This window comes from Celeribacter ethanolicus (assembly GCF_002407265.1).
In the GTDB taxonomy this organism is placed as follows: Bacteria; Pseudomonadota; Alphaproteobacteria; order Rhodobacterales; family Rhodobacteraceae; genus Celeribacter; species Celeribacter ethanolicus.
Map to the genome: position 1 here is coordinate 392075 of NZ_CP022196.1, position 111754 is coordinate 503828.

The following is a 111754-nucleotide window of genomic DNA, read 5'->3' on the forward strand; positions in this document are numbered from 1 at the left end:
GGGATAGGGTCGAAGATCATCGTCGATGGCTCGACCGCGAGCATTCTCCCGCTTCTGACGCTCGATCGGGCTCGGGGGGATAAGCCATGAAAATGAAATCTGGCATTCTTGCAGGTCTCGCCGTTGCGGTTGTCGTGACCGCGCCGAGAGCCTTCTATACGGTTGGCGAGGTCGAACAGGCGATCATTACGCAATTCGGCAAACCCGTTGGAGAACCGATCACGACAGCCGGCCTCAAGCTGAAACTCCCCTTTATTCAGGAGGTCAATCGGATCGATCGCCGGGTTCTCGAGTGGGACGGCAATCCTTCGGACATGCCAACCAAGGATAAGCTCTATATTTCCGTGGACTTGTTCGCCCGTTGGAAAATTACAGATCCGTTGCAGTATTTCCTGCGCCTGCGCGACGAGCGGAGCGCGCAATCGCGGCTCGACGACATTCTCGGCAGCGAGACCCGCAATGCCGTCGCCAAGCACGAGCTGATCGAGATCATTCGAACAACGAAAGGCAGGGTGCCGCTGCGGGACACGCTCCTGACGGATGAAGAACGCGCGCAGGACATCGGTGCGCTGGTTCCCATACAGAAGGGCCGGGCAATGGTGGAGCAGGAGATCTTCACAGCCGCCGCAGAGAAGGTCCGTGTCTTTGGGATCGAACTGCTCGACATCCGCTTCAAGAGGATCAACTACAACGAAAGCGTGCGTCCGAAGATCTATGATCGCATGATTTCGGAGCGACGTCAGATCGCCGAGCGTTTCCTGTCCGAAGGCAATGGCGAAGCCGCGCGTATCCGCGGCAACCGCGTGCGGGACCTGAACAAGATCCAATCCGAAGCCTACCGGGATGTGGAAGAAATCCGGGGCCTGGCAGATGCCTCGGCGGCGGACATCTATGCAAGAGCCTACAACATCACTCCCGAGGCCGCTGAATTCTACGCGTTCACGCGAACCATGCAGGCCTACAAGGATATGATCTCGGGCGGAACGACACTTGTTCTCACGACCGACAGCGATCTCTTCGGATACCTGAGGGCAATGGAAGGAGAAACGTCAGGCACAGGGGCTGACCCTGCCCGTGCAGGGGCCGAAGCGTTGGTCGAACGATGATACCAGGGAGACAATAGCGATGACGGACGATCCGGTTGACCTCGATACAAGGCGAAGCGCCGAAGGCCGGATCGCGGCCGACATCCGGCGACACTCCCTGAAGGATTTCGAAGCCGATCAAAGAGCGCTCCGCTTGCGGCAGGAGGAACTCGAAGTACAGCTCCTCGCCCAACCCGCCGCCAACTGGCATGAGGCAGCGCTCAAAGCGCAGTATCTGATACGGCGCTACTCGGAAACTGCCGAAGCCAGTGACGCCCGGCGACAGGAACTCATCGAGCGCACGCTTGGTGATCTGGCACGGCTGATTGAAGAGGATGGCGCAGATCGATGACCGAACTCGTGGATCAGGACAATGGGCCTGTGCGGGCCATCGACGATGTCCCGAAAGAGCGTCTTTGTCTCCGTTGCCGCACGCCCTTTCCGAGTGAAGGCTTCGGGGAGCGGATTTGTCGGCGGTGCAAAGCGTCGCACTCATGGCAAACGGCGGTGCAACCTGTCCGCTCGTCAGGGCGCCGGTGACAGCTGTATTGCAGCGCCCTGGCCCAAATCCAAAATCCTGGGCACTCCAAAAGGCTGCAGTCTCTGAGCGTCGTCATGGGTTGCGTATCATGTCCTCGTCTCGAGCCGTGTCAGTTGAAGCAGTATCAGTGTGCCGATTGTCGCAGCGAAGGCCGATCCTGACAGGATTCCTAGTTTGGCAGCGTTAAGCATCGTCGCATCGAAGGCCAGATCCGCGATGAAGACCGACATCGTGAACCCAATCCCCGCCAGAAACGAGCCGGCCACGATGAAGGGCCAGGACAGGCCCGGCGCAAGCACCGCAATGCCGGAACGAACTGCAAGCCAGCTGAAACCGAGTACGCCGATTGGCTTTCCCAATAACAATCCCGCAATGACCGCCAGAGTGACTGTTTGTTGGAAATCCGCACCCTGAAACATGATTCCGGCATTAGCCAGCGCGAAGATCGGCATGATTGCAAATCCGACCCAAGGGTGCAGTATCATCTCGAGACGCTCGACTGGAGAGACGGATTCCGTGACCGCTGTCCCTGCCTGGAGAAGGTCATGGCGTTCTGTGGTGTCGCCACTCCAATGCTCGCCGGCAGGATGGGCCAGCAACCGCCCCAGGATCCCGCGTAGACGTGCATCGCTGACCCAGACCCGGGTGGGTGTCATGAGGCCCAGAATGACGCCAGCGATGGTCGCATGGACGCCGGATGCATCAACACTTAGCCAGATTCCAACTCCCAGCAATGAATAGACCGGAACACTTCTGACTCCGAACCGCGAGGCGCTTGCAACGACACCAATTCCCAGCAGACCCAACCCGAGTGCCGACCAGTTCAGGGCTTCTCCGTACCCGAGCGCGACCACGACAATCGCGCCGACATCATCGAATATCGCCAGCGAGAGCAAGAAGAGACGCAGGGTAGGTGGAACCCGGTTTCCGAATAGCGCGAGGCACCCGATTACGAATGCCGTATCGGTTGCCATAACGGTTCCCCAACCATGCAGTCCGGATTCTCCGGACATCAACGCCAAATACATTGCGACTGGAACCACCATGCCGCCCACGGCCCCCGCCAGAGGCAAGGCGACTTGTCGAGGATTTCTCAATTCTCCCAGAACGATTTCCCTCTTGAGCTCGAGCGAGAGCACAAAGAAAAAGAGCGTCATCAATCCGTCATTGACCCAGTGGCGCAGGGAGCGGCTGAAATCCCATGAGCCGAATGTCAGGCCGATACGAGTTTCCCAGAAATCCAGAAAAACGCGGTGCCAAGGCGAATTCGCCAGTCCCAACGCCAGCAACACCGCCAGGAAAAGAAGGGCACCCGCTGCCGCCTCGATTTTCAGAAAGCGTGCGAAGGGTCGCGCGAGCGTGTCGGCGGCCTCATGGGGCAGAGATGCTAGTTTGTCGATCATTGGACCGATTTCCCTTTTTTCCACTCTGAGGGACAGTGCCTCCGCACACTCAACCAGGGTCCGTTTCCTTGTCCCTCAGCCAAATCGCACAGTCTCACGCAGAAAGCGCCCGAGCCTCCGCGAACGACAAAAGTCTATGGCTTTGCTCGTCCCAGAGGTGGAGGCGCGCGCAGCGGAAGCTCTCCCAAAGTGTTATGCGCTTGGTCTGCGCCAGGACATCGTGATCCCGGATAACCTCGTCCAGACGGTAGAAGGGAATGCGGCTGGCCAGATGATGCACATGGTGAACGCCGATGTTTGCGCTGATCCAGCGCAGGATACCGGGCAACGCATAGTGTGAACTTCCGTGCAGGGCCGCGTCCTGAATGTTCCAGTCCCCGTCGTGCTGCCAGCTTGTATCTTCGAACTGATGCTGCACGTAAAAGAACCACATGCCGGTGACCGCTGCCAGAAACATCGTCGGGAGGAACACGAACAGCAGAACATCCCAGCCGCCCAGCCAGATGATCGTCATCAGTGAAAGGCCAATGGCGAGGTTTGTGCCCATCGCGCTCAGCCAGTACCGCCAGCCGGATCGCATCAGGTGCACGGGCAGGCGGTTTTGCAGGAAGAATGTATAGAACGGCACCACGCCGAACAGGAACAACGGATTGCGGATCAGCCGATAGCCTACCCGGCCAACTCGTCTCATGTCCTGATATTCGCTGACCGTCAGGATCGGCATGTCTCCGACGCCCCGATGGTCCAGATTTCCGGTCGTGGCGTGGTGGAGCGCGTGCGTCTTGCGCCAGACATCGTAGGGAGTCAGAGTGAGAACGCCGATCACCCGCCCGATCCAGTCGCAGAGGCGCCGGCTGCGGAACAGCGACCCGTGGCCGCAATCATGCTGGAACATGAACAGACGGACGAGAAAGGCCGCATTCGCTAGCGCCAGAATGATTGCCAACGCGGTGCTGATCGACAGCGCCCACCAGGCGACAGCCCAGAGCGCCACGAATGGCGCGAGTGTAATGGTGAGTTCGAAAACGCTACGCGACGGGATAGGTTGTCGATACGCCGCCAGCGTTCGTGTCCAGTCCGATGGGGTGAACTGCGACTGCTTCGATGCGCGGTCGGTCTCGGCGGAAGAATGGCCAGCACTTTTCACCGCGTCCGCGTGTGATCCGGCATCCTGTAGGTCGGGTCCGGAGTTGCCATGTTCGCCTCTTTTGTTCGCCGTAGCGTCCTGTCGGCCACGCCGTTGAGGCTGCTTGTTGTCTGAGCGGGACGAAAACGTCATGGGTGATGCAGATCCTCTACGATTGAATGTATCATGCTGGTGGTCGGTACACTGAATTGCCCTGAGTGATGATCTGATTGATCAGGGCCGCCGCGGCCCGGTGGATTTCCGCGTCAGGCTCAGTGTCGATGGTGTTCTCATGGATGGCCGCGGCGTCGCGGAGAACTCCGACGATCTCGTTCTCCGGCAGCAATCCGCGATCGTTCATGGCCAGTAGAAGTGACTCGCAGATCGACAGGGCGGCCAGTCCTGCAGCGTCGTTCGACGTAGGCATCCGGTGTGTTCCTTTCATCGCGTCACAATCTGACGGGGAAGCGTGCCTGATGTGTTCCCCTTTCTTGCATGAAATGCTCTATGCTGGACTGATCAAGAGCAGTCCCTGAGCTCATCTCGAAATGTCCCCCGCAACCGAAAGGAAAGGATCATGACACCGGCCGCGGCAAGCCCGCTCACCCGAAAACTCTCGGCATTTGTCGCTTTGTCAGAGGCCGAACTTGCGGTGCTAGCGCGTCTGCACGGGCGTCGGCGGTCTTTTGTCGCCGGGCGAGACATGGCCCATCAGGGACAATCAGATCAGGCCGCCTACATCCTGTCCGCGGGCTGGGTCTGCTCCTACAAGATCCAGCCGGACGGAACGCGGCAGATCGTTGATTTTCAGGTGCCGGGCGATTTTCTGGGATTGCGAAGCGTGCTTTTGCGTACCTCGGACCACAGTTTCGAGCCAATCGTGGACGTAGAGGCTGCAGAAGTCTTGACGGGCGATCTGCTCGAGGCGTTCGCGCGGACACCGCGGCTCGCAACCGCCATCCTTTGGGCGGCGTCCAGGGATGAGGCGATGGTGGTTGAACATCTCGTCGGGATTGGGCGGCGGGACGCGGGAGCACGGATGGCGCATTTCCTGCTGGAGTTGGGATCGCGGCTGGCTCTTGTAGGCATGGGGAGCAAGGAGGGGTACGACTGCCCGCTCACACAATATCACCTTGCCGACGCGCTTGGATTGAGCGCAGTCCATGTGAACCGTGTGTTGCGGCAATTGCGTGAACGCGGTCTGGTGACTTTCCGCGACGGTCACGTGGCATTTCACGACTACAGCGGGCTGGCGGAGCTTGCCGGGTTCGATCCGGCGTATCTGGATCAGACCGGGCCGCTTTTGAAATGACAGAGTCGCCCTCAGTCTTCAGCAAGCGTCTCAGGAGGTCGCGACAGACGCCGGAATGCCACTCAAGCGCGTGTTTGGCGGCGTCGAGTTCCAGGTTCATCTCGGCTTCCTGCCCTGCTGTCTAGGAATCCAGGAGCAGGCCATTCAGCGGCTGTCTTAGAAGGGAAAGAACACCGGAATTGTCAGAACTGCGGCGGCCCCCACGATGATGTTCATTGGAAGACCGATCTTGATGAAGTCCGTGAACTTGTAGTTGCCCGCACCATAGACCAGTGTGTTGGTCTGATAGCCGATCGGGGTCGCGAAGCTTGCGCTCGCTCCAAACATGACTGCGACAACGAAGGGGCGTGGATCAACCCCGATCTGGTCCGCCAGTCCGATCGCCAGAGGGGTCACGACGACCGCGACCGCACTGTTGGTGACCGCCTCCGTCAAGGTCGAAGCGAGCAGATAGACCGCGGCCAGGGCGATGATCGGGGGCATGTCCGCAAGCGGGGGGGCAATGGCACCGACGATCAAGGCAATCGCGCCCGAGTGCTGCAGCCCCGCACCAACCACCAGCATCGAGAAGATCAGAACGAGCACGCCCGCGTCGATGGAATTCCAGGCCTCATCGTTGTCGATGCAGCGCAGGACGAGGATGAAGGCCACGGCGACGAGGGAAACAAGGCTGATGTCCGCCACACCAATGGCGGCCAGGGCCACCACCGCAAACAGCGCCGCAAGCGCGAGCGGGGCCTTGCCGCGTCGAAAGGGGCGCCCTCCGGCCATCGTGACGCCAGCCAGGTCCCCGGCCTCGATCAGGCGGTCGTAGCTTTCGTCGGTTCCCTCCAGTAGCAGTTTGTCCGCAGGTCTGAGGAGCGTGGTCGAGAGGTCGGGGCCGAGGCTTTCCCCATGACGATGTGCCCCCAGGACACGCATGCCATACCTGAACCCGATGGTCAGCTGCGCGATCCGTACACCGCGGCTGCGATGCGAGAGCGTGACGATCGCCTCCGCGACTGTTGTTTCGGCACTATCCCCGGCTGTCGGCCCCTGACGCAGTCCGACATCCCATCCTTTCTTGTTTCTCAACGTCAGCAGTTCGGAGGTGCGGATAACCGCGATCAGCCGGTCACCAGCGGTAAGGATGTGATCGAGCACGTCGTCACGCCTAACCTCTGCACCGGAACGTATTCCGACCACCGTCACACCCGGGCGGGTCAGATCATCGATATCCCCCAAGGCGTGACCCAGCCCCCAGAAATCATCCTTTGGGCGCAACTCGGTCAGGAAATCCGCCTCACCTGCCGCACCCAGATCCGTCTGATCCTTGCGGTTGGGAAGCAGGAGCGGTCCGAGTAGCAGCAGGGTCAATCCGCCGGTGGCTGCGGCCACCAGACCGACCGGTGTGATTTCCAGAATTGAGAAGGGCGCCAGCCCGATCTCTCTGGCAACGCCATCGACCAGCAGATTGGTCGAGGTTCCGATCAGCGTGCAGGTCCCGCCGAGCACCGCCATGTAAGAGAGCGGGATCAACAGACGCGTCGCTGCGAGGCCGAGGCTTTGGGCCAGTCGTATGGCGACCGGGATCAGTACCAGCACGACGGGTGTGTTGTTCATGAGCGCCGAGGCCACGAGGGTCGAAGCCAGAAACACGCCGGTAGCCGCAATGGGACGCTGGCCGGCGGCGGCGACGACACGATTTGCCAGTGCATCGAGCAACCCGGTGCGCACGAGGGCGCCGCTGAGGATAAACATCGCGGCGATCGTGATCGGTGCGGGATTTGAAAAAACCGATAGAACAGTGTCTTGAGGCACCAGTCCAAAAACGACAAACAACGCCGCGACCGCTGCGGCCGTCACCTCGGGGGCGAACCGCTCGTAAAGGAAGCCCGCGAAGAGAACCAGAAGAAGCGCGAGCGCAAGATAAGGCTCAAAGGGGTACAGGTGTGTCATTCCGGGGTCTCCAGTGCATCGACGGCGGAGCGGTCCTGACGTCGCGATATATGTGGTCTTTCGTTCTCGCTCTGCCTCGAAGACAGGCGCAGGGCCCTCCTCGATCGGCCGCCGCGGACCGGGGTTGCGGTGATCAGTATTCGATGACCACGTGGCGCACCTCAACGGTCATGCTTCGCTGGGTGTTTCCCGACCCCGTGAAGCTCCCAGTGACCGGGACGACCTGATGAATGCCACGGGCGACCGCCACGGGAATGAGGTTCTTTGATCCGACGCTCCGGTTTGTAGGGTCAAACGCGACCCAGCCGGCACCGGGCATGAAGACTTCGGCCCAGGCATGGGTAGAACCCGCCCCTTCAGATCCGACAAGGCGCGTTTCGGGATCGAAGAGATAGCCGGAAACGATGCGGGCACCGAAACTGAGCGTGCGCGCGGCTTCGGCAAACAACACCGCAAAGTCACGGCATGAGCCCCAACCGCGGGAAAGTGTTTCCAGCGGCGACTGTGTCCCTTCCATCTCTCGCCCCTGATATGCGATCTGCGTCGACACCCCGTTGGCGATATCCTTGAGCAGAGACAGCGTATCCGTGGGGCGTTGAAGGACGAAGCCCTCGACCCAGCTGGAAAACTTTCCGTCAGGGTCGGGATATTGTGGCGCCGTCAGGGAGCCGAGGTCGGCCCAATCGTCGCCTGAATAAAGGAAGGGAAAGCTGATTGCCTCCGCCGCTATGGCGAATACCGGCCAGACCGCGGCGGTCAGATCGACGGTTGCACGGCTTTCGATGATCAGATGGTCGCTCGGCTGATTGAACTGCGCCGTGGCGACCGCATTGCCCGCAACGTCATGGGCCCAGGTGATATCGGCATGGGGCGTGAGGGTGATCTCATGCGACAGCAGCCGCAGGTCCCGGGCTTCGCGCGGGCGCAGCATCATCCGATGAGGTCCAAGCAGAACGGGTTCGCCGTAGCGGTATTCGGTCTTGTGATAGGTCGTCAGCGTGGTCACGTTAGGTGCCTTTCGGCTGCAATGCGGTCACCCGGCGTCGGGTCGATTGAGTGGCGTCGGTTGGACAGGCGGTCAATCCGGCGGGATCGGGAGCACAGAACTGTCGATTTCGGCTGCCGTCTCGGTCGACACAAGGCGGCCGAGAGTCAGGTTCAGGTCGTGAGACCCGCCGTCGAGGGGCAGGAACACCACCGGCCCGGCCGTGATGGGGTGGCCATCCAGCGTGGCTCTCGGATGATCCGCTCTCTCGATCCGGATCCTGCACGACGTGCCCGCCACCCTCAGCGTCATGGAAAATCCCGGCCAGTCGGGTGGCATGGTGGGGGCGATCCGCAGACGGTCTCCGTCCCGGGTCACGCCGAGGATGCCTTCGATGGCCGCGCGGTGCATCCACGCGGCCGAGCCCGTGTACCAGCTCCAGCCGCCGCGTCCGATATGCGGTGCAACGGAATAGACATCGGCGGCCACGGCGTAGGGTTCCGTCCTGTAGCGCTGTACGTCCTCGGGCGTCCGGGCGTGATTGATCGGATTGAGCATCGCGAAGAGCTCCGCAGCGCGCGCTCCATCCCCCAGTCGCGCCCAGGCCAGAATGGCCCACATCGCGGCATGGCTGTATTGCCCGCCATTCTCGCGCAGCCCCGGCGGATAGCCGGCGATGTAGCCCGGATCCTGCGAGCCCGAGTCGGGACCGATCCCGAAGGGCGGCGTGAACAGCCGCGCCAGATCGTTTTCGCGATCGACCAGAAGGCTGTCGACGGACTCCATCGCGCGCCGCGCGCGGTCGGGATCTGCCTGTCCGGACAACACCGCCCAGCTTTGCGGGATCGAGTCGATGCAACAGGCCGGGGAGCCGGCCGCTCCCAGCCATGTTCCGTCATCGAAGGTCGCGCGGCGGTACCAGTCCCCATCCCAGGCATGGGTCTCCATGGAGAGGCGCAGCGTTTCGGCCTGCTCGCGCCAGCGCCGTGCCCGTGCCGGATCGCGCTTTTCCGCAAGCGGCACGAAGGCGCCGAGCGTCTGCAGCAGCAGCCAGCCCAGCCAGACGCTTTCGCCGCGGCCGGCGGCGCCGACGCGGTTCATCCCGTCGTTCCAGTCGCCGCTGCCGATCAGCGGCAGACCGTGCTCCCCGGTCAGGCTGAGTGCGCGGTCCAGTCCCAGGGCGCAGTGATCGAACAGCGACGCGCCGTGGCCCGCATCGTCGGGCAGGAAGAACGCGTCGTGCTCGGTCTCTCCGAGGCGATGCCCTTCGAGGAAGGGCACCTGTTCGTCCAGTATCGCCCTGTCGCCCGTACTCGTCACATAGGCGGCGACAGCATGGCCGAGCCAAACGCAATCGTCGGAAATGCGTGTCCGCACCCCCTGGCCGGAATGCGGCAGCCACCAGTGCTGCACGTCGCCTTCCGGAAACTGGCGGGCGGCGACCCGCAGCAGATGCGCGCGGGTGCGGTCAGGGCGCGTCAGCATGAAGGCCATGTTGTCCTGCAGCTGGTCGCGGAACCCGTAGGCGCCGCTTGCCTGGTAGAAGGCCGCACGTGCCTCGATCCGGCAGGCGAGCGCCTGATAGGGCAACCAGCCGTTGACCATGATATCCATCGCCCGGTCGGGCGTCTCGATCCGGAGATCGCCCAGCGTGTCGTCCCAATAGGTCTGTACCGCGGCCAGTTCGGCCTGCATGTCGGCGGACCGCAGCCTTTTCAGAAGCGGGACGACCGCCGCCGCGTCTGCGCATTGGCCGAGAAGATGGACGAGCTCAATGCTCTCGCCAGGGGCCAGGGTCAGGGTCTTCATCATCGCGAGGCATGGATCGAGCCCCGCTCCGACCCGCCCCGACATGACGGCGCCCCGGCGTAGTGCGGCGGGATCGGCATGGCCGCCGCACGAGCCCAGAAATTCGGTGCGATCTCCCGTCCAGGCCTCGGCCGGACCGGAAGGCGCGCTGAGCGCCGCGAACATCACCCGGCCGGGAAAGGCGGTGTTCCACGGATTCTGGACCAGAAGCGCGCCAGTTTCCGGCTCGTACGAGGTCACGAGGAACGGGGCCGAGGCGGCGCGCGATTGACCCATGACGGGTTCGCAATAGGCGACGAGGCTCAACCTCCGGGGCTGCGTCGCGGTGTTGCGCAGGAACAGCCGCGAGACCCTGACCGGATCGGCGCGCGGCACGAACTGTACCAATTCGCAGTCTATGCCATTCGCCTGATGCTCGAACCGGCTGTAGCCGAAGCCGTGGCGCACGATGTGCGGACCGGCCCCTGCAGAAGGCGACAGAGGGTGCGCAGTCGGTGAAAACAACAGGCCGCTGTCGTCGTCTCGGATATAGATTGCCTCGCCCGGAGGGTCTGCCACAGCATCATTGGACCAGGGCGTTAGCTGGTTGTCGCGGCTGTTCTCGGCCCAGGTAAAACCGCTGCCGCTGGCCGACACCTGGAATCCGAAGTCCGGATTGACGATCACGTTGATCCATGGGGCAGGCGTACTGTCCGGTGGGCCAAGGCGGATGACATATTCTCGTCCCTCCCGGTCGAACCCGCCTGTGCCATTGTAGAACTCGAGGTCCGGGCGGTCGGATAGCGGCCTGGCCTCGTCCCGCTGCGGGGCGGCTCTGTCACGTCTGTTCGCGCGCAGTCGGAGCGCATTGGCGGGTTGCGGGGCGGGGCCAATCTGTCGCGTGGCTGCGGTCATGGTGTCAGCCGTAACAGGATCGGCAAGAAGGGCGTCGAGCTGTTCGCCAATCATGCCGCGCCGGGCCAGCATCACAACCCGCGCCGCAGCCAGGAGAAGCGCCCGCGTATCTGGTGCGATCAGGTCGGAGCGCAGCGCAAACACGGCGCCCCGGGCCGGTCGCGTGTCGTCGCCGGGACGGGAATGGCTGCTGCGCAAGGTGATGTCGATGGCGGTCTGCAGATCCTTGACATAGGAGGCAGGGTGCTCGTTGAGGATCACCAGATCGACCGCAAGCTGCCTTCCCAGCCAGTATTCATGGGCCTGCAGCAGGGCGCGAACCTGTCCGATATCGGCGGGATCGTCGATGCGCAGCACCACGATCGGCAAATCGCCGGAAATCGCGAGCGGCCAAAGGCCGGATTGACGTCCGGCGCCCCGTATCAAGGTGGCAGACGGCAGGCGGAAACGGCGATCATGATAGAGGACAGGGGCGGCGAGGCGTTGGAAGTCGGCGGCTTCGGTCGGCGAGATGCCTAGATGGCGCAGTTGCACCTGAGCCTGGGTCCAGGCCAGGGTCCGTGCGCGGTCATAGGCGCTGCGGTCGTGATGCCGGTCGATCAGATCCATCAGCGCTTCGCGGCTGTCGGCAGCTACCATCCAGACCAGGATCCGTGCGGTGCGCCCAGGCGCGATCAGGAGCCGGTTGCGGAATGCGAAAACCGGATCCAACACCGTGCCCGTGGTTCCGGCGAGAGGCGCCGGATCGGTTATGACGTGCGGCTGGGTCTGGTCATGATCGCGGCCGAAAGCGCTGTCGCGATCACTGTCATATTGCAGCGGCGCGACGGTCGTCCCCTCGACCACGGAGAACTGCGCCACCCAGATTTCCGGTTCCTCCGGGCTGCGCCGCCTGCGCCATGCAATCAACGCGCCGTATTCGGGCAGGAACTCGGTCTGAACGAACATCCGCGAGAAGGCAGGGTGCGCCAGTTCTGAGGCCGGATCCGCCAGCGTCAATTCGACGTAGGAGGTTACATCCAGTTCCCGGGGTTTGCGCCCGCCATTGGTCACCGACAGGCGTCGCACCTCCGCATCGGCCTCGCCCGAGACGAGAACATCCAGCACCGTTTCGAGCTGGCCTGTCCGGGCGGTGAAGGTCGCGTGATCCTCGAAAAACTGCACGTCCTCCGCGTCGGCGGTATCCGGCGCGCCAGGTCCGAACCTCTGGTCAGAGCCGTCCGAGAGATTCCGGATGTGGAGGATGGCGCCATGCGGATCCCGGGTCGCGTCCTCGCGCCAGCGGGTGAGCGCGATATCGCCCCAGCGGCTGTAACTCCCGCCCGTGGCGGTCAGCATAACCGCGTAGCGTCCATTCGACATGAGATGGGTGACCGGGGGGCCGCCCGGGCGGCCGGTAATCCGGCGGCCCCGGTCCGCTTCGGACGGCGTCGGACCGCCGGGCCTGGCGTCCTCAAGCGGCGGCAAGGCGCGGTCGATATCGCGCGGCAGCCGTTCCTGGAGCAGCAGTTCGCTGGCATGGATCATCGGTTCATGGTGGAACCTCTGGCGCATCAGGCCGCCGGTCAGGGCGTTGGCGATGGCCACGATGGTCATCCCCTGATGATGCGCCATGTAGCTTTGCACCACGGCAACGCGACGACCCGGCAGCACACGGTCGGGGGTAAAGTCGAGGGCTTCATAGAAGCCACAGAGCCCAAGGCCACCCATGGCCTCCAGGTCGTCGTAGTTCCGCCGTGCAGCACCGGGATCCAGCATCGCGGCCAGCCCGGTTGCATAGGGCGCGATCACCAGATCCCCGGCAAGTCCGCGCTTGAGCCCAAGCCCCGGCACACCGAAGGTGGAATACTGATAGTTGAGATCCACATCCCGCGCGTTGAAACCGGATTCCGAAATGCCCCAAGGGACGCCTTGCGCCCGTCCGTAGGCGATCTGTCTCTCGACGACCAATCGACAGGTGTGACCCAGCTGACCGCCTTCGGGTTCTCGCATCACCAGTCCAGGCATCAGGTATTCGAACATCGAGCCGGCCCAGGAGACGAGAATGGCGCCGCCACGGGTTGCGGTGACCGTCCGCCCCAGACGGAACCAGTGGCGCAGCGGCAGATCCTGTTTGGCGACGGCGAAGAGACTGGCCAGACGCGCCTCGGAGGCCAGGAGGTCATAGCAGGACGGGTCGAGATTGTTCTCGTGGGCCGAGTAGCCAATGGACAGCAGCTTGCGCTCGGGGTCGAGCAGGAAGCCGAAATCCATGTCCACTGCGAGCCGGCGGGCCTGCACTCCCAGCCGATGCAATTCTGCGGCCAAAGCGGCAAGGTCGGCCTCGCTCGATGCGGCATCTGTCGCGGCTTCGGCCAAGCCGTCGCGAAGCAAGGACAGCCATCGGGGCGCATGCGGGGACATAGCCGCCGGCGTCGGAGTGGCGTGTTCGGCCTTGGCCGCCAGGCGTTGCAGGAAGGGCCAGTTCACTTCAGCCTGTTTCAGGCCATCGCGCAGCGATCCGATCGCCTCGGAGCAGGAGTCACTGAGCGGGGACTTTAACCGCTCTGCGTCACGCTCCACCAGGTCAAGAATATCGGTCAGCCCCTGAGATCTCTGACGTGGCGTCTCGCCGGAATGCGCGGCCCAGTCCTCGCAGGCGTTGGCCAGTGCGATCAGGTGGCCGGCCAGATTGCCGCTGTCCACCGACGAGACATAGGGCGGGTCGAGAACCCTGCCGTCTCGCGTGTCGTACCAGTTGTAGAAATGCCCCTTTACCCGCGGCAGCGCTTGCATCGTGCCAAGGGTCGCGGCGATCCGGCTGGCCGCCTGACGCAGGCCGATCCAGCCGAGATCGCAGGCTGTGACAGTGGACAGAAGGTAAAGCCCCATATTTGTGGGCGACGTGCGGTGCGCAAGCATCGCGTGTGGCTGCTCCTGAAAGTTGTCGGGGGGCAGATGGCTGTCTTCTGGCGTGACGAAGGTCTCGAAATAGTGCCATGTCCTGCGTGCGATCAGGCGCAATCCCTGGGCGTCCTGCGGGGTAAGGGCGGCGTCGGGTTGTGCGCGGGAAGGCTGACTGACCCGAAAGGCGATGAGCGGCGCGGCAAGCCAGAGGGCTGCAATGGGAAGGATCAGGGGGAGCGCGCCGGGGGCGGCCAAGCCGGCCAGGCCTGTGGCCGACAGTCCCAGCAGGATCCCCGGCGCCATGGCACGGGAAAATCCCCGCAGATCGGGGCGCGGAGCGGCCGAGACCGAGGCCGCCGTGGTCCATTCCAGGAGATGCCGCCGTGAAACCGTCAATCGCCAGATTGTGCGGGCGATGGCATCGAGCGCGCGCCAGGCGGCGTCGGCGAGAAAGCTGACCGCCAGCCCGGTTTGCAGTACGGCAAGTGACAGGTCTTCCTGCATCAGACGCAGGTGGTTGCCCATGTGAAGGCGGCGCTGATGCGGAACGGCGGAAAGGGCTGCGTGCAGGAAAGCGGGCAGGCTCATGGCGACCAGCGCCAGAGCCGTCGCCAGCAAGGCCGCCGGGCCAGTCAGAAGCCACCCCAGTGTCAACAGGACAAGCGTGGCCGGGGCCAACAACGAGCGGCGCAGCGTGTCCAGCACCTTGACCCGTCCCAGCGCGCCCAGCCCGCCTTCCCGGCCAAGCCAGGGCAGCAGTTGCCAGTCGCCTCGACACCAGCGATGGATGCGCCGCGCGGCGAGGTCCTGTCGGTCGGGGAAGGACTCGATCAGTTCCACGTCCGAGACGAGCCCGGCCCGGGCGAAGATGCCTTCAAGCAGGTCATGGCTGAGAAGGGCGTTTTCGGGCACGCGCCCGGCCATCGCCGCCTGGAAGACATCGACGTCGTAGATACCCTTGCCGGTAAAGGAGCCCTCGCCGAAGAGATCCTGATAGACGTCCGACGCAGCAGCAGCATATGGATCCATCCCGCCCGGACCCGAGGTCGCGCGCTGAAATGCCGTGCCGTGCCGTTCCGGTGTCAGGGCGGGGGTGATCCTCGGCTGTAGAATGGCGTGACCGGCACTGACCCGGCTGAGGGCCGTATCGAAGATCGGCTGGTTCAGCGGATGCGCCATCTTGCCGATCAGCCGCAAGGCCGCGTCACGCGGCATCCGGGTGTCGGAATCGAGCGTCAGGACGTAGCGCACACCGGGAGGCACGGCTGGCACATGACCCTCTGCCGTGCGGTAGTCGGTGTCATCGGCACCGCGCAACAGACGGTTGAGCTCGTGCAGCTTGCCGCGTTTGCGCTCCCATCCCATCCAAATCTGTTCGGCGGCGTTGTAACGGCGGTCACGATGCAGGTGCAGAAAGCGGGCACCGGCGGGACCCGCGCCGTAGACCTGGTTCAGTCGGGCAACCTCGACGTCGATCAACGCGACAAGTGGCGCATCCTCCGGCATGTGCTGTCCGGGGGCGTCCAGCCCGTCGGTCAGGATTGCAAAAGTTACGTCTCCTTGGGCGCCGGACAGATAATGGACTTCCAGCCCTTCGAGTTGTTCGGTCAGCTCTGCGCCATTTGTCAGCATTGTCGGCACAACCACGAGCGTGCGCAGCGAAGACGGCACGCCACTCTCAAGCGCCAGTCCCGGCAATGCCGTGGCAGGTACGGTCCAAGCCACCATGCGATCAACGATAAGTTGAGCGACGGCACTGACCGGGATGACCGCTGCGAGAAACCAGAGCGCAAGCACAGTCCACGACACGGATGGGCCGGAAAGGACCACCAGACTCCATGCGCTCAGCGCAAGCAGCCCAAGAGTGACACAAAGAATGCTGCCAAGGTATCCTGCGAGACCGGGTCGGAACTGCGGGCGATGCCATCCTCTGTATCGATAGCCGATCTGGCGTTCGAACGCCTCCCGGCCCTCGGCGAGGAGATGCCAGCCCGGATCGCTTCTCCGCAGGATTTCCGGCTCGGAAATCCGGTCGCCATCCGCTTCCGGCGCAGCCACCGCCGTCGCCAGCACCTGCTCGGCCAGATCCAATTCGCTGTAGTCACTGTGGCGGGCGAGATCCTCGAGGGCATCGCGGTACAGGTTGCGGCTGGCGAAATCCATCGCCGAAAATCCCGGATGCTCCCGCAACTTCGCATCGACCAGGCTGACACTTTCAAAGAGCTCTGGCCAGTCCGTCTCTGCGATCGTGCGCAGGCTGGTGATGACGTTTCGAACCGTGACGTTCGAGGCGCCCTGACGCTCCTGTGCATGCCGGACTGCCAGATCGACATTCGACCCCTGCTTGATCAGCCGATCCTCCAGCCAGCCGATGGCCGGAGTCGTGACAGGGTCGCAATCACGTAGCCTCTTCGCCACCTGCGCGGCAAAGATCTCGGAAAGGGGCTCGGACGCGCCAATATCTGCAGGCATCCCGATCCCGGTCTGGCCGTCCCCCAGGAGCCGATCCGCAAGGGCATCCGCCGAGAGGCGCATCCTGTGACCGAAGGTGATCTGGTCGGCCAGCCGCCGCAGGTTTTCCAGAAGGACGAGGCGGAGCGTTATCGGAACCGCCCAGAGCTCTCCTATGGTCAGGGGCTGTACCTGCTGATAGGCGCGCAGAAAGCGGGACAGTGCGGGAGCATCGAGATGGCTGTCCGTATGGGCGACATAGGCCCAGATCAGTTCGAACACTCGCGGATAACCGTGAAACGGCCCTTGGGCAAGTTTCGGCAGAAGCTTGTAGTAGCTGGGCGGCAAATCCGTACGGCAGTCGCGCACCTGCGCCTCGACCCTGTGAAAATTGTCCACCAGCCATTGGGCCGCGGGGACAATAGGTTTTCCCGCTGCCGACTCTGAGAGACAGGCCTTGCGGGTGGCCCGCAGAGCCGTCGCATTATCGTTCAGTCGCTGGCGCAGTGATGCGATACGCGGTGTAGAGGCGCAGATACGTTGTACCTCGGCCAGGCTGGCGGCATGTTGCTCCAGCCTTTCGATACCGAAAAGCTCCGCGCGCACCGGCGCGACGCTCTTCCAGGGTGAGGTGCGTGTGCCGCGGAGGTTGAGTTGAGGTAGCGCCCAGGCATTCATGCTAGAACCCTGTCGGCAAGCGGGCAATTTTGCCGACTTGCCGCATGGATGCACGTTCTGTTCCCAGGCCCAGGCGATCGCGCAAGACGAGCCGGGTCAGGCCTTTTTCCCCTTCGGCTTTGTGTCGATCGTCAGGCCCTTGCTGAAGGAGGGCGCCGGAGCCGGTTCAGCCTTCTTCTGCTTCGGTTTCTTGTCCTCACGGCCGCGACGGCTTTTGCCCTTCGCCATGGTGTTCTCCTAAGTGATTGTGCTTATATGAAAGTTATCTCGCCTCGGTGAGGCGGAGACAGCATGCGCTGCAGGTTGGGATTCCGAAGGCTGCGCTGTTGTGCATTAGTGCGATTTTGGAGTATCGCAGAGATCCGCCGCTTCCGCGCTGATCCAAATCAGCGTTCGGCGGAAAGATTAATTGTGCTTGATAGGTAAACCGGCTTGCTCAAGCCAGTCGGAAAGGGCCCGTCCTTCTAGGCATCGGCAAGTTGTCTCGGTCACAGCGCAAATCGGACAGCATCTCGCAGTTCTGGGTGGAGGATCCAGTTTCCCGGGTCCTCTTCGTTGCGCGGTTCTCCGCGGAACCCCAGAAACAAGGCGCCTTCCGGATCGCTTGACGACCCGTCCGCGGTCGTCTCGACGGAAAGGTAGTTGGCGATCAGCAGACCCGCGCCCGCGAAAGATCGATGGGCCGATGTTTGAGACTTGTACCCGGCGGCGTTCGCCATCCGGTGCTCTGTTAATCCGTCGCCGTCTGCCAGAGACAACGCGATCAGCATCGCGCGCTGGGGGTGGGAGAGGGTAACCTGGCCGATCGCTTCGATGTATTCGTCGATGCTCGGAATTGCGGATCCGGTTCGCGGATCAATCCTGCGTTCTTCGGTTCTTCGGGTTTCCCTGGCGTCGATGGCCTTGTGCAAGGCCGTGATTGCTGCCTTTTCCGTTGCCCCTCTCGCCTCGGCGATCAGGCCGCGTGCGTTCGTCGGCGGTTTCGGAAACGCGCGGGCGACATATTCCCCGGCAAGGCGGCCCGACTTGATCTGATATCTGCCGTGCTCACCGACGAGGATCGCCGCGGGCATGTCCTGCGCGCGATCCTTGGTTTTCTTCTTTGCCTTGTCCTTGAAAAGGTCGTGGCCCGTATTCGATCGACCTGAAGTATTGAAACGAGTCATGGGGATCATCTCCTGGGTTATGGGGGAGGCACGGCGTTGCGTGTTGAGACGGCGGCGTCAGCTTCCGTGCCTCGGAGAACGAGACGAGCCGTCGTCCGGTTTCGTCCCAGAGCGTGAGCCGTGCGGAGCCGAGACTGTCGCGCAGGGTGAGGCGCCCGATATCGGCGAGTTCGGCATGGTCCCGAAGGACTTCGGGCAGGCGGTAGAAGGGAACGCGGCTCGCCAGGTGATGCACATGGTGGACGCCGATATTGGCCGTGATCCATCTCAGGATCGGCGGCAGGACATAGTGGGAAGAGCCGTGGATGGCCGCAGCCTGAACCGACCACTCGGTGTCGGGGTCCCAGGATGTCTCCTCGAACTGATGCTGGACGTAGAAGAGCCACATGCCGGTTGAGGCGGCGAGCAGCATCATCGGCAGATAGACAAAAAGCAGCACCGGCACGCCCCCGAGAACGTAGAGTATGGCAAGCGTGGTCAGGATCGCGGCATCTGTCCCAAGCGCGCTCGCCCAGTAGCGCCAGCCGGAGCGCATGAGGCCGGTCGGGAGGCGGTTCTGAAGGAAGAAACTGTAGAACGGGACGATCCCGAAGAGGAACGCAGGGTGCCGCACCAGCCTGTACAGGGCGCGATGGACCAGCGGCTTCGCGCGATACTCGGCAACCGTCAGCGTTGGAATGTCTCCGGCACCGCGACGGTCCAGATTGCCGGTCGTGGCATGGTGGATGGCATGGGTCCTGCGCCAGACGGCGTAGGGTGTCAGCGTCAGCACGCCGATGATGCGGCCGCCCCAGTCATTCCAGCGCCGATGGCGGAAGAATGCGCCGTGGCCACAATCGTGCTGGATCATGAAGAGCCGCACGACGAAGGCCGCGTTCACCACAGAAAGCAGGACGGAGAGCCAAGGGCTGACCGAGAGCGCCGCCCATGAGAGCGCGAAGAGCGCTGAAAAGGGAATGGCCGTCACGGCCAGTTCGAAGCGGCTACGTGCCGGAATCGGGGTTCGATAGGGAGCGAGACGGCGTGTCCAGCGAGCCGCTGCGACGCGTGATGTGGCTGTCGGAGCCGGCGGCGGCTTGGAAACAGGAGCTTTGCGGATTTGCAGAGCATCTGGTGCCGGACACCCTTCAGGGTGCCCGGCGACATTCGGCTCAGACGAGCGCGAGATTGGTCGCGCTTTCGCGGCCGTCACGGCCGGTTTCGACGTCGAAGCTCACCTTCTGGGCGTCCGCGAGGCCGGTGAGGCCCGCGCGTTCGACGGCAGAGATGTGGACAAAGACGTCCTTGCCGCCCGTTTCGGTTTCGATGAAGCCGAAGCCTTTGGAAGGATTAAAAAATTTCACGGTGCCATTGGCCATGTCCGTGGTCTCCTGTTTAAGCGCTGCCCACAGGATGCGGCAGCCCGGCAAAGTCAGATTGGATCGATCAACTGAGAGCCGGATGAACGGAGGCAGCGGTTCGAATAGAACAACGTAAGTGATTTCCACATAGACTTTCGGTTCACGACATACAAGGCCGGCAAAGCTCCGGCGTGGTTTTAGTTGGTGAAGGGGCGCCGTTCCCGTTCGTCATTGACAACGAGCCTGCGAACCCCCACATCAGAAGTGCGCCGTTGCTTTGCCGCGTGAGCAGGCGGGTTCGTTCTCGCCCCCCGGCCATGGCGCGCTGTTTTCCCACATCACGAGAGGGGGGACGCCGCCCGGTGCGGCTCTCGGCGCAATGCGGTGCCGGAGTGTTCGCTTGGGCGCATCCCGACCGAACGAGCGCGAGGGCGCTTGTCGGCGATACCGGACCCAGGGTCCGGACAAGGATTGACATGACTTTCAATGAACTCGGGCTGAATGCCCGCATGGTCTCACGGCTGGCCAGCCTGGGGCTGAATACACCGACACCGATCCAGCAAAAGGCGATCCCGCATGCATTGCAGGGGCGCGACGTGCTGGGCATCGCCCAGACCGGGACCGGCAAGACCGCCGCTTTCGGCATCCCCCTGGTGGTTGCGCTGTCCAAGAGCCCGGAGCGGCCAGCGCCGCGATCGGTCCGCGGGCTGGTTCTGGCCCCGACGCGCGAACTCGCGGGTCAGATCGTCCAGAGCCTTGGCGGCCTGACCTCGGATCTCCGCATAACGCTCGTCGTTGGTGGCAAGTCGATCAACGCGCAGGCCGCGAGGCTTTCGCGCGGGACCGACATCCTCGTGGCCACCCCGGGCCGCTTGATCGACCTTCTGGACCGCCGCGCGGTGGACCTGGGCCAGACACGGTTTCTCGTGTTGGACGAGGCCGACCAGATGCTCGATATCGGTTTCATTCATGCCCTGCGCCGTATCGCGCCGATGCTCGGCAAGGAGCGCCAGACCATGATGTTTTCGGCCACCATGCCGAAAACGATGGCCGATCTGTCCCGCGAATACCTGAGCGAGCCCGTGCGCGTCGAGGCCTCGCCGCCGGGCAAGGTCGCCGACAAGGTGACCCATTCGGTGCATTTCGTCACCAAGGAAGGAAAGCAGGACCTGCTGATCGGTCTTCTGCATGGGCATCGGGAGGACCGCGCACTGGTCTTTTCGCGCACCAAGCATGGCGCGGAACGGTTGATGAAGCAGCTCGATCGTGCCGGTTTCGTGACCGCCTCGATCCACGGCAACAAAAGCCAGGGCCAACGCGACAGGGCGCTCGGTGCGTTTCGGGACGGATCGGTGCATGTGCTGGTGGCGACGGATGTCGCGGCCCGCGGGATCGACATTCCGGGCGTGGGACATGTCTACAATTTCGACCTTCCGAACGTGCCCGAGAACTACGTGCACCGGATTGGCCGGACGGCCCGTGCCGGTCGTGACGGTCGCGCGATTGCGTTCTGTGCCGCCGATGAGGTGACGGAGCTCAAGGCCATCGAAAAGGTGCTTGGCATGCGCGTCGCGGTTGCTGGCGGCCGCCCCTGGGAGGCCACGGACGAGACGCCGAAGCCGCAGAAGAGGCGGCGGTCGCGCCGGCGCGCTGGCGGGCGTCCGGAGCGGATGGTTGCATGATGAAGGGAGGCCGGCGGCCTCCCCGCAAGCCAGGCGAAGGAGAAGGCGCTGTACCGGCAGTTGACTGCGACCTGGAAGACCTTTCACAGCGAGGCGGCGCTTTCTCCGCAGGAGGATATGAAATGAAAACTCCCGAATGGCTCAAGCCGGGCATCTACGGTGTCCTGATCGGCGTTGTTTTCGTCGGCGTCGCCGGTTTTACCTGGGGTGGCTGGGTGACCGGCGGAACCGCACATGACAGGGCGGTGGCGATGTCTCATGACGATGTGGTCGCGGCGATGGTGCCGATTTGCCTCGACATGGCCCGAACCGATCCGGAACGCGCGGAAAAGTTCGCGACGATCCGGGCGGCTTCGAGCTATCAGCGCCGGGATGCGTTGATGAAGGCCGGCTGGGCGACTGTGCCGGGCACCGAGGCGCCGAACCGCGACATCGCGCAGGCCTGCCTGGCATCTCTCGACGTTGATGGGGCGCCGGAGCGCGCGGAATCCGTGGTGGACGGAGAATGAGCCGCGCACCATCAATCGGTTCTCCAGCGTCTTCGCGGGCGAGCCGGTTGGCAGAGGTCGCTTCTTTCGCGGGCGTGATTGCCTTGCTGGCCTATCCGGTCCTCGCGCAGGACGGGATGGGGCCGGTGCCGGAAAATGCAGAAGCGCGGAGTTATGGCGGCGGATGGGATTGTGTCCTGGGGTTCCGGGCGAACGGTGCAGAATGCATCGCAATCGACATTCCTGAAAACGCTTACGCGACGGGACGGTCCTACGGGTCGGGCTGGTCGTGCCGGCGCGGATACGAAGAGGTTGGCGGCACGTCCTGCAAGGCGATCCCGGTTCCGCTCAATGCTTTCCTGCAATCGTCCGGACATGACTGGCAGTGCGAGCGCGGTTATCGGCAGGATCGGGACGCATGCGTTCCGATCACCCTTCCGGACAATGCTTATCTGACCGACGATCCCTCGGACTCCGGGTGGGCCTGCGAGCGCGGTTTCACCGCGACCTCTGCCGCCTGCGTTCCAATTGCGGTGCCCGAGAACGGCTATCTCACCAATGCGGACTATGGGGCGGAATGGGCCTGTGAGAGGGGCTTCTTCGAGATCAATGACCGCTGCGACCCGGTAGTGCTTCCGGCGAATGCCTTCCTCGACCCTGATTCCTATGGAGCGGGATGGCGCTGCGAGCGGGGATATGAGCCCGAGAACAACGCCTGTGTAGCGATCGACCTGCCGGAAAACGCCCATCTCGATCGGTCCGGTAATCGCTGGCGCTGCGACCGGGGCTTTCAACTGTCGAATCGTGAGTGTGCCCTTGGCCGATAAAGCACCCGGATCAGCCCATGACGACGCCTCCGGCATACGGATGCACATTGGGTGCCGCCTGCGCTATCGGCTGACGCAGCCGACGCCCCTTATTGCGATGCTGAACGTGCACTACTCGCGCTTCGGTGATCTCGAGCGCGCCGACTATCTGGTGACCTCGCCAAGCGTGCCGCTCGAAAGCTATCGGGACGGGTTCGGAAACTGGTGCACGCGGATGGTGGCTCCGGCCGGAGAGTTCACGTTATCCTCTGACGGGATTTTCCGGGATTCCGGCTTGCCCGATCCGGTCGCGCCCCATGCGGCGCAGCATCCGGTTCAGAACCTGCCCCTGGAAACCCTAGTTTACCTCTTGGGCAGCCGCTATTGCGACACGGACCTTCTGTCGAGCGAGGCTTGGCATCTGTTCGAGCATACGCCGCCGGGCTGGGCGCGTGTCCAGGCGATATGCGACTTCGTGCATTCTGCGGTCTCGTTCGACTACATGCAGGCGAGTGCGACGCGCACCGCGTCGGAAACGCTGGCCGGGCGGCACGGCGTCTGCCGCGATTTCGCCCATCTCGCCATCGCCTTCTGCCGTTGCATGAATATTCCGGCGCGCTACTGCACCGGCTATTTGAGCGATATCGGCGAACCCGAGCCTCATCCGCCCGGTGATTTCGCGGCCTGGATGGAGGTCTTTCTCGACGGTCGCTGGTGGGTCTTCGATCCGCGAAACAACACCCGGCGCAAGGGGAGAATCCTGATCGCCCGCGGTCGGGATGCAGCGGACGTGCCGCTGACGCAAACTTTCGGGCCAAACACATTGACCCAATTCGAAGTCTGGACCTGGGATGCGCGCAACGACCCGGGGAAGGCGCCGCTTGGTGCTCGGAATTGAGCGCTGGCATCCCAACCTCGGACCGGTCTGTTCGCGTCATGCCGACTCCTGAGACCGACCGCCGTTGACGAAGGTTGAGGCCGTGCCGCTCGCCAGATCCGGTGACGCGGCCTTATGGCCGACAAGACAAGGCCCCACGATCATCTTTTCGTGCGGGTGCCCGCAATCGCAAACTATTCTGGAGCATCGAGATGACCTCTTCAATCAAGACGACCGCCATTTTTCTTCGACCGTTCGAACTTCCGAGTTTCAATGAAGCCCTTCCGCCGGGCGAATACGAAATCGAGACCCAGCTTCTGGAGCCTGTGAACTGGATCGAACCGGGCACATGGACATCGTCCGTTCTCGTGCGGCTCCATCCGCATGCCACGCATCCCGGGCTCAACCGAACGCTCACCGTACAGCTCGCCGAGTTGGAGAATGCGGTCGCCAAGGACAAGCTCACCGGCAAGGCACTGACCGATTTCTTCCTCGAAGAGATGCTTGCCGATCCGATGATCCGTCTCGTCATGCTGGCCGACGGCGTGGCCGAGGCCGATCTGCGTGCCCTCTACTCGAGCCGGCCCGTGTCGATCCAACCCGTGAGTGTGCCTGAACGTTCAGAAGACAGGACAGCCTTGGCTCTGCCGCATGGTGGTGACCCTTTCGAGCGATCCGGACCGCGCATCGGAAGCGCACGACCAGGGATCGGCGAATGACACCAAAATCGAGTAGGCGATGGAAGATCGAGATGCCTCAGTAGCTTCTCCGGAAAGAACATGCGCTTGTGCCGCGCTACTGCAGAGCCGAGGCCGCGGTCGGAAATAGCCACATCCGCGATGCCTGCATCGTCGAGGCGTACCAGGTCATGCCAATGGCGTGCGAAGCGCTCCCCGCGGAGCCGTCCCTGGACGCAGAAAACATGGATCGCCGTGGCCTTCTCCCAAAAGGTTCGTTCGGCATGCATCACGCGCGGTGTCGCGGTTGGAAAGGTCACGCCGTCGATCAGCCCGTTCGCGTCGCAGGAGACGTCACGCAGGCTCGCCGGTTCGCCGGTCGATCTCGCGCCGAATTCCAGCATTACGCTTGGGGGCGACATAGCCGGGGCCAGAAGAGGCGGCCTCGTAACCGATGAAAAGCGTGTCGCCATCTGCCCGTGTCGAGGCGGGGAGCCCCTGCGCTTCAATGGCGTCCTGGATCAAGGGCTGTGTCGTTTCGTCGACCCATTTCGGCAAGCGATCCCGGACAGCTTTCGACCAGCGCTTTTCCTCGCTGCGTGTGGTTGGCAGGGCTTCGGAGCGTTCGCCCACCAGATCAGGCGCGATTGCCCGAATGTCATAGGTCAGATCAACGTCTTCGGAGAAGCGTTTGATCGCCCCATAGGCTTTGGAAAGGGATGTTCCGCCCTTGAAGACGAGGTGCTCACCAAGCTCGGACCTGAAGAGGGTCTGAAGGGCCAGACAACCCAGACGTCCTTTTCGAGCAGGTGCGCGGGCCGCCCGGAGCGATCTGCAGCTACGGCCAGGGCCTCCTTGCGGTCTGCAGGCGGCAAAGACAGGAAGGGTTCAGACATGCGCCGCCTTTCCGACACTGCGTGCAAGCCAGGTCGGGAACTGCGGTGCCGCGATTACCAATTCGTCAAACGCCGCTGCGGGCAGTTTCTGCTTCAGCGATCTCAGAGCTGTCTCTGCCTGTTCCGGCCCGAGCCAGGCCAGGGCGCGAACAGCACTGCCTGCCGGCCTTTTCCCAAGGGCGAGTTGCCATCGGGGGGCGTGGCGCAGTTCCACGAGTTGTTTGCCCAAGGAGAGCGTGCGGCTGCGACCCGAGGTCAGGTACACGGATCGAACAGGCACTTGCGTAGTCAGGCCGAGTGCATTCGCTTCGGCGGCGCCGGTTGGAACGATGACTTCGCCACGTTGCGCCGCGAGGGCCTCGACAGCCTGTTCCACGGACGGCGCGCGCGTTCCAAACCGGCTTTTGATTGGTCGCAGGTAAACCCCGCGCCCGGCACGGATCAACTGACCGCGCTCGGCGAGGCGCGACAAGGCCTGATCCACACCGGCACGGCTGCCGAGGTGCAGCAGCCCCTTTGCGGCAAGTGGCGCTCCTTCCGGAAGTCCCTCTGCATGGGTCAATATCTGTTCGGCAAGGCGCTGCATGATCGTTCTCCTGTCAGAAATATACGCAGTTTTCTGACAGAATTCAATCCGTGCTGTCGGGCGAGGTGAGGAGGGTGGTCGCTTCGTGCCATGGGCAGCAGGCTGGCCTTCGGCGATTTTCAGATGGGAACACGCTTACCGAAGGCCCTGCAGTTGCAGGCATTCCTTGACGGCTGCAGCCCGCCTCTTGTCCAGGTACTCGGCCAGATCATCGATATGGACGCCTTTGGCGCATTTCTGCGACGCTTCCATGCGGACGAGAGGAAGGGCGATGGAACCGGCCGAGACTTTGCGGATGAACTTGTCGGTACTCAGACCGAAAAAATCCCTGGCGACATCCTCAGCGGGAATGATCGGTCGCCCGGAATACATCGCTATCAAGAGAAACGCCGTGTTCATGATCCCGGAATGAAACACGATCGCATAGATGGGAGAAGGGCGCGCAGCCGGTTGTCGGGGAGACGGATAGCATAGAGCGCAAATCGGACGGGGGCGTTGGATCGGGGGGCACCTGAAGTGTGTGAAGGGATACTATGACCAACCGGGAGGGGAAAGCCTTCCCCTTGGTCGGCACTGGCGTTGCCGACGCACCCCCATCAGTGGGGAGGCCCCGCAACGCCCCCTGAGAGTGAGAGTGCGGGCGGGTTTTCCGTGACGGGTTGAGGACTGGAGGAGAGGCCTCCGGCGCCCGTCGCGGAGATCATTCCGATGGCCAGAGAGCATCGCGCAGCCCGCAAAAGCGGCCCGCGAACGAACCTTTATGACGACATTACCGACAAGATCATCGCCGAGCTGGAGGAGGGCCGGCTGCCCTGGGCCCAGCCCTGGGGAACGGCGGCGGCGCAGGCGCCGCTCGCCATGCCGCGCAACGCCAGCACGGGTTGGCAATATTCCGGGATCAATGTCCTGATCCTATGGGGTGCCGTCATCCAGCAGGGCTATCCAACCCAGCAGTGGCTGACCTTCCGCCAGGCGCTGTCGCTCGGCGGTAATGTCCGCAAGGGCGAGCGCGGCACGACCGTCGTCTATGCCGACCGGTTCACGCCTGAAGACGAGAAGCGCCGCGCGCGGGAGACCGGAGAAGATGCGAACAGCATCCCATTCCTGAAGCGCTTTACCGTGTTCAATGCGGCGCAATGCGAGGGGCTGCCCGACGACATCGCCGTCGAGCCACCGCCACCGCCGCCCGGGCTGATCGAGCCGCGGGTCGAGGAACTGATCAAAGCGACCGGCATCGATTTCCGGATCGGCGGCAACCGCGCCTTCTATGTCCCTGCGCTCGATTACGTGCAGGTGCCACCTCCGCAGGCCTATTTCGAGCCGATCAACTGGCACAGGACCGCCCTGCACGAGATGGGGCACGCGACAGGACATGCCTCACGGTTGGGGCGGGATTTCTCGGGCGGTTTCGGCACGAAGACATACGCCTTCGAGGAACTGATCGCCGAGATTTCGAGCGCGTTTTGTTGCGCCTCGCTCGGGATCGTCCCGACTGTGCGCCACGCCGATTACATCGGCTCCTGGCTCGAGGTGCTGCGCGAGGATTCCCGCGTGATCGTTCGTGCAGCCTCGCAGGCCAGCAAGGCGGCCGACTGGCTGCTGGCCCATCTGCCCGACGACAGCACCGATGTTGATCGGCAAACCCCGACGGAAGGGAGGGCCGCGGCATGATCCTCCTGACCGACACACAGCGTGACCGTTTGCTGGCGAATGGCCGCGATCGCGATCAGGATCACATCCCGGTCGTGAAGTTCTTCAATCCCTTTGGCGCCGGTGTCTGGCTTGCGACCGAGCTCGACGAGGACGGCGACATCATGTTTGGCCTGGCCGACATTGGCTACCCCGAACTTGGCTCCTGGAGCCTCAACGAACTGTGTTCCATTCGGCTGCCCTTCGGCATGGGCATCGAGCGGGATCTGCTGTTCACGGGGGACTTCCCGATCTCGGTCTGGGCCGAGGCCGCCCGCGATGCCGGCAGCATTCGCGATGCCGAGCGGCTGCTTTATCGCTCGGGCCGTCTGCCAGGCGGGACACGCCCCGATGCGGAGCCCCGGCGTTCCTGAGATCCACGCTCTTCAGCTTCGGCGCCGCTCTCTTCGCAGGAAAAGGGCGGCGCTTCTTCCTGTGACGCGGAGAAAGTTCGGCGCCTGGTCGACCGCCCGTCGGAGAACAGCACCATGACACGAAACACGAGAACATCCGCCATCGAACCGCAGCCGCTCCGGTTCTCCGCCCAGGAGCAGGCCGTGGTCTACGAGGCCCGGCAGATCCTGCTGCGCCACCTCAATCAGAACCCTGTCCTGTCGTCCTGGCAGGCGGTGCTCGACTATTGCGCCCTCACCATAAGGGGCGATGTGGAGTGCTTCCATGTCCTCTATCTCGACCGGAGGAACCGGCTGATCTCCGACGAGTGCCTCGCCATCGGCACGGTCGATCATGTCCCGGTCTATCCCCGGGAGGTGCTGCGGCGCTGCCTGGCGCTCAATGCCTCGGCGCTGATCATCGTTCACAATCATCCGGCCGGTGATCCGGAGCCGTCGGCCGCCGACCTCGCGATGACGAAGGAAATCCGGAACGCCTGTGCGTCCCTGGGGGTGATACTGCACGACCACATCATCACCGGGGCTGGCCGGGAGACCAGCCTGCGTGCCCGCGGCGACCTCTGATGGGTCTGCGCGTTCATCCGCAGCTCGGCCATGAGAGGGAAAGGAGGGTGGGGGTTTCGTGACGGGCTGGTTGCCGGAGAGAGAGGCTCCCCGGCGTCCGTCATGGAGACCCTGACATGGCCACTGCCACTCAAAAAATCACCCTGTCGTCCTCGCGCGACATCCCCTTCAACAAGCTGGTGCTCAGCCAGTCCAATGTCCGGCGCGTGAAGGCCGGCATCTCGGTCGAGGAACTGGCCGAGTCCATCGCCCGCCGCGGGCTGATCCAGTCCCTGCATGTCCGACCCGAGCTCGATGCCAAGGGGCAGGAAACCGGCCTCTTCGAAGTGCCGGCTGGCGGCCGCCGCTATCGGGCGCTGGAATTGCTGGTCAAGCAGAAGCGCCTCAACAAAACCACGCCGGTGCCCTGTATCGTCTCGGAGGCCGGAGACGACATTCTGATCGACGAGGTGTCGCTTGCCGAGAATATCGAGCGCGCGCCGCTGCATCCGCTCGATCAGTTTCGCGCCTTCCAGGTCCTTCGTGAGAAGGGCATGAGCGAGGAGGAAATCGCCGCGGCCTTCTTCGTCGACGCCAAGGTGGTGAAACAGCGCCTGCGCCTGGTCTCGGTCTCGCCGGCGCTGCTCGAGACCTATGCCGAGGACGGCATGACGCTGGAACAGCTCATGGCCTTCACCGTTTCTGACGACCACGCCCGCCAAGAACAGGTCTGGGAGGCGATCAAGGATGGCTGGCAGAAGGAGCCCTACACCATCCGGCGCATGCTGACCGAAACCACGGTGCGGGCCTCCGACAAACGGGCTCTCTTCGTCGGCATCGAGGCCTATGAGGCGGCGGGAGGCTATGTGCTGCGCGATCTCTTCCAGCAGGACGATGGCGGCTGGCTTCAGGACCCGGTGCTGCTCGACCGGCTGGTCGGCGAGAGGCTGAAGGCCGAGGCGGAGACCATCGCCGCCGAGGGCTGGAAGTGGATCGAGGCCGCGGCGGATTTCCCCTACGGCCATACAAGTGGCCTGCGTCGCCTGACCGGCACCACCATCGACCTGACCGACGAGGAACGCGCCGAGCGTGAAAAGCTGCGGGACGAGTTCGACGGGCTGGAGGCGGAATATGCCCAGGCCGACGAGTTCCCCGACGAGGTGGATGTCCGTCTCGGCGAGATCGAGGAGGCACTGGAGGCCTTCGAAAACCGGCCGATGCGCTATGACGCGGATCAGATGGCCCGCGCCGGTGTCTTCGTCAGCCTCCGCCACGACGGCCAACTCGCCGTCGAGCGCGGCTATGTCCGTGCCGACGATGAGGTGGTGGAAGGTCAGGAAGGGCAGGGGGCCGATGGGTGTTCTCCCGAGGGCGGCGAGTCCGGTGGTGTGCAGCGCGCGGTCATCATGGTGGGCGGTACGGCGACCGAACCCGAGGAGGACGATGAGGTCGAGACCATCCGGCCTCTGCCCGATCGCCTCGTCAGCGAGTTGACCGCGCATCGCACGCTGGCGCTCCGCGATGCCGTGGCGGCGAACCCGCATGTGGCGATGACGGCGCTTCTGCATCGGCTGGTCACCGATTGCTTCCTGCCGCATTCCACCAGGGGGTGCCTCGAGGCCCATGTCCGGGAGGTTCATTTTCCGGCACAGGCCGACGATCTGGGCGAAAGCGCCTCGGCGCGCGCCATCGCCGACCGCCACGAACGCTGGGGCGATCATATCCCGACCGACGATGCGGCGCTCTGGGACTGGCTGGTCGATCAGGACGACGACACCCGCATGGAGTTGCTCGCCCATTGCATCAGCTTCGGCGTCAACGCCTTGCACGAGAAGCCCAACCCCTATGGCGGCATGGGCGTCAGCCAGCACGGGCTCGACGTGCGCCTGTCCCAAGCCGACCGGCTGGCGCGGGCAACAGGCCTCGACATGGTGGCCGTGGGCTGGCGGCCGACCGTCGGCAACTATCTCGGTCGCGTGACCAAGCCGCGGATCATCGAGGCGGTGCGTGAGGGCGCCGGCGAGCGGGCCGCCCAGCTCATCGACCATTTGAAGAAGAGCGATATGGCCACGGAGGCCGAGCGCCTGCTGGCCGAAACCGGCTGGTTGCCGGAGCCGCTGCGCATGGTAGATCGCGATGCCGATATCGCGGTGGATGCCGGGGGCGACACGGAGGCGGATGATCTGCCTGAATTCCTTGCCGGCAATGGCGAGGATGAAGACGCCACGGAGGGCGAGGAGCAGCCAATGGTCGCCGCCGAATGATCTTCAGGTGGGGCGGCGTTGGCTGCCCCGCCACATCTCTTCCGTTTCAGAAACGCGCCCGGTCCTCGTGACCGGGCTTTTTCTTTGGAGAATCCTGATGCCTGCAACGATCGATATTGACCAGATCTTCCGCGAGGACAGCGCCAACCCGCCTTCGGAGCGCACGCTGCCCTGGGAGGAAACCCGCGACGGCATCACCGTGGTGGTGGAGCCGAAACCGCATTGGGCCGAAGATATGCGTGTCTTTCGCCTCGAAAAGCGAGAATACTGCCGCTACGCCGATTGGGCCGCGAATGGCGGTCATGCCCGATTTTACGGTCATATCGACACGAGCGGCGATGAGGTGATGATGAGAACTCGGGCCATGATTGCGCGCGAGATCGCTGATGGTCTTTGGGATTGAGCCTTACGTCGCGTTGAAAACATGCAAGGAGTTTCCCGGGGCTTATCGGCGCGGTGGGTTTTGCAATCTCGGCCCGATCGTCGGCATTTCTTTCCAGAGGTGCGGACGATCCGCGCTTAAAGGCAACTTGGACTGTTGTCCAAGCAGGGCCTTCATCCGCCCTCAATGAGACGTGCTTTCCATCGGAGACATGACGCATGACGACCTTTCTTATCTACCCGCTGGCCGCCCTAGCCGAGATCGCAGGCTGTTTCGCGCTCTGGTCGTGGTGGCGCGGCGCTTCTATCTGGTGGCTTGTGCCGGGCGTGACGAGCTTGGTCCTCTTCGGCGGGCTGCTCGCTTTGATCGATACCGAGGCCGCCGACCGCGCATTTGCCGCTTATGGTGGGGTTTACATCATCGCGTCGCTGCTCTGGATGTGGAGCATGGAGGGGCAGCGACCGACCCTGTGGGACCTGACCGGGGGCAGTCTGTGCCTCCTTGGCGCCTTCGTCATCCTGCTTGGTTCCCGCGCAGTCTGATGCCCTGAGCCTGTCCTGCCCTGCTGCGCCACACCGAGGTCGGCGATCGGGAAAAATATATGTTGCGCAGCACCTTGCGGCGATGGGGGCGACCTTCCAGATAATCGGGATCGTGTCACGTCAGCCCCGCGGAGTGGCAATCATGATTGAAACCTGGGTGCCGCTGCTGGGAGGTCTGATTTTGCTGGTTGCCGGGGGAGAGCTTCTGGTGCGCGGGGCCGTGCAGGCGGCCGAGCGCATCGGGATCTCGCCACTGGTGATCGGCCTGACGCTCGTGGGTTTCGGAACCTCAATGCCAGAGCTGGTGACATCGGTGCAGGCGGGGTTGAATGGATCTCCGGGCATCGCTTACGGCAACATTGTGGGCTCCAACATCGCGAACATCCTTCTGATCGCAGGCGTGTCTGCCCTCATCTGTCCGATCGTTGTTGCGCGGTCCGCACTTCGCAGGGATGCCATCGTGATGCTGGCGGTCGCAGCAGGCTTTGCGGGTCTGGCCTGGGCCGTGCCCATGGGGCGGATGGCGGGTGCAGGGTTCGTGGTCATGCTGATCGGCTACATCTGGTTCGTGATCCATCAGGAAAGGGTCGCGGCCGATGGAGGAGCCCTGCACGACAAGAGCCTGGCGTTGGCAGAGGTCGACCCGGGACTTGCGCCGCCTCATGCGGTGAAGCGTCTGGCCGTCCCCATTCTTGTTGCCCTTGCCGGCTTGATACTTGTGGTCGCTGGCGGATCTTTCCTTGTGAGCGGAGCTGTGGCGCTGGCGCGCGGGTTCGGGGTCTCCGAGACGGTGATTGGATTGACCATCGTGGCGGTCGGCACCTCCATGCCGGAGCTGATCACGTCGGTCATCGCCGCCTTGAAACGCCATGGGGATGTGGCGTTCGGCAACGTGGTCGGGTCGAACATTTACAACATTCTCGGGATCGGGGGAACGACCGCCCTTATCGCCCCGTCACAGGTCCCATCCGAAATCGCAGGGTTCGACGCGCCCGTGATGGTGGCGGTGTCACTTCTGTTGGTGCTGTTTGCCGCTACCGGCCTGAGGATCGGTCGGCGTGAGGGCGCGGTTCTTGTAACCGGATATGTCGCCTACCTCTGGATGCTTTGGCCGTGACGCAGGTACCGCCCCGCCGTCAGATTTCGGCTGAGTTTCAGCAATGGCACGGCAGTCCTGTCAGCTCAAGCTGGGGTTGCCCTATCGCAAACCTGAAGTTCCGAAGAGGGGTCGGCGCCCTCATGCGCGTCTTCAAGCAGGAAGGGTGGCATCCCCTAATCGCACGCGGTCAGAAGCCGGAAACGGAGACAAAATTTGGTCTTCCCCAATGCCGGCCAAAACCCACTCCCGCACGAAGCGGGCAGTGTGTCATCCCAGTCGGGAGAGGACTGCGAGGGGTGAGGAAATTAAATAGTTTGAGCTGACGAGTCAGAAAACCCAACCTTTTAATTTAATTGTGTTTTTTTGAGCCTCTGGCGAACCATTTCTGGGGGCTAAAAATCGAAAGGCCGCTGACAGAGCTGGCAGCCGCGTCAACGGCCAAATCGTAAAGTTTGCACGAACTGAATACCAGATCGCGAGCCTGATCGCAATTTCGGGAGGGGGCAATGTCTGAGCCTTTGCCCTTCTGCAAGGTCAAGCTGCAATACTTGCTTGAGATGGTCACTGACCACGAGTTGGACGACAACGCCCTGCGCGTGGCGCTCTACCTCGCACTGGCCCATGGAGCGTGGGGCCAACAAGGGGAAATTATCGCGCTACCGCCCGACAAAGGCGGCTATGCAGCGGGCCACGGATCGGCGCCGCGAAGGGGACAAGGTTGTCCCCCTTACCCTGTGTTTGCTATGGAAGAGATCATTTCTTGACGGCAGAGCCCGTCTGGGCAACATTATAAAGGTACCCGGTCAGCCGGATTCCAAACGACTTGCTGACCTAAGCGGCCAGAATTTTCCGACATAGGACGTTATCCATCCTGATCTCGCGGATGCGGAATGGGAACTTTTCAATGACGTTGTTCACGAAGTTGATTGCATTGGTCTGAGTGTGTTTCTCGTAGACTTTGAGTGCGCGAACCCTCGTAGCATTATCAATGGCGGTATATTGGAATTGGAAAGCTTGGAATCATGAAACGCGGTTTGTAAAAGCAAAGCGGCAGAGACGATGCTCTGCCGCTTCACCTTCCGGTGGTGCATCAACGAACGCTGATCGGCTCTATTGGAGCCTGACCGCGCTCAGTCGGTCCACCGAAAACGCCATCTTCCATACGTTATAGAGAGATGACGTCATTCCTGGACGTTGTGTGGCAAGGCTTGTCGTGTGTCCAAAGCCTTGTCAGCTGCAAGGCGCTCAAAGAAATGATGCCAACCGAGGTCGGATTTCTTCTTCTTTTGAGTAATGGTCATCATCGCAGGGGTCTCACCTGCGGGGGTCTTTTTGAGTGTCATGTTTGGCCCTCCATCGTATTCCGGAAACATCCCGGAATTTCATCTTGAGCCCATGAAATCGGCTCAAGTGTTTTTCTTGTCGGTGGCAAGCGGGCTGTCAGGCGCGTCCTTGCCTGCGTCGCGCGACAGTCGTGCGGCCTTGAGGCTGGCCGTCAGGTCGGCACGTCGTGCTGCCTCCGTTTCGATGATCTCGCGAGCCGCCGCAGCCGTACGGTCATGCGGCGTGGCTGGCTTGGTCGTCGTTTGGCGAAACAGGGAGGCGGCCTTGTCTTTATGGGGCATGAAGCCTCCTTGGTTGTGGGACCCGGCAATGACCGCCGGGTCCGAAACCGGTCAGATCAGGCGAGTGCCAGATTGGTCGCGGACTCGCGTCCGTCGCGCCCGGCTTCGACATCGAAGGTCACGTCTTGACCTTCATCCAGCTGCGCGATGCCGCCGCGTTCCATCGCCGAAATGTGGACGAAAATGTCGCGTCCACCGGTTTTCGGTGCGATGAAGCCGAAGCCTTTAGTTTGGTTGAACCATTTCACAGTGCCATTGGCCATTGTGATGTCTCCTTGATTATTTTGCAGCCCACGCGAATGCGGATGCCCGGCACAGTCTGATCGAAATGGCAGACTGGAACCGATAAGGGAGACAGGATGCAGATGGAAAAAACGTTGCTCCTATTGGGTACAGGACGTGGCTCCGAATAGCAAAGGAAAAGAAATAAAAGATTTGACGGTCCGGGTGCGGCGTGGTTTTTGGGGCCGCCAATTGGTGGGTGGTCATGTGATCTGATCGCTCCAGACTGCGAAGCCTGACAGGAGGCTTTCGCCAAAAGAATGGGTCAGCGGCACGTCCGCGGCATCCCGCCCTTGCGCGACCAGAACCCGTCCGATGCGCAGCATGTTGTTGCGCGGATCGAACACCCACCAGCGCCCATCGAGCCAGACCTCCATCCAGGCAGCGAAATCGCCCGGCGGATAGGGCGGCTCCATGCCGATGTCGCCCAGATAGCCGGTACAATACCGCGCGGGAATGTTCATACAGCGGCAAAAGGTGATCGCCAGATGCGCATAATCGCGACAGACGCCCTGCGCGTCGTGATTGGCCTGCGCAGCGCTGCGTGTGGCATCCGCAGCAAGGTAATCGAAGCGGATATGTCCATGCACGAAATCGCAGATCGCCTGCACCCGAGCCAATCCGGGGGGCGTATTTTGAAACAACTGCCATGCCGTGTCGGATAGGGTGTCGGTGTCGCAATACCGGCTGCCCAAAAGATAGACGAGCACCTCGTCCGGTAGGGCCTCAACCGGGGCCTGTGTGCCGATTTCAGGACGCGCGTCGGGCAGGCCCGTGTCCCGAATAATCGTTTGCGTCTCAATGGTGAAACGTCCTTGTGGCGCGATCAGCCGCGTGCACCAATTGCCGAACCCGTCACGATAGCCGCTCATCGGCACGCGGGGCGTGGTGGTGAGGTGATCCGGGTATTCCAGATCGCTGACCCGTGAGAAATGCACGTTCAAAAGCGCGATCATCGGGGTCGGTTGCGGCAGCTCGAACTGGAAACGGCAGCCGAGTTTGATGCGAAGATCAGGTGGGGTCATGGCGCGTTTCCTGTTTGTTTCGTCCAGCTTCCGGATGCCGGGGCACCTTCGGTGGTCTCATGATTTGCGATTATGGCGCGACCACGCCTTGCGCAATTCGGAGCCGACGGGGGCATACGACGCATCGAAAATCGAGCGACGCGGTTTCGGCGCCTCGCCAGTGGTCGGCTTGATCTGGGGCTTTTGTGTGATGGGTGTTTTCTCGGCGTCGGTTTCGGTGCTGTGACCAATGTGTTTTGTCATTTTGAGTGTCCTTTCCGGGAGCAACCTGCGGATGCGGAAAAGACGCCACAGACATGTGGCAGCCTCCTCGGGATCGGCAACTTGGGACCAGTTCGTTTGGTGTGTCGTGCGGATACGAGGAGAAACTGGGGGCATATTGCGCACCGCAGCGATGGCGCGGGTCGTCGCCCGCCTGTGAGAATTTCCTTGTAACCTCAATAGATATGGGGGATCGCGCACCGCATTACCAGTGAAATGACATGCGCGCGGCGCAACTTATCCATGAAGTTACCGTGGGATGGCGAGACGCGGCCCGGCTTGCCCGAGTTTCAGAAAATAATAGTGATTGTTTTCCATAGCTAAGGCGGGTTTCGATTCTTTCTCAGAAAAATGCCTCGTATTTCGGCGGCAGAGCATCTATGTATGCCTCATACGTCTGGCCCGTGGCGCATTCACCAAATGGCCCGCAGATGTGTCTCTGCCCCTCCGCAATCCGCGCGAGGCAGACGACGCGGTTGTTTTTTCAGTCGCAAAATTCATCACCTGACCAGGACGAAGGGTCCGCAGTACGGTGCAATAAGCCTGTGCGACGAAGATGCATGGTGGAGACATTCACCTGCGCCGCGCCACGTCCGGTCATTTCTCTTGAGTTCATCTGAACCAAGTCACCCAAAAGGGCAGATGCCGTTGGCCGCATGCCACGCGCTGCCCGAAACCGCGATCCCGTCTCTACGGTCATGCGGTTTGTATCCGAGAAAGAAAAAGACCTTGATCGAAATTTACTGGGGCACTCCCCTGTCGCTCGTCACTTCACCCGAGGGCGACGTGCAGAAATTCGGCACCATCGAAAAAGCGCGCCACTGGCTTCACCGCAAATGGCCCGTGTCAGACGACGCGCGGCAACGCGCACTGGAGACAATTGAAGCTGCAATGGATTGCATGGCCCCTGTCGGCGAGGCGCGCAAAGCGTTTATGATGGCCGCGAAAACCGCAGGTTTCTTGCCTGTGGTGGCATCGCAGACAGTCGCATAGCCAAGGTTTTCTGCGTAGTTACCCTCCCATGTCTCCTTTTGGTTGCCTCTGGAGCTTCTCTGCTCTCCTCATGAATGTCGGTGAGTGGGAAGGCCGTTCATTCCATTAAAGCGTTTCGCATTAAATCTGAATCACAGATTTAGGGCGAAGCGCTCACAACGCTTATATGTTGCACTGCGTTTTGCTTTTTCCCTGTCTCAGATAAAAAGCAAAACGCTTTAGCTCACATCAAAGGAGGCCCCTTTGTAGCCACGCAGAAAGGCACCATCCGCTCCGCCGGTGGACTGGGAAATCTCATGCAACGCAGAACCGATGAGGCCAAGCTGCCCCAGTGTTTAGCCCACGGCTTAAGGAAGGCGTGCGCGCGTCGTTTGGGCGAGGTTGGAGCCACAGCGCAAGAGATAGGAACGGAACCGGCCACAAAACTCTGGCCCTCGTGAAACGTTACACAGAGGCCATTGGCTGCGAAAGCATGGCTGATTCTGCAATTGAGAAACTGATCGCGCGTCCGAATGGCAAACGCAAATAGGCGAACCCTTCCAAGAAGTTCGTCAAACCCAAAGCTCACCCAATGAAGGGGAAGGTAAAATTATGAGAGGTGGTGAGCCGTGCAGGAATCAAACTTCGATATCGATACCGGTCTGAAGCAAGGCCGCGACTTCGGTCTGGATGGGCGTCATCAGATCGACGTCGACCTCCGGGGTTTCGATGCCGATAACGAGCGCATAGCGGGCCTTGCTGTTCGCTCGCCCCAGGGCTCGCCTTTCGCGCCACCAGCCCGAGATCGGGTAGACATAGAGGAGATCACGTTCCACGAGCTCGACGGCGCTGCCCTCCCAGATATCCATGTGAATGGAGCCGGCAGAGATCGACTTCGGCCCGAAGAACCAGCCGTCGTTGTCTTCGTTGATCGGGCGAGGGTCGTTTTCGCCACGGTCATCCTTGTTCACCCGGCGCAGGAAATTCCCGTCGGTTTCGCGTGCCCGCTTGAGGTCGAAGCGCAACCCAAAAGACTGATATCGGGCAGGATCGATCGCGCTTGCAAAGCTTGGGTTCGGCTCGACAAAATATGAGAGTGTCACCTTGAGGCGCACAGGCTGGTCGCCCAAATCCTCAAGGACTTGTCGGGGCCAGGGCAGGCGGTAGACATGAGCATCCGAGAAGCGCACGCTGCCATTCTCGACCCGGAACGGTTGGATATATTGCTCGGCAACCAACGCAAGATCATCGCGGGCCGAAGCAAGGGCGCGCCGAAGATCCGGTACCCCGTATCCGTATTTTCTTGCGAGCGCCTTTCTGTCCGACTTTGACGCGGTCGCGTTGAATTCCGCAAGCATATGCGGCGTCCACCGGGCGCTGTGCACGGTCAGGGCGCGGATGGTTTCAGGCCAATACTCCGGGTGCTCAGCCATGATCCGCGTCGTAAGCCGTGCCGCTTGCGCTGTCGCTGCGCTGGTTGCCCAGAAGGGTGTCACCGGATGCGGAGCGACCGATTTCGCCGTGGTGAGCACCGAGAGGGAAGGGAGGACCGACAGTGCTTCGAGCCCCGATCTGCTCAGCGCGCGGTTTCCAGCTTCAAAGACGATCTCCGGCTTGATCGGCGACTGCCCCGCGCGCCATAGCGCGCTCGTCCGACTGTAGGGGCTGCGGTCCCCGGGAGGTGACCATCCGCGCCAGTCTCGGTAACCGGCCTCTGCGATTTCTGATTTCAGAGTTGTGCCGCCGACCGTCAGGACATTCCATGCCTGTGCGGGATCTTCTCCCGGAAACGCGTCGCCATCAGCAATGTCCTCGGCGCGCGAGCTGTCCGCGATGTTGCCGATCGCCTGGACGAAAAGGCGCCGAATATGGTCCGGGCCTTCCTCGATTGCGTCCACGCCCGCCGAGATCTGGTCGAGAGCCGAGCTCCAGGCCGTCGGCTCCGCTCCCGATCGGTTTTCATTCGTCACGGCCATGCAAAAGACCCTCGGCCGCTCGGCAGCCGTTATCTCCGGTAGCGAACTGGCGGAGGTTGTAATCGCGCCATAGGAGCCGGGATCATTCTGCTCGAAGCCGTCCGGTGGAAGGATTTTGACGGACTCGAGGCGATGCGCAAGGACTGGATGCGACGCATCTCCCAACGGCATTGTCAGGTCGCCGTGGAGCGCCAGCCCGGCCATTCCGGATCCATGCCCGCTAGGACTATCATCATCCACCCCCCAATCAGCATGCACAGCGTGCATGTCACCCGGAGCCAGGGCAGGTTCAATCAAAGGATGGCCGCGGTTCACACCCGTATCGAGGAGGCAAACCGCGGGCACGTCGCGGCCTGGCCAGGTGATCCTTTCGGCCAGATCATTCACGAACGCGTTCGCCATCTCCTCGAGTTCATCCGTGAATACCGTCGGCGTATCGCTCGCCCGCCGGATTTCGGAAATGCCTCCCGTTGAAAACAGCAGCATCTCGATCGCTGCTCTGCGCCCATGCACCGGAAGAACCACGACTTCGGGGAAGTGCAGCCAGCTGTCTTCGCCCCCGACGGTCAGGCCGAGCCGCTGAGCGCTGGTCTCGACACGTTCGAGGCGGTCGGCAAAACACCACAAGGCCCACCACATTTCCGCCTGCGGATCATCGGGCAGAGCCAGGGGATCGTCGCGCCAGAACGTTCGCAAGCGCGCGGCGCGGATATGCTCGACAGGCTCGACGCGGGACTTCTTCGGGGCCTCGGCACCTTCGTCAACTTCCGTAAAGGCGTAATCCCTGAAAACCGCCTCAAAGACATCTCTGGTTTCATCGGGGACGAAGAGGGCAATGCGCCGCGCACCGGTTTCGGAAAGTGTGACGGCGCCCTGGCGTGTCCCCTCGCGCGTCTTCTCCAGCGTGGTCGGTCCCACAGAGGGCGCGAGCTCCACCTCAAGGTAGACGCCGTCGGATGCTGGAGCTCCCTCAGGTGCCCCCAAATCCTCTCGTCCGAGATCAGACGCCTCGAAGGTGGCTTCCAGCTCGCCGACAATGCGCTGGCCATGTTCCTCGCGGATGCGCTGGAGCGGCCGTTGTCGGGCGTTACTGCCTGGGGACTTGTAGTCGCGGGTTGTCGAAAGACCGCTCAGGTCGATGTGACGGTGCTCGTAATCAGCCAATGTGCCCCTGTTCTTCAGAGAACACCGTTCTCATGGCCTGGCGTTTGCGAAGCTCGCGCGTCAGATCGGCGGTGGAAATCTGATTTCGTTCTGAAAGGATTGCCGCTTTCACGGCCTCTTCTGCCGCATGGACAATTTCCGCCTGACTGAGGCAGTTGGCCGCGGCAACAATGGTTTTCCAATTGATCTTGGGATATTTCATCGGCGACAGATGTGCCTTGATAATGGCGCGCACTTCATCTGCTGATGGCATCTCAAACTGCAGAACTTCATCGAAGCGCCGCAATAGCGCGCGGTCGAGAAGAGAGGGATGGTTCGTAGCGGCCACCAGAACACTGTCGGTCGCAGAAGGCTCTTCCATGAACTGCAGGAAGCTGTTCAGTACCCGCCGCATTTCCGCGACATCATTCGTCGCCAACCTGTTGCTGCCCACGGCATCGAATTCATCAAAGAGATAAACACCTCTGCGCTTCTGCGCTTCGTCGAAAACCAGACGCAGTTTGGCGGCCGTTTCCCCCATAAAGCGCGTGATCAGGGTTTCGAGACGGATCACGAACAGAGGAAGATGGAGGTCGCCCGCGAGTGCCTCGGCGGTCATCGTCTTCCCCGATCCCGGAGGTCCGGCAAAGAGGAGGCGGCGGCTCGGTGTCTTCCCATGTTCCCGGAGCCAATCCCGACGCTGTTGCTGAAGCACAACCGCTTCGATATGACCTTTCACCTCTGCATTCAGCACCACATCGGCAAGATGGATCTGCGGGTCCCGCAGATCGAGAAGGCTGTCGAGGTCTCCACGCGGCCGAGAAAAGGCGATCGGAACAGACGCCCGCGTCCCGCGCTGTGAACGTGCGGCATCCACTGCCGCACGGATATCCTCTGCGGTCGCACGGTGTCCCTGGCGGGCCTCGCCAGCCGCAACCTGAAGCGCGATGGAGAAGAACTGTTCTTCATCGCCTTCCGCCTGGCTTCTGAGCATCGCCAGTATCTGTTTCGCATTTGACACCGCGTCGCCCCAGTCGTCTGTCTTTTCGTCGAATCCTAATTGACTCTCGCGGTTTTGGAAAGATCGGCGTGATCGAAACAAGTCGCACATGGGCATATTTGTTCTGCCCGCAGGTGCACGTTGCGGGGCTTTGCCCGGCGGATCGCCCCGTATCCACATCATTCGAGCGCTGTGACCTGGCTTCCAGAACCACTGTCGCACCACCGCCCATCAAGCGGTCAGGTCGCATGACCGTCATGCCGTGTACAGGGGGCGGAGGGTCACGCGGCGGCTCCAGTTCCAACTTCACCATGTCCCCGTCATCCCATCAAGGCACGTGCCATGGGTTCGGTCCCATCTCCGGCCTGTAACGCAATTCCTCTGTTGATGCTGCGGTAAGGGTTGGCCGGGCGAAGCATCTGCAAGGGGAGATCCGGCACCTGTCGGATGCAAGACACCACCCCCGCTTCCATTCGCTAACCTTGGTCTGATCCGTCTCTTTAACATTCAACCCCGGAGGGGTCGGCTTACGCATGCGTACCGCCCTCGGGGATTCGGAAAAAGTCCGAACGCCCGAGGGTGAGTGCAGATCCGGTCAGACACGTCGGGCGCTTGGTCAGCGCGGGGGATGGTCCCCCGCCTCCAAAGACAGGAGCCAATCCCGATGTCCTATGCAGATGCCACCGCTTTCGCCGCCAGCCTCGCCACCACTCTGATGGTCGTGATCGTCGTGTTCCAGGCCGGGGACGGAACCCACGGCACCATGCCCGCCGACGAGTTCGACGGTGACGAGGATATGGTGAAGCTGGAACTGGATCCTTTTGAATGAGGCGCGTAAGCGCCTCATTCACCCCCTCCAGCGCATTGCACCCGGACGTCGGCGCTGCGGCCTCTCAAGGCGCTTGGAGTTGCCAGCCACAGAGACGCTGAGCCGCCTATGATCCAGGCTCGATTTTTAGAGCGCTCTCAGGCTGTTGCAAAGGTTCTGGGCAACAGCTCCGATGAGGGGGCGTTGACGGTCACGAGGCCTTTCGCGGCCTGGGTTGCTGCCACGCAGATAGGGGATAGAGGAGGGACTTGGGCATTCCAATGCGTCCCCCTTACCGTTTCCTGACAGTTGGAAATGCGGTCGTGTTGCTGCTATTGATGCCTCGTATTTTCAGTGAAAGGGCAGAGGCATGAGTCTGGGTGACCGGATTGAATTTGCAGGCGGTTCTTATGAGGTGCGAGGCATGGTGGACGGACGATACGTCGTCCGGATCCGAAATCGGGACCGCAACAAGGAAGTATACAAGGTTTGGACCGAAAGCGAGCGGAACGATTTTGATAAGGTGCAGAAAAATCGCGCCGACAACGCCGATAGGAACGCGCAAATATACGAACGCAACCTTGCCGGAGAGACGAAAGCAAGCCTGGCGCGGGAATTCAGCTTGAGCCCCACCAGTATTGGACAGATCTGTGCCAAACAGGCACGAAAAGAAAAATCTAGGAACATCCGTCAGTCAAGGACCCGATAACCTCCGTCATCTTCCCATTTCACGATATCAGAGTCTTTTGGGACATCCATATCGTAATAGCTGAACTCAGATGCCTGCTTGATCCACTTATATTGTGCGCGGGTGAACCTCAGCATCATGAGGTTTTCCCGAATTTCCAAATGGATCTGCTTGATATTGGCATTGCGTGCGAAGGCCGCAGATACGAATTCCACTGTGCGATAGCCCGCACCGATAGTCCGGGCGCTGCCGTCCGCTTCCCAAAGTTGCTGGCGCATCGCCGGGCCGTAAGCGTCTCGCATGATGGGCAGCAGCTCCATCTGTTTGCGGACAAGCAACTGCCGGAACTTCTGGCGCTTCTGCCGGGCTTCATCGTTCAGATCCAGCGCGTTGCCTTCCTCATACAGCAATGCCCATGCACCGATGAGCAACAGGCCGGTGTTGATGGTGGCAACGTCGCCGGTATACTTCGATGCCTGCACGCCGGGGATAGAGGCAATCTCCCGGTCCAATTGCTCGATATAGCTGGCAACCTTAGCTGCCTGTTCGGCTTGGCGTGTTGCCGCAACTTCCTCCGCCCGCGCCGCGGCTGCGGCTTCAGCCTCAGCTTTTCGGGCGGCGTCCGCAGCCTCAACCTCGGCCTTTCGCGCCGCTTCTGCCTCAGCGACCTTCGCCGCTTCTATGGCGTAGCGTTCGGGAGCCAGGTCTTCCAACTCCGAAAGCCACTTGGTTTGATCGCGATCTTCAAGTTCTGCCAGATAGGCGGCAGGGTCCGTTGCCCGCAGATCAGCCAGGCGCTGCGTATCCGACACGAGGCCATAGGACGCTGCAGTGGTCAGAAGTCCGACAAAGAACGCGACGGACGCGCTGAATGCGCGGTGCCCCAAGTGAAGTTGGGGGAGCGGTTTGAACACCGCCACCAAAGGTATTACGAGGAAAACCAGCCCGACCCATACCCCAATTTTCGGCGCAACCGTTGCAAGGATCATGCCCGCGATTGTCAGGGCAACAACAATGCCGAATCCTTTCAGAAAAGCTTTCACTTCGACGCCCCTTTCAGATCACGGGTTATAGAGCGAGAACACCCCGCCTTCGAACAGGTACCAAGCGGATTTCCGCGCCTCGTTCGTGACAAATGGATACATCACATGCCGCTTGGCTGGGTTGCCGCCACCCTCACAAGTGATGCGGTGAACAAAAATGGTTTCGCTGTTTAGCGTCATTTCCTCGCGAAGCGGCAAGAACAATTCAAATTCGGGATTGGTGAAAAAGGCGTCATTGTCATACGAGGTATAGGAGGAAGACTGACCAGCATAGTCGCATTTATAGAAAACGCCTTCTGCGTATCCGCGATTGAAGGTCTGAGACTGACCGATGACACTTTGCGGGTTGATAAACCACGCTTCGCCGGTGAAACCTACAACCGACCAACGGGTGTCTATGAAGTCAGCCTGCGCTGGGGTGAACAGGAGAGCACCGAATGCGGCGGCCAGGATTGTGGAAACTGGTTTCATAAATATTCTCAGTATTCAAAGGAACGAGGCGATCTCGCGGCATCGGTTTCCATTTCGATGCAGCCTTGAAGGATACTATAAGACCCACCGCTAACCCGCGCGACCTCATCGCAGTAATTGCGCGAAGTGCCGGACAGTTGTGACCAAACGGGTTTCAGGACGTCGTAAGCCTGCTGTTCCATATCCATGCAGCCGTTACGGATCATCGCGGATCCACCGCTAACATCCGCGACTTGTTGGCAGTAGCTTGCAACATCGTAACGGGGAATGGTCTGGGCCTGCGCCGGAATGCCAAAGCACGCAAAGGGCACCAGAGAAATAAAACCCGCTCTGCTCAAGATCCACTCCAAGTAAAATTCACAATATGTGCCCACACCATAGCGCGAATGCAATCATACTATCCAGATGAAACAACCCTCCTGCCGGCTTCGTCCTGAAGGAGGGGCGTCCCGGTTGGTGCCGCCGGACAGAGAGAGGCAGAGAAGGGAGGGGGCTCCGTGACGGATTGAAAGCCGGGGGAGAGGCCTCCGGCGCCCGTCGCGGAGATGTCCCGATGAACGCACTTACTTCCTGTTTTCCGGCCAATGCACTGCCAGCAATGCTCGCAGACGCCGGCCCCTTCAGCCTGATCTGCGTCGGCGAAACCTTGGTTCATGATCCCGACCTCGGCTCCTGGCCAGTCCAGACCACCTTCCTCCTCGGCCGGTTCCGAGAGCTTGACGAGGCCATTGGGTGTGCCGCGCGTCGGGGCCGCCCCGGCGGGCTTCGCGCGGAATACATGCTGGGTTTCACGCCGAACCTGCTGGTGCTTCAGGACCACCAGCAACGGTTGTGTCTGGCTGGACAGATCGCATCGGCCGGCTTGATCTGGTGCGCGCCGGTCGCCTCCGAGGCGGAGGCGCGGCGTGTGGTGCAGAAGGCCTGTCGTCTCCGAGGGCAGGCGATGGCAGCCCAGGATCGGGGCGAATACGAGACAGCGTGTGATCTGCGGCGCGATGCCACCGCCCTCGATGCCCGTCTGGTCGACCCGGCCTGGCGGGGTGCCGTGCAGATCGGTCGGCTTCAGGCCGCCTGATCCCTCATCCGCCTTCCCATCCCCTTCGCCCGGCCTCGCGCCGGGCTTTCTCATTTCAGGAGCCTGATATGGCCGACTATTTCACCCATTTCTCCTGCCTGCTTGACGTGGGTACCCCCGAGAATGCTGCCCGCGCGCTTGATCTCTACAACGCGCTCTCGAATGAGAGCGCCGCTGAAGATCCGCCCTCGGACGGCTTCCTGCTCTCCATTCAGCCCGAGCATGGCGGAACCCAGCTCTGGATGCGTGATGACGTCACAGGCGATCCCGAGCATGTCATCCAGTTCGTCAAACGCTGCGCGAAGGAGTTCGGTCTGACCGGCCTCTGGGGGATGCAATACGCCAATACCTGCTCGAAGCCGCGTGTGGACGGGTTCGGCGGCGGGGCGCACGTCCTCGATCTCGCCACCGGAGAGACGGTGGATTGGATCTACACGGACGGCTGGCTTGCCATCGTTCTCGACGGAGGCGATCCCTATGTCTGATATTATCGAAACCATCGTCTATCGGTTTGAGGAACTTTCCGAAACGGCGCGGGACAAAGCCCGCGCCTGGTATCGCGAGAGTGGCTTCGACGATGACTGGTACAATGCCGTCTATGAGGATTTCCAGCGCGTCGCCGAAATCCTCGGGCTGAACCTCAAGACCCGAACCGTCCGGTTGATGGGCGGCGGCACACGGCAGGAACCCTGCATCTGGTTCCGGGGGTTCTGGAGTCAGGGCGATGGTGCCTGCTTCGAAACTTTCTATGCCTACCGCAAGGGCGCCCCGCGACGCATCAGAGAATACGCGCCGCAGGATACTGCGCTTCATCGCATCGCCGATGCTCTTCAGGCAATCCAGCGTCGAAATTTCTACCAGCTTCGCGCCGAGGCCAGCCATCGTGGCCATTATTGTCACGCATACTGCATGGCGATCTCGGTCGAGCGTGACAGCCCGAGCTGGCAGGACATGACCGCCGATGCCGAGGACACCATGATTGAGGCGTTGCGCAATCTCGCCCGCTGGCTCTACCGCCAGCTCGAGAGCGAAGATGACTATCTGTCCTCGGATGACGTTGTCGATGAGGCCATCATCGCCAACGGCTACACTTTCACCGAAGCCGGCCAACGGTTTGGGTGAGGAGGCTCGGCCTCAGAACTCGTCCTGCAACTCCGCATAGATGGCTTCGATCCGGTCAGCCTCCTCATCGGTCAGAGCGGCGAACTCTTTCGCTCTGGCGCGTCCGGAGAGTCTGCCACCGTTCTGGTGCAGGAAGCGAAACAGCAGGTCGAGCACGCGGTCCGGCATGTCGATCAGGCCAGAGACGCGGGACTTGAACCCGTCATAGGCACGCAGGAAACGGGTCTCTGCTGGCAGGTCATGGTCGATTGTCTGGGCCACGCAGGCGAAGAGGAATTCGGCATGGGGCGTGGCATCGAAGAATCGATAGAAATCGCCGGTGTCGTTCAGCACCTCGACGTTTCCGCGATCGGTTGGGCGCCAGCTGACATGGGGCAGCAGCCGACGCGAATAGCTCTCGAGGACCTGCCGATAGGCCTCGATCCGTTCGAGGATCACCGCCGACACCGGGAAGACCAGCCCGGGCGGATTGAAGCCGCGTGCAGCAAGCACGTGGTGGATCAGGTAGCGATGAAGGCGCCCGTTGCCGTCCTCAAACGGGTGGATATAGACGAAGCCGAAGGCGAGGCCGGCGGCAGCCAGAACAGGGTCGAGCCCCGGGGCGATATCGCGGTCGAACGCTTCGAGCCCGGCGATCAGCGCAGGCAGGTCTTCATGTCGGGCGCTGACGAGATCGGGCAGGGGGGCGCCGGTCGCGCGGTCGTGCTCGCCAATGAAGCCGCCCTCCTGCCGCAGGCCCAGATGGACGAAGCGGGCATCGCCGATGACGATGCGTTGCAGGCGTTCGAGTTCTGCCCGGTCGATCGGATGCCGCCCGGCTTCGCCGATGATCTGGCCCCAGCGCCGGATGCGATCCTGGGGCGGGTTCTCGCCTTCGATCTGGAAACTCGACCGCGAATCCTTGAGCAGCAGGAAGGCTGCCGTGCGCGCCAGCAGATCGGCGGGCACCTCGGCCAGCACCGCGCGGGCCTCGGCTGCCAGATCGCGGGCGATGAAGGCCTCGATTGCCGCTGTGCGGAAGATCATCGGGCAAAAATCCGGGGTGCCGGGCAGGTTGTTGCGGACCCTGTGGCGCGGCGAGGGGGCGCCCTCTGCGTCCCATTGGAGCTTGGCATCGACCACGGGCGCGTAATTGCCGCGCGTGGCGTCGAGCAGCTCCAATTCCGCGCCGAGGAGCCACTCATAAAGGAACCAGATCCTGCGCGCGTAGCTGCCTGTCGGGGCGGCCTCGACAATGGCCTGGATCGGCTCCGGTCCGGTTGCCTTGAACAGTCGTTTGAGAACTGCCAGATCCAGCCCCTCATAGCGCAGCGCGAAGGTCAGATGACCGATGAGGCTCGCCTCGGGTTCATGGCGGGGCGTGTAGAGGCGCCAGCCGTCGGCCTCGTAGACCTTGTGACGTGGGCCGATAGCGGAAAGTGTCCGGGGCAGGGGCGTTGCGAGCGCAAAGGCATCGATCAGCGCAGCATAGCCCGCAGGTGTTGCCTCCTCGGGGAGCCAGCGCTCGTGAAAAACGGTTACGGCACCCGAAAACGGATTCCTTTGCGTCTGCTCCATGAAATTCAGATCTCGGCCCTGATGATTGGTTTCAAATTTGTGTATCTCATGAATATCGATTGCAATCAATGAGCCCTCGCGAAAGTTGATGGCGGAGCGCTGTCGCCGTCAAGTCTGCGAGGCGATGGGGCCTGTGATGAAGAGTCAGAGAGGTACCGGGACAGGGGTGAGTCCGGGTGGTCGAGAGAGAGCGCCGTCCGGGTCCTCCCCGTTCCCGCTCTCCGAGGTTCCCCGACATGAATATCTCATCTCCCGTGACCGGTCCGGCCACCCAGCCGGCCCCCGTGATCCTGGCCGCCGCCCATCTCATTCTTCCCCATCTCGAACGCGGTCAACGCGTCGATACTGCGGACCTCCGCAGTGCCATGGAAAGCGCTTTCGGCGCTTCCGACGCCAGCGGCGCTTGGGACTGGAAGCTCGCCTATGAGGCCTGCGAAGTCGCCACGGTTCTGTTCCTGCGCAAATATGGAAAGGCGCTTTTCCGCAAAGCCGGTTCTCCGGCGTCCCGGCTCGGTCCTCTGGCGAAGATCGCGGGCCTACTGCCGACGCAGACCCGCCGCTCCGAGGAAAGCCAGAGCTTCCAGCAGTTCAGCACGCCTCTGCCTCTCGGTCTTGCCGCGCTGGCGGCGGCCGCGATCACGCCTGATGACGTGGTGCTGGAACCCTCGGCCGGCACCGGCCTGATGGCTATCCTGGCCCAGACCGCGGGCGGTTCGCTGATCCTCAACGAACTCGCCGAGACCCGCGCCGATCTTCTCTCTTCCCTCTTTCCGGCCTTTCCCGTCACCCGGTTCGACGCCGCCCAGATCGACGATCATCTGACCCCGGAGGCTGTGCCGTCGGTGGTGCTGATGAACCCGCCCTTCTCGGTCATGGCCAATGTCGAGGGACGGATGGCGGATGCTTCCCTTCGCCATATTGCCTCGGCGCTGGCCCGGCTTGCTCCTGGCGGACGGCTGGTCACGATCACCGGGGGGAACTTCGGACCGGAAGCACCGGCCTGGCGCGATGCTTTCATGCGCTTGCAGGACCGTGGCCGCGTGGTCTTCACCGCGGCCATCGATGGCGCGGTCTTTTCCAGGCATGGCACCCGCATCGACACGCGGCTGACAGTGATCGACAAGCTGCCCGCCAACGACTCTGCCATCTTCCCGGCCTCACCAGAGATTGCACCCGACGTCAGCACGCTGCTCGGCTGGATCGAAAGCCAGGTTCCGCCGCGCTTGCCGGTCTCGCTCCCGAAGGTCGCTTCTCCCGTGCCGGCGGCTGCCCCGAAGACCGTGCGCGGTTATCTCGCTCGCGCCACAGCGTCCCGACCCGCCGCCGCACCAGCGTCCGATCCCGAGGGGGTGGAGCTCGAGTATGAGACCGTGGACTGGGTGCCGCCCGAGGGCGCGCGGCTGTCGGACGCGATCTATGAGGAATATGCGCTGCAATCGCTGCGCATACCTGGCGCCGCGCCGCACCCGACCAAGCTGGTGCAATCCGCCGCCATGGCCTCGGTCGCACCACCCAGGCCGTCTTACCGCGCCATGCTGCCCGCTGACATCTGCGCGCGTCTGTCGGACGCCCAGCTCGAAACGGTGATCTACACAGGTGAAGCCCATGCCGATCATCTCGCCGGTGCCTGGACCGTGGACGAGCATTTCGACAACGTGCGCGCCGCCGCCGAGGATGCCGCTGGCGCTATCCGCTTCCGCCGGGGTTTTATGCTGGGTGACGGCACCGGCGCCGGCAAGGGCCGTCAGTCGGCCGGGATCATCCTCGACAACTGGCTGCGCGGTCGCCGCAAGGCGGTCTGGATTTCCAAATCCGACAAGCTGATCGAGGACGCGCAACGCGACTGGTCGGCGCTCGGCATGGAGCGACTGCTGGTCACACCTCTGTCACGCTTCCCGCAGGGAAAGCCAATCACGCTGTCGGAAGGCATCCTGTTTACCACCTATGCCACGCTGCGCTCCGATGACCGCGGAGAGAAGGTTTCGCGTGTGAAGCAGATCGTCGAATGGTTGGGCAGGGACTTCGATGGGGTCATCATTTTCGACGAAAGCCATGCCATGCAGAATGCCGGTGGCGGCAAGGGAGACCGCGGCGATATCGCCGCCTCGCAGCAGGGACGCGCGGGCCTGCGGCTCCAGCACGCGCTGCCCGATGCGCGCGTGGTCTATGTCTCGGCGACCGGCGCCACCACGGTTCACAATCTCGCCTATGCGCAGCGCCTCGGCCTCTGGGGCGGCGAGGATTTTCCGTTCCAGACTCGGGCCGAATTCGTCGAGGCGATCGAAGCCGGTGGCGTTGCGGCCATGGAAGTGCTGGCCCGCGATCTGCGATCTCTCGGCCTCTATACCGCCCGCTCACTCTCCTATGATGGCGTCGAATATGAACTGATCGAGCATCAGCTCACGGACGAACAGCGCCGCATCTATGACGCTTACGCGGCCGCGTTCGCCGTGATCCATGGAAACCTGGACGCGGCGATGGAGGCGGCCAACATTACCGGCAGTGAAGGCACGCTAAACCGGCAGGCCAAATCCGCAGCGCGGTCGGCCTTCGAGAGCACCAAGCAACGCTTCTTCGGGCATCTGCTGACCTCAATGAAGACGCCGACACTGATCCGCTCGATCGATGCCGATCTCGAGGCGGGCCATGCCGCCGTCATCCAGATCGTCTCCACCGGCGAGGCGCTGATGGAACGGCGGCTGGCAGAAATCCCCACCGACGAATGGAACGACATCTCCGTCGACGTCACGCCACGGGAATATGTCGGCTCGTACTTGCAGCATTCCTTCCCGGTGCAACTCTATGAGCCCTTCACCGACAGCGAAGGCAATTTGTCCTCGCGGCCCGTGTTCCGCGATGGGCAGCCGGTCGAAAGCCGAGAAGCCGTCGTCCGGCGCGATGAGATGCTGGAGCAGCTCGGGTCGCTTCCGCCCGTGCCGGGAGCACTCGACCAGATCGTCCAGCGATTCGGCACCGATCTGGTGGCCGAGGTTACGGGGCGTTCGCGCCGGATCGTGCGCAAGGGCGATGGCGCATCGGCCCGCCTGGCCGTCGAGAACCGCGCGCCTTCTGCTAATCTTGCCGAGACCTCGGCCTTCATGGATGACCAGAAGCGCATTCTGGTCTTCTCGGATGCGGGGGGCACCGGGCGCAGCTATCACGCGGACCTTTTGGCGCGGAACCAGCGCCTGCGGGTGCACTACTTGCTGGAGCCGGGCTGGAAGGCCGATGCCGCCATTCAGGGGCTCGGGCGCACCAACCGCACCAATCAGGTGCAACCGCCGCTCTTCCGGCCCATCGCGACGGATGTGAAGGCTGAGAAGCGTTTCCTCAGCACGATTGCCCGTCGCCTCGACACCCTGGGCGCGATCACCCGCGGCCAGCGCCAGACCGGCGGTCAGGGCCTGTTCCGGCCCGAGGACAATTTGGAATCCGCCTATGCCCGCGATGCGTTGCGCCAGCTCTACCTGTTGATCGTGCGCGGCAAGGTCGAGGGCTGCTCGCTTGAACGGTTTGAGTCCGCCAACGGTCTGAAGCTGATGGACGCGAACGGCATCAAGGACGACCTGCCACCGATCACGACCTTCCTCAATCGCCTGCTGGCTCTGACCATCGAGTTGCAGGGCATCCTGTTCTCGGCCTTCGAGCAGCTTCTGCAGGCGCGGATCGACGGGGCGATTGCATCCGGCACCTATGACATGGGGCTGGAAACGCTGAAGGCCGAAAGCTTCATCGTCACAGGCCGGCAGGTGATCCACACCCATCCGGGGACTGGCGCGGAAACCCGGCTCCTGACGCTCACCGAGCGCAAACGCAATCAGCCGGTCACGCTCGATGCAGCCCTGGCGGAGCTGGATGATCCGCGGGCGAAGCTGCTCGTGAACGAGCGGTCCGGTCGTGCCGCCGTGCAGATCCCCACCACCAGCGTGATGCTGGACGATGGCGAGATCGAGCGCCGCGTCCGGCTGATCCGGCCGATGGAAGCAATGAACCTGCCCATGCGGGCGATGGGCGAGACCCACTGGGTAGAGGCCGAGCGCGCTGCCTTCGCCTCGGCATGGCAGGCCGAGTTGGACGAAGTGCCGGAATTCACTGACAGTATCCTGCATATGGTGACGGGGCTTTTGCTGCCGATCTGGAAACGCCTGCCGCAGGACTCCTCCCGCGTCTATCGGCTCCAAACCGATGAGGGGGAACGCATAATCGGTCGCCGTGTCTCGCCCGCATGGGCTGCCAATGCCTCGACCAGTGGCGTCACCAGCAGCCTGACACCGGATGCCGCCTATGCCGCACTGATCGAAGGTTGCACGATCCTTGATCTCGCCGAGGGGCTGCAACTGCGACGCTCGCGTGTCATGGGCGCGAACCGGGTCGAACTGACCGGCTTTACTGACGCAATGCGCGAGCGTCTGCGGGCCTATGGCCTCTTCAGCGAGATCATCTCGTGGAAGTTGCGCTTCTTCGTGCCCGTCGATGCATCGGGGCCGGAGATCATCGGCAAACTGCTCGACCGCTTCCCGGTTGAGCGCATCGGTGAGCGGGTGGCTGCGTGATGGCACGTCTCAACGCTTCCGAACTGGCACACCGTCTCGCCCGACAGGCCGAGGTGGTGTGCCGCCACTACCTCTCGAACGGGCGCAAGCAGGGCAATTACTGGCAGGTCGGGGATGTGCGAAACACGCCCGGTCGTTCGATGTTCGTCCGTCTGACCGGGCCAGAGACCGGTAAGGGGGCGGCTGGAAAATGGACCGACGCATCGACCGGCGAGCATGGCGATCTGCTCGACGTGATCGGCGAAAGTCTCGGCCTCATCGACTTCGCCGACATTGCCGAAGAAGCCCGCCGCTTCCTAAGCCTGCCGCATCCTGAACCGGAGCCAAACTCCCGCCGATCCCGAACACCGCCAGCACCATCGGGATCGTCCGAAGCTGCCCGTCGCCTCTGGCGCATGACGCAACCGCTCACCGGCAGTCTCGCAGAGGCGTACTTACGGCAACGCGGCATTGCGGATTTACGCGGAACCGCAAATCTGCGGTGCCACCCGACCTGCTACTGGCGTGCGGAGGGCGACGGCCCAACCGAAACCTGGCCGGCCATGATCGCCGCCGTCACCGACCTCGAAGGCAGGATCACCGGTGCGCATCGCACCTGGCTTCAACGTGACGGCTCCGGGAAAGCGCCGATCGATCCGCCGAGAAAGGCGATGGGAGACCTGCTCGCAAACGCCGTGCGGTTTGGCGAGGCGCAGGATGTCATGGCAGCGGGCGAGGGGATCGAGACCATCCTCTCGCTGCGGCAGGCATTGCCGATCATGCCGATGGTCTCCGCACTCTCGGCCGGACATCTCGCTGCTATCCTGTTCCCGCCGCATCTGCGCAGGCTCTATATCGTCCGCGACAACGATCCGGCAGGCGACGCCGCACGGGACAGTCTGGTGGACCGGGCCATCGAGGCCGGGATCGAGGCCATCACGCTTTCGCCCATGCTGGGAGATTTCAACGACGATCTCGTGAGCCTCGGCCTGGAGGCGCTTCGGGCGCGGATCCGGGTGCAGATCGCTCCCGAAGACGTCAGACGCTTCATGTCGCGCGCACCATAGCCAGAGAGGGCCGTGATCGAGGATAACCGATCCCGCCATGGGCAAGGGGTGTAGCACCTCGGCAAAAGACCCGCGCCTTGGCCTTCTTGAGAGGGCGAGCGGCCCACAAACGCTCCGGCCCGGCAATGGCGGCGCCCGACTGATTTCCGTCGGCGACCCGCCACCCCACGCGACAGGTCGCGTGGGGACCCCGTCTCCCCCGCCTTTACAGCGCGAAGCAAATCAGCCGGGCTTTGCCATCAAGGTCCTCGCCTGAGGCTCGGACTGCCAGACCGGAGCGCCCGTGGGCTTGTCGCCGCCATGAAGGCCGCGACGGTCGCGGTCCAACCGAAGGATACATCCCATGTATGCCCATGACGAATTCGAACCCGATCACAGCACATCTCCCACCGGCCATGTCGTCGAAGCGCTCGAACTCTATGGCTACCGTCCCGCCGAGGGCGAGGCCGATCCCCGGATCACGCCCGAGGACACCGCCATCCAGGGCGCGGTTGCCGACATTTTCGATGCGCTGATCTCCACCATGGCCGATACCAGCCTCGATTTCGACCTCGACGAGATCATGTGGTCCACCGTCAATACCTTCCATCGTGCCGTCGAGCGGACCGAACGCAAACTCGACGATAACGAGCAGGCCCAGAAGCGCCTTCAGCGCGAACAGGACGGCAGCGAGGTCAAATCCGTCCAGTTGGAGGCCCTGATCGACATTGGCCAGAACCTGATCGAGCGCCGCGACAGCATGGAGACTTTCCGCGACACTGCCGCCGACCTCTATCTGCGCAGCACCGGCACGCCCTGGTCGCCGCGCTCCGGTTCACGAGTCAACCATCGCCAGATGACTTCGGCCATGATCGATAGCCGCGACTTCCTCTCCGCCAAACGCAAGGCCGACAATGAGGTGCTCTTGCCCGCCGGGCCGAAGATTGCCTTCTCGGGCGGGGATACCACCGATCACCGGCTGATCTGGGGCAGGCTCGATCAGGTTCATGCCAAGCATCCCGACATGGTGCTCCTGCACGGCGGCAGCCCGAAAGGCGCAGAACGCATTGCGGCCACCTGGGCCGACAACCGGAAGGTGCCGCAGGTTGCCTTTAAGCCCGACTGGACGAGACACGCCAAGGCCGCGCCCTTCAAGCGCAACGACCGGATGCTCGATGCCATGCCGATCGGGGTCATCGTCTTCCCGGGTACCGGCATTCAGGAAAACTTGGCCGACAAGGCCCGCGAGATGGGTATCCCGGTCTACCGCCTCGCGGAGGGCAGCGCGTGAGCGCTGCCTGCAATCCATCGATACCATGCCCGGCAGAACTCTCGCCATGCCGGGCGATTTCATGCTATGTTCGCCTTGCGCCATGGTGGTGGTGGAAGGCGCGACCGTTCCAAGTCAAACGGGAGACTCCACCATGATCGTTCTCGGAATCCTTACATCTTTCGCGGCCATTGCGGGCCTGTGCTGGTTGGTGTTCAACCTCGCGGTCTTCGCCCTGCCGTTCCTCGTCGGACTTCATACCGGCATATGGGCCTATGGAACCGGCGCAGGCTGGTTCGGTGCAATCCTCGTCGGCGGCTTCGCTGCAGGGTTGACGCTTGCCATCGGTCAGGCGCTGATCATGCACGTGCGCCCGCTCTGGGCGCGGTTTGTCATCGCGCTGATCTTCGTGGTGCCGGCGGTGCTCGCTGGCTTCCACGCAACCCTCGGGATCGCCAGGGCCATGATGCCCTCGGAGACCTGGCAGATGATCTTCGCCGTCATCGGCGCTGGCGCTGTAGGCGTTTCCGCCTTTCTTCGCATTGCGGGTTCGGCAGCCGAGCCTTCGGACAGCTCTCCCGTGAGCGCCTGTCACTGCAGGCGATCCGATGAGGCGGGGCCTGATCACTGCTGGACTGTCATCCCAATCCTCAGATTGCCGGTAGGGGCGGTGTGCGGATCGGCATGAGGCCCGCGTCGCGGCCCGTGGCCGTGCGGTGGAGGGGGCGGAGCGTTCGAGCGGCAGACTGCACCTGCGATCGCGGGGGGCACGTCGGGCGGGGCGCCTGGAGAGTGATGCGTATGGCCTGTCGCGGGTGAGCAAACCTGCCGGTGGAAAGGCCGGTCAGGCTGGCGGGCATCCGCGGTTGCCATCGTCTCCGTTCTGACCCGTCCCATGTCCGCTCCATACGGCCCTTTCAATGGCCTGATCTGGCCGAAGATCGGCTACGCCTCGACCGGCTTGGCGCAACAGCGCCGCCATAACTTTCTTCCCCTGGGCTGCGCCCATTCCGCGCGAGACAAGAAAGTTCTGCCTTTGCTGTCCAGCCCCCGGCACGCCGGGGGTGCGCCGCCGGTCGTCTCCGGCCTGTCGATCGCCATCGGGCCGCAATGGTGCGGACCCGGAAACGGAAGACGGAGACTTAAAATGGCAACCATCGGCACTTTCAAGAAGACCGGCAACGAATTCACCGGCGAAATCGTCACCCTCAGCGTCCAGGTCCAGGGCGTGCGCATCGTTCCCGACACCCGCGCCACCGGCGAGAACGCCCCCAGCCACCGGGTCCTGGTGGGCCGCGCCGAGATCGGCGCCGCCTGGTCCAAACGCTCGGGCGAGGGCCGCGACTATCTGGGCCTCAAGCTCGACGATCCGAGCTTCACCGCCCCGATCTACGCCAATCTCTTCGACGACGAAGACGGCGAGAGCTACGCTCTGATCTGGTCCCGCCCCAACGGTCGCCGCGGCGAATAACGCCGTCGCGAGGCCCCGGTCGTAAGACCGGGGCCGATCGCCGAACAGGGCAACCGAATCAGTTCCCGAAATTTCCGGCGAGAAAGCGAAAACGCGATGTAAACACGTCAGAATTTTGGTGGTGAAATTCTGATAAGCGACTATAATAGTCGTAGTTCTGGCGTTTGCGCCGGGCCGGATGGGAGGTGATTTGCATGATCACCGCCCGACAATCACGGGCCGCGCGGGCGCTTCTTGGCTGGACACAGGAGCAGCTGGCGGATGAGGCCCGGGTATCTTTGACCGCGCTCAAGCGCCTCGAGTCCGAAAGCGGGCTCGAGGTCTATGAGACCACGCGCGATCAGGTCCGACGGGCTTTCGAGGCGAATGGCATTCTGCTCCTGAACTCCGACCAGGGGATAGGAGTGATGCATGTTCAGGCGAAGGCTGCCTCGAAGGCCTGACCTTTCCGGCAGGTTTTGCAGAGAGCCGAATTGCGCTATTGCCGTGCTCACAAAACTGTCAACTGGCTGTGCTAAGGATGTGCAGCAAACGCCGTGGGGATGCGCGTGACGATCAGCAGCTTGCAGGATGTACCGCCGCAGGGGGACGTGGTGACTGAGTATGACCGTCATCACATGGCGCAGTATATGCGTTTGCTCGATGCTGCAGGCGAGGGCGCGAGCTGGCAGGAGGCCGCGCAGATCATTCTAGGTCTCGATGCGCAGACAGAGCCAGAGCGGGTGCGTCTGGTCCATGACGCACATCTTGAACGCGCGCGTTGGTTGAGCTCGGAAGGGTATCGGCAGTTGGCGGCGGGGCGAACCGCCTGAGGAGGTGATGCGTTTCACGCATCACCTGATGCCTTGCGACGGGCTTCCCAAGTGATTGATCTCTTGGAATCCTTTCTTGTGATCAACCCAGGGGAGAGGCGATGCCATGCAACCTGATCGCTCGAATTGGCGTGACCAGGCCGCCTACGACTATCTTGATGATTTGGCTGCGCCGGACCTCGGCTGGGAATGCCTGCGCCGCAATCCCGAATATCAGTATGACTACGCGAAGCTCGCAGGAGAACCCCCGGAGAGGGTTGATCTGAGGGATCAGGTCGGCCGTCGATGGGGGTTGTGCTTTCCCGATCCGGCCCGGGCTGCCCGCCTCCGTTGCGGAGGTGTTCTGGTGTCCGGCGGTCGATACAGGTGTCGTGGTGCTCGTTGCCGCCCCCGAGGCACTGGCCGAAGAGGCAGACGCCCGCGGTAGTGAAATAGTCGCCCCGACGGGCAGGGCGTCCCCCATTGGCAAGCACCTGCGCCACAGGCTGCCGGACGGGACATACCTACATCTCGTCGCTCCCCTGAAAGACCGTGGTCGGCTTGTTGCCACTGTTCCTCTCGGTCCCGAGGGCCTTGATCGCATCGAAGCAATCCAGCGGCTGTTGGCGGACCAGCACCGCCGTCGATCCATCCCCCGCGACACCCGTCTGACCGCGCAGCAGAAAGCGCGCCTGCGGCGTGTCCTTCAAGCCTCCGACGCCGCCTTCCATGGCGCGACCCAGAAGCAGATCGCCGAGGTCCTGTTCCGGACCGGTCGCCTGGACCGCGATGAATGGCAGGTCTCCTCGGCCCGCTTTGCCGTCTCCAGCCTCCTTCGCGAGGGGCGTGACCTGATCGCCGGTGGCTATCGCAAGCTCCTTCGCCACCAGCGCCGCCTCTAGGTCGGCGATCCCGCGCCGCGGTGTGCGGATTTACCCCTGCTACCTTTCCACTGCATCTGACCGGACGCGCTTCGCCATCGTGACCGTCATCAGCCGCTGTTTCGCGGCACTGGTCACACACAGTAGGGAGACGCCCGATGTCCGCCATCTCAACCGAACTTCCCCCGCGCTATCTGCGCACCAAAGAAGCCGCCCAGTTCCTGAGCCTGTCGGCTCGGACGCTGGAGAAGCACCGGACCTATGGCACCGGTCCCGCCTACCACAAGCTGGGCGGACGCGTGGTCTATGCGATCGAGGACCTGCAGGCCTGGGTCGGACGCGGCGCCGTTACCTCGACATCCGACCCGCGCGGGCAGGTACTGCCGGCGAAACGCCACGCGCTCCCGAACCTCCCGCAGCCCGGCCGCTTCGTGCGCTGACCTGGGGGCGACACCTTCATGACCGATGGACGCAGACCCCGTTCCGAGCGTGGACAGCTCGATCTGTTCCGCGCGTTGCCCGGTGACTTCGCCCCCAGAGATGCGCAGGACCTCATGGCCTATCCCTTCTTTTCCCTCGCCAAGTCTAAGCGTGTTGCGCCGATCGACTTTGCCGCTGGCAGCGTCAGCATTCGGGTCGAGGCCGTTCCCGATCACGGTATGGCCACAATCTGGGATGCCGACATCCTGATCTGGGCGGCGAGCCAGATCGTCGAGGCGCGTGACGCGGGGCTGCGCACCTCCCGGCTGATGGCCGCCACCCCATATGAGATCCTCACCTATGTTGGTCGCGGAACCAGTGCGCGGGATTACCAGCGCCTGAAGGCGGCGCTGGATCGTCTGCAGTCGACGACGATCTCCACCTCGATCCGGCAGCCTGCGGAAGGACGCCGCCATCGCTTCTCCTGGATCAACGAATGGCAGGAGCGCAGCGACAGGGAGGGGCGCCCGGACGGCATCGAGTTGATCGTGCCCGACTGGTTCTACCAGGCCGTGCTCGACAATGCGCTCGTCCTCACCATCGACCGGGCGTATTTCGACCTGACCGGCGGGCTTGACCGCTGGCTGTATCGCCTGGTGCGCAAGCATGGTGGCCGACAGCGCGATGGCTGGCGTTTCGACTTCCATCATCTTCACCAGAAGTCCGGGGCGCTGTCCCCCTTCAAGCGCTTCGCCTTCGAGCTTCGCGACATCATCCGGCGGCAGCCGCTGCCGGGCTACACGCTCTTTCTCGAGACTGAGGTTGGTGGACGCAAGCTGCTGGCTTTCGAGCCTACTCCGGGCTGTGGAAAACCTGTGAATGGGCTCGTGCTATCGGGAACCCGGGCTATCGTGCTATCGGGAACCAAAGGCTCGTGCTATCAGGAACCCAAACAGGGGGTAACGCACGGAAGCAAAAGCGGAAATCGCCCCCTTAACTTAGAGTCTAACAAAGAGTCTAACTTTGAAGAGCGCGCGCGTGATGTGGAAAACGTCATTCGTGCCACCGCAAAAAGCCTCAGCCAGGCCGGCAAGACGAAGGCAGCCGTCGCCCCATCGGTGCCGCGAACGGCTTCCGATCAGGGTGTCGCAGCAGCCTCCGATCATCCAGATACGCCCCGCCTTCCTCTCGAATTGCCGGGAGGTGGCGAATGATCATCGCTCTGCTCAATCAGAAGGGTGGCGTCGGCAAGACGACGCTGGCGCTCCATATCGCTGGTGAATTGGCGATACAGGGCAAGCGTGTCACCCTGATCGATGCCGACCCGCAAGGCTCCGCCCTGGACTGGTCGCAGCAACGCGCCCGCGAAGGTCTGCCGCGGCTCTTCGGCACCCTCGGCCTGGCCCGTGACACCCTGCACCGCGAAGTCCCCGAACTTGCCCGCACAGTCGATCATGTCGTTATTGATGGCCCACCGCGTGTTGCGGGGCTCATGCGCTCGGCGCTGCTCACCGCCGATCTGGTGCTGATCCCGGTACAGCCCTCGCCATTCGATGGCTGGGCCTCTGCCGAGATGCTGTCCCTCCTTGCGGAGGCCCGCATTTATCGGCCGGAACTTGTCGCCCGCTTCCTGCTCAACCGCTGCGGCGCGCGCATCGTCATCGCTCGGGAAACCGCCGAGGCGCTGGCGGATCACAATCCTCCTGTGCTTGCCAGCACGATTGGTCAGCGCGTCGTCTTTGCAGATGCGGCGCAAACCGGTCGCCTCGCCAGTGACATCGACCGTAAATCGCATGCTGCCCGAGAGATCGCGGCGCTGACGTCTGAAATCGGGCGCCTCGGTCTTGGGAAGGTGGCGGTATGACCGGGCGCAATGACAAGCGTGGTTTCGCCGCGCGGCCAGTCGATGCCGAGACCTGGATCAAGGCTGGCGAGGCGCCATCCGCACAGGGTCGCGCGGCGGCGATCTATACGGCCCGGCTCACCATCGACATCACCCCGGACCTGCGCGGTCGCATCAAGGTCGCAGCTTTCAGCCGCGGCGTCACTGTCGCTGACATGCTGCGCGAGTTGCTCGGGCGCGAATATCCAGAACCCGAAGGAGAACCTCAATGACCGGCTTTGTGATTTCCGGCGTGACCGGAGACGGATCGTTCGACGCCCGTTTCCGCGGCGCGCTGACGCGCGTGGAACTGACCTGGGTGGAGAAGCGGATCGAGTTCTGGATCAGGTTCGGCCAGGAGGCCGGAACGCAGATCCTCGACCGCAGCCGCCGCATTGTCTTCTTCCGTCCCGGCGCCGTGTTTGGCTTCGTCCGCTGGGCGGCGAATGACTATGGAACCGTTGTTTCGCGCATCGACATTGTGCGCGCGATCGCGCCTGGTAGCGCCTGTCAGACGCTGCCCTGCGTGCGTCCCGGTGGCGAGATTTTGTTGAAGATCGAAGGCTGGCCCAAGGTCGAAGAGGTCCTGCGCCATGTCGATGCGATCGAGGGTCTCGGGATCGACCCTGCCGAGGTCGATCCCGACCACTGGCGCCATGTCGCCCACTGGATGAAGGCGGGCGAAGCGCCGCGCGCCTATACGGCGGAACGCCATGCCGCATGGCTCCGGCGCCGGGAGATCGGAAAATGACCCGTGCCCGCTACATCATGGCGACGGTCGCGGCGCTCACCACCGTCATCGCCGGCAGCATTCCGGCTGCGCCACGGCTGGTCTGGAACGCCTCGGCCAGCGTGCCGATTGGTTTCTACACCATCGCGTCGGTGGACCGGCTCGCGGTGCCAGATCTGGTCGTGGTCATGCCGCCCGAACCCTTTGCAGGTTTCATGGTCGCGCGCGGCTATATCGGTCGCGATGTGCCGATCCTGAAGCACGTCATCGGGCTGCCGGGACAACGGGTCTGCCGTGACGGTGCTGCGATCACCGTCGATGGCAGACACCTGGGGGAGGCGCGAGAGCGCGACAGCCAGGGCCGCGATCTTCCTGTCTGGCAGGGCTGTCTCACCATCGCGGAGGGCGAGGTCTTCCTGATGAACCCGGCGGTCGCTGACAGTTTCGACGGCCGCTACTTCGGCCCGTTCCCCACCTCGGCAGTGATCGGCCGGGCCAGTCCACTGTTCACCGACGAGGGTGGCGATGGCCGCCTCGTCTGGCACGCGCCGGAGCGGTGACGGCGCGTCCATCGCGGGGCGCGCAAGCGACCCGCCTCCCATTCACCGCATGAGGAAGGAGCTTCCAATGCCACAGATCGGTCAATTCACCCGCACCCCGTCTGGCTATGCCGGACAGCTGCGTACGCTCTCTCTCGACCTGGAACTGACCTTCGTTCCCACCGACAATGTCGATTCCGAGAAAGCTCCCGCCTATCGCATCCATCTCGGTGATGAGGATGGTCCGGAGGTTGGCGCGGGCTGGAAACACACCGGCGAAACCGCAGGAGCGTTCGTTTCGGTCCTGCTTGATGATCCAGTTTTCCAGCATCCGATCCGCGCCCGCCTGTTCCAGTCGGATGAGGAGGGCAGGGAGTGGGGGCTGCACTGGACCCGCCCGAAGAAGCGCGATGAGCAGGACTGACCATGATCATGTCCTGCATCCGCCCCGCCTCGGGGAGCGGTGGCATCTGCCACCGCATTCTTCTCCTTCTTCTTTCCGGCCTCCTCATCCCGGTCGTCGCCACCCAGCCGCTTCTGGCGCAAACCGGTGTGCCCGAACACGCAATCGCCGCGCGTCCCTACGCCGCCCAGGTCACCGAGGCATCGCAGCGCTTCGGCATTCCGACGACCTGGATCATGGCCGTGATGCGGGCAGAGAGTGCGGGCGATCTGCGTGCGGTTTCTTCCGCTGGCGCGATGGGGCTGATGCAGGTCATGCCCGACACCTGGGCGGGGCTGCGCATCCGTCATGGTCTTGGCCGAGACCCTTACGATCCGCGTGACAACATCCTCGCGGGCACGGCCTATCTGCGCGAGATGTGGGACCGCTATGGCAATGTCGCGGCGATGCTGGCGTCCTATAATGCCGGTCCCGCCCGCTACGAAGAATACCGACTGGCGGATCGTCCGCTGCCTCCCGAGACACGTGCCTATGTCGCTGCGCTTGCACCCGTTCTGCTTGGCGAGCGGCCATCGGGCACCGGTATCACTGCAGCACGACCACGCGATTGGCGTGAGGCGGCGATCTTCATCAGCCGCGACGACGGGACGCTTGCAACCGATCCTGTGTTGCCTGACCGAACGGTCGGCGGCGCTCCTTCACCCGTCCCGGCGGTGCCGCAGGCGGGCCTCACCCCGCGATCTGAGGGCCTCTTCGTCCAGCCGGAGACTGGTGAGGCCCGGCCATGACCCGGGAGATCGCACTTCGCATTCCGTCGTGCTCTGGCGCGCGTTCGAGGGGACGGACGGTGGTGGCTGGCACCACGACCGAAGGATGGCAGGATAAAAGGGCGCACGGTGCGCGGCGGTTGGGCGGTTGTTTTTGTTCATGTTTTCGCCGCGTTCCGCACCGTGTGGCGTGTGCGCGCACCGTGCGAGATGTGCCTAAGTTTATGAAAATGATCGCTGTTTCGCACTGTGCGGGGATTTCCCATGCCCGATGATCGCGAGTTCCGCATCCGCCCGGGGCGTATCCGTTCGACACGGGCGCAGCAGGCCCGTCCCTTTGTCGCACAGGCTCTGGCTGCCGCGAAAAAGGCCGGGGGTGGTGTCTCGCGGGCCGGGCGTGTCACCCCGGGCAATCGGTCCCGCTTCGGGCGCGGTCAATGCGCCAGTATTCAGGCCAACCGCCTCATCACCGCCCGCACACGCGGCGCGGTGGTCAAGGCGCGTGTGGTCCGGCACAGCGGGAAATCCGCGCCCCTCGGAGCCCACCTCGATTACCTGCGCCGGGACGGCGTGACCCGGGACGGGGAGAAGGCCAGGCTCTTCGGGCCGGGAACGGAGGATGCCGATGGCCGGGCCTTTGCCGAGCGGTGTCGCGATGACCGTCATCATTTCCGGTTCATCGTCTCACCCGACGACGCGCCGGACATGTCCGACCTGCGCTCCTTCACCCGCGATCTCGTCGGGCGGATGGAGCAGGATCTCGGCACACCTCTTGACTGGGTCGGCGTCGATCACTGGAACACCGCCCATCCGCATGTCCATCTGATCGTTCGGGGTACGCGCGACGACGGCCAGGATCTCGTGATCTCGCGGGACTACATCAAGGAGGGCATGCGCGACAGGGCACGGGATCTCGTCACCCAGGAACTGGGCCCACGTAGCGATCTCGACATCCGCCGGACACTAGAGCGACAGATCGGGGCTGAGCGCTGGACGCAGCTCGACCGTCAGTTGCTGCGGGATGCAGGGCGTTCGCGCATCCTCGACATGGCGCTGGATGCGGACCGGCAGCCGGATGCGTTTCACCCGCTGAAGGTCGGGCGTCTGCGCCGGCTGGAAATGCTCGGCGTCGCCGACCAGATCGGACAGTCGCAATGGCACATCAGGGATGATGCCGAGGCGGTCCTGCGCGAGATCGGGGAGCGTAGCGACATCATCAAGCGGATGCATCGGGCGCTGACGGAACGCGGGATCGAGCGCGGGTCCTCGAGTTTTGTCCTTGCCGCGGAGAGCCTCGATGTTCCTGTCATCGGTCGTCTGGTCCAGCGGGGCCTTGATGACGAGCTGAAGGGGACAGCCTATGCCGTGGTCGATGGTGTCGATGGCCGGAGCCACCATATCCGTCTGCCCCATCTCGACGCCGCCGGCGACAGTGCTCCAGGCTCTATCGTGGAACTCCGCACCTATGACGATGCGCGCGGCCAGCGTCGTGTCGCGCTGGCGGCTCGGTCCGATCTGGACCTCGCTGCGCAGGTGACCGCGTCCGGGGCCACCTGGCTCGACCGGCAGGCCATCGCGCGGGATCCGCTCGCCCTGTCGGAGCAGGGCTTCGGTGCCGAGGTCCGGGAGGCCCTGGAAGCCCGGGCCGAGCATTTGATCTCGGAGGGGCTGGCCGAGCAGCGGGGCGGCAGGGTGGTCTTTGCCCGTCGCCTGCTTGGAACCTTGCGCGACCGGGAGTTGCAGGCGGTTGGCACGCAGCTCTCGGGGGAGACCGGGTTGCCGTTCAACAAGGCGGATTCTGGCGACTACGTCAGCGGCCTCTATCGCCAGCGTCTCGCGCTGGCTTCGGGCCGTTTTGCCATGATCGAGGGCTATGGCGCGGACGGCGCGCTCGGGTTCCAGCTCGTGCCCTGGTCTCCGTCTCTCGAAAAGCATCTCGGCCGGGATGTCACCGGCGTCGCGCGCGGGGACGGCGGAGTGGACTGGGACTTCGGCCGCAAGCGCGGCCTCGGCCTCTGATCAACACACCGGAAAGGAGCGACAGTCATGTCCGCGACCAAGATCCTCTGGGGCCAGATCTCTATTGTCTTCCTCATCATTCTGGCCACTACCTGGGGCGCAACGCAATACGTGGCTGCGAGCCTTGGCTATCAGGCACAGCTGGGCCCGCCCTGGTTCGTGTTGTTTGGGACGCCCGTCTACTATCCTCCCGCCATCTTCTGGTGGTGGTATTTCTATGAGGCCTACGCGCCACCGGTCTTCGCGACAGGCGGGATCATCGCTGCCTCGGGGGGCTTCATCGCGATCGGTGTGGCCATCGCCATGTCGGTCTGGCGTGCCCGCGAGGCCCGCAACGTCGCGACTTACGGTTCTGCCCGATGGGCTGAGAGGGGCGAGGTGAAGGCGGCCGGACTTCTAGACCCGGATGGTGTGGTCCTGGGTCGCTATGACCGGGAATACCTGCGCCACGATGGGCCGGAGCATGTGCTCTGCTTCGCTCCGACGCGATCCGGCAAGGGGGTAGGGCTGGTCGTGCCCTCACTTCTCACCTGGCCCGGCTCGGCCATCGTTCATGACATCAAGGGAGAGAACTGGCAGTTGACCGCCGGATTCCGGGCCCGGCACGGTCGGGTCCTGCTGTTCGATCCGACCAATCCGAACTCTTCGGCCTACAACCCCCTGCTGGAAGTGCGCCGTGGGGAGTGGGAGGTTCGCGATGTCCAGAACATCGCCGACATCCTCGTCGACCCCGAGGGGAGCCTGGAGAGGCGAAACCATTGGGAGAAGACCAGCCACAGTCTACTCGTCGGTGCGATCCTGCACGTCCTCTATGCCGAGAAGGACAAGACGCTGGCCGGTGTCGCCAACTTCCTGTCCGACCCGCGGCGTCCCGTAGAGTCCTCACTCCGCGCCATGATGCGGACGCCGCACCTTGGCGAGGTGGGACCGCATCCCGCGGTCGCCAGTGCCGCCCGCGAGTTGCTCAACAAGTCCGAGAATGAACGCTCCGGTGTGCTTTCGACGGCGATGTCATTCCTTGGGCTCTATCGCGACCCTGTCGTCGCTCAGGTCACGCGCCGCTGCGACTGGCGGATTGGTGACATTGTCGGGGGAGTGCGCCCCGTCACGCTGTATCTCGTGGTGCCGCCCTCTGACATCAATCGCACCAAGCCGCTCATCCGCCTGATCCTCAACCAGGTCGGCCGACGCCTGACCGAAGACCTGCAGGGCAAGGATGACCGGCATCGGCTGCTTCTGATGCTCGATGAGTTCCCAGCTCTTGGCCGGCTCGACTTCTTCGAGAGCGCGCTGGCCTTCATGGCGGGCTACGGGCTGAAGAGCTTCCTTATCGCCCAGTCGCTGAACCAGATCGAGAAGGCTTACGGCCCGAATAATTCGATCCTCGACAATTGCCACGTCCGGGTGAGTTTCGCGACCAACGATGAGCGCACGGCCAAGCGGGTATCCGACGCTCTCGGCACGGCCACCGAGATGAAGGCGATGAAGAACTATGCCGGTCACCGTCTGGCGCCCTGGCTCAGCCATCTCATGGTGTCCCGGTCGGAAACTGCGCGGGCCTTGCTCACGCCCGGAGAAATCATGCAACTGCCGCCGTCCGATGAGATCGTCATGGTGGCCGGCACACCACCGATCCGGGCGACGAAAGCGCGGTATTATGAAGATACGCGGTTCACCGAGCGGGTCTTGCCGCCGCCCGATTTGGGGGATGTAGGCGCGACCGGGAAGGATGACTGGAGCAGTCTGGCCGTCCCAACGCAGAACGGCGAGTTGGAGCCAGTATCCGAGACGGGATCGGAGGATGAGGACCCGACTGCGTCAGAGCGCCGTCTTCAGCCGGAGCTGGCGCAGACTCGGTCGGCCGACAGGCAGACGCCTCTCGAGAACGAGTTTGAATTCGACCCACCCGAGGATGAGGAGGATGGTGCCATTCGCAATCGACGCATCATGCAGCAGATGCGCGGTGTCGCGCGTCAGGTTTCCCTCAATCCCGATGACGGCATGGAGCTTTGATCATGACCTCGAGCCGCAAGAAGACGAAGATCTCAGTCTACCTCGATCCAGAGGTCATGCAGATGCTGGCAGACTTCTCAGCTCGTCGCGACAGATCCCAGTCAATGGTGGCCGAGGCCGCGATCGCATCCTTCCTCTCTCCGGATGACGCGGAGCGCCGCGAGGCGGTTCTGGCGAGGCGTCTGGATCAGATCGACAGGCGGATCACACGGCTGGAGCGCGATGTCGGGATCTCCGTCGAAAGCCTGGCCGTGTTCATCCGTTTCTGGCTTGCGACAACACCCGCTCTGCCGGAACCGGCAGCCAAGGCGGCGCGGGCGAAAGCAGGAGACCGATACGAGGCGTTTGTCTCAGCTCTCGGTAGGCGTCTCTCGCAGGGGCCGAAACTGCGGCAGGAGGTGTCGGAGGATGTGGAAGGAGGCGCGGGTGGCTGAAAGGATGTCACCTGTCTCAGCCGCAGACGTCGGAACTGTAGCCGTGATCACCGTGTCCGGGTTGATCGGCCCAAAGCCGCCGCCCGATGCCCAACCTCGGTGCTGCGCAACGGCACGTCATTGCGGACCTTCGCCGCAACCGAAAGATCAGGTGATAGGCGAACTCACGCGTTGCGGGGCAGAGCTGTCGTTTCTAGTCTCGGGATCAGTGACCAATGCTTTTCGCGCTCATCCTTGGTTGCCCGAGCGGTCAATATGTTCTCGGCACGAGGGGCGCTATCGGAGGGAAGTGATGATCAACCTGAGTGCGGGCGAACGAGATGCCATTGAAGACATGGATGTGGATTCTCTTCGAATTGCCATCGAGGAAGCACGGAAAGCGCACAGCTCGACTGCAGTGACGCGCCTACAGCTTTATCGCCTTGGCGCTTACGTCCAGGAAGCCGAACGGCGGTTCGACTTGGCATTGGCCAACCTGCGCAAGGCGAATGCCGCGGCGAAGATCGCGAGTTCAGAGCAAGCAGCCATTCGTGCCGGATGGGATCTCGCCTCAGCAGTCGATCAGATGAAGAGTCGGGCAAGACAGGAGAGGCGCGATGGTGAGCGCTTTTATGTCGATGACCACATCCACGAACCCTTCACGTTCCGACCAGAGATGACCGTCTCGGTTTCGTACCGCTGGCGGACCACGGAAAACGATGACTGGTCTTATGGTCGGATAATCTTCCATCATCACCATGTTGCCCGGCCCCAGCCCAGGGCTTTCGCTCATCGGCGCAAGCTCACCGCGCGTCAGCGTGAGAAAGAGCTATCGGAGGCGCTCCAGCGGGAGTGGTATCATATGCGCGATCTAGCCCTTTTCAGCGTGAGGGATTTTTTCCGCGATGGTGGCAATGGGGCCGACATCCCGGAGACGTTCGATGCCGTCACCGATCGCGGTAGCTTGAATAACTCCAGTCTGAACTTCTGGGCGTAACAACCTTGCAGCTGCCGATCTCCACTCCGCAGCGTTTCGTGGGACCATGACCGGGCAAATCCGTTGTTCGCGGCCCAAATGTATGTGTCGGCTGCTGTTCGCAATCGAGAATTTGGCACGATTTCGGAAATCGCTCATATGTATCCGGCCTGTTGATCGGCTCGCGGGCCGTGGCCTTGATGGGGTTACGCACGCACCGTGGTCTCATTACCGGCAAGGTCCATGATGACCATTTGGGCCGTCAGACTCTGGGGGCGTATTTTCTCCGTTCCATGCTGTCCTCTCTATCGCGAACTCCTTGGTGACCGTGGAAGGCGTTAGATCGCTTCCATGGCCGCGTCTTTTGGCGCGTCGAACCGGGTGCCGTGCCGCAGTAGGCTCCAGGCGGTTCGAGCGAGTTTGTTGGCAAGCGCTATGGCCGCTTTGTTTCGCGGCATACGGGCAACCGCCTCGGTCAGCCACGGGCCGAAACTGAAGTCGGACCATCGGTGCGGGCGCATCATGATCACTTTCGCCGCCTGCACGAACAACATCCTCAGATAGCGGCTTCCGCGTTTGGTGATCCTGCCGAGAATGGTGCGACCGCCGGTGCTGAATTGTCGGGGCACCAAGCCAACCCATGCCGCGAAATCGCGGCCCCGGTCGAATGCCTCGCCTTTGCCGACGGCCGCGACCATCGCTGTCGAGATCATCGGCCCGATGCCGGGTATCGTCATGATGTTGGCGCAGTTCTCTTCAGTGCGGCTAATCTCCTCGATCTCGCCAGAGACATCCTCAATCCGTTTGTCCAGCCAGAGCCAGTCGCCATAGAGCCCGATCAGAATGCCGCGCATTCTAGGCGATATCTCATCCCTTCGCTGGTCGAGGATCTTCTCGAAGGAATTTTTCAGCGCCCGCAGTCCCGACCTGACGGTGATGCCCTGTTCGATCAGAAAGGCCCGGATCTGGTTGATGGTGGCGGTGCGCCGCGAAACCAGTCGTGCCCGAACCCGATGCAGGGCCTGAAGGTCGAGCTGATCCTGATTTTTCTCCGAGACGGTCCGAAGATTGGGCCGCAGCGCGGCTTCTGCGATCGCCTCGGCGTCGTTATAATCGTTCTTCTGGCCCTTGTTGAACGGCTTTACGTAAATCGCCGGTATGATCCGCGGCTCGAACCCCATGCCCCGCAGCGTTCGGCTGACAAAATGGGCGCTGAGGCAAGCCTCCATACCCACGATGCAGGGTGGGAGTTGCTCAAAGGTGGCATTCAGAGCCAAGCGCTTGATTTGCTTCCGTATGACGAACTGGCCGGACCGATCGAACCCGACCAGGTGAAACGTATCTTTTCCGATGTCGATCCCGACGACGGCGAGGTCTTCGATACTTCCTGTCTTCTTTGCACACATGGCTGCTTCTCCTTGTTGCGCGGTTGATCCCGGTTAAGGATAACCCAACGGTAGGGAAGCAGCCGACACATCCCATTACCGGCCATCCACTGCGCTCCCTTGCGCCGCGGCGCAGCTTCGTCAAACCGGCCTTTGGCGCATCGTGCAGCATTTTGAGAAGACCAGTGACTGCTGCGCGGGAAAGAGGTATTGCTGGTTCGCCCGGAATTCGGATGCCCGGACCCAAACGATGCATCATCACATGTACCTTTAGGGTTGCAAGCATACAGTCATCGGAGGACGATAACGTGAATAGGCTGTTCAAGCGGTGGCCTTAGAACCATAATCCATCTTATTTGCAAGGGACTGTGTTGGAAGGCGTTAATTTAGAGAAGAGTGAAACAGGGTCATTATGTTTCACTATTGAAAATATTTCTGATGAGTTGAAAGGCGTTGTTCGAAACCGCCTGTCCGAGATTTGCCATGGCGCGGCTAAGGCGTCGAGAACATCGGTTATCTATTCATACAGAAGAACGCTTAACGCTTTCTTCGAGAAATTCGATACCAAATCCGCCGATACGCAAAAGGGCATGATTGGAGAGCTGCTGACTCATGTACTCTTCCTGCATTTCGAGGAAGAGTTTCGTGCGGCATCGCCATTCTTCAATATGGAAGAGGATTCGATCAAGAAAGGCTTTGACCTCGTCTTGCATCACAAAGGCACGAGCGAAATATGGTTTGTCGAAGTGAAGGCTGGGGACTGCGGGCTGGAAACGAGCATCAACAAGCTGGGCAACCTTCTGTCCCTAGCAAAAAACAGTCTGAAAGCCGCGCTTAATAGCGAAAGAAATACACTTTGGCAAAATGCCGTGAACGGGGCCAACTTGGTCATTCAAAGTTCAGGGCTCAAGTCACAAATCGAAACACTGCTTGAGATTTACAATGAAAAGGCAGTGGCGGGTAAATCGGTAAGTGCTGACTATAACGCTGTTCTGGTGGCCGTGTGTTTTTCCGGCGGCCAGGCGTTCGCTACCGGGGCGGAGTTTGAAGGAAGACACACCACACAAAGGGATATGAACGAGTTCCAGAATTTGATGTCAGTTGCGCTGCAAAAGGACACCATCCAAAGCATCGTAGATTTCCTACGGAGCGAGGTTGACGATGGCTAAGGCACCGCTCAGAACGCTCAGAAATTCGGATTTCTTTGAACTATATCAGACGCTGTTAACTCGCGGTGAATTGACCCGGGCACAAGCGGAAACGCTTCTGGCAGCGGCTGTCCTGTTCCTGAACAATGACAACCCGGATGTCACCGCATTGGGATACCGGATTGTTGTGATGTATGCGAACCTTACCGGTGACTACGTTCCGCTATACGACGTTGCGATTGGCCGGGGATTCATGCCGATTGTAGACAGTGTGCAATCTGGCTTGGCTGCGGAGGACGAGACCGCCCATTTCTTCCCCGAATATTTTTCATCTCTGCTGGAATTGTTTGAAGTCGAAGGCGCGGTCTTCACTCAACAGCAGCTGGATTTGGGAAACTTCTTTTTTGAGCACAACCTGACGGACGTGACGGTCACGGCCCCTACATCTTACGGAAAGTCGGAGCTGATTTCCGGGTTCTGCAATCAAAACCTCCAAAGCAATATCTGCGTCTTGGTGCCGACCAAAGCTTTGCTGGCCCAGACCAAACAACGCTTGCTGAGAAAGCGTGTTGCTGGCGACAACCGCCAAATCATCACCCACGCCGAGATGTTCCAGGGTGGTGATCGCAATTTTCTGGCAGTCTTGACCCAAGAGCGGTTGCTTAGGTTCTTCATTAAGCATCCGGGTGTCAATTTTGACTTTGTCTTCGTTGATGAAGCGCACAACCTGCTCGGGGAGGACTCGCGAGCTTTGTTGTTGGCCAAGGTTGTCATCCTGCAAAAGCGGCGAAATCCGGCGGCGCGTTTCAAATACCTGACACCGTTTCTAGTTGATCAAAAGAACTTGCAGCTTCGATACGCAAAAATTGAACCAGAGGACTACAAGGTCAAGGAAAGCCTGAAGACTGAGCGGTTCTACGTGGTTGATTGCCGGGATGGCGGAGCTGTCCAACTTTACGATCAATATTTCGACAGGTTTGTTCAGTGTGGCGACGATGCCTTCGGTGACGAACTTGAGTTGATTTTGCAGCAGGCCGCCAAGAAGAATATTATCTTCTTCAACTTGCCAAAAAAGATCGAGAAGTTCATGCATGCCTTTCTTCCGCGTAATGACAGTGTCGAAAGCGATAGTATCGCGCGGGTGTATGAGAGCATTTCAGATTTTCTGCATAGTGAATATTTGCTTGTTGAGGGCCTGCGAAAAGGCATCTTGTACCACCATGGTTCAGTGCCGGATATTGTTAAGCTTTATATCGAGCGGGCCTACACCGAGATCCCGGAAATCCGCCATATTGCGTGCAACTCAACTTTGCTTGAAGGCGTGAATATCCCAGCAGAAAAGATGTTCATCCTCGAGAAAAAGAAGGGACTGAAAAATCTTTCAAAGGCTGAGTTCCGGAATCTCGTGGGCCGGGTATGCAGGTTCAATGAAATCTTCAGCGGCGAACCTGGGAAACTTAGGATGCTCGAACCGGAAATATTCTTGGTCGGAAGCGATGCGTATCTGGATGGGGGAGCCAATCTAAAAGATTTCATCAAGTCCGTTTCACAAGTCGATCTGAAGCTTCAAGATGAGATCGATAACGTATTGCTGGAAGAGCGGTTGATCGAAGATGACGTCACTGAAGGGCTCAAGCGCGAGGCCGATGAATTCCTTGAGAACATCCTTCCGGGCACAACGGGGCTGGAGGTCGCCCGCGCAGAAACGCCTGTAGGACGCGCATGCTTTCTGAACAACATCTCTGAGATAGGGGTCCTGCAGCACGAGATAGAAATCCAGAGTATACTCGACGGTCTTGTTGAGCCGCTTCAGAACTCAAACGAAGTCATGGCCTTGATTGCTGGTGCGTTCATCCCGTTCCTCAAGGACGGTGCGGCCTTTGACATCCTTCGTCGTTTGAAGGAGGAAAACGCCCAGACCTTCTACGCCATGCTCATTGACTGGAAAATCAAAGGCGCGTCCTACGCGGAAATGATCAGGAACTTCCTTCGCTATTGGGAGGGTATGGGCAGCAATGAAGTGTATGTGGGGAAGTGGGGTGAAATCGCCAGGGAAGGCTCTTATCGCCAGAGTTGGGTTGTCATCAGCGAGAAGACGCATGCCGAGCAAGTGAATCTGGCTATAGTGCGGATCAAGGAGGAGCAGGATTTCGTTGATAATCACTTGCTGAAATACGTGGAGCTCCTGCACGATCTAGGGAAGCTCGATGAAGAACTATATTTGCAAATCAAGTACGGAACGACCAATCAGGACAAGATCAGACTGATGAATTTCGGAGTGAACTCGATACTCGCAGGCAAACTCATCGATAATTATTCGAAGTTTGTTGACGTTCAACCTGATGCCGGTGTTGTAGAACTTCGACCTGATTTGATCGCGCAGATGCGCCAAAATGGCGAGAATGAAATCTTGGTGTTTGAAGCTGAAATGCATATGGGACTAGGGCACGAATTTTGAGCCAAGATAGCAACCGGTTATGCTGTGACAGAATGCCCTTTTAGGTTAATCGGTGGTTCTCTTCGTGCGTGCTGCGAACGTCCGTTTTCCGCCCGAAACCACCAAGTTCGCATGACGGTTGCCACGACGCCTTCCTTCTGGAGTGGATCTGGGGGACATTCCGCCGTCTTCCTGTCTTTACACGCCACGCTACTACGCTCCTCGGAAACCTGTTGAGCCGTAGGCATTTACGGCTTTTTTAATCGACCCCGATCCAGGGCGGCCTGTTGGAGGCGCCCGTAAGGGAACGGGGCCGGCATGGCGAAGACCGATCAGAGACCAGAGGTGATCCGGAGAGGCGCGCGGATGCTGCGTACCGCGCTCGGGCCGGCGATCGCCGGGTTTCTGGACGACCCCATGATCGTCGAGGTGATGCTCAACCCCGATGGGCGGCTCTGGGTCGACCGACTTTCCGAGGGGCTGGCCGACAGCGGCAAGACGCTCAGCGCAGCCGACGGTGAGCGCATCGTACGACTGGTCGCGCACCATGTCGGCGTCGAAGTTCATAGCCTGTCCCCTCGCGTTTCCGCAGAACTGCCGGAAACCGGTGAGCGTTTCGAGGGGCTGCTTCCGCCCGTGGTCGCCGGTCCGGCTTTCGCCATCCGCAAACCCGCCGTCGCCGTCTTCACCCTCGAAGATTACGTCACCGCCGGAATCATGACCGGGATGCAGGCCAAGGCGCTGCGCCAGGCGGTTGCGACCCGTGCCAATATCCTGGTGGCGGGGGGCACCTCGACCGGCAAGACCACGCTGACCAATGCGCTGCTCGCCGAGGTAGCGAAGACGCAAGATCGCGTCGTGATCATCGAGGACACCCGGGAACTGCAATGCGCCGCGCCGAACCTCGTGGCGATGCGCACCAAGGACGGCGTTGCCAGCCTGTCGGATCTGGTGCGGTCCTCGCTGCGTCTGCGCCCCGATCGTATTCCGATCGGTGAGGTGCGTGGCGCCGAGGCGCTGGACCTTCTCAAGGCTTGGGGCACCGGACATCCGGGCGGCATCGGCACAATCCATGCCGGTTCCGGCATCGGTGCGCTGCGCCGCCTCGAACAGCTCATCCAGGAAGCCGTCGTCACCGTGCCGCGGGCCATGATCGCGGAGACCATCGACCTCGTGGCCGTCCTGGCCGGGCGCGGTTCCGCGCGTCGTCTGGCCGAACTCGCCTGCGTCGAGGGCCTCGGGCCGGAGGGCGACTACCGGATTTCACCTACCATTTCAGAACCCACCACTCACGAACCAGGAGATCCCGCATGATCCGTCACGCCCTGCGCATCCGCCAACACATCGCCACGGCCGCCGCCGCCACCTATGTCAGCCTGTTCATCGCTCCGGCTGCGCATGCCTCCGGGTCTTCCATGCCCTGGGAAGCGCCTCTGCAATCCATCCTCGACTCCGTCGAGGGGCCGGTGGCCAAGATCGTGGCGGTGATCATCATCATCGTCACCGGTCTGACGCTGGCCTTCGGCGATACCGGCGGCGGGTTCCGGCGGCTGATCCAGATCGTCTTCGGGATTTCCATCGCCTTTGCGGCCTCGTCCTTCTTCCTGAGCTTCTTCAGCTTCGGTGGCGGAGCGCTGATCTGATGGCGCTGAGTTTCGAAGCCCTCGACGCCGTACCGGGGTTCAGCGTGCCGGTTCACCGCGCGCTGACCGAGCCGATCCTCCTCGGCGGAGCCCCACGCTCGGTCGCCATTCTGAATGGCACACTCGCGGGTGCGGTCGGCCTCGGACTTCAGCTCTGGCTGGTCGGGATCCTGATCTGGGCCGTCGGCCACATTGCTGCTGTCTGGGCGGCCAGGCGCGATCCGCTCTTCGTCGAGGTTGCACGCCGCCATTTGCGCATTCCCGGTCATCTCTCGGTGTGAACTCCCATGATGAATCTCGCAGAATACCGCCGCACCGCCTCGCGCCTCGCCGACTACCTGCCCTGGGTGGCGCTGGTCGGGGAGGGCGTGGTCCTCAACAAGGACGGCTCGTTCCAAAGAACGGCGAAATTTCGGGGGCCCGATCTGGACAGCGCCGTCGCGGCCGAACTGGTCGCGGTGGCAGGACGGCTGAACAACGCCTTCCGGCGCCTCGGTTCCGGGTGGGCGATTTTTGTCGAAGCACAGCGCTCTGAGGCCGCCACCTATCCTGCAAGCGCCTTCCCGGATGCGGCGTCGGCGCTGGTCGATGCCGAGCGCAAGGCCGATTTCGAAGAGGAGGGGAGCCATTTCGTATCCGGCTATTTCCTGACCCTCCTCTGGCTCCCGCCCGCCGAGGACGCGGCGCGCTCAGAATCCTGGCTCTACGAGGGCCGCGAAACCTCGGGTGTGAACCCCTGGGAACAGGTGCGCGGCTTCATCGACCGTACCGATCGCGTGTTGGCGCTGCTCGACGGCTTCATGCCGGACTGCCACTGGCTCGATGACGCCGCTACGCTGACCTACCTGCATTCGACGATTTCGACCAACCGGCACCGCGTGCGCGTGCCCGAGGTGCCGGTCTATCTCGACGCGCTCTTGCCCGACCAGCCGCTGGCCGGCGGGCTGGAGCCGCGCCTGGGTAATCATCACCTTCGCGTCCTGACGATCACCGGCTTTCCCGGCGCCACGACCCCGGGCCTGCTCGACGAGCTGAACCGGCTGGCCTTTCCCTATCGCTGGTCGACCCGGGCCATTCTCATGGACAAGCTGGATGCGACGAAGCTGCTGACCCGGATACGCCGTCAGTGGTTTGCCAAACGCAAGAGCATCGCCGCGATCCTCAAGGAGGTGATGACCAACGAGCAATCCGCGCTGGTCGATACAGACGCGGCGAACAAGGCCGCTGACGCGGACATGGCCTTGCAGGAACTCGGCGCGGATGTGGCTGGTATGGCCTATGTCACCGCGACGATAACGGTCTGGGACGAGGACGTCCGTCGCGCCGACGAGAAGCTGCGGCTGGTCGAGAAGATCGTCCAATCCCGCGATTTCAGCGTCATGGTCGAGACGGTCAACGCCGTCGATGCCTGGCTCGGAAGTCTGCCCGGGCATGCCTATGCCAATGTCCGCCAGCCACCGATCAGCACATTGAATCTCGCCCATATGATCCCGCTCTCGGCGGTCTGGGCGGGCGAGGCGCAGGACGAGCATTTCGGCGACGCTCCGTTGCTCTACGCCAGGACCGAAGGCTCCACCCCGTTCCGGTTTTCTCTCCATGTCGGCGATGTCGGGCACACACTCGTCGTCGGCCCGACCGGCGCGGGCAAATCCGTGTTGCTGGCGCTGATGGCGCTTCAGTTCCGGCGGTACTCGCGCAGCCAGATCTTCGCCTTCGACTTCGGCGGTTCTATCCGCGCCGCCGCGCTTTCCATGGGCGGCGACTGGCATGACCTCGGCGGAGAGCTGACCGACGCGGACGAGAGTTCCGTCTCGCTACAGCCGCTGGCCCGCATTCACGAGACGTCGGAGCGCGCTTGGGCGGCTGACTGGATTGTCGCCATCCTGACGCGCGAGAACATGCAGATTACCCCGGATGTGAAGGAACATATCTGGACGGCACTGACCTCGCTGGCCTCGGCCCCTGTGGGCGAGCGGACCATCACCGGCCTCGCGGTCCTGCTGCAGTCCAACGACCTGAAGCAGGCGTTGCGCGCATATTGCGTCGGTGGACCCTATGGCCGGCTGCTCGATGCCGAGACCGAACAACTGGGATCGGCGGATGTGCAGGCCTTCGAGATCGAGGGGCTGGTGGGAACTGGCGCGGCGCCCGCCGTCCTCTCATACCTGTTCCACCGGATCGGTGATCGGCTCGACGGACGACCCACGCTGCTCATCATCGACGAGGGTTGGCTCGCGCTCGATGACGATGCCTTCGCGGAGCAGCTCCGCGAGTGGCTGAAGACGCTGAGGAAGAAGAACGCCTCGGTGATCTTCGCGACGCAGAGCCTCAGCGACATCGATGGCAGTACCATCGCGCCGGCGATCATCGAAAGCTGCCCGACGCGGCTCCTGCTGCCGAACGAGCGGGCCATCGAGCCTCAAATCACCGCGATCTATCGCCGCTTCGGCCTCAATGACCGGCAGATCGAGATCCTCGCGCGAGCCACGCCCAAGCGCGACTACTACTGTCAGTCGCGGCGCGGCAACCGGCTGTTCGAGCTGGGTCTCAGCGATGTCGGACTGGCCCTTTGCGCGGCGTCGTCCAAATCGGATCAGGCGCTGATTGCCGAAATCTGCGCCGGGCACGGCCAAGACGGCTTCCTCGCCGCCTGGCTGAAGGCGCATGGCCTCGATTGGGCCGCCGACCTGATCCCCGACCTCACCAATCTCGCCATCGACGCAGAAGGGGAATCTCCGGCCTCCGCTGTTGTTGAGGACGCCGACATCGACCTTGAAGAAGAGGAAGTCACACCATGACACGCAAGATTACGTTTCGGTTCGCCGGCCCGTCGCTGTTCGCCCTCGCGCTGGCGATGCCCATGGCCATGTCGCCCATCGCAGCGCCCCCCGCCCATGCGCTCTTCGGCATCGGCGGGGGGCCTTTCATCGTCTACGACCCGACCAACCATGCCGAAAACCTCCTGACCGCGGCGCGCGCTCTGGAACAGATCAACAACCAGATCGCACAGCTCCAGAACGAAGCGCAGATGCTGATCAATCAGGCGCGCAATCTCGCCAACCTGCCGTATTCCGCGCTCCACCAAATCCAGCAGAACGTCAGCCGCACACAGCAACTCCTGGCCCAGGCGCAGAACATCGCCTTCGATGTGCAGAGCATCGACCAGATGTTCCAGCAAGACTATGGCAACCTTTCCCTGACGGCGACCGACCAGCAGCTGATCGCCGAGGCTCGGTCCCGTTGGGAGAACACGGTCGGTGGCCTAGAGGATGCGATGCGCGTGCAGGCCGGTGTCGTCGGCAATATCGATGCCAACCGTTCGGAAATGTCGGAGCTCGTGGGGCAGAGCCAGAACGCGGTCGGTGCTCTGCAGGCCACACAGGCGGGCAACCAGCTCCTTGCACTGCAATCGCAACAGCTCTCGGACCTGATCGCGGTGATCTCGGCAAACGGTCGCGCCAACGCGCTGACCGAGGCCGAGCGCGCCACCGCTGCGGAACAGGGCCGCATCCAGCGCGAGCGCTTTCTGACGCCGGGCTCGGGCTATCAACCCGGCAATGCGCAGATGTTCAATTGAGGCCGGGAGGGGAGACGATGGAGGGGAAGGTGCTGGCTGGGATCGCGGCCATCGTGTTCGTGGCGATCGCGATCACTGCCACAGTGATCGAGATGTTACGCGAGGAAACTCCCGTGCCAGCCAGCACCGCGCCCGTGCTCCAGCCGTTTGCCGATCCTCTCCGCGCGACGCTGCGCCGGTGCCAGCAGCTTGGCGAGGCCGCTTCCAGCGATGCCGATTGCCTCGCCGCCTGGGCCGAGAGCCGTGACCGGTTCCTCGGCCGGACGCCTGCACCCGAAGCGCAGCTGCGTCCGGGAGACCAATGAGCCATGGGGGGAACCGGGGTCATCGACAACTTTCTGGGCATCTTCACCAGCTATATCGACAGCGGGTTCGGTCTGCTCGGGGGCGAGGTGGCTTTCATCGCCACCACGCTGATCGTCATCGACGTGACGCTGGCGGCCCTGTTCTGGGCCTGGGGCGCCGATGATGACATCATTGCCCGACTGGTGAAAAAGACGCTCTTTGTCGGGGTCTTCGCCTATATCATCTCAAACTGGAACAACCTCGCCCGGATTGTCTTCGAGAGCTTCGCGGGCCTCGGTCTGATGGCCTCGGGCACCGGGTTTTCCGCCGCAGATCTTCTGCGCCCCGGCCGCGTCGCCCAGACCGGGCTCGAGGCCGGGCGACCGCTGCTCGAGAGCATCTCCGATCTGATGGGCTGGGTCGCGGTCTTCGAGAACCTCGTCCAGATCCTCTGCCTGTTCTTCGCCTGGGTGTTGGTGATCCTCGCCTTCTTCATCCTCGCGGTTCAGCTCTTCGTCACCCTGATAGAGTTCAAACTCACGACCCTCGCGGGCTTCGTGCTGATCCCCTTCGGCCTCTTCGGCAAGACCGCTTTCATGGCCGAGCGCGTGCTGGGCAACGTCATCTCGTCCGGCATCAAGGTTCTCGTCCTCGCCGTGATCATCGGCATCGGATCGACGCTCTTCGGTCAGTTCACCGCAGGCTTCGGAGGCGTGACGCCGACCATCGATGACGCCATGGCGATTGTGCTGGCCGCCCTGTCTCTGCTGGGCCTCGGTATCTTCGGCCCCGGCATCGCCTCGGGTCTGGTGTCCGGCGGACCCCAACTCAGCGCGGGGGCGGCCATAGGTACAGGCCTTGCCGTTGGTGGTGCTGCGATCGGGGCCGGAGGGGCGACCATGCTGGCTGCACGTGGAGCCGGATCAGTGCTCTCCGGTGGCGCCGCCCTGGCACGCGGCGGTGCCACCGCGGCGGGCGCTGCCTCGAGCGCCTACACGCTCGGCTCGATGGGCGGAGGAGGTCTCCCCGGCGGGATGGCTGGTGTGGCGCGCGCCGGTGCCGCTGCCGCGGCATCACCCCTCAAGAAGGCCTCCTCTCGCGCTGCTGGCGGGATTCAGTCCAGCTACGCCGAGGGCGTCAAGGGCGGTGTTGCGGCGACGGGCGGAACCTCCTCGATGGGTTTGGTCGGCGGCACGCCGCCCGAGCCTTCTTCCGGCCCGTCCACCTCCGATGGCCCGCCAGCCTGGGCAAAGCGCATGCGCCATAGCCAAGCCGTGAGCCATGGCGTGCGCGCTGCGGCCCATGCCGTCCGGTCGGGCGACAGCCACGGCTCGGGCTCCTCCGTCAATCTCTCCGAAAGGGATCGCTCATGAACCTCTTCAGGCGCTCCGCCACCCATTATGGCAAGATACCTCAGCCAGAGACGCCCTATCAGAGGGCCGCGCAGGTCTGGGACGAGCGTATCGGCTCCGCCCGCGTTCAGGCCCGCAACTGGCGCTACATGGCCTTCGGCAGCCTGATCCTCGCGGCGGGTTTTGCCGGCGCCCTGGTCTGGCAATCCGCGCGTGGCACCGTCGTGCCCTGGGTCGTTCAGGTCGACGCGCTCGGCGAGGCCCAGGCGGTCGCGCCAGCCTCCGCCGACTACGAGCCGACCGATCCGCAGATCGCCTTCCATCTTGGCCGTTTCATCGAACAGGTTCGTTCCATCCCCGCTGACCCGATCATCGTGCGGCAGAACTGGCTGCGCGCCTATGAGTTCACCACGGATCGCGGGGCGGCCGCGCTCAACGATTTCGCTCGCGCCAACGACCCGTTCTCCCGCGTCGGTCGCCAACAGATCGCTGTCGAGGTGTCCTCTGTCATCCGGGCCTCGCCGGGATCGTTCCGCCTCGCCTGGACCGAGCGGCACTACGAGAACGGTCAGCTTTCCACGACCGAGCGCTGGACCGCGATCCTGACCGTCGTGCTCCAGACCCCGCGCAGCGCCGAGCGCCTGCGCGCCAATCCCCTCGGAATCTATGTCAATGCGATCTCCTGGTCGCGGGAGATGAGCCAATGACTGGAACTCTTGTTCGTGAACGCGGGTCTTTGATGCCCACCATTCCCGGATTGGTGGCTCTTCTTCTATCAGCGTCCGTGCTGGCGGGATGTGCCAGTAACCCGGTGCCGGAATTCAGCTACGACGAGTCCGTGCCGCCACTGCCCAATTCGCCCGCCTCGACTGCCGAGGAACGCCCTCGGCCCCTGCACACGCCACCGGTCTGGACAGTCGCGCATGGCGGAGCGGCGGCGGGCACACCGACCGGCCGTATCGAAAACGCCAATGCCGCCGCCCGGATCGAACCGCGCCGGGAAGGCTATTACAATGCGATCCAGATCTATCCCTGGTCGGAAGGAGCCCTCTATCAGGTCTATGCCGCGCCGGGTCAGATCACCAACATCGCACTCGAGCCGGGCGAACGTCTGACCGGCGCGGGTCCGATCGCTGCGGGGGATACCACGCGCTGGATCATTGGCGACACAGAGAGCGGGTCCGGATCCACTGCCCGCGTCCACATCCTCGTCAAACCGACGCGGGACGACATCTCGACCAATCTGGTGATCAGCACTGACAGGCGGGTGTATACGATCGAGCTGCGTGCACGCGAGGCGCTCTACATGCCGTCGGTCGCCTGGGCCTATCCGGCAGCGCCCCGTGGTGGGCGACAGGCTGTGGGAACCGCGCCGGCCATTCCGGCGCCCTCTGCCCGCAATCATCGCTACGGCTTGCAGATCCAGGGCGAAAGCCCGCCCTGGCGTCCTGTCTCGGTCTTCGACGATGGCCGTCGTGTTTATGTCGTCTTCCCGGCTGGCATCGCCCAGGGCGAGATGCCGCCTCTTTTCGTGCTCGGTTCGGACGGGGAGCCGCAGATCGTCAACAGCCGTATCCACGGGAACGTGCTGATCGTGGATCGCCTCTTCGGCGCCGCCGAGCTCCGGCTGGGCGCAGGAGACCGCCAGCAGGTGGTCCGGATCGTGCGCATGGAGGCGCGCGAGGCGGATGCGCGGGCGGAGGGGGATGCGCAAAGGGGAGGGGCGTCATGAGTGACACCGATCCTGCAGCTCCGATGCGTCTGCGCCCCGATCCGCCCCGCGTGACGAGGCTGTCGCGCAGGGTTCTGGCCGGTGTCGGGGCGGTCGCGCTGTTCGGCCTTGGGGGCGCGTTGATATATGCGCTTCAGACCCGTGAGGCAGGGCCGGGAGGTGGAGAACTCTATTCCATCGACAACCGACCGGCAGCGGACGGCCTGGAAGGGCTGCCGTCCGACTATACCGGACCGGTTCTGGGACCTGCACTGCCCGGTGACCTCGGGCGACCGATCCTCGATGCGCAGGAGCGGGGAGTGCCCGTGACCCCTCCGCCGATTGTGGGCCCGACCGTCGATCCGGAAGCGGAGCGCCGCAGGGCGGAGGAGGAAGCCGCGCGGTTGAGCGGCGTCTTCTTCCAGACGGCGTCTGGCAGGGTAACGACGGCCGGGGTCGGCGGGAATCTTCCGGGCCTGAACGGCTCCGAGCAACCTGAGGGGAGCCGACATACGGCTTTCCTCAACGGTCCGGTGGACCGGCAGACCGTCGCATCGGATCGCATTCAGCCGCCAGCCTCTCCGTATATCCTACAGGCGGGAGCGGTGATACCCGCCGCGCTCATCACCGGTATTCGCTCCGATCTCCCGGGGCAGATCACCGCGCAGGTCACCGAGAATGTCTATGACAGCCCGACCGGATCGCTGCTCCTGATCCCGCAGGGAACCCGCATCATCGGCCAATACGATGATGGCGTGACGTTCGGCCAACGCCGCGTTCTGCTGGTCTGGAACCGCCTGATCCTGCCCGGAGGCCGGTCCATCGTTCTCGAACGTCTGCCAGGCGCGGATGCGAGCGGCTATGCCGGCCTAGAAGATGGCGTCGACTACCACTGGTGGGACCTGATGCGCGCGGCGGGTCTGTCCACGCTGCTTGCGATCGGCGCGGAGCTCGCCACCGATGACGAAGACCGCCTGGTCCAGGCGATCCGGGATGGCGCGGTGGACACGATCAATCAGGCTGGTCAGCAGATCGTCCAGCGTCAGTTGCAGGTCGCGCCGACACTGACCATCCGCCCGGGGTTCCCGGTCAGGATCATCGTCACCCGCGATCTGGTATTCGAACCCGCAGGAGGTTGATCATGTCGAAACTGAAGCTTGGGCCGCTGCCCGACGAAAAGCCGGTTAAGGTGACAGTGGAATTGCCCGCGTCCGTTCATCGCGATCTTGTCGCCTACGCAGAGGTGCTGGGGCGAGAGACGGGGCAACCTGTAAGTGATCCTGTCCGGCTGATCGTGCCGATGCTCGAAAGGTTCATGGCGACGGATCGTGGGTTTGCGAAGGCGAGGCGGGCTGCTCAATCCCACAGGGATGCCCATTGATCACCCCGCGATTTTCCAGTTCTGCCTTAGCCCTTGCCATGCTCAGAAGCCGCCTGAACGCTGGGTTGTCGTTATTCGGCGACCAGATTGCAGAAAATGGAAGGCGCTCGCCCTTGATCGGTCGAAAGACCACTCCCGGATGGGTCGTCACTGTCATTGCCTCGCTGACCACGGTCAAACCTCGCCCAATGGCAACCAATGACAGCAGGTTATCTCGACTTACGGACTGCACATGTATGTCAGGGTGCCAACTGAGCTCTGCCAGCTTCCTCACCAGATAGTCATAGATCTCTTGGCCTGGCGCTGTTTCGCTGACCATGAAAGCCTCGCCGCTAAGCTCGCGCCAGTCGACTGCTGTCCGGATGGCTAACTCATGGCGTTCAGGCAGGACAACGAAAACACCTTCCGACCACATCAATGCGCTGTCGCAATCTTGCCAGGTTCGGGTTCCGGTTAGGAAAGCGACGTCGAGTTTGAGCCCGCGAATGGCAGCGACGTGTTCTTCCGGGTTTCCATCGATCAATTCGATCTGCACATGATTGTGCTGCTCCCCGAAGGAGCGCAGCAATTCGGCCAGAAAGCCCGAGGCAATCGATGAATAAATGCCAACTCTTATACGGCCGTTTTCCGATCTGCCAAGTGCCGCCATCGCGTGCAAGCTCTCATCAAGCCCGCGAATTATCTGACGTGCGCGAGGTAGAAATTGTTGCCCGGCGCGGTTTAGGGCCACACCGCTTCGATGACGGTGGAACAAGGATGTTCCGAGGCGATCTTCGAGATCGCAGATGCATCGACTGATTGATGACTGCGGGACACCCATCGTGCTTCCAGCCTTTCGGAAACTGCCATGATCGGCTGCATTAACGAAGCACCGCAGGTGCCGAAACTCAATGTCACGTGCTCTCCTTTTCATCGTGTGTCATCCGCTCGATGCCCCCATAGGTGGGTCTCGCACTCGATCGTGCAGGGTTCTGGTGCCGTGCTTTTTACGAGATCGTTCGTCCATTTTAGCTATGTGAACTGCTAGGAAGTACTTTTGCGAAAGACCAGTCCCGGGCAACTGCCTGAAGTTCCAACCGGACCTGCATCGCTCTCTCCCGATTGGATTTAGCCGTCCAAGACTGGAGAAGTGTAGGTCGTCGTGCCGACAGCACGGTGCCGCCGGCACGCCATTTGGCATCAGGCGTTTTTCACCTCGATGCGCTTGACCTTGGCCTGCGCCTCCGGGGTCTGCGGCAGCTTGATCGTCAGCACGCCGTTCTTGAAGCTGGCATCGGCCTTCTCACCGTCGACTCCCGGCGGTAGCGGGATCGTGCGATAGATCGCGCCATAGCTGCGTTCGGAGAGATAATAGCCCTTCTTCTCCTCCTGCCGCTCGATCTTCTTCTCGCCCTTGATGGTCAGCATGTCGTCGGTCACGGTGACCTCGATGTCCTTCATTTCCATCCCGGGCAGTTCGATCGATACCTCCACGTGATCTTCGGTATCGACCACGTCGGATTTCGCCTCGCCGCCTCCCCAGGGCCAGTCGAAATCGCCGACGCGGTTCCAGAAGCCTTCAAACACACGGTTCATGTCGCGTTGAAGGGTGGCGATGGGGTTCTGGTCATCACTTTTCGGGTCGGGCGCATGATCCTTCCGCGCCCAAGGGATCAGGTCCTTGATCTGCATGTGAGTTCTCCTTTCTTCTTTTGGGTGCGACATGTCGGGTTTACGAAGCCGTTACCGTGATCTTTTTGGGTTGGGCTTCCGCTGCGCGCGGCAGCGTCAGGGTCAACACACCGTTCGAGACCTGCGCGCCGATCTTGTCGGGGTCGAAGTCGTCGGACATGGTGAAGGCTCGCTCGAAATCGCCCTCGCCGTATTCGGCATAGGCCAATTGCAGCTTCTCGGGCTGCGTGGCATGGACCTTACCTCGGATCGTCAACACGCGCTTTTCGAGCGTGATATCCACGTCTTCGGCGGCGACGCCCGGCATCTCGAGCATCAGCGTCACCCCGTCACTCGTTTCGACGATGTCGGTCAGCGGCCTGTAGATACGACGGCCGGTGGTGGTTTCCGGTGTCTCGGCCGGGGTCTTGTCGGCAGTATGTGTCACATCGTTGGTCATGGATCGGTCCTCCTCTTACGCAGCCTTGATCTCGATTTTCCGCGGCTTGTCCTCTTCGGGACGGCCGATCACGATGCGCAGCACACCGTTGGTCATCCGCGCCTCGACCTTGTCCTCTGCGGCCACGAACGGCAGCCGAACCGAACGAGCGAACTTGCCAAAGCCGCGTTCGTTGCGGTGCCAGCGGCCGCCTTCCGGAATTTCGGGCGCCTTGCGCTCGCCAGAGAGCGTCAGGACATTTTCCTTCACGGAAATGTCGATGTCGGCCGGGTCAACGCCAGGGAGTTCTGCAGTGATCGCGACTGCCTCGTCGCCCTGCCAGACGTTCACGGCGGGGAAAACGGGCTGGGTCACGCGGCCAGGAGAGGTCCTGTCAAAATCGCGCAGCATCGAGCGCATCAGCGCAAACGGATCGCTGCGACGTGTGTAGGTGGGATAGAGCATGTTTCGCCTCCGTCGTTTCAGTTGACGGCGTGGATTTGTCACCACGCCACTGAACGCCCGCGGAGAACGGACATGCTTCAAGGTTCGCCATTTCGGCGGCGGTCTGGTGCGTTCGCGTCTGCCATGCGTTCCTCTCAGGCGAACGTCAGGCGGTCCGCTTTCTCAGCCGAACCTGTCGCGTATCCGTGAAACCCCAACTGGGCGTTCCGCTGCGGATAAAGTGTTGCTTGTTTGCAACTTCAAGGCCTCAGCGCAAAAAAGTACTCATCGATAGACGCCCCAGGGCCCGTAACGCGGCGTGGAGACGCGCACAGCCCGCGGTGCGTTCAGGGGAACGGACGGTGGGACCGGTCGGCGGGGTCCGGAAAGTGCACGCAGTCGCCGGACTCGATCGGCGGTGGGCGGGTGCGTGCGCAGGATCGAGGGTTCGGGGATGCGGCGGCCGGGCAGGAACATCTCTTCCCAGACCCGCCCGATGCGGCGTTCCAGCTTGAGGAGGGCCGAAGCGAGGCCATCGGGATCGCCGGTCAGCTCGGCGCCGCCCCTGTCGGCATCGTATTCCCGGGCCCGCGACAGCGCGAGCTGAAGAAGGGCCATGATCGTGGGTGAAAAGATCAGGACAAGTGGTACCTGCCAGGGCACATAAGCCGCGCCGGCCAGGATGAGCGGCAGGTTCAGCAGCAGGATGAGTTGCCCAACCCAGGACGCGAGCGACACCGCGCGCGACATCGCGTCGGCCAGACCCATGATCCAGAGATCGCGGTTGGCGATGTGAGCGACCTCGTGCGCCAGGACCCCGGCCAGTTCGCGCTGGTTCATCAATCGCAGAAGACCATCGCTGACGCAGACGGCGCTTTCATCCGGAGAGCCCATAGCGAAGGCGTTCGGTATCTGGCTCGGTACATAGTAGAGTTCCGGTACACGCGGCAGCCCGGCGCGGCGTGCGAGTTCGGCCAGTATCGCCATGCCCTCTGGAAATTCCCGCCCGCTGAGCCTGCGTGCGCCGTAGGCGTTCAGCAACAGGCGTTTCGGGATGCCGGGTGACAGCAGCAATCCCAGCAAGGATCCGATGACGATCGCAATCGCCAAGCCCTGTCCCGCAATCGCCGAAACGATGAACCAGGCGATAACCGCCATACCCGCCAAAAGCAGGATGGATTGAAGCAGGTTCAGGAATTGGTGGCGCGGCGTTGCAGTCATGATCGCAATAAACTTCACTCGCAGCTAACGGGAAGTGGCACACCACGGGATGTAAGAATTTTGGGCATCGTTGCCAGCTTCGATCTTCATGTCGGATCCCTCTTGAACTCGGCTCAAGCAATACCAATCTGGCCGGGTGTGATAAACCAGCAACATCTCTACGGGTTGGCGCCGAGGAGAGAAGGGGATGGAAAAGAGAACCGAATTTAACATCTGGTACTGGATCGTCGCATTTTTTGCGGTGATCTTTATTCAGGATCTGATCGCCAGCTACCGCAGCACCGCGCCGATCAGCTATAGCCAATTCGAACAGTATCTAGCCGACGGCGACATCGCTTCGGTTGCGGTCGGGTCCGATACGATCACCGGCACCTTCGGGACTCCCATCGACGGGCGCTCGGGCTTCGTCACCACGATCGTCGATCCCGCCATTCTTGAACGGCTGGACGACGCGGATGTCGAGATCACCGGCATTCCGCAAAACACCTGGATCGGGGCGCTTCTCTCCTGGGTGGTGCCGGCAGTGGTCTTCTTCGGTCTCTGGATGTTCGTCTTTCGCAAGTTCGCCGAGCGTCAGGGTTTTGGCGGCTTCCTGCAGGTCGGCAAGAGCAAGGCCAAGGTCTACATGGAGAAGGAAACCGGCGTCAGTTTTGCCGATGTGGCCGGGGTCGACGAGGCCAAGGCCGAGCTGGAGGAAGTGGTCGATTTCCTGAAGACGCCCGAGGAATACGGCAAGCTCGGCGCGCGGATCCCGAAAGGTATCCTGCTGGTCGGCCCGCCGGGTACCGGCAAGACGCTTCTGGCGCGGGCCGTGGCGGGCGAGGCGGGCGTGACCTTCTTCTCGATCTCCGGCTCTGAATTCGTCGAGATGTTCGTGGGCGTCGGCGCCGCAAGGGTGCGCGATCTGTTCGAGCAGGCCCGCAAGAACGCACCCGCGATCATCTTCATCGACGAGCTCGACGCGCTCGGCCGCGCCCGCGCCTCCGGTCAGATGGCCGGCGGGCATGACGAGCGCGAGCAGACGCTGAACCAGCTTCTCACTGAGCTGGACGGGTTCGACCCGTCGTCGGGGATCGTGCTGCTGGCGGCCACCAACCGGCCGGAAATCCTGGACCCGGCGCTGCTCAGGGCCGGGCGCTTCGACCGGCAGGTGCTGGTGGACAAGCCCGACAAGAAGGGCCGCATCCAGATCCTCGGGGTACACATGAAGAAGGTGACGCTCGCACCGGATGTGGATGCCGAGAAGGTCGCCGCGCTGACCCCGGGCTTTTCCGGAGCGGACCTGGCAAATCTGGTCAATGAGGGGGCGCTATTGGCAACCCGCCGAAAGGCCGATGCGGTGACCATGGAAGACTTCAACAACGCGGTAGAGCGTATCGTCGCCGGGCTGGAAAAGCGCAATCGTGTTCTGAACGCGCGCGAGCGGGAAATCGTGGCGCATCACGAAATGGGGCATGCGCTGGTCGCGATGGCGCTGCCGGGGGTCGATCCGGTGCACAAGGTCTCGATCATCCCGCGCGGGATCGGTGCGCTTGGCTATACGATCCAGCGCCCGACCGAGGACCGCTTTCTGATGACCCGCGAGGAACTGGAGAACAAGATCGCCGTTCTTCTGGGCGGGCGTGCGGCCGAGAAGGTCATATACGATCACCTTTCGACCGGTGCCGCCGAAGACCTGGTGAAGGCAACCGACATCGCCAGGGCCATGGTCGCGCGGTACGGCATGGACCCCGATCTGGGCCATGTCAGCTACGACACCGAGCGGCCCGGCTTCCTTGGCACGGGGGATCAATCCGCCTGGCTCAACCGCCGCCACAGCGAGGCAACGGCCGAGCGGATGGATACCGCTGTCAAGGCGATTATCGACGACATCTTCGCGCGTACAGTCGCGCTTCTCGACGCGAACCGGGCGCTGCTGGAGGAAACGTCCCGCGATCTGCTCGACCGCGAGACGCTGGACGAGTCCGACCTTCGGGCCATCGCAGAAAAGATCCGCGCTCAGGAGGTCGAAGCGGCCTGAACACAGAGGCCCAGTCCGGACGTTCCGGCTGGGAGCATGACGGAGGTGAAAAATGGCAAACGGCATCTGTGATATCTGCAAATCCCGACCTGCCAGCTTTCGTGCGCAGGTCTCTGTCAACGGTGAGCGCAAGGTGATGGAGCTTTGCGACGAGGACTACCGTAGGATCGCCCGACGGCAGGGGCGTAGCGCATCGCCACTGGAATCGCTTTTCGGAGGGCGCTCGCTCTTCGATGAATTCTTTGGCGATGCCGGTGGCCTTTTCGATCGGCTTGGCGAAGATCAGGGGCAACCCGTCCCGATCCGACAGGCGGGGCGCGCCGCGCGGCGCGGCGGCATCAATATCGCTGACCGCCTGAGCGAACAGGCCAACCGGCTTTTGCAGGAGGCGGGTCAGAAGGCGCATGAATTCGGCCGGACCGAGGTTGATACGGAACACCTTCTGCTGGCGCTGACCGGCTCGGATGTTGTCCGCACGGTGCTGGGGCAGGTCAAGATCGACGCCGACGATCTGCGCCGCCAGATCGAGAGCGAAGCGAAGAAGGGCGACGCAACGGGGGAGGACCGTGAGATCGGCGTCAGCCCGCGGGTGAAGGATGCGCTGAACCGCGCCTTCATCGCCTCGAACGAGCTGGGCCATTCCTATGTCGGCCCCGAACACCTTCTGATCGGTCTCGCCGAAGAGGGCGAGGGCGTGGCGTCGAGCATCTTGAACCGGCTGGGCCTGACGCCGCAGGCGCTACGCCAGCAGGTGACGAAGGTCGTCGGTCAGGGGGCCGAGGAAGGCCGCGTCGAAACCCCGTCGAGCACGCCTGATCTGGATGAATATAGTCGCGATTTGACCAAGCTGGCGCGCGAGGGCAGGCTCGACCCGGTGATCGGCCGGGCGCGTGAAATCGAGACGACGATCGAGGTTCTGGCGCGGCGCAAGAAGAACAACCCGGTGCTGATCGGCGAACCGGGCGTCGGCAAGACCGCGATCATCGAGGGGCTGGCGCAGCGCATCGTCGCGGGCGAGGTGCCCGAGGCGCTGCGCGACAAACGGCTGGTCGAACTCAACATCAACTCAATGGTGGCCGGATCGAAATATCGCGGTGAGTTCGAGGAGCGGGTCCAGAAGATCCTCAAGGAGATCGTGGCCAACAAGACCGACATGATCCTGTTCATCGACGAGATCCACACCATCGTCGGAGCCGGACAGGGCGGCGGCGAAGGCGGGCTCGACATCGCCAATACGTTCAAGTCGGCGCTGGCCCGCGGCGAGTTGAACCTGATCGGCGCGACCACCCTGAACGAGTACCAGAAATACATTGAGAAGGACGCCGCGCTGGAGCGCCGCTTCCAGCCGGTCTATGTCGATGAGCCGACGGTGGCGCAGACGATCATGATCCTGCGCGGCCTGCGCGACACGCTGGAAAGCCACCACAAGGTGACGATCACCGACGAGGCCATCGTCGCGGCGGCCGAGCTTTCCGACCGTTACGTCACCGGCCGCTTCATGCCCGATAAGGCCATCGACCTGATCGACCAGGCTGCCGCGCGCGTGAAGATCAGCGCTACCGCGCGTCCCGTCGATGTCCAGGAGCTCGAGGCTGAGGTCGCCCAGATCCGGCGCGAGCAGGACTACGCTGCGGGGAGGAAGCAGTTCGACCGTGCTGCTGAACTCAAGAAAGAGCTTGAAGCCAAACAGGTCGAGCTTGACGAGTTGATGGAAACCTGGAAGCGCGACCGGGCCTCTGCGACGGCTGAAGTGCGCGCCGACCACGTGGCGCAGATCGTCTCGAAACTGACCGGCGTGCCGGTGAGCGAGCTGACAACAGAAGAGCGCGAAAAGCTGCTGAGACTCGAGGACAAGTTGCATGAGCGGGTAATCGGCCAGGAAGAGGCGATTCATGCCGTTGCCGATGCCGTGCGACTGGCGCGCGCCGGGCTGCGCGAGGGCTCCGGCCCGACCGCGACCTTCCTGTTCCTCGGCCCGACCGGCGTCGGCAAGACCGAGCTGGCCAAGACTCTGGCGGAGACGATCTTCGGTGATCAGGATGCGATGATCCGCATCGACATGTCCGAATATGGCGAACGTCACGCGGTCGCGCGGCTGGTTGGCGCCCCGCCGGGCTATGTCGGTTACGACGAGGGCGGCCAGTTGACGGAACGGGTCCGGCGCCGGCCCTATTCTGTCGTGCTGCTCGACGAGATCGAGAAGGCGCATGCGGATGTCTATAACATCCTGCTGCAGGTCTTCGACGATGGCCGCCTGACTGACGGCAAGGGCCGCGTGGTGGATTTCACCAACACCATCATTATCGCCACGTCGAACCTCGGCTCCGATATCATCCAGCGCAACCTTCGCAAGCGCGGAACCAAGGAGTTCGACGAGGCAGGGCAGAAGGCCGAACTGATGGACGTGTTGCGTGCCCATTTCCGGCCCGAGTTCATCAACCGGATCGACGAAATCATCGTCTTCCATTCTCTGAACCAGTCGGAAATCCGGCAGATCGTCGAGTTGCAGCTGGCCCGCGTCGCCCGCACGGCGCTGACCCAGGGGGTCGAGCTCGACTATGACGGAAGCGTTGCGGAGCATTTCGGAGCGGTGGGTTTCCGGCCAGAGTTCGGCGCCCGCGAGTTGCGACGGCTAATCCGGTCGGAACTGGAAACCGAGCTCGCCCGCGAGATGCTTTCCGGTCGGATCGAGGACGGCGACAAGGTGCGCGTCGCCTGGATCGCGGATGATCAGAAGATCACGTTCCAAAAGCTGGAGAGCGCAGCAGAAACCGAGGCCCTCGGCGAGCCCGGCAATGGCGATAGCGAAGAGGCCGAGCCTGCCGCCGAATGACGGCCCGTGCACCGGCGACGGTAACGCCGCCGGTGCCGCAATCCGAAGAGAGGTACATCATGATGAAAGGACACAACCGCCCACCGTTTCGACCGAAGATCCCCGGAACTGACCTGACATCTCCAGACCTGCCGACAGCGTTGATCTACAGGCCAGCTCGCTCGTCCCACACCTCGGCTCCAATTAGGCGGCAGCATTGGATACTCGAGTTTGAGCCGGCCCGGGCGCCGGTCATCGAGCCTCTTATGGGCTGGACCGCAACCGAAGATCCCTATCGTCCGATCCGCCTGACATTCCCTGATCTCGACAGCGCCATCGCCTTCGCGGAACAAAACGACTGGCAGTATATCGTGCGCCACGAGCCGGACAAACGTCGATCCGTGCCACCGCGCCGATTCTGGTGGGAGACAGTGCCAACCAGCAAGGGAGCCGATGCTCCACCGTATCGAGACCGGCCACCGACCGAGTTCCCGGCACCGGCTTCACCGAGGCATCGACGCGGCCAGCGTTCGTGATCTCTCAGCGGAACTCGCGACGGCTGCAGACCCGGTCTGTGAAGCGAGTGCTGAGTCCTTCCCCGCGTCCGACCCACCGGCGTGGATCGGGGCGACTGTCTATGGAAGCGGGCGACGTTGATGCACGCCGACCAGGGGCTGTTGGAGGCCGCCGCGTTGCTCGCCATGATGGCTTTTTGCCATGTCGCGATCTGCGCACGGCTTGGCATCCCCGCACTGGTCGGTTTCCTGCTGTCCGGCATTGTGATCGGGCCGTCCGGTCTGGGGCTCATCACCGAGGGTGCCACACTGACGGTTATCGGTGAGGTCGGGGTGATCCTGCTTCTCTTTGCGCTTGGTCTGGAATTCTCCCTCGACAAGCTCGTGTCGCTCCGGCGGCTGATCTTCGGACTCGGTCTGGTACAGGTGCTCGTAGTTGGAGGGTTGGTCACCGTAGGGCTCCTCGTCTTTACCGAGATCGCGCCGGCGGCAGCGGTTCTGATCGCTGGCGCGGTCGCGATGTCATCGACCGCGCTATGTCTTAAGGTCCTGGCGGGCGGCGATGCGCTCGGAACGCCTCAGGGACGGGTCGCGATAGCTGTTCTGCTGTTTCAGGATCTGGCGGCCGTCGGCTTTCTGGCGTTTCACGATGTCATCGCCGGGGCAGGAGCCGTGGAAAGCGCGCACGACGTCCTGAAGATGGTCGGGGGCATGGGCGTGCTCGTCGGGGCGCTCTTCATCACCCGGTCAATGCTTCAGCGGCTTGCCGGATGGGTCGCAACCCAGGGCGCGGCTGAACTCGCACAGCTTCTTGCCCTGACCGTTGCCTTGCTCGCGGCCATTATTGCGCAGGTTGCGGGTCTTTCGCCGGCGCTCGGTGCATTCGCTGCCGGCATGATGATCGCCGAGGGCGACGCCCGCCAATTTGTCGAACGGGAAATCAGGCCGTTCCGGGATTTGTTCGTCGGGGTGTTCTTCATCGGTATCGGAACCCAACTCCATATAGGTGCGATTTGGTCGACATGGCCAACGGTGTTGGCATGGCTTTTTGTGCTCATGGTGGTGAAACTCGCGCTTGTTGTTGCTCTGACCCGCATGTTCGGAGAACAGCTCGAGACTGCGCTTCGCGCGGGCGCCATCCTGGCCCATGGCGGCGAATTCAGCTTGATGCTCATCTCTGTCACGACTGCCTCCGGCCTGTTGCAATCCAAGGTCGCCGAGCCTCTGTTCCTCGCGTTGGGGCTGAGCATGCTGATTGGAGCGGTTGTGGTTCGTCGCGCAGCGTAAATGCGACCGACGCACACTCAGCAGTTGTCTGCTTCGCCTAATATTTTTTGCGCGCCGTAGGGGTTGAAACTCCAAAGTCGATTTCTAACTGAACTTTTTGCAGGGGTTCCCTGCTATCTGATATCGCTGTTTTGCGCAGGAGGTTTTGCCGGGCAAGGCCATCTCGCGTTCCGGCACCATGGTCCGGCGGATGGCAGTGATCTTGTATCACGACTGTCCGAATTCGAGATGCCACATCCGGCGGTCATGCCCAGGCGGGGTGATCGTAGACGACCTTCTCGCATCCATTGTTGAGGCTTCGCTCAGAAGAGGAGGTTTTGCCGATGAAGATCGCACAGATCGCACCGCTAGAAGAAAGTTGCCCGCCGCGTCTCTATGGGGGAACAGAAAGGATCGTCTCCTATCTCACCGAGGAACTGGTCAGGCAGGGCCATGAAGTCACGCTGTTCGCCAGCGGCGACAGCCGGACCAAGGCCCACCTGGTCCCGTGCAGCAAGGAAGCCCTCCGGCTCGATCCGAACGTGAAGAACTCGCTGCCGTGGCATGTCGCCATGCTGGAGGAAGTCCGCTTGCGGGCCGATGAATTCGACGTGCTGCATTTTCACATCGACTTCCTGCACTATCCCATGGCGCGGGCATTCGCCGACCGTATGGTGACGACCATGCATGGGAGGCTCGATGGCCCCGATCTCCGGCCCTTCTACGCGACGTTCCCAAACTATCCGCTCGTTTCTATCTCGGACGACCAGCGCCGTCCGCTGCCCTTCGTGAACTGGGCAGGGACCGTCTATCATGGACTTCCCAAGAATCTGCTGTCGTTCACCAAATCTCCGAAGGGGGACTATCTTGCCTTTCTTGGGCGGATTTCGCCGGAGAAACGGCCGGACCGCGCCATCGAGATAGCGGTGCGAGCGGGGTTGCCATTGAAAATTGCTGCTAAGATCGGCGATGCGGATCGCAAGTATTGGGACGAGATCATAGCACCAATTGTCGATGCCCATGACAATGTCGAGTTCATTGGGGAAATTAACGAAGAACAAAAAGCCGAGTTTCTCGGGAACGCGCGGGCGCTGTTGTTCCCTGTCGACTGGCCTGAACCTTTCGGTCTCGTGATGATCGAAGCTATGGCTTGCGGCACGCCGGTGATCGCATGGGCGAATGGCTCCGTGCCGGAGATCGTAGAGCCTGGGCTGACTGGCTATGTAGTGAATTCTCTGGAAGATGCCGCCGCAGCTGTGGGGAAACTGAACCGAATCAGCAGACGAATCGTGCGCGAGACGTTCGAAGAACGCTTCACTGCGGACCGCATGGCGCGCGACTATGTCGAAATCTATCGTGGGTTGCCGGGCGTCGAGGCTGTTACGATGCCGCTCCCGCATATGCTCGGGGGCCAAGGGGCTCAGGTCCTGCATGCAGCGGAATGAGAGCGAAGGAGAATAAGATGACCGAGGCGCTGCAACAAACGGGCTTGCGTGCGTCGCAACTGGTCGCGCCGCCGGCGCAATTCTTCATCCCGGCGGCAGCCTCCTTGCAGGAACGGCGGCCACGAACCCTGAAGCACGGCGATACCTTCGCCGTGTTCGATCACAATGGCGATGTGCTCTCGGGGCCGGGCAGCCCCGAGGGCCTGTTCCATCGCGACACCAGGTATCTCTCGCATTACTATCTGACCATCGGGGGAGAGCGGCCCATGCTGCTCTCGTCCACATTGCGCGACGATAACGCCACGCTGACCTGCGATCTGACGAATCCCGATCTTAATGACGAGACCGGTCGCTGTCTGATTGCGCATGATCGCATCCACATGCGCCGGACGCGGTTTCTCTGGCAAGGCACCTGTTATGAGCGGCTGGCGGTACGCAATTTTGACGAGGTCGCACATGAAGTTACCTTGGAAATCGCCTTTGAGGCCGATTTTGCGGATATTTTTGAGGTCCGTGGCCGGGTACGGGCCCGCCGGGGAACGTCGCTCTTGCCGGAGGTGGATGGCTCGCACGTAATCTTGTCGTACCGGGGGCTCGACCACAATCCACGTAGCACCGCTCTGCGTTTCGATCCTGCGCCTGCGCAGCTTGAGCCGGGGAAAGCCGTCTATCGTCTGAGCCTCGCCCCCGGCGAAACGCGTTCGCTCTTTATCGAGATCGGCTGCGACGCGAATGGGGCCGAGGATCCTCCGTCGCGCCTGTTTTTCCGCTCCTTGCGGGACGCGCGCCGCGCACTCAGACGTTCCTCTTCCCGCGCAGCCACGGTGCAAAGCTCCAACGAGATTTTCAATGAGACCATGCGCCGTTCGGTCTCGGACCTCTACATGCTCATGACCGATACGGAGGAGGGGCCCTATCCTTATGCGGGCGTGCCCTGGTTCAGCACCGTGTTCGGTCGCGATGCTCTGATCACCGCCCGGGAAATGCTCTGGCTCGACCCGGCGGTCGCGCGGGGCGTTTTGCTGCATCTTGCGGCCAACCAGGCGACGGAATTCGATCCGGATACCGATGCCGAGCCAGGCAAGATCCTTCATGAAGCGCGTTATGGCGAAATGGCGGAAACCGGCGAAGTTCCGTTCCGGCGCTATTACGGCAGCGTGGATTCGACACCGCTGTTCGTGATGCTCGCCGGGGCGTATTTCGAGCGCACCGGCAATCGGGAGGTGCTGGAAACACTCTGGCCGCATGTCCGTGCGGCGCTCGATTGGATCGAGACCTATGGCGATCGGGACGGCGACGGTTTCGTGGAATACGAGAGGCGCAGCGACAAGGGGCTCGCCAACCAGGGGTGGAAGGACAGTCATGATGCGGTGTTTCACGCCGATGGGACGCTGGCCAAGGGGCCGATCGCGCTTTGCGAAGTGCAGGGCTACGTCTATGCCGCCCGGCTGGCCGCGGCCGAGATCGCACGGGAACTCGGTCATGACGGGATCGCGCAAGAGCAGGCGCGAAAGGCCTCGGAACTCAAGTCCCGTTTCGACGCGGCGTTCTGGGACGATGAGCTTGGGACCTATGTGCTCGCCCTCGATGGTGACAAACGGCCCTGCCGAGTACGCAGTTCGAACGCGGGCCATCTGCTCTGGACGGGAATCGTCCCGGAGGAGCGCGCCGAAACGGTCATTCATGCCCTGATGGGGCCGTCGTCTTTCTGTGGATGGGGAGTGCGGACCATTGCCGCGGGCCAGGCGCGATACAATCCGATGAGCTATCACAACGGGTCGGTCTGGCCGCATGACAATGCGCTGATCGGGGCGGGGCTGGCGCGCTACGGGTTCCGTGAACAGGCCGCACGGATTTTCGAGGGCATCTTCTCTGCGGCCACCTACATCGACCTGCGACGGTTGCCGGAGTTGTTCTGCGGCTTCCCGCGCCGTGAGACGCAAGGTCCCACCTTCTACCCGGTGGCCTGTACGCCGCAGGCCTGGGCGGCGGGAGCGCCGCTGTTGCTGCTTCAGGCCTGTCTCGGGCTGCGCTTCGACGCCGAGGCGCGGCAGGTGATCTTCGAGCAACCGATCCTTCCGGAGTTCCTGGGAGAGGTCGTCCTGCGCAATCTGCGCCTTGACGGTGGAACTGTCGATGTGGCTCTGCGCCGGTCCGGCACTCACGTGGTTGCCGATGTTCTGCGCCGCGACGGGCCGGTTCGGGTGATCGTGACCACCTGAAGAGACGGGCTGGCACCGTCCTGAATGCCAGCCCGATTTCTGTTATAGCAGATCGTCTTCTTCCTGATCGGCTTCGAGCAATTCGACCAGCCGGGCGATGCGGCCCGATGGGAAGGGGCTATGGGCATCGACCTGCGCCTCGTCCGCCTCGACCCAGGCCTTGGCACGGGCAAGCTCGGAGGCGTCAGCGCCGGTGCGCAGAATATCAGACAGAAGTGTAGGATCCGTGCCGGGACCCAAGATGCTCTTCACGTCATTCTCGGTCATGATCTCCTCCTTTCGAATGCTACAAGGAAGTGCGTGAAATATAGGATTTCTGTTCGCAGAAAAAAGTTTTGAGCACCCTCTTGAAACCGTAAGGTGCTGTTCCAAATCAATTTGTGCTGATCGCCCAGATGGGGATCGGTGACAAGGCGGGACGCCGTTCCTGCGGTGCTTCCGTCGTCTGTACCCATGTTGCTCAAAGGAGGATATGGCTATGGCAACGAGACTCGATTTTGCACCTCTGTTCCGTTCGAGTATCGGTTTCGACCGTATGCTCGACGCACTTGAGGCCGCCCGTCGGGTGGAAACGCTCGACAACTGGCCGCCCTACGACATCGTCAAGACCGGCGAGGACGACTATCGCATCGACATGGCGGTGGCTGGCTTTGCCGAAGACGATCTGACCCTGACCCAGGACAAGAACATGCTGATCGTGTCGGGCCACAAGGAGACTCCCGATGGTGACGACGGTGCCAGCTATCTCTATCGTGGCATCGCCGGTCGGTCGTTTGAACGTCGGTTCGAACTGGCTGATCACGTCCGGGTCGAAGAGGCCACCTTGTCGAACGGCCTGCTGACTGTCCAGCTGAAGCGCGAGGTCCCCGAGGAACTCAAGCCGCGTCGGATCGAGATCGCGTCTCCTGAGGCGACCGAAGGTCTCGAGACCAGGCAGCTCGAGACGGCTCGTGAGCCGGAACCTGTCGCGGCCTGAAGCACCTCGGGCCCAGGATGGGATGCTCCGGCCGCTTTCTTGGCGGTCGGACGCCGTTCCCGAAATCTGGAGGGTAAGTAGTGAACTTGATCAGTGGAGATTTCACAGCACAATCACATGCCTCACCCATTCCGAGCCTGGCCGGTTCGCGACCCGACTGGGACTCTTCTCTGCCGGACGATGCGGTCGCCCGGATCTGGAAGCCGTCGAAATCGGCGATGACCTCGGGGCGCGCGGGTACGCAGGGCTGGAAGATGAGCTTTCCGCGCCGGACCGGTCCTTGGCTCGAGCCTTTGATGGGCTGGACGGGTGGGGACGACACGATCCAGCAGATAGACCTGAGCTTTCCGACGCTGGAAGCTGCTATTCGCCATGCAAAGCGTCTGGGGGTGGCTTACGAGGTGCATCTGCCGGCAGGCGAAGCCGCGCGCGGTGCCGCCCGGGCACGGGACAGGCAGGCCGGGCTGTGGTCCGATGCCACGCTTTCTCGGCTCGGCCTGTCGGAGATGCGGCAAACCTATCGCGACGCGATGGCCGGCGCCAAACGGCGGGGCGATCCGAAAGGCGGCGATGATGGGCGTCCTCCCATTGAGGTTGCTTCGGACGCCAGCCTGTCGTTGGAGGCTCGCCGTTCTATCCTGATGAACTGGGCCTACACGGAGTATCTTCAGGATGTCGCCAGCACCGAAGGCATGCCGGAAAACCAACGTGAATCGCAGCTTGCCGAGGTTGAACGAGCGCTGTTGGCGCTTGAAGCGGCGGTGGCCGCCGACGGCATGTATCCGTCCGTTGAGGAAGGGAGGGCGGCATGAATCCCTTCGTTGCAATTGATGCCCAGCAGGCGGTGCCCGATCGTTTCGCTCTGGTCCTCGCCGCGAGCGCCCGCAGCCGGGCGCTGAAGGCCGGGGCAGAACCGCGGGTCGAACCTAAACGGCAAGCCACCGAAGAGCTTGCCTTGGAAGAGATCGCGACCGGCGCGATTTCGCAGGAGGAGTTGTTGCCCTTCCTGCCTGCGCCGGCGCCCAAGCGGCTGGCTCGGCCGCATTGAATCCCTGGTGAAGAGAAAGGAGGTAACACCATGAGCAAGACCTGGACTACGAACTATGACAAGCTTGGCGACGGCATCAGCCTTCTCGCGGGCCTCGCCCTCGCTGGGTTGCCCTTCGTCATCACGATGACCGATATTGCCTTCTGGAGCGCCCTGCTGACAGGCGGACTGATCGCAGTGCCTTCCGCAATTGCGCTTTGGCGACCGCATGAAGGGCTTGACTGGGCACGTATGGTTGCGGGGGTCTGGGCTGCGATCAGCCCATGGGCTCTCATAGCCGGCTTCACGCTCAGTATCGCACTCGCCCATGTGGCTCTCGGCGCGCTCGCGCTGGCCTTTCCCGCCTGGCGGCGCTGGAAAAACGACGGCGGCAACTCTGCTCTGACCGCCTGATACGACTGTCGGCCCCACGCGCAGGGCCGACAATTTATGAACTTGGTTCAAGGAGACGCATTGTTCTCCGGTTTCTTATTGATGCGGTTATGGTGTTACAATTGACCCACCGTTGTCTGTTGCTGCGGAATACTGACGAGGTATTGTGGCGTTGCGCAAATCCCTCCGGGGTTTGTCTTTCTCCCGTGTTTGAGAGCGCACATTCCTTGCTCCGGCACTCGGCACAGACAGTATGAAACCATATCCTAGCCTTTGCCGGTGCAAGATCCCGGCTTCGCGCGGGCCATAGGGTCTTGGCTGGAAAATGATCAGGAGAGGCGCGAAATCCCAGGGTAAGGACCCGGGGTCATGACGGCGCCGGACCCAACACAGACAGGTGAAGATGAACACCGATCCTTATGAGATACTTGGCGTGCCGAAGACCGCCACACAGGACGAGATCAAGAAGGCCTATCGCAAGCTGGCGAAAGAGCTGCACCCGGACCTGCATCCCGATGACAAGGCCAAGCAGGAACGGTTCAAGGAGGTGTCGGCGGCCAACGATCTGCTGGGCGATCCCGAGAAGCGCCGGCGTTTCGATGCCGGCGAGATCGACGCCAGCGGACAGGAACGCCCCGAGCGCCAGTATTACCACCACTATGCCGGCCAGGATGCCGGCCGCCGCTACGACCCGGGTCCGGGTTTCGAGGGTGGAATGGATCAGGACGATCTGAACGACATCTTCTCGCAGTTCTTCAGAGCGCGCGCCGCCGGGGCGGGCGACGGTGGGTTCCGGCACGAGGTCCACGCCCGCGGTTCGGATATGCGTTATCATCTCGAGGTCGATTTCCTCGATGCCGCGCGCGGCGCGAAGCGTCGTGTCACGATGCCCGATGGCAACAATATCGAAATCACGATCCCGCCTGGCGTCAGGGATGGCCAGACGCTTCGGCTGCGCGGCAAGGGCGCTCCGGGGATCGGCGGTGGCGCCGCCGGCGACGCTCTGGTGACCGTTTCGGTGGGGACGCATCCGGTGTTCGCCCGGCTGGATGACGATATCGAGATGGAATTGCCAATCACCTTCGATGAAGCGGTGCTCGGCGCAAAGGTCGATGTGCCGACCGTATCGGGATCCGTCTCGGTCACGATTCCGAAAGGGGCGTCGTCGGGTCGGCGCCTGAGATTGCGCGGCAAGGGCATCAAGGGCCCGAAAGGCAAGCCGGGCGATCAGATCGTGAGGTTGAAGATCGTGCTGCCTAAAAAGATCGACCCAGAGATGGAGGAACTGGCGGAGCGCTGGCGCCGGATGGCCGTGTTCGACCCGCGCGCCGAATTGCGGAGGATGACATGAGACACACGGAAGAGATGGTCCTCACCAAGATCCGGCGCCTGTCCCGGCGGGAACTCCGGCTTTGGGTGCGCCAAGGGTGGGTACGCCCTGCGGTGGGCGAGGCTGGCCCGGTCTTCGACGAACTCGATATCGCGCGCCTGCGCCTTCTTTGCGATTTGCGAAAGGAGATGGCGCTGCCCACGACTGCTATGCCGGTGGTTTTGAACCTCATCGACCAACTCTACCAAACCCGACGCGACCTGCGAACATTGCTCAGGGCGCTGGACGATCAACCCGAAGATGTAAGAAGCACACTAGCGGCACGCCTTCGTCTTAGCGATACCAACGACGCGGCTGAAGACAGCGATTGAAAATGACTGTTGCGGCCGGTTTTGCCAGAAAACGGTAGTCAAAGGCGGCCGTGTTGCGCAAATCCGGCTCTGATCACAGTTCCCCTTTCCCCGGACGAAATTACCCTATGGCCTCTGTGAGAGGTATGCCGAGCGCGGCGTAACCGCCGAGGACTGCAATGCGGATCTGCAGCTCCACAATCAGGTGGTCAAAGTCTAGAGCCATCAGGGATTTGCGAAGCATCTTGGTGCATTTCATCTTGCTCTCAACACAGCTTCAGCGGTGGTAGCCTGAGCTATTACCCATCTCTTGAACAGGACCTGGTGTGAATTAAGCTACTCGTTGCACCTGCTGATCAGGTTGGTTGATAGCATTTCTCTGCCAATAAACCAGCGCCGGAGGCTTGCCGCCGAGGGCGAAGTGGGGCCGCTGGTGGTTGTAGAAGGTCATCCATTTCCGGATGGCCGCCTTTGTCTCCGAACCTGCCTCCCAGGCATGAAGGTAGACGCACTCGTATTTCAGCGTGCCCCACAGCCTCTCGATGAAGATGTTGTCGAGGAACCAGTGCGACGAGGTGGTCGCCAGCGTCAAGGCGATGAACATCATCGGGAAGAGACCTTCCGCATCCAGGCAATAGACGGGATTGCTCAGATCAATGGCCCGGCAAGGGGCCGTTGATTAGGGGCCTTCAACGCCGTTCTTCTTGCGCAGCACCGCGACGAAACCCGGGATTTTCTGCGTGGAGCTTTGCTCATGAATGATCTCGCTGACTTCGCAGATCTCGAAACCGCAGGTTTTGGATAAGTCGGCCAGGTAGGCGCTGCCATGCGCAAAACATCCCGATTTTGCGAGTTCCCGATAGCTCGATGCACCAAAGGCTGTTGGGTCGGAACCGTCGTATGAATAGGTGGTGAAAGCAAATGTTCCTTCCGGCCGAAGGGCCAGCCACACTGCTTCGAGGACGGCGTTCAGGTCTCCGAAATGGATGAGTGCCGCCGCCGAGACGATCAGGTCAAATTGGTCTGGATGCCGGGTCAGGAAAGAAAGCAGATCATCCTCGTTCAGGACGTCATAGATGCCTTTCGCGCGTGCGCGCTCAAGCATGTCCGGTGAGACGTCGACCCCCGTCATGTGCTGGGTCATCGCGCGGAAGCCGGCGCCGGAGAGACCTGTGCCACATCCGGCATCGAGGGCCGAGAGGAAGAGCGGGGAAGCGTGGCGCAGAACGGCATCCAGGACGTGACGATGCGCGAAATAGCCTGGGACAAGATCCCAATTCTTCGCCTTTCGTCGGTAGAGGTCGCGCAGAAAGGCGGGGGATGCTCTAGCTGGAACAGGCGCCTTGCCAATGGATGCAAGAAGTAGTTCAGCGCCTCGCTCGTCTCCGGGGGCGAGACGAAGGTAGCGACGCAATGACAGAGCTGCCGCGTCAAGATCATTCAGGGCGATTAAAGCCTCCGCCAAAGCGAAATGCGCCCGCGCATCTTCAGGACTGGCAGCGGTGACTTCGGCAAGAAGGTCGGCTGCTGTAGAAAAATCCGCCAGATCCATTGAGGTGACAGCCAAATTGTACATCGCTTCCGCATATCCGGGCCGTGTTTCGATGGCCTTCCTGAAGGCTGCAATTGCGTCTTCAGGCCGCTGCCCCTTACGCAGAGCTATGCCGAGATTGTTGTAAGCTTCCGGCGAGGGTACCGGTGCATGTACGCAGGCGGCCTCGAGGGCCTCGATCGCCGCGGTGATGCTACCATGAGCGAGCAGTGCGACCCCGAGCAGGTGAAGCAGGTCCGGGTCGTTAGGGTAGTCCATGAGTGTGCGCACGCAGACGGTTTCCGCCGCTGAGTAGCGTCCTGCGGCATAGGCGCTCAGAGCTTCTGCGGTACGGCAACGCTTGATACTATCCATCGCGCGAGGACCCTTTGGAGGGTATGGTAACTTGTTGGCCCGACATGCCGTCCTGACCGATGGAGTGTTGCGCTGACAGCCAGTCGGACGTGCCCCGGCGGTGCCGTCCGGCGCAGATATGTGCGGCAGTTATGAGCCGCCGGAGCGCCGGATTGCCGTTCGCTCGATTCCAGATTGCATTGAAGGCCAGGCTGTTTTTGGGCTCGTTCACCGGGAGATAGGAAAGTTCCCGATCATCTGGTCGCTGCCAGGAAGAGACGGCGAGCGTAATGCCCTGGTTCAGGGCGACCAGATCCAGAAGCATCTCCTGCGTCGCATCGATCCGATCGACCTTGAAGCCGCAATCATCTTCGGCTGCCAGAACGCCGCGAATGAAGGCTTCGACCTCGGGACCTGGCGCGGCGACGGTTACGAGGACCCGTTCGTGCCGCATCGAGGACCAACTGACAGCGGGCACGCCAGACAGTGCATGGGTCTTCGAGGTGACAACGAAAACTTCTTCCTGCCACAGCTGTGCGTAATCGCAGTTCGACGGGATCTCGCAATCGGTCACGAAGGCGATGTCCAGAGAGCCCGCCGCGACGAGCCTGACATGCTCTCTCGTTGCGCCGTCGACTGCGCTAAGCTGCACCTTGGGATGGGCCGTCGCGTATCGCCGGAGAAGGTCCTTGAGGAAGCCGGTGCCCAGCGAGGTCTGAATCCCGATCGTGAGACTTCCGGTCTTTCCTCGACCTGCAAGCCTGGCATGTCGCTGCGCACGTTCGAGCAGTTCGATCGCGGATTTGGCTTCGCGAAGGAAAGCCTGCCCGGCCTCAGTGAACTCGACGCCGCTATGGCGCCTGTCCAGAACTATCGCGCCGAGCTCATCCTCGATGGCGCGGACGGTGCGGCTTAGCGTCGACTGTTGTACCTCCAGAGCTTCGGCGGCAGCGCGCAGGCTCCGAAACTCGGCGATAGCGATCAATTGGTGTAGTTGACGCAGTTCAATCATGAAGCCACCTCCGAACCTGCAGCCGAAACCTGCGTTCGGAAGCGGGGGGCTGGCTGCTTGCTTGCTTCAGCGCCTTCTCATGCAACGCCTGATCATCATGAAAAACCTCTCGCATCATGCGTAGTGAGAATGTCTCACCCGGCGTTGAATTTCCGTCCGAGACGAGTAGCGACCTTACCGGCTGGCGGCGTTTTTCATCCCCAGGAGAACCGCTGCCAGGATCATGCAGCTGCCTCCGATCCGGTCCAGCCAACGACGGGCCGAACCCTTCAGTCGTTGGGAGAGCCAATGCGCGCCAGCCCCGTATCCGGTCAGGAACGCTCCGTCGATTGCGATATAGGTGGCCGACAGAATTAGAAACTGCGGCCAGAACGGCTGCGCCGGATCAATGAACTGGGGAAACAGCGCGGCGAAGAAGACCACGGCCTTGGGGTTGGCCGCCGAGGTTACGAAGCCTTGCAGCCAAAGGGCCCGCAGGGAGGCCCGTCGAGAAGCGGAGTGCGATATGGGCTTCATCGATCGCCGAAGCGTACGCAGGCCGATCCACAGAAGATAGAGGGTGCCGGCCCATTTTACGACGGTCAGGGCCTCGGCGGAGGCTGCGAAGACGGTTGCCAGCCCCAGGCCGGCGGCAAGCATCTGAATTAGGTTCGCCGTCAAATCTCCCGCAGCGGTGAACCAGGCCCGCGGCAAGCCATTGATGGCGCTGTTTGACAGCATCAGCATCTGGCTGGGGCCAGGCGTGCTCATCAGGGCGAGCACGGTTGCGACGTAGATCAGCCAGATATCGATGGGCATGGTTTGCTCCGGTATCGCGCGTGGTGTTGTCAGCCGAGTAGCGCCTTTCCAAGCGGTTTTACGGGTTCCGAGCGCAGCACCAGAGAGGTCGTCACCGCGCCGAACCGGGCGATGGTGTCGACGATGGTCTCAAGTTGGCCGGGCGTCGGGACGAGGACTTTGAGCAGGAAGCAGTCTTCGCCGGTCAAACGGTGGACCTCGATAACATGCGGCATCTCGGCAAAGGCTTTCAAAGCGGGCTTGATGTGCTCATGCGTGGTTTTGAGCCGAATGATGGCCATCATCCCGAGACCGAGCGCGGCGGCGTCCAGACGCGCTGTATAGCCGGCGAGTATTCCGCGATCCTCAAGGCGCTTCACCCGCTCCGATGTCGCCGGCTGCGAAAGCCCGACACGTCGGCCGACCTCCGATAGCGGGGTGCGGGCGTTTTCCTGAAGCGCTTCGAGGATTGCGATGTCAAGGCGGTCGAGCTCACTGGTCGGCATGTTGCACCGCAGGTTCCGTTAATTCATCGGAAGTTTGTCACAATTGCCGATGAATTGCCATTCCCGTTATGCGTTCGGCAAGGGACACTCCAGAAAGGTAAACATCAGGAGATTAGCATGGGGCGTCGTTTCGTTATGGTGCCGGGCATCGGGGGATCCGGCCCTGAGCATTGGCAGAGCCATTGGGAAAGTCTCTATCCGAACACCCTCCGGATAGAGCCAAATTCCTGGGATGAACCCGACCTTGCGGACTGGTTCGCCGCCCTGGACCGGGCGGTCGCCGCAGCACCTTATCCGCCGGTGCTGGTATGCCATTCGCTCGGGTGCCTGCTCTTCGCCCATTGGCGTGCGGCGTCGTCCCGGGCGATCGCCGCGGCATTTCTTGTTGCCGTGCCGGACCCGAGCGGGCCAGCTTTCCCGGCGCAGGCAAAGGCATTCGGAGCGTTACCTGCAACGGGGTTTGGTGAGCGGCCGGTGTTGGCCGTCGCAAGTGAGAACGATCCCTATGATCCGACGGCGAGTGCGATAGCCTGGGCTGCCAGGCAAGGCGCCTGGCCACGCCGTCTTGGCCCAAGGGGCCATTTGAATGAGGCGTCAAACCTCGGCGCCTGGCCCGAAGGTCAGGGGCTTCTGGCAGATTTTCTGGACGAGATCGGAGAGTAGCCATGGACGTTGCAACTGCATTGCTGAGCTTTTCCATTGCCGCGGCTTTGCTGACGATCACACCGGGGCTCGATACAGCCCTCGTCCTGCGAACGGCGGCGGTCGAGGGGTCGCGCCGGGCGATGCTGGCGGGGGCAGGGGTGGTGACCGGGGTGCTGGCATGGGGATTGATTGCGGCTTTGGGGCTCGGTGCAGTGCTGGCCGTATCGGAACTGGCTTACCGTTGCCTTCAGCTTGCCGGCGCGGCCTACCTGATCTGGCTGGGGATCGGGATGTTGCGGGGGGCGTTCCGTGCGCGAGAGCCGGGGTTTCCGAGGGTCATGGCGCCTTCCGCCCCGAATTGGTTCCTGCGTGGGGTGATGACCAACCTTCTTAACCCCAAGGTCGGTGTCTTCTATATCAGCTTCCTGCCGCAGTTTCTGCCCGTGGGCGTTCCGGTGGTGCCGTTCAGCGTCCTGCTCGCGGGGATACACGCGTCGATGGGGCTGATTTTCTTTGCAGCGCTGACTGCCGCGACAGTGCCGTTTCAGAATGCCCTGAACGGCCCCCGCCTGCCTCGGCTCCTCGACGGGGTTACCGGCAGTGTCTTGATCGGGTTCGCCCTGCGACTGCTGACGGAGCGGCGCGTGGGATGACCTCAGATCTCCATCCGACGCTGCAACTGACCGGGCGTGATCCCATGGGCGGCATGAAAAGCGGCCACGAAGCCGCTCGCGGTGGCGTAGCCGGCGGCATGGGCTGCATGCTGCACGCTTTTGCCGGCCATCAAAGGGGCAATGGCGCGTGCCAATCGAAGGTCTCGCATCCAGGTGGCCCAGTTTTGCCCGGTGTCGCGACGGACGAGCCGTTGCAGGCTGCGCCGCGACAGCGCCAGTGCCGCGGCCCAGTGGTCGAGCGAATGGTCGACCCCATCGAGATGTGCCAGCGCGATACGACGCAGGCGCGGGTCGGCAGGCAGGGGCAGTGTGGGCGCAGGGGCGGGGCGCGCAAGCCGGTCCCACAGCACGGCCGTCAGCCGGGCGAAGGCGGGCTCTTGCCGGTCGGCGCGGCTGGACCCTGCGAGGGTGCGGAGAAGTTCGGCTTCCAGCGCCTCGAGAGGGAAAGACGTGGGGGCCTTGGGCAGCGGTGCCGCGGCCGGCCGGGTGTAGAGGTTGACCGATTTCCGCGCGCCCTCGGCCTGGATGCGGTGGCGGTGCGTCGGTGGAAGCCAGATCGCCATGCCGGGAGAGAGAAGATGCAGCCTGCGTCCTGTCTCGACCGTCACCGGCCGGTCCGGGCACCAGGCGAGCTGCCCGCGCCAATGCGCATGCGCCTCCGGCATGGTGCCGGGTGTGAAGCTCGTGATCCTGCCAATCACCGGACTTCCATCCTCGGCAAATCCTCCAATCTCATCGCGCTGCATGCTGGCACCTCCGGGGAATCATCTGGCACCGGGGCGACACTTTTTTCCAGCCCCTCCGTCAGGATCGCGCGGAGGCGGAGCGGAGGACCGGATGGATATGACGACAATGGCGCTACTCGCGGGCGCGGGGCTGCTCGGCGGGCTGTGCAATGCGATCGCGGGAGGCGGCACGTTTTTTACCTTCCCGGCGCTGCTGGCCGTGGGGCTGCCGCCGGTGACGGCGGGCGCGACCAGCGCAGTCGCGATCTGGCCCGGCCATGCGGCCAGCCTGATTGGCGAAGCTGCGGTGCTGCGGCAGGAACTGATCGCGCGGCCCGGGCGCGTCGCGGTGTTTGCGCTGGCCTCGGCGGCGGGGGCCGGGCTGTTGCTGCTGTCGGGAGATGCGCTGTTCCGGCAGTTGGTCCCCTGGCTGCTGCTCTTCGCGACGCTGCTGTTTGCTGCGGGGCCTTGGCTCAACCGCTGGCTCGCCCGCCACGGGGTGTCGATCGGGCCAGTCAGCGCCGCGTGCGCCGAGGGGGGCATGGCCCTTTATGGTGGCTACTTTGGGGCAGGGCTGGGGGTGCTGCTGCTGGCTCTGCTGACCGTGACGGGGGGCGACGATCTGAAGCGGCTGAACGTGGTCAAGAATGCCTTGGCGACGCTCGCGACCAGTATCGCTGTCCTGATTTTTGCCTTTGGCGGGGCGGTTGCCTGGGGGCCGGCTGCCCTAGTCTTCCTGGGGGCGACGGCAGGTGGTGTCATCGGTGGCCGGCTGGCGCGCCGGGTGAAGCCGCAATTCCTGCGTGCCGCGATCGTGTGCCTCGGCCTGTTGCTGGTCTGGCACTACGCGTGAGCCCGGGTCGAGGCGCGGAACGCCTCGCGCAGGGCCGTGGTGATGCGCCCGACGGGCCAGGTGCTGTGCTTGCCGGGGCGGTCCAGCGAGACTACGGGGCGAAGCTCGACCGACGTGCCCGTGACGAAGACCTCGTCCGCTGCATCCAGATCGTCGAGGCTGACGGTTCCTTCATGAACCGACAGGCCAAGGCCACGCGCAAGGTCGAAGACATGGCGCTTGGTCAGGCTGTCGAGAAAGCATGTAGGAAGGGGAGAAAGAAGCCTGCCGTCCCGGACGAGGACGATGTTCGTCACCGTGGTTTCGGCGACATGGCCTGCCATATCCAGCATGAGGGCATCGTCATGTCCGCTACGGGCGGCTGCGGCCCGCGACAAGGTTCCGGTAATGTAGAGGCCCGAGCATTTCGACGCCGTCGGCGCTGTATCGGGCGCGGGGCGCCGCCAATCCGACAGAACCAGGCGCAATCCGCCGGTCCCGTCCCCAAGGGCGCTCTCCACTGGCCAGTCCCAGGCCGCGATGGCGGTATGGATCCGGCACCCCTGCGCCAATACGGTGACGCTTTCGCTGCCGCGCCAGGCGATCGGCCGAACATAGGCGTCCTTGAGTCCGCCAGCCCAAAGTACCGCCTCGGCAGCGGCCTGAAGATCATCGACCAGCCATGGCAGCGTGTAGCCGAGAAGTTCGGCCGAGCGTTGCAGACGCCGGAAATGCTCCTTACCCAGAAACAGGCGACCGTCATAGGCGCGGATTCCTTCGAAGACCGCGCCGCCGTTGTGCAGAGAATGCGTCAGAACATGCAGCGTCGCCTCACCGGACGGCAGAAGCGTCCCGTCGAACCAGACGGGACTCGCCGTATCGACGAGCGGGACCTTCACGGCTTCGGTCAGCATTCGGGATCTCCCTTTTCGCGGATGGTGGGACGATCTTCAGGCTCAGGAGCCGGGCAGGCGAGTGAGCAGTTTTCAGGCGCTGATGAGAAAGCGTCGTTCGCGTGGTGCCGGTTATCGGCGATAGTCGGTTTGTGAGGATCTATGGATAAACAAGTACCCTTTCGGCTGAATGTGCCCCTGAACGCCCTGCGAGCCTTCGAGGCCGCGGCGCGCCATCTCTCGATCAAGGAGGCGGCGCTGGAACTTGGCGTCACGCCATCGGCCGTCAGCCACCAGTTGCGCGGGCTTGAGGATGCGCTAGGCCTGACATTGATGCGACGGGTCGGTCCGGCGCTCGAACTGACCGAGGCCGGAGCAAGGCTCGCGCCCGATCTGAGCGAGGGGTTTTCCCGGATCATCGAGGCGGTCGGCGGCCTCAGACAGGATCGCAACGCGGGCCCCTTACGGCTGTCGATGCTGCCGACTTTCGCAGCCCATTGGTTCTCGCCCCGGCTCACGCGCTACCCGTTCGAGCGCAACGGTTTCGATCTGCTGATATCCACGACACAGGAGGCCGTGGACCTGTCTGCCGGAGTGGCCGATGCGGCGGTGAGGCACGGGCAGGGCCAATGGGATGGGTTGCAGGCGGACCTGCTGTTCGAAGAAACCGTGAGCCTGTTCGGCGCGCCGCCCCTGGCCAAGGATGACCCCGACGAAATGCGGGCGCAGATATCGGGCATGACCCTGTTTCTCTCGCAGTATCGGAAAGAGAACTACGCGCGATGGAACGCGACGTTACCGGGCGGGCCGATCCGGCCTGCTGCGGTGATGATGGTCGATTCCGCCGGGCTGGCACTGCGCGCGGCCATGGACGGGGCAGGGGTGGCGCTGGCAGGCGTGGAGATCGCTGCCTTCGACGTCCGCGCCGGGCGGTTGACGCAGCTCTTTCCACACTGGGCTCATACGGGCGGAGGCTACTTCCTCGTCTATCCCGAGGCGCTGGCCAGGGACCGTCGCGTGCGCAACCTGAGCCGCTGGATGATCGAGGCCTCGGCCGGGGAAAGGACCCTCGCGCAAAGGCAACAGGAGCCGGGAGCAGATTGAATGAATCGTATTGAAGCGGCTGCGGTCGAAATCCGGCGACTTGAGGAAAACGACCGCGTGGCATGGGAAGACCTCTGGCAAGAGAACCTGGACCATTTCGCGGCACCTGATCGAGCCCGCGCGGACATGCCCGTCATCTGGCAGCGCCTCTTGGATCAAGCTGCGCCGCTTCTCGGCTGGCTGGTTCTCGTTCAGGGGCAGGCCGCCGGGCTGGCGCATGTGGTCCTTCGTCAGCACAGCTTCAGCACGGCCCAGATCGCGATCCTGGAAGATCTCTGGATCGCACCTTTCGCGCGGCGTCGCGGGCTGGCGGAACGGCTTGTCGAGCGACTGGTTCGGGAGGGGCGCGCGCAGGGCTGGCGCCGCATCGAATGGGAAACCGGCGATGAGAACCTCATTGCGCAGCGGCTCTATGACCGGATTGCCACGCTCGATCCGGTGAAACGATACCGGATCGACCTAGATTGAGCGGCGTTGGCTCAGCTCGATCCGGAAGCTGTCCCAGGGCGCGGGGTTGGCGATCGACTGATACAACCGTTTCGCCGTCAGATTGTCCTGCGGCACCAGCCAGCGCAGATGGGTCCAGTCGCGCGCGGTACCGATCTCGGTCAACTGGCCAATCAGGGCGCGGGCAAGGCCGCTTCCCCGGGCCTCGGGCATGACGAAGAGGTCGTCGAGCTGACCGGCACGGCTTCCTGAGATGATCTCGGGCAAGTCGAAGGCCAGCGCAAAGCCGGCCAGCGCGCCGCCATGATCCGCCCCGAGAAGCAGCAGATCCGGCTCGCTGATGGCGCGCTCGATCAGGGGTGTGGCCTGTTCCGGCGTCATTGCCTCGGCCGGTCCGCCCATGGCTCTCCGATAGGCCGTCATCAGATCGGCAAGGCGCGGAGCGTCCGCGGCGGACAGGCGGCGGATCGTCGGTACGGTCACCATCCGCCGATCCTGACCCACTCTGCCATCATCTCCATGCGGTCCCAGCCCCAGAAAGGCTCTTCATCAACGATGAAGAAGGGAGATCCGAAGACCCCCCGTGCCACCGCGTCTTCGCCGATCTTCCGGACCTTTTCTTTCAGGGCAGGGTCGGCGATGCCGGCCAGAAGGGCTTCGGGTTTGAGACCGAAGTCAGGGGCGAGCCGCGAGACGGCTTCGGGTGAGGCTGTGTCTAGACGGTCGTTGAAATACAAGGTGAAGACCCTCTTCGCGAAGGCGGCAGCAAGTTCAGGTCGCTGTCCTTCAACCCAGTAGAAGGCGCGCGTCGCCGACAGGGCGACATGGGGATGGTTGGCGGGCAGTTGGAAGGTCAGGCCCTGATGCCGTGCGATCCGCGCCCAGTCGCGCCGCGCATAGTCGCGTTTCAGCGGCGTCGACGACAGTCCGCGTGCCCCTGTCACCTTGTAAGCGGTGCCCAGCATGTAGGGTCGCCAGAGCACGGTCCGACCCAGGTCTGCCGCGGTGGCCTCAATCCGCTGCGCAGCGAAGAAGGCGTAACCGGACGAGAAGTCGAACCAGAACTCGAGGGACCTCATGGCTCTTCGCCGTCCCAGTAATCGACCGCATCCGCGGTCCGGAAGGAACTGGCAACCCGGCGCTTTGCCTTGTCACCTCCGGGCGCAGCGCCCGCGAAGACTGTCAGCTTGCCGCTGTCGGGATAGGCCATCACATCAGGCTCTCGCATGGTGCTGACCGCGACATATCGCAGAGGTTCAGTGCCGGTTGCGATCACCTGATGGGCCGTTTCGGCGCCACCCGCAGGGCAGACCGCCACCATGCCTGCTGCGACCGGGTACCGGTCGGGGCCGAACCGCAGTTCGCCGGTGCCCGAGAGAATGATGAACATCTCGTCATTGGCGTGATGGGCATGGAAGGGCCAGGCCGCTTTGCCGGGCGGAACCTCCACCAGCCGCGCGCCCAGA

General features: G+C 62.5%; 113 protein-coding genes and 4 pseudogenes (2 of these 117 cut by a window edge). 74 read left to right on the plus strand and 43 right to left on the minus strand.

What is annotated here, in order from left to right; all coding sequences use genetic code 11:
• The 3 genes in view from hflK to CEW89_RS01895 are tightly spaced (at most 19 nt apart) and all read left to right on the plus strand, a layout consistent with a single transcriptional unit that may run on beyond the window.
• A protein-coding gene (gene hflK / locus CEW89_RS01885; protein WP_096804692.1) for an FtsH protease activity modulator HflK crosses the window boundary here: on the plus strand, window positions 1–90 show its end. The gene continues 981 nt to the left of window position 1, outside the view; the window shows 90 of its 1071 coding nt (coding positions 982–1071); its start codon lies beyond the left edge, outside the window; the stop codon is at window positions 88–90.
• Entirely contained in the window at window positions 87–1106 is a 1020-nt protein-coding gene (hflC, locus tag CEW89_RS01890; protein ID WP_096804693.1) for a protease modulator HflC, read from the plus strand. The genes hflK and hflC overlap by 4 nt, the downstream gene beginning before the upstream one ends.
• A gap of 19 nt (window positions 1107–1125) precedes the next feature.
• Window positions 1126–1437 carry a hypothetical protein gene (locus tag CEW89_RS01895; protein ID WP_028095103.1) on the plus strand — a complete coding sequence of 104 codons (312 nt, stop codon included), beginning with the start codon at window positions 1126–1128 and terminating at the stop codon, window positions 1435–1437.
• A gap of 275 nt (window positions 1438–1712) precedes the next feature.
• Here the strand turns inward: CEW89_RS01895 and nhaA are convergent, their stop codons facing one another.
• The 3 genes from nhaA to CEW89_RS01910 form a co-directional block, all read right to left on the minus strand.
• The gene (gene nhaA / locus CEW89_RS01900; RefSeq protein WP_096804694.1) at window positions 1713–3029 is read right to left on the minus strand and encodes a Na+/H+ antiporter NhaA; all 1317 of its coding nucleotides are present in this window, start codon (window positions 3027–3029) and stop codon (window positions 1713–1715) included.
• 94 nt (window positions 3030–3123) lie between these two features.
• Window positions 3124–4308, minus strand: coding sequence for a fatty acid desaturase (locus tag CEW89_RS01905; protein WP_096804695.1), 1185 nt, complete (start codon window positions 4306–4308; stop codon window positions 3124–3126).
• Window positions 4309–4339: 31 nt separating this feature from the next.
• The gene (locus CEW89_RS01910; protein ID WP_043870060.1) at window positions 4340–4582 is read right to left on the minus strand and encodes a hypothetical protein; all 243 of its coding nucleotides are present in this window, start codon (window positions 4580–4582) and stop codon (window positions 4340–4342) included.
• Window positions 4583–4732: 150 nt separating this feature from the next.
• Between CEW89_RS01910 and CEW89_RS01915 the strand changes: the two genes are divergently transcribed.
• Window positions 4733–5467, plus strand: a complete 735-nt coding sequence (locus CEW89_RS01915) for a Crp/Fnr family transcriptional regulator (RefSeq protein WP_096804696.1) — start codon at window positions 4733–4735, stop codon at window positions 5465–5467.
• 156 nt (window positions 5468–5623) lie between these two features.
• Here CEW89_RS01915 and CEW89_RS01920 read toward each other — a convergent pair whose 3' ends face one another.
• The 7 genes from CEW89_RS01920 to CEW89_RS01950 form a co-directional block, all read right to left on the minus strand.
• Window positions 5624–7405: an SLC13 family permease gene (locus CEW89_RS01920; protein ID WP_096804697.1), complete on the minus strand. Its 1782-nt coding sequence runs from the start codon at window positions 7403–7405 to the stop codon at window positions 5624–5626.
• A 133-nt stretch (window positions 7406–7538) separates the two neighbouring features.
• Entirely contained in the window at window positions 7539–8411 is an 873-nt protein-coding gene (locus tag CEW89_RS01925) for a transglutaminase family protein (RefSeq protein ID WP_096804698.1), read from the minus strand.
• A 72-nt stretch (window positions 8412–8483) separates the two neighbouring features.
• The gene (locus tag CEW89_RS01930; RefSeq protein ID WP_244906134.1) at window positions 8484–17108 is read right to left on the minus strand and encodes a glycoside hydrolase family 94 protein; all 8625 of its coding nucleotides are present in this window, start codon (window positions 17106–17108) and stop codon (window positions 8484–8486) included.
• 96 nt (window positions 17109–17204) lie between these two features.
• A complete protein-coding gene (locus CEW89_RS21370) occupies window positions 17205–17336 on the minus strand; it encodes a hypothetical protein (protein ID WP_096804700.1) in 132 nt (43 codons plus the stop codon).
• Window positions 17337–17596: 260 nt separating this feature from the next.
• Complete coding sequence (locus CEW89_RS01940) at window positions 17597–18181, minus strand: hypothetical protein (protein WP_043870055.1); 585 nt, start codon at window positions 18179–18181, stop codon at window positions 17597–17599.
• On the minus strand, window positions 18156–19241 hold the full coding sequence (locus CEW89_RS01945; RefSeq protein ID WP_096804701.1) for a fatty acid desaturase: 1086 nt from the start codon (window positions 19239–19241) through the stop codon (window positions 18156–18158). Before CEW89_RS01945 ends, CEW89_RS01940 begins: the two co-directional genes overlap by 26 nt.
• 184 nt (window positions 19242–19425) lie before the next feature.
• Window positions 19426–19632 (minus strand): cold-shock protein, encoded by a 207-nt coding sequence (locus tag CEW89_RS01950; RefSeq protein WP_043870054.1) that lies wholly within the window; start codon window positions 19630–19632, stop codon window positions 19426–19428.
• A gap of 458 nt (window positions 19633–20090) precedes the next feature.
• Here CEW89_RS01950 and CEW89_RS01955 point away from each other — a divergent pair, with 458 nt between their 5' ends.
• From CEW89_RS01955 to CEW89_RS01975, 5 genes are all read left to right on the plus strand, one after another.
• Window positions 20091–21296 (plus strand): DEAD/DEAH box helicase, encoded by a 1206-nt coding sequence (locus CEW89_RS01955; protein WP_096804702.1) that lies wholly within the window; start codon window positions 20091–20093, stop codon window positions 21294–21296.
• Window positions 21297–21418: 122 nt separating this feature from the next.
• Window positions 21419–21805, plus strand: coding sequence for a hypothetical protein (locus CEW89_RS01960; RefSeq protein WP_043870052.1), 387 nt, complete (start codon window positions 21419–21421; stop codon window positions 21803–21805).
• 47 nt (window positions 21806–21852) lie between these two features.
• Window positions 21853–22611: a hypothetical protein gene (locus CEW89_RS01965; protein WP_096804703.1), complete on the plus strand. Its 759-nt coding sequence runs from the start codon at window positions 21853–21855 to the stop codon at window positions 22609–22611.
• 34 nt (window positions 22612–22645) lie between these two features.
• The gene (locus tag CEW89_RS01970) at window positions 22646–23488 is read left to right on the plus strand and encodes a transglutaminase-like domain-containing protein (protein ID WP_425321036.1); all 843 of its coding nucleotides are present in this window, start codon (window positions 22646–22648) and stop codon (window positions 23486–23488) included.
• Between the two features lie 191 nt (window positions 23489–23679).
• Window positions 23680–24186, plus strand: coding sequence for a hypothetical protein (locus CEW89_RS01975; protein WP_198403479.1), 507 nt, complete (start codon window positions 23680–23682; stop codon window positions 24184–24186).
• A gap of 122 nt (window positions 24187–24308) precedes the next feature.
• Here the strand turns inward: CEW89_RS01975 and CEW89_RS21145 are convergent.
• From CEW89_RS21145 to CEW89_RS01990, 3 genes and pseudogenes are all read right to left on the minus strand, one after another.
• Window positions 24309–24936 (minus strand): annotated as a pseudogene (locus CEW89_RS21145) (nucleotidyl transferase AbiEii/AbiGii toxin family protein); the annotation flags it as partial.
• A gap of 96 nt (window positions 24937–25032) precedes the next feature.
• Complete coding sequence (locus tag CEW89_RS01985; RefSeq protein ID WP_096804705.1) at window positions 25033–25626, minus strand: DUF6088 family protein; 594 nt, start codon at window positions 25624–25626, stop codon at window positions 25033–25035.
• Between the two features lie 135 nt (window positions 25627–25761).
• The gene (locus tag CEW89_RS01990) at window positions 25762–26025 is read right to left on the minus strand and encodes a pyocin activator PrtN family protein (RefSeq protein WP_020043354.1); all 264 of its coding nucleotides are present in this window, start codon (window positions 26023–26025) and stop codon (window positions 25762–25764) included.
• 309 nt (window positions 26026–26334) lie between these two features.
• On the opposite strand from CEW89_RS01990, the gene CEW89_RS01995 reads away from it, so the two are divergent.
• From CEW89_RS01995 to CEW89_RS02030, 8 genes are all read left to right on the plus strand, one after another.
• Window positions 26335–27297: an ArdC family protein gene (locus CEW89_RS01995; protein WP_096804706.1), complete on the plus strand. Its 963-nt coding sequence runs from the start codon at window positions 26335–26337 to the stop codon at window positions 27295–27297.
• Entirely contained in the window at window positions 27294–27689 is a 396-nt protein-coding gene (locus CEW89_RS02000; RefSeq protein WP_096804707.1) for a DUF2958 domain-containing protein, read from the plus strand. The genes CEW89_RS01995 and CEW89_RS02000 overlap by 4 nt, the downstream gene beginning before the upstream one ends.
• Window positions 27690–27803: 114 nt before the next feature.
• Window positions 27804–28292 carry a RadC family protein gene (radC, locus tag CEW89_RS02005; protein ID WP_096804708.1) on the plus strand — a complete coding sequence of 163 codons (489 nt, stop codon included), beginning with the start codon at window positions 27804–27806 and terminating at the stop codon, window positions 28290–28292.
• Between the two features lie 116 nt (window positions 28293–28408).
• Window positions 28409–30535, plus strand: coding sequence for a ParB/RepB/Spo0J family partition protein (locus CEW89_RS02010; protein WP_096804709.1), 2127 nt, complete (start codon window positions 28409–28411; stop codon window positions 30533–30535).
• 97 nt (window positions 30536–30632) lie between these two features.
• Entirely contained in the window at window positions 30633–30938 is a 306-nt protein-coding gene (locus CEW89_RS02015; RefSeq protein WP_043871736.1) for a hypothetical protein, read from the plus strand.
• Window positions 30939–31135: 197 nt separating this feature from the next.
• Window positions 31136–31459 (plus strand): YnfA family protein, encoded by a 324-nt coding sequence (locus CEW89_RS02020; protein WP_096804710.1) that lies wholly within the window; start codon window positions 31136–31138, stop codon window positions 31457–31459.
• Window positions 31460–31601: 142 nt separating this feature from the next.
• Window positions 31602–32576, plus strand: a complete 975-nt coding sequence (locus CEW89_RS02025; RefSeq protein WP_096807097.1) for a calcium/sodium antiporter — start codon at window positions 31602–31604, stop codon at window positions 32574–32576.
• Window positions 32577–33064: 488 nt separating this feature from the next.
• A complete protein-coding gene (locus CEW89_RS02030) occupies window positions 33065–33322 on the plus strand; it encodes a hypothetical protein (protein ID WP_043870046.1) in 258 nt (85 codons plus the stop codon).
• Between the two features lie 97 nt (window positions 33323–33419).
• On the opposite strand, the pseudogene CEW89_RS02035 reads toward CEW89_RS02030, so the two are convergent.
• The 6 genes and pseudogenes from CEW89_RS02035 to CEW89_RS02060 all read right to left on the minus strand — a co-directional run.
• Window positions 33420–33566 (minus strand): annotated as a pseudogene (locus CEW89_RS02035) (IS481 family transposase); the annotation flags it as partial.
• 173 nt (window positions 33567–33739) lie between these two features.
• Entirely contained in the window at window positions 33740–33901 is a 162-nt protein-coding gene (locus CEW89_RS02040; protein ID WP_157779732.1) for a hypothetical protein, read from the minus strand.
• A gap of 63 nt (window positions 33902–33964) precedes the next feature.
• Window positions 33965–34183 (minus strand): hypothetical protein, encoded by a 219-nt coding sequence (locus CEW89_RS02045; RefSeq protein WP_244906135.1) that lies wholly within the window; start codon window positions 34181–34183, stop codon window positions 33965–33967.
• 56 nt (window positions 34184–34239) lie between these two features.
• Window positions 34240–34446, minus strand: coding sequence for a cold-shock protein (locus CEW89_RS02050; RefSeq protein ID WP_096804712.1), 207 nt, complete (start codon window positions 34444–34446; stop codon window positions 34240–34242).
• Between the two features lie 222 nt (window positions 34447–34668).
• A complete protein-coding gene (locus CEW89_RS02055) occupies window positions 34669–35490 on the minus strand; it encodes a transglutaminase-like domain-containing protein (RefSeq protein ID WP_244906136.1) in 822 nt (273 codons plus the stop codon).
• A gap of 57 nt (window positions 35491–35547) precedes the next feature.
• Complete coding sequence (locus tag CEW89_RS02060; protein WP_096804713.1) at window positions 35548–35733, minus strand: hypothetical protein; 186 nt, start codon at window positions 35731–35733, stop codon at window positions 35548–35550.
• 747 nt (window positions 35734–36480) lie between these two features.
• Here CEW89_RS02060 and CEW89_RS02065 point away from each other — a divergent pair.
• Window positions 36481–36744 carry a DUF982 domain-containing protein gene (locus tag CEW89_RS02065; RefSeq protein WP_342352344.1) on the plus strand — a complete coding sequence of 88 codons (264 nt, stop codon included), beginning with the start codon at window positions 36481–36483 and terminating at the stop codon, window positions 36742–36744.
• Between the two features lie 617 nt (window positions 36745–37361).
• Here CEW89_RS02065 and CEW89_RS02070 read toward each other — a convergent pair.
• Both CEW89_RS02070 and CEW89_RS02075 read right to left on the minus strand, forming a co-directional pair.
• A complete protein-coding gene (locus CEW89_RS02070; RefSeq protein WP_096804715.1) occupies window positions 37362–39863 on the minus strand; it encodes a S8 family peptidase in 2502 nt (833 codons plus the stop codon).
• Window positions 39856–40953, minus strand: a complete 1098-nt coding sequence (locus tag CEW89_RS02075; RefSeq protein ID WP_244906137.1) for an AAA family ATPase — start codon at window positions 40951–40953, stop codon at window positions 39856–39858. Before CEW89_RS02075 ends, CEW89_RS02070 begins: the two co-directional genes overlap by 8 nt.
• A gap of 553 nt (window positions 40954–41506) precedes the next feature.
• Here CEW89_RS02075 and CEW89_RS02080 point away from each other — a divergent pair.
• Complete coding sequence (locus CEW89_RS02080; RefSeq protein ID WP_198403480.1) at window positions 41507–41671, plus strand: hypothetical protein; 165 nt, start codon at window positions 41507–41509, stop codon at window positions 41669–41671.
• A gap of 349 nt (window positions 41672–42020) precedes the next feature.
• On the plus strand, window positions 42021–42359 hold the full coding sequence (locus CEW89_RS02085; protein ID WP_096804718.1) for a hypothetical protein: 339 nt from the start codon (window positions 42021–42023) through the stop codon (window positions 42357–42359).
• On the opposite strand, the gene CEW89_RS02090 is transcribed toward CEW89_RS02085, so the two are convergent.
• The 3 genes from CEW89_RS02090 to CEW89_RS02100 are packed head-to-tail and all read right to left on the minus strand — an operon-like array spanning window position 42341 to window position 44190.
• Entirely contained in the window at window positions 42341–43381 is a 1041-nt protein-coding gene (locus CEW89_RS02090) for a hypothetical protein (protein ID WP_096804719.1), read from the minus strand. The genes CEW89_RS02085 and CEW89_RS02090 overlap by 19 nt on opposite strands.
• 18 nt (window positions 43382–43399) lie before the next feature.
• On the minus strand, window positions 43400–43852 hold the full coding sequence (locus CEW89_RS02095; protein ID WP_096804720.1) for a hypothetical protein: 453 nt from the start codon (window positions 43850–43852) through the stop codon (window positions 43400–43402).
• A gap of 8 nt (window positions 43853–43860) precedes the next feature.
• Window positions 43861–44190: a hypothetical protein gene (locus CEW89_RS02100; RefSeq protein WP_096807100.1), complete on the minus strand. Its 330-nt coding sequence runs from the start codon at window positions 44188–44190 to the stop codon at window positions 43861–43863.
• Window positions 44191–44405: 215 nt separating this feature from the next.
• Here CEW89_RS02100 and CEW89_RS02105 point away from each other — a divergent pair, with 215 nt between their 5' ends.
• The 3 genes from CEW89_RS02105 to CEW89_RS02115 all read left to right on the plus strand — a co-directional run bounded on the left by CEW89_RS02105 (window position 44406) and on the right by CEW89_RS02115 (window position 46049).
• Window positions 44406–44927 (plus strand): hypothetical protein, encoded by a 522-nt coding sequence (locus CEW89_RS02105; RefSeq protein ID WP_157779734.1) that lies wholly within the window; start codon window positions 44406–44408, stop codon window positions 44925–44927.
• Between the two features lie 68 nt (window positions 44928–44995).
• Window positions 44996–45412, plus strand: a complete 417-nt coding sequence (locus tag CEW89_RS02110) for a hypothetical protein (RefSeq protein ID WP_096804722.1) — start codon at window positions 44996–44998, stop codon at window positions 45410–45412.
• Complete coding sequence (locus CEW89_RS02115) at window positions 45405–46049, plus strand: antitoxin of toxin-antitoxin stability system (protein ID WP_096804723.1); 645 nt, start codon at window positions 45405–45407, stop codon at window positions 46047–46049. The genes CEW89_RS02110 and CEW89_RS02115 overlap by 8 nt, the downstream gene beginning before the upstream one ends.
• 12 nt (window positions 46050–46061) lie before the next feature.
• Here CEW89_RS02115 and CEW89_RS02120 read toward each other — a convergent pair whose 3' ends face one another.
• Window positions 46062–47606 (minus strand): Fic family protein, encoded by a 1545-nt coding sequence (locus CEW89_RS02120; protein WP_096807101.1) that lies wholly within the window; start codon window positions 47604–47606, stop codon window positions 46062–46064.
• A 236-nt stretch (window positions 47607–47842) separates the two neighbouring features.
• Here CEW89_RS02120 and CEW89_RS02125 point away from each other — a divergent pair, with 236 nt between their 5' ends.
• The 21 genes from CEW89_RS02125 to CEW89_RS02220 all read left to right on the plus strand — a co-directional run bounded on the left by CEW89_RS02125 (window position 47843) and on the right by CEW89_RS02220 (window position 67780).
• Window positions 47843–52159, plus strand: a complete 4317-nt coding sequence (locus CEW89_RS02125) for a strawberry notch family protein (protein ID WP_096804724.1) — start codon at window positions 47843–47845, stop codon at window positions 52157–52159.
• Window positions 52159–53205: a DUF7146 domain-containing protein gene (locus CEW89_RS02130; RefSeq protein WP_096804725.1), complete on the plus strand. Its 1047-nt coding sequence runs from the start codon at window positions 52159–52161 to the stop codon at window positions 53203–53205. The genes CEW89_RS02125 and CEW89_RS02130 overlap by 1 nt, the downstream gene beginning before the upstream one ends.
• Before the next feature lie 343 nt (window positions 53206–53548).
• Window positions 53549–54475 (plus strand): DUF2493 domain-containing protein, encoded by a 927-nt coding sequence (locus CEW89_RS02135; protein WP_096804726.1) that lies wholly within the window; start codon window positions 53549–53551, stop codon window positions 54473–54475.
• A 133-nt stretch (window positions 54476–54608) separates the two neighbouring features.
• Window positions 54609–55142, plus strand: a complete 534-nt coding sequence (locus tag CEW89_RS02140; RefSeq protein WP_244906138.1) for a hypothetical protein — start codon at window positions 54609–54611, stop codon at window positions 55140–55142.
• Between the two features lie 459 nt (window positions 55143–55601).
• On the plus strand, window positions 55602–55925 hold the full coding sequence (locus tag CEW89_RS02145) for a DUF736 domain-containing protein (protein WP_009573768.1): 324 nt from the start codon (window positions 55602–55604) through the stop codon (window positions 55923–55925).
• Window positions 55926–56119: 194 nt separating this feature from the next.
• Window positions 56120–56368, plus strand: a complete 249-nt coding sequence (locus CEW89_RS02150; RefSeq protein WP_009573769.1) for a helix-turn-helix domain-containing protein — start codon at window positions 56120–56122, stop codon at window positions 56366–56368.
• 99 nt (window positions 56369–56467) lie between these two features.
• Window positions 56468–56737: a DNA -binding domain-containing protein gene (locus tag CEW89_RS02155; protein WP_043870029.1), complete on the plus strand. Its 270-nt coding sequence runs from the start codon at window positions 56468–56470 to the stop codon at window positions 56735–56737.
• A 106-nt stretch (window positions 56738–56843) separates the two neighbouring features.
• Window positions 56844–57164 carry a transcriptional regulator domain-containing protein gene (locus tag CEW89_RS21460; protein ID WP_425321020.1) on the plus strand — a complete coding sequence of 107 codons (321 nt, stop codon included), beginning with the start codon at window positions 56844–56846 and terminating at the stop codon, window positions 57162–57164.
• Window positions 57112–57618, plus strand: a complete 507-nt coding sequence (locus CEW89_RS02160) for a DUF2285 domain-containing protein (protein WP_244906139.1) — start codon at window positions 57112–57114, stop codon at window positions 57616–57618. The genes CEW89_RS21460 and CEW89_RS02160 overlap by 53 nt, the downstream gene beginning before the upstream one ends.
• A gap of 137 nt (window positions 57619–57755) precedes the next feature.
• Complete coding sequence (locus tag CEW89_RS02165) at window positions 57756–58037, plus strand: helix-turn-helix transcriptional regulator (RefSeq protein WP_096804727.1); 282 nt, start codon at window positions 57756–57758, stop codon at window positions 58035–58037.
• Between the two features lie 18 nt (window positions 58038–58055).
• A complete protein-coding gene (locus tag CEW89_RS02170) occupies window positions 58056–59231 on the plus strand; it encodes a replication initiator protein A (RefSeq protein ID WP_096804728.1) in 1176 nt (391 codons plus the stop codon).
• Window positions 59228–59881, plus strand: a complete 654-nt coding sequence (parA, locus tag CEW89_RS02175; protein ID WP_096804729.1) for a ParA family partition ATPase — start codon at window positions 59228–59230, stop codon at window positions 59879–59881. The genes CEW89_RS02170 and parA overlap by 4 nt, the downstream gene beginning before the upstream one ends.
• The gene (locus CEW89_RS02180) at window positions 59878–60132 is read left to right on the plus strand and encodes a ribbon-helix-helix protein (protein ID WP_096804730.1); all 255 of its coding nucleotides are present in this window, start codon (window positions 59878–59880) and stop codon (window positions 60130–60132) included. Before parA ends, CEW89_RS02180 begins: the two co-directional genes overlap by 4 nt.
• Window positions 60129–60650 carry a DUF2840 domain-containing protein gene (locus tag CEW89_RS02185; protein ID WP_096804731.1) on the plus strand — a complete coding sequence of 174 codons (522 nt, stop codon included), beginning with the start codon at window positions 60129–60131 and terminating at the stop codon, window positions 60648–60650. The genes CEW89_RS02180 and CEW89_RS02185 overlap by 4 nt, the downstream gene beginning before the upstream one ends.
• Entirely contained in the window at window positions 60647–61189 is a 543-nt protein-coding gene (locus CEW89_RS02190) for a S26 family signal peptidase (protein WP_096804732.1), read from the plus strand. The genes CEW89_RS02185 and CEW89_RS02190 overlap by 4 nt, the downstream gene beginning before the upstream one ends.
• 67 nt (window positions 61190–61256) lie before the next feature.
• Window positions 61257–61592 carry a DUF736 domain-containing protein gene (locus tag CEW89_RS02195; RefSeq protein WP_096804733.1) on the plus strand — a complete coding sequence of 112 codons (336 nt, stop codon included), beginning with the start codon at window positions 61257–61259 and terminating at the stop codon, window positions 61590–61592.
• Between the two features lie 2 nt (window positions 61593–61594).
• Window positions 61595–62359 carry a lytic transglycosylase domain-containing protein gene (locus CEW89_RS02200; RefSeq protein ID WP_096804734.1) on the plus strand — a complete coding sequence of 255 codons (765 nt, stop codon included), beginning with the start codon at window positions 61595–61597 and terminating at the stop codon, window positions 62357–62359.
• Between the two features lie 243 nt (window positions 62360–62602).
• The gene (locus tag CEW89_RS02205) at window positions 62603–64357 is read left to right on the plus strand and encodes a relaxase/mobilization nuclease domain-containing protein (protein WP_096804735.1); all 1755 of its coding nucleotides are present in this window, start codon (window positions 62603–62605) and stop codon (window positions 64355–64357) included.
• Window positions 64358–64384: 27 nt separating this feature from the next.
• Window positions 64385–66370 (plus strand): conjugal transfer protein TraG, encoded by a 1986-nt coding sequence (locus CEW89_RS02210; protein ID WP_096804736.1) that lies wholly within the window; start codon window positions 64385–64387, stop codon window positions 66368–66370.
• Window positions 66371–66372: 2 nt separating this feature from the next.
• Entirely contained in the window at window positions 66373–66804 is a 432-nt protein-coding gene (locus CEW89_RS02215; protein ID WP_096804737.1) for a CopG family transcriptional regulator, read from the plus strand.
• A 292-nt stretch (window positions 66805–67096) separates the two neighbouring features.
• Window positions 67097–67780 carry a hypothetical protein gene (locus CEW89_RS02220; RefSeq protein ID WP_096804738.1) on the plus strand — a complete coding sequence of 228 codons (684 nt, stop codon included), beginning with the start codon at window positions 67097–67099 and terminating at the stop codon, window positions 67778–67780.
• A gap of 317 nt (window positions 67781–68097) precedes the next feature.
• On the opposite strand, the gene CEW89_RS02225 is transcribed toward CEW89_RS02220, so the two are convergent.
• Complete coding sequence (locus tag CEW89_RS02225; RefSeq protein WP_096804739.1) at window positions 68098–69165, minus strand: IS110 family RNA-guided transposase; 1068 nt, start codon at window positions 69163–69165, stop codon at window positions 68098–68100.
• 350 nt (window positions 69166–69515) lie between these two features.
• On the opposite strand from CEW89_RS02225, the gene CEW89_RS02230 reads away from it, so the two are divergent.
• From CEW89_RS02230 to CEW89_RS02290, 13 genes are all read left to right on the plus strand, one after another.
• Window positions 69516–70313: a Hachiman antiphage defense system protein HamA gene (locus CEW89_RS02230; RefSeq protein WP_096804740.1), complete on the plus strand. Its 798-nt coding sequence runs from the start codon at window positions 69516–69518 to the stop codon at window positions 70311–70313.
• Window positions 70306–72750, plus strand: coding sequence for a DEAD/DEAH box helicase (locus CEW89_RS02235; protein WP_096804741.1), 2445 nt, complete (start codon window positions 70306–70308; stop codon window positions 72748–72750). Before CEW89_RS02230 ends, CEW89_RS02235 begins: the two co-directional genes overlap by 8 nt.
• Before the next feature lie 345 nt (window positions 72751–73095).
• Window positions 73096–74043, plus strand: coding sequence for a P-type conjugative transfer ATPase TrbB (gene trbB, locus CEW89_RS02240; protein WP_425321037.1), 948 nt, complete (start codon window positions 73096–73098; stop codon window positions 74041–74043).
• The gene (locus tag CEW89_RS02245) at window positions 74040–74372 is read left to right on the plus strand and encodes a TrbC/VirB2 family type IV secretion system protein (protein WP_011747801.1); all 333 of its coding nucleotides are present in this window, start codon (window positions 74040–74042) and stop codon (window positions 74370–74372) included. Before trbB ends, CEW89_RS02245 begins: the two co-directional genes overlap by 4 nt.
• Window positions 74372–74653, plus strand: a complete 282-nt coding sequence (locus CEW89_RS02250) for a VirB3 family type IV secretion system protein (RefSeq protein WP_096804743.1) — start codon at window positions 74372–74374, stop codon at window positions 74651–74653. Before CEW89_RS02245 ends, CEW89_RS02250 begins: the two co-directional genes overlap by 1 nt.
• A 6-nt stretch (window positions 74654–74659) precedes the next feature.
• Window positions 74660–77170, plus strand: coding sequence for a conjugal transfer protein TrbE (gene trbE / locus CEW89_RS02255; protein ID WP_096804744.1), 2511 nt, complete (start codon window positions 74660–74662; stop codon window positions 77168–77170).
• A complete protein-coding gene (gene trbJ, locus CEW89_RS02260; RefSeq protein WP_096804745.1) occupies window positions 77167–77949 on the plus strand; it encodes a P-type conjugative transfer protein TrbJ in 783 nt (260 codons plus the stop codon). Before trbE ends, trbJ begins: the two co-directional genes overlap by 4 nt.
• A 17-nt stretch (window positions 77950–77966) precedes the next feature.
• Window positions 77967–78254 carry a putative entry exclusion protein TrbK-alt gene (gene trbK-alt / locus CEW89_RS02265; protein WP_096804746.1) on the plus strand — a complete coding sequence of 96 codons (288 nt, stop codon included), beginning with the start codon at window positions 77967–77969 and terminating at the stop codon, window positions 78252–78254.
• 3 nt (window positions 78255–78257) lie between these two features.
• On the plus strand, window positions 78258–79607 hold the full coding sequence (trbL, locus tag CEW89_RS02270) for a P-type conjugative transfer protein TrbL (protein ID WP_096804747.1): 1350 nt from the start codon (window positions 78258–78260) through the stop codon (window positions 79605–79607).
• Window positions 79604–80293, plus strand: coding sequence for a conjugal transfer protein TrbF (trbF, locus tag CEW89_RS02275; protein ID WP_096804748.1), 690 nt, complete (start codon window positions 79604–79606; stop codon window positions 80291–80293). The genes trbL and trbF overlap by 4 nt, the downstream gene beginning before the upstream one ends.
• Window positions 80290–81318 (plus strand): P-type conjugative transfer protein TrbG, encoded by a 1029-nt coding sequence (gene trbG / locus CEW89_RS02280; protein WP_096804749.1) that lies wholly within the window; start codon window positions 80290–80292, stop codon window positions 81316–81318. Before trbF ends, trbG begins: the two co-directional genes overlap by 4 nt.
• Window positions 81315–82436: a TraB/TrbI/VirB10 family type IV secretion system protein gene (locus CEW89_RS02285; protein WP_096804750.1), complete on the plus strand. Its 1122-nt coding sequence runs from the start codon at window positions 81315–81317 to the stop codon at window positions 82434–82436. The genes trbG and CEW89_RS02285 overlap by 4 nt, the downstream gene beginning before the upstream one ends.
• A gap of 2 nt (window positions 82437–82438) precedes the next feature.
• Complete coding sequence (locus tag CEW89_RS02290) at window positions 82439–82678, plus strand: DUF2274 domain-containing protein (protein ID WP_096804751.1); 240 nt, start codon at window positions 82439–82441, stop codon at window positions 82676–82678.
• Here CEW89_RS02290 and CEW89_RS02295 read toward each other — a convergent pair.
• The 5 genes from CEW89_RS02295 to CEW89_RS02315 all read right to left on the minus strand — a co-directional run bounded on the left by CEW89_RS02295 (window position 82611) and on the right by CEW89_RS02315 (window position 86432).
• The gene (locus tag CEW89_RS02295) at window positions 82611–83591 is read right to left on the minus strand and encodes a LysR family transcriptional regulator (RefSeq protein WP_096804752.1); all 981 of its coding nucleotides are present in this window, start codon (window positions 83589–83591) and stop codon (window positions 82611–82613) included. The two genes, CEW89_RS02290 and CEW89_RS02295, sit on opposite strands and share 68 nt — an antisense overlap.
• 266 nt (window positions 83592–83857) lie before the next feature.
• On the minus strand, window positions 83858–84349 hold the full coding sequence (locus tag CEW89_RS02300; protein ID WP_096804753.1) for an Hsp20/alpha crystallin family protein: 492 nt from the start codon (window positions 84347–84349) through the stop codon (window positions 83858–83860).
• A 40-nt stretch (window positions 84350–84389) separates the two neighbouring features.
• On the minus strand, window positions 84390–84788 hold the full coding sequence (locus tag CEW89_RS02305; RefSeq protein WP_096804754.1) for an Hsp20/alpha crystallin family protein: 399 nt from the start codon (window positions 84786–84788) through the stop codon (window positions 84390–84392).
• Window positions 84789–84803: 15 nt separating this feature from the next.
• Window positions 84804–85232: an Hsp20/alpha crystallin family protein gene (locus tag CEW89_RS02310; RefSeq protein ID WP_073033766.1), complete on the minus strand. Its 429-nt coding sequence runs from the start codon at window positions 85230–85232 to the stop codon at window positions 84804–84806.
• Window positions 85233–85496: 264 nt separating this feature from the next.
• The gene (locus CEW89_RS02315; protein ID WP_096804755.1) at window positions 85497–86432 is read right to left on the minus strand and encodes a zinc metalloprotease HtpX; all 936 of its coding nucleotides are present in this window, start codon (window positions 86430–86432) and stop codon (window positions 85497–85499) included.
• A gap of 187 nt (window positions 86433–86619) precedes the next feature.
• Here CEW89_RS02315 and ftsH point away from each other — a divergent pair, with 187 nt between their 5' ends.
• The 6 genes from ftsH (at window position 86620) to CEW89_RS02345 (ending at window position 96712) form a co-directional block, all read left to right on the plus strand.
• Window positions 86620–88452, plus strand: coding sequence for an ATP-dependent zinc metalloprotease FtsH (ftsH, locus tag CEW89_RS02320; RefSeq protein ID WP_096804756.1), 1833 nt, complete (start codon window positions 86620–86622; stop codon window positions 88450–88452).
• A gap of 52 nt (window positions 88453–88504) precedes the next feature.
• Window positions 88505–91285: an ATP-dependent Clp protease ATP-binding subunit gene (locus CEW89_RS02325; RefSeq protein ID WP_096804757.1), complete on the plus strand. Its 2781-nt coding sequence runs from the start codon at window positions 88505–88507 to the stop codon at window positions 91283–91285.
• A 62-nt stretch (window positions 91286–91347) separates the two neighbouring features.
• Window positions 91348–91800: an NADH dehydrogenase ubiquinone Fe-S protein 4 gene (locus CEW89_RS02330; RefSeq protein WP_244906229.1), complete on the plus strand. Its 453-nt coding sequence runs from the start codon at window positions 91348–91350 to the stop codon at window positions 91798–91800.
• 120 nt (window positions 91801–91920) lie between these two features.
• Window positions 91921–93066, plus strand: a complete 1146-nt coding sequence (locus CEW89_RS02335; RefSeq protein WP_073033770.1) for a cation:proton antiporter — start codon at window positions 91921–91923, stop codon at window positions 93064–93066.
• 323 nt (window positions 93067–93389) lie between these two features.
• Window positions 93390–94490: a glycosyltransferase family 4 protein gene (locus CEW89_RS02340; protein ID WP_096804758.1), complete on the plus strand. Its 1101-nt coding sequence runs from the start codon at window positions 93390–93392 to the stop codon at window positions 94488–94490.
• 17 nt (window positions 94491–94507) lie between these two features.
• Complete coding sequence (locus tag CEW89_RS02345; RefSeq protein ID WP_096804759.1) at window positions 94508–96712, plus strand: amylo-alpha-1,6-glucosidase; 2205 nt, start codon at window positions 94508–94510, stop codon at window positions 96710–96712.
• 42 nt (window positions 96713–96754) lie between these two features.
• On the opposite strand, the gene CEW89_RS02350 is transcribed toward CEW89_RS02345, so the two are convergent.
• Entirely contained in the window at window positions 96755–96979 is a 225-nt protein-coding gene (locus tag CEW89_RS02350; RefSeq protein WP_096804760.1) for a hypothetical protein, read from the minus strand.
• 211 nt (window positions 96980–97190) lie between these two features.
• On the opposite strand from CEW89_RS02350, the gene CEW89_RS02355 reads away from it, so the two are divergent.
• The 6 genes from CEW89_RS02355 to CEW89_RS02380 all read left to right on the plus strand — a co-directional run bounded on the left by CEW89_RS02355 (window position 97191) and on the right by CEW89_RS02380 (window position 100809).
• On the plus strand, window positions 97191–97688 hold the full coding sequence (locus CEW89_RS02355) for an Hsp20 family protein (protein ID WP_028092955.1): 498 nt from the start codon (window positions 97191–97193) through the stop codon (window positions 97686–97688).
• Between the two features lie 80 nt (window positions 97689–97768).
• Window positions 97769–98500 (plus strand): NADH dehydrogenase ubiquinone Fe-S protein 4, encoded by a 732-nt coding sequence (locus CEW89_RS02360; protein WP_051312240.1) that lies wholly within the window; start codon window positions 97769–97771, stop codon window positions 98498–98500.
• The gene (gene rpoZ / locus CEW89_RS02365) at window positions 98497–98736 is read left to right on the plus strand and encodes a DNA-directed RNA polymerase subunit omega (protein ID WP_073033774.1); all 240 of its coding nucleotides are present in this window, start codon (window positions 98497–98499) and stop codon (window positions 98734–98736) included. Before CEW89_RS02360 ends, rpoZ begins: the two co-directional genes overlap by 4 nt.
• A gap of 30 nt (window positions 98737–98766) precedes the next feature.
• Window positions 98767–99129, plus strand: coding sequence for an SPW repeat domain-containing protein (locus CEW89_RS02370; RefSeq protein ID WP_096804762.1), 363 nt, complete (start codon window positions 98767–98769; stop codon window positions 99127–99129).
• Window positions 99130–99511: 382 nt separating this feature from the next.
• The gene (locus CEW89_RS02375) at window positions 99512–100459 is read left to right on the plus strand and encodes a DnaJ C-terminal domain-containing protein (RefSeq protein ID WP_096804763.1); all 948 of its coding nucleotides are present in this window, start codon (window positions 99512–99514) and stop codon (window positions 100457–100459) included.
• On the plus strand, window positions 100456–100809 hold the full coding sequence (locus CEW89_RS02380) for a MerR family transcriptional regulator (protein ID WP_028092957.1): 354 nt from the start codon (window positions 100456–100458) through the stop codon (window positions 100807–100809). The genes CEW89_RS02375 and CEW89_RS02380 overlap by 4 nt, the downstream gene beginning before the upstream one ends.
• Window positions 100810–100909: 100 nt before the next feature.
• Here CEW89_RS02380 and CEW89_RS21150 read toward each other — a convergent pair.
• From CEW89_RS21150 to CEW89_RS02405, 6 genes and pseudogenes are all read right to left on the minus strand, one after another.
• Window positions 100910–101083: pseudogene (locus CEW89_RS21150) on the minus strand (IS5/IS1182 family transposase); the annotation flags it as partial.
• A gap of 36 nt (window positions 101084–101119) precedes the next feature.
• Window positions 101120–101350, minus strand: a pseudogene (locus CEW89_RS02385) (integrase core domain-containing protein); the annotation flags it as partial.
• A gap of 117 nt (window positions 101351–101467) precedes the next feature.
• Complete coding sequence (locus tag CEW89_RS02390) at window positions 101468–102694, minus strand: tetratricopeptide repeat protein (RefSeq protein ID WP_096804765.1); 1227 nt, start codon at window positions 102692–102694, stop codon at window positions 101468–101470.
• Window positions 102687–103685 carry a LysR family transcriptional regulator gene (locus tag CEW89_RS02395; RefSeq protein ID WP_096804766.1) on the minus strand — a complete coding sequence of 333 codons (999 nt, stop codon included), beginning with the start codon at window positions 103683–103685 and terminating at the stop codon, window positions 102687–102689. Before CEW89_RS02395 ends, CEW89_RS02390 begins: the two co-directional genes overlap by 8 nt.
• Window positions 103686–103859: 174 nt before the next feature.
• A complete protein-coding gene (locus tag CEW89_RS02400; protein WP_096804767.1) occupies window positions 103860–104483 on the minus strand; it encodes a LysE family translocator in 624 nt (207 codons plus the stop codon).
• A gap of 29 nt (window positions 104484–104512) precedes the next feature.
• Entirely contained in the window at window positions 104513–104968 is a 456-nt protein-coding gene (locus CEW89_RS02405; RefSeq protein WP_076624994.1) for an Lrp/AsnC family transcriptional regulator, read from the minus strand.
• A gap of 117 nt (window positions 104969–105085) precedes the next feature.
• On the opposite strand from CEW89_RS02405, the gene CEW89_RS02410 reads away from it, so the two are divergent.
• Window positions 105086–105631 carry an RBBP9/YdeN family alpha/beta hydrolase gene (locus tag CEW89_RS02410; protein WP_096804768.1) on the plus strand — a complete coding sequence of 182 codons (546 nt, stop codon included), beginning with the start codon at window positions 105086–105088 and terminating at the stop codon, window positions 105629–105631.
• A gap of 2 nt (window positions 105632–105633) precedes the next feature.
• Window positions 105634–106266 (plus strand): LysE family translocator, encoded by a 633-nt coding sequence (locus CEW89_RS02415; protein ID WP_096804769.1) that lies wholly within the window; start codon window positions 105634–105636, stop codon window positions 106264–106266.
• Between the two features lie 2 nt (window positions 106267–106268).
• Here the strand turns inward: CEW89_RS02415 and CEW89_RS02420 are convergent, their stop codons facing one another.
• On the minus strand, window positions 106269–107033 hold the full coding sequence (locus CEW89_RS02420; RefSeq protein ID WP_096804770.1) for an AraC family transcriptional regulator: 765 nt from the start codon (window positions 107031–107033) through the stop codon (window positions 106269–106271).
• 91 nt (window positions 107034–107124) lie between these two features.
• On the opposite strand from CEW89_RS02420, the gene CEW89_RS02425 reads away from it, so the two are divergent.
• Window positions 107125–107865 (plus strand): sulfite exporter TauE/SafE family protein, encoded by a 741-nt coding sequence (locus CEW89_RS02425; RefSeq protein ID WP_096804771.1) that lies wholly within the window; start codon window positions 107125–107127, stop codon window positions 107863–107865.
• Here CEW89_RS02425 and CEW89_RS02430 read toward each other — a convergent pair.
• A complete protein-coding gene (locus CEW89_RS02430; RefSeq protein ID WP_096804772.1) occupies window positions 107856–108758 on the minus strand; it encodes an aminotransferase class IV in 903 nt (300 codons plus the stop codon). The two genes, CEW89_RS02425 and CEW89_RS02430, sit on opposite strands and share 10 nt — an antisense overlap.
• A 141-nt stretch (window positions 108759–108899) precedes the next feature.
• Here CEW89_RS02430 and CEW89_RS02435 point away from each other — a divergent pair, with 141 nt between their 5' ends.
• Both CEW89_RS02435 and CEW89_RS02440 read left to right on the plus strand, forming a co-directional pair.
• Window positions 108900–109841: a LysR substrate-binding domain-containing protein gene (locus CEW89_RS02435; RefSeq protein WP_096804773.1), complete on the plus strand. Its 942-nt coding sequence runs from the start codon at window positions 108900–108902 to the stop codon at window positions 109839–109841.
• On the plus strand, window positions 109842–110309 hold the full coding sequence (locus CEW89_RS02440) for a GNAT family N-acetyltransferase (protein ID WP_096804774.1): 468 nt from the start codon (window positions 109842–109844) through the stop codon (window positions 110307–110309).
• On the opposite strand, the gene CEW89_RS02445 is transcribed toward CEW89_RS02440, so the two are convergent.
• The 3 genes in view from CEW89_RS02445 to CEW89_RS02455 are tightly spaced (each overlapping or abutting the next) and all read right to left on the minus strand, a layout consistent with a single transcriptional unit that may run on beyond the window.
• A complete protein-coding gene (locus CEW89_RS02445; RefSeq protein WP_096804775.1) occupies window positions 110301–110774 on the minus strand; it encodes a GNAT family N-acetyltransferase in 474 nt (157 codons plus the stop codon). The genes CEW89_RS02440 and CEW89_RS02445 overlap by 9 nt on opposite strands.
• Window positions 110768–111367, minus strand: coding sequence for a 2-hydroxychromene-2-carboxylate isomerase (locus CEW89_RS02450; protein WP_096804776.1), 600 nt, complete (start codon window positions 111365–111367; stop codon window positions 110768–110770). The genes CEW89_RS02445 and CEW89_RS02450 overlap by 7 nt, the downstream gene beginning before the upstream one ends.
• On the minus strand, window positions 111364–111754 hold the 3' portion of the coding sequence (locus CEW89_RS02455) for a cupin domain-containing protein (protein WP_096804777.1). 128 nt of this gene lie beyond the right edge of the window; the window shows 391 of its 519 coding nt (coding positions 129–519); the start codon falls outside the window, past its right edge; its stop codon occupies window positions 111364–111366. The genes CEW89_RS02450 and CEW89_RS02455 overlap by 4 nt, the downstream gene beginning before the upstream one ends.

Bases quoted from the DNA above. Each gene is read 5' to 3' on its own strand.
- CEW89_RS02095 (WP_096804720.1), bottom strand. From the start codon at position 43,852: ATGAAACCAGTTTCCACAATCCTGGCCGCCGCATTCGGTGCTCTCCTG.
- CEW89_RS01910 (WP_043870060.1), bottom strand. From the start codon at position 4,582: ATGCCTACGTCGAACGACGCTGCAGGACTGGCCGCCCTGTCGATCTGC.
- CEW89_RS02250 (WP_096804743.1), top strand. From the start codon at position 74,372: ATGGCGCTGAGTTTCGAAGCCCTCGACGCCGTACCGGGGTTCAGCGTG.
- CEW89_RS01960 (WP_043870052.1), top strand. From the start codon at position 21,419: ATGAAAACTCCCGAATGGCTCAAGCCGGGCATCTACGGTGTCCTGATC.
- CEW89_RS02435 (WP_096804773.1), top strand. From the start codon at position 108,900: ATGGATAAACAAGTACCCTTTCGGCTGAATGTGCCCCTGAACGCCCTG.
- CEW89_RS02080 (WP_198403480.1), top strand. From the start codon at position 41,507: ATGTCCTATGCAGATGCCACCGCTTTCGCCGCCAGCCTCGCCACCACT.
- CEW89_RS02150 (WP_009573769.1), top strand. From the start codon at position 56,120: ATGATCACCGCCCGACAATCACGGGCCGCGCGGGCGCTTCTTGGCTGG.
- CEW89_RS02185 (WP_096804731.1), top strand. From the start codon at position 60,129: ATGACCGGCTTTGTGATTTCCGGCGTGACCGGAGACGGATCGTTCGAC.
- CEW89_RS02010 (WP_096804709.1), top strand. From the start codon at position 28,409: ATGGCCACTGCCACTCAAAAAATCACCCTGTCGTCCTCGCGCGACATC.
- CEW89_RS02345 (WP_096804759.1), top strand. From the start codon at position 94,508: ATGACCGAGGCGCTGCAACAAACGGGCTTGCGTGCGTCGCAACTGGTC.
- CEW89_RS02285 (WP_096804750.1), top strand. From the start codon at position 81,315: ATGAGTGACACCGATCCTGCAGCTCCGATGCGTCTGCGCCCCGATCCG.
- CEW89_RS01950 (WP_043870054.1), bottom strand. From the start codon at position 19,632: ATGGCCAATGGCACCGTGAAATTTTTTAATCCTTCCAAAGGCTTCGGC.
- CEW89_RS02115 (WP_096804723.1), top strand. From the start codon at position 45,405: ATGTCTGATATTATCGAAACCATCGTCTATCGGTTTGAGGAACTTTCC.
- ftsH (WP_096804756.1), top strand. From the start codon at position 86,620: ATGGAAAAGAGAACCGAATTTAACATCTGGTACTGGATCGTCGCATTT.
- CEW89_RS02325 (WP_096804757.1), top strand. From the start codon at position 88,505: ATGGCAAACGGCATCTGTGATATCTGCAAATCCCGACCTGCCAGCTTT.
- CEW89_RS02395 (WP_096804766.1), bottom strand. From the start codon at position 103,685: ATGATTGAACTGCGTCAACTACACCAATTGATCGCTATCGCCGAGTTT.
- CEW89_RS02200 (WP_096804734.1), top strand. From the start codon at position 61,595: ATGATCATGTCCTGCATCCGCCCCGCCTCGGGGAGCGGTGGCATCTGC.
- trbF (WP_096804748.1), top strand. From the start codon at position 79,604: ATGAACCTCTTCAGGCGCTCCGCCACCCATTATGGCAAGATACCTCAG.
- radC (WP_096804708.1), top strand. From the start codon at position 27,804: ATGACACGAAACACGAGAACATCCGCCATCGAACCGCAGCCGCTCCGG.
- CEW89_RS02110 (WP_096804722.1), top strand. From the start codon at position 44,996: ATGGCCGACTATTTCACCCATTTCTCCTGCCTGCTTGACGTGGGTACC.
- CEW89_RS01975 (WP_198403479.1), top strand. From the start codon at position 23,680: ATGACCTCTTCAATCAAGACGACCGCCATTTTTCTTCGACCGTTCGAA.
- CEW89_RS02430 (WP_096804772.1), bottom strand. From the start codon at position 108,758: ATGCTGACCGAAGCCGTGAAGGTCCCGCTCGTCGATACGGCGAGTCCC.
- CEW89_RS02055 (WP_244906136.1), bottom strand. From the start codon at position 35,490: ATGACCCCACCTGATCTTCGCATCAAACTCGGCTGCCGTTTCCAGTTC.
- CEW89_RS02145 (WP_009573768.1), top strand. From the start codon at position 55,602: ATGGCAACCATCGGCACTTTCAAGAAGACCGGCAACGAATTCACCGGC.
- CEW89_RS02180 (WP_096804730.1), top strand. From the start codon at position 59,878: ATGACCGGGCGCAATGACAAGCGTGGTTTCGCCGCGCGGCCAGTCGAT.
- CEW89_RS02140 (WP_244906138.1), top strand. From the start codon at position 54,609: ATGATCGTTCTCGGAATCCTTACATCTTTCGCGGCCATTGCGGGCCTG.
- CEW89_RS02220 (WP_096804738.1), top strand. From the start codon at position 67,097: ATGATCAACCTGAGTGCGGGCGAACGAGATGCCATTGAAGACATGGAT.
- CEW89_RS02060 (WP_096804713.1), bottom strand. From the start codon at position 35,733: ATGACAAAACACATTGGTCACAGCACCGAAACCGACGCCGAGAAAACA.
- CEW89_RS02400 (WP_096804767.1), bottom strand. From the start codon at position 104,483: ATGCCCATCGATATCTGGCTGATCTACGTCGCAACCGTGCTCGCCCTG.
- CEW89_RS01920 (WP_096804697.1), bottom strand. From the start codon at position 7,405: ATGACACACCTGTACCCCTTTGAGCCTTATCTTGCGCTCGCGCTTCTT.
- CEW89_RS01930 (WP_244906134.1), bottom strand. From the start codon at position 17,108: ATGAATGCCTGGGCGCTACCTCAACTCAACCTCCGCGGCACACGCACC.
- CEW89_RS02370 (WP_096804762.1), top strand. From the start codon at position 98,767: ATGAGCAAGACCTGGACTACGAACTATGACAAGCTTGGCGACGGCATC.
- CEW89_RS21460 (WP_425321020.1), top strand. From the start codon at position 56,844: ATGCAACCTGATCGCTCGAATTGGCGTGACCAGGCCGCCTACGACTAT.
- CEW89_RS21370 (WP_096804700.1), bottom strand. From the start codon at position 17,336: ATGGCGAAGGGCAAAAGCCGTCGCGGCCGTGAGGACAAGAAACCGAAG.
- CEW89_RS02015 (WP_043871736.1), top strand. From the start codon at position 30,633: ATGCCTGCAACGATCGATATTGACCAGATCTTCCGCGAGGACAGCGCC.
- CEW89_RS01895 (WP_028095103.1), top strand. From the start codon at position 1,126: ATGACGGACGATCCGGTTGACCTCGATACAAGGCGAAGCGCCGAAGGC.
- rpoZ (WP_073033774.1), top strand. From the start codon at position 98,497: ATGAATCCCTTCGTTGCAATTGATGCCCAGCAGGCGGTGCCCGATCGT.
- CEW89_RS02290 (WP_096804751.1), top strand. From the start codon at position 82,439: ATGTCGAAACTGAAGCTTGGGCCGCTGCCCGACGAAAAGCCGGTTAAG.
- CEW89_RS02190 (WP_096804732.1), top strand. From the start codon at position 60,647: ATGACCCGTGCCCGCTACATCATGGCGACGGTCGCGGCGCTCACCACC.
- CEW89_RS02155 (WP_043870029.1), top strand. From the start codon at position 56,468: ATGCGCGTGACGATCAGCAGCTTGCAGGATGTACCGCCGCAGGGGGAC.
- CEW89_RS01915 (WP_096804696.1), top strand. From the start codon at position 4,733: ATGACACCGGCCGCGGCAAGCCCGCTCACCCGAAAACTCTCGGCATTT.
- CEW89_RS02030 (WP_043870046.1), top strand. From the start codon at position 33,065: ATGTCTGAGCCTTTGCCCTTCTGCAAGGTCAAGCTGCAATACTTGCTT.
- CEW89_RS02300 (WP_096804753.1), bottom strand. From the start codon at position 84,349: ATGCAGATCAAGGACCTGATCCCTTGGGCGCGGAAGGATCATGCGCCC.
- CEW89_RS02330 (WP_244906229.1), top strand. From the start codon at position 91,348: ATGAAAGGACACAACCGCCCACCGTTTCGACCGAAGATCCCCGGAACT.
- CEW89_RS02135 (WP_096804726.1), top strand. From the start codon at position 53,549: ATGTATGCCCATGACGAATTCGAACCCGATCACAGCACATCTCCCACC.
- CEW89_RS01995 (WP_096804706.1), top strand. From the start codon at position 26,335: ATGGCCAGAGAGCATCGCGCAGCCCGCAAAAGCGGCCCGCGAACGAAC.
- CEW89_RS02440 (WP_096804774.1), top strand. From the start codon at position 109,842: ATGAATCGTATTGAAGCGGCTGCGGTCGAAATCCGGCGACTTGAGGAA.
- CEW89_RS02195 (WP_096804733.1), top strand. From the start codon at position 61,257: ATGCCACAGATCGGTCAATTCACCCGCACCCCGTCTGGCTATGCCGGA.
- CEW89_RS02225 (WP_096804739.1), bottom strand. From the start codon at position 69,165: ATGTGTGCAAAGAAGACAGGAAGTATCGAAGACCTCGCCGTCGTCGGG.
- CEW89_RS02355 (WP_028092955.1), top strand. From the start codon at position 97,191: ATGGCAACGAGACTCGATTTTGCACCTCTGTTCCGTTCGAGTATCGGT.
- CEW89_RS02215 (WP_096804737.1), top strand. From the start codon at position 66,373: ATGACCTCGAGCCGCAAGAAGACGAAGATCTCAGTCTACCTCGATCCA.
- CEW89_RS02450 (WP_096804776.1), bottom strand. From the start codon at position 111,367: ATGAGGTCCCTCGAGTTCTGGTTCGACTTCTCGTCCGGTTACGCCTTC.
- CEW89_RS02075 (WP_244906137.1), bottom strand. From the start codon at position 40,953: ATGTGCGACTTGTTTCGATCACGCCGATCTTTCCAAAACCGCGAGAGT.
- parA (WP_096804729.1), top strand. From the start codon at position 59,228: ATGATCATCGCTCTGCTCAATCAGAAGGGTGGCGTCGGCAAGACGACG.
- CEW89_RS02130 (WP_096804725.1), top strand. From the start codon at position 52,159: ATGGCACGTCTCAACGCTTCCGAACTGGCACACCGTCTCGCCCGACAG.
- CEW89_RS01990 (WP_020043354.1), bottom strand. From the start codon at position 26,025: ATGAACACGGCGTTTCTCTTGATAGCGATGTATTCCGGGCGACCGATC.
- CEW89_RS02335 (WP_073033770.1), top strand. From the start codon at position 91,921: ATGCACGCCGACCAGGGGCTGTTGGAGGCCGCCGCGTTGCTCGCCATG.
- CEW89_RS02125 (WP_096804724.1), top strand. From the start codon at position 47,843: ATGAATATCTCATCTCCCGTGACCGGTCCGGCCACCCAGCCGGCCCCC.
- hflC (WP_096804693.1), top strand. From the start codon at position 87: ATGAAAATGAAATCTGGCATTCTTGCAGGTCTCGCCGTTGCGGTTGTC.
- CEW89_RS02315 (WP_096804755.1), bottom strand. From the start codon at position 86,432: ATGACTGCAACGCCGCGCCACCAATTCCTGAACCTGCTTCAATCCATC.
- CEW89_RS02420 (WP_096804770.1), bottom strand. From the start codon at position 107,033: ATGCAGCGCGATGAGATTGGAGGATTTGCCGAGGATGGAAGTCCGGTG.
- CEW89_RS02380 (WP_028092957.1), top strand. From the start codon at position 100,456: ATGAGACACACGGAAGAGATGGTCCTCACCAAGATCCGGCGCCTGTCC.
- CEW89_RS02305 (WP_096804754.1), bottom strand. From the start codon at position 84,788: ATGACCAACGATGTGACACATACTGCCGACAAGACCCCGGCCGAGACA.
- CEW89_RS02165 (WP_096804727.1), top strand. From the start codon at position 57,756: ATGTCCGCCATCTCAACCGAACTTCCCCCGCGCTATCTGCGCACCAAA.
- CEW89_RS02235 (WP_096804741.1), top strand. From the start codon at position 70,306: ATGGCTAAGGCACCGCTCAGAACGCTCAGAAATTCGGATTTCTTTGAA.
- CEW89_RS02105 (WP_157779734.1), top strand. From the start codon at position 44,406: ATGAACGCACTTACTTCCTGTTTTCCGGCCAATGCACTGCCAGCAATG.
- CEW89_RS01955 (WP_096804702.1), top strand. From the start codon at position 20,091: ATGACTTTCAATGAACTCGGGCTGAATGCCCGCATGGTCTCACGGCTG.
- CEW89_RS02295 (WP_096804752.1), bottom strand. From the start codon at position 83,591: ATGAAAAGGAGAGCACGTGACATTGAGTTTCGGCACCTGCGGTGCTTC.
- CEW89_RS02310 (WP_073033766.1), bottom strand. From the start codon at position 85,232: ATGCTCTATCCCACCTACACACGTCGCAGCGATCCGTTTGCGCTGATG.
- CEW89_RS02210 (WP_096804736.1), top strand. From the start codon at position 64,385: ATGTCCGCGACCAAGATCCTCTGGGGCCAGATCTCTATTGTCTTCCTC.
- trbJ (WP_096804745.1), top strand. From the start codon at position 77,167: ATGACACGCAAGATTACGTTTCGGTTCGCCGGCCCGTCGCTGTTCGCC.
- CEW89_RS02205 (WP_096804735.1), top strand. From the start codon at position 62,603: ATGCCCGATGATCGCGAGTTCCGCATCCGCCCGGGGCGTATCCGTTCG.
- CEW89_RS02445 (WP_096804775.1), bottom strand. From the start codon at position 110,774: ATGGTGACCGTACCGACGATCCGCCGCCTGTCCGCCGCGGACGCTCCG.
- CEW89_RS02340 (WP_096804758.1), top strand. From the start codon at position 93,390: ATGAAGATCGCACAGATCGCACCGCTAGAAGAAAGTTGCCCGCCGCGT.
- trbG (WP_096804749.1), top strand. From the start codon at position 80,290: ATGACTGGAACTCTTGTTCGTGAACGCGGGTCTTTGATGCCCACCATT.
- CEW89_RS02350 (WP_096804760.1), bottom strand. From the start codon at position 96,979: ATGACCGAGAATGACGTGAAGAGCATCTTGGGTCCCGGCACGGATCCT.
- trbL (WP_096804747.1), top strand. From the start codon at position 78,258: ATGGGGGGAACCGGGGTCATCGACAACTTTCTGGGCATCTTCACCAGC.
- CEW89_RS02040 (WP_157779732.1), bottom strand. From the start codon at position 33,901: ATGACACTCAAAAAGACCCCCGCAGGTGAGACCCCTGCGATGATGACC.
- CEW89_RS02045 (WP_244906135.1), bottom strand. From the start codon at position 34,183: ATGCCCCATAAAGACAAGGCCGCCTCCCTGTTTCGCCAAACGACGACC.
- CEW89_RS02375 (WP_096804763.1), top strand. From the start codon at position 99,512: ATGAACACCGATCCTTATGAGATACTTGGCGTGCCGAAGACCGCCACA.
- CEW89_RS01905 (WP_096804695.1), bottom strand. From the start codon at position 4,308: ATGACGTTTTCGTCCCGCTCAGACAACAAGCAGCCTCAACGGCGTGGC.
- CEW89_RS02000 (WP_096804707.1), top strand. From the start codon at position 27,294: ATGATCCTCCTGACCGACACACAGCGTGACCGTTTGCTGGCGAATGGC.
- CEW89_RS02020 (WP_096804710.1), top strand. From the start codon at position 31,136: ATGACGACCTTTCTTATCTACCCGCTGGCCGCCCTAGCCGAGATCGCA.
- CEW89_RS02245 (WP_011747801.1), top strand. From the start codon at position 74,040: ATGATCCGTCACGCCCTGCGCATCCGCCAACACATCGCCACGGCCGCC.
- CEW89_RS01940 (WP_043870055.1), bottom strand. From the start codon at position 18,181: ATGCCCGCGGCGATCCTCGTCGGTGAGCACGGCAGATATCAGATCAAG.
- trbE (WP_096804744.1), top strand. From the start codon at position 74,660: ATGATGAATCTCGCAGAATACCGCCGCACCGCCTCGCGCCTCGCCGAC.
- CEW89_RS02025 (WP_096807097.1), top strand. From the start codon at position 31,602: ATGATTGAAACCTGGGTGCCGCTGCTGGGAGGTCTGATTTTGCTGGTT.
- trbK-alt (WP_096804746.1), top strand. From the start codon at position 77,967: ATGGAGGGGAAGGTGCTGGCTGGGATCGCGGCCATCGTGTTCGTGGCG.
- CEW89_RS01985 (WP_096804705.1), bottom strand. From the start codon at position 25,626: ATGCAGCGCCTTGCCGAACAGATATTGACCCATGCAGAGGGACTTCCG.
- CEW89_RS02425 (WP_096804771.1), top strand. From the start codon at position 107,125: ATGGATATGACGACAATGGCGCTACTCGCGGGCGCGGGGCTGCTCGGC.
- trbB (WP_425321037.1), top strand. From the start codon at position 73,096: ATGCTGCGTACCGCGCTCGGGCCGGCGATCGCCGGGTTTCTGGACGAC.
- CEW89_RS02120 (WP_096807101.1), bottom strand. From the start codon at position 47,606: ATGGAGCAGACGCAAAGGAATCCGTTTTCGGGTGCCGTAACCGTTTTT.
- CEW89_RS02405 (WP_076624994.1), bottom strand. From the start codon at position 104,968: ATGCCGACCAGTGAGCTCGACCGCCTTGACATCGCAATCCTCGAAGCG.
- CEW89_RS02390 (WP_096804765.1), bottom strand. From the start codon at position 102,694: ATGGATAGTATCAAGCGTTGCCGTACCGCAGAAGCTCTGAGCGCCTAT.
- nhaA (WP_096804694.1), bottom strand. From the start codon at position 3,029: ATGATCGACAAACTAGCATCTCTGCCCCATGAGGCCGCCGACACGCTC.
- CEW89_RS02050 (WP_096804712.1), bottom strand. From the start codon at position 34,446: ATGGCCAATGGCACTGTGAAATGGTTCAACCAAACTAAAGGCTTCGGC.
- CEW89_RS02085 (WP_096804718.1), top strand. From the start codon at position 42,021: ATGAGTCTGGGTGACCGGATTGAATTTGCAGGCGGTTCTTATGAGGTG.
- CEW89_RS02170 (WP_096804728.1), top strand. From the start codon at position 58,056: ATGACCGATGGACGCAGACCCCGTTCCGAGCGTGGACAGCTCGATCTG.
- CEW89_RS02410 (WP_096804768.1), top strand. From the start codon at position 105,086: ATGGGGCGTCGTTTCGTTATGGTGCCGGGCATCGGGGGATCCGGCCCT.
- CEW89_RS02415 (WP_096804769.1), top strand. From the start codon at position 105,634: ATGGACGTTGCAACTGCATTGCTGAGCTTTTCCATTGCCGCGGCTTTG.